Source organism: Citrobacter sp. R56 (assembly GCF_016811995.1).
In the GTDB taxonomy this organism is placed as follows: Bacteria; Pseudomonadota; Gammaproteobacteria; order Enterobacterales; family Enterobacteriaceae; genus Citrobacter_D; species Citrobacter_D enshiensis.
In genome coordinates, this window is record NZ_CP069159.1 from 4,487,816 (window position 1) to 4,603,158 (window position 115,343).

The following is a 115,343-nucleotide window of genomic DNA, read 5'->3' on the forward strand; positions in this document are numbered from 1 at the left end:
AAAAATACCAATCGCTGAAGCGATAAGCATACCTGTTAATGGTACATCCCTTGATAACGCCAGTTGGCTGGAAATATAAACAATGCCAAAGGCATTAATAATATTCGATGAAACGCTCTCTGCTAACCGGGCTCCAACTGCGAGCAGAATATTACGCGGGTGCTTGCGGAAGAGTTCAATCAGCGGCAAGGGTGCTTTATCGTCGGTCTCAACCGATTTTTGTTTTTGAAAATCCAGGGTTTCTTCGGTATGCAATCGTATAAACATACCGACAATCAGCATCACGGCAGATAACCAAAATGGAATACGCCATCCCCAGGAAAGAAATTGCTCCTGAGTCAGAAAATGGTTACAGAGTGCAAAAACCCCTGTAGCCAGCATAATGCCCACTGACGCTGCCGTTTGCGGCAATGAACCCAGAAATCCACGTTTTGCCTCCGGTGCAGACTCTATCGTCATCAACGCCGCACCGCCGTATTCGCCGCCAAGGCCAAATCCTTGTATCAGGCGAAGCACCATCAGAATGAGCGGAGCCCAAATGCCAATCTCCTGATATGTTGGAATAAAACCAATTAAAAAGGTTGAAGTCCCAACAATACCCAGAGTCCAGATCAGCGTTATTTTTCGCCCGACTTTATCACCAAAATGGCCAAAAACAATGCCACCCAACGGGCGGGTTAAAAAGCCCACACCAAAGGTAGCAAAGGCGGCAATCAGACCAATAAAGGGATCGCTGTCAGGGAAGAACAGAGGAGCAAAAACCAGTCCTGCTGCCGTTCCGAAAATAAAAAAATCATACCACTCCATCAACGCACCAGCGAAGCTTCCCATGACAACACGTCTCATGGCTTTGCCGGATAGCCCTTCACTCGATCCAGGTAATTTCTCAGACATAATTTTCCTCTCCATCTCGGCGAGAAAGCTGCGGAACAAAACCACTTTCTATGAGTCAGCGCATCGGCAGAAGCCGACGCGCATTGTGATTACTTTTCCAACTCAGCTAATACCTGTTCATCCTCAGCATCAACATTCGCTCCCAGCGGTTCCCACTTAATCAACACACAAGTAAGGAATCCAAGGAAAGGGACGATCGCCAGCCAGTAAAACGCCTCAGTCTTCAACGCCCCCCATAACATAGGCCAGAAGATAAGCCCGGCAATGGCCCCGGTACGCATGATGGCGCGCGCAAATCCGACACCTGTGGGTCGTATAGTGGGTGGGTAAGAGAGTGTTGCAATGGTCATTCCTAATCCGCCAGGACCGGCAGAGTGGAAGAATATAATCGTGCCCAGCAGGCTTAAGGAAAGCCAGGGACTCGTGGTTGCCAGGGCACCTAACGCCAGCAGCGCCACGGTCACTAACGCAAATCCATACATAGACTGGAGACGCGTTCCCAAACGCTGGAGAATGAGCGAGCCGATTAAGCCGCCGGTGACCCCACAAAGTGCGTTCACTACCGCTGAACCCGTTAATGCGCCGGTTAATCCCCCACTCAGTATTCCGGCCAGCGTCAGCGGTAAATAAACGCCCACGGCGTTATATTGCCAGGCCTGCATGGTTGCCACGACACAGCCAAGAATGGTGCGTTTACGGTAGCGTGAATTGAACAAGATGCCATAACCGCCACGAAATTTACTTTCTGGTTTTTCAGCAGAGGTAGCATCTGATTTAGATGACTTAGCAACCTGAGCTTTAACGCCATAGCGTTTTTCCAGAATCCCGCAGGCTTCTTCATAGCGACCGACCCTTGCAGCCCACATCGCAGATTCACCGATAAAAAAGTAACGCAGGATCATGATAATGACGGCAAAGATGGCACCCGCGAAAATTCCGTAGCGCCAGAGTTGTTCTTCAGCAATACCAGACAGAAGCAACGGAAGCAGAACGAGATAAACAACGGTGGTTGAAACATACCAGGCCATTTGCCAAAGATTAACGGACGAACCGGTCTTCTTCGATGTTGATCCCCGTAATTCCGCCACAGCGTTAGTGGCCAGTGGGAAATCAATACCTAACCCAAAGCCCATCACGACACGGCATACCAGCACCCACCAGATATTAGGCGCAATGGCGACGGCTGCCGCCCCGATCGTGCACAACCCCATTCCGATGATAAATGCACGCTTTTGACCAAAGCGGTTAATAACACGGTTCGCTAATAGCCCGCCAATCAGAGCGGCCACTAACACGGAGGCGTTAACTGTCGCCGCCAGACCCGGAGAAATGCCAAACTCGGCTGCAATGTACTTATTACCAAAACCCACCATCGCAGCCTGGTACGCATCAATAAGAATGCCACCCAATGCGATAAAAATGACACCGATGCTGGTATTAACTGCTGAGTTTTTATTTACTATATCAATCACATCCTGTGGACGACCGATTGAATATGGTGCAGGACTGGTGATTTGACTCATCGCAGTGTCCTTCTTCATTGTTGTAGGGTGGCGCTGCTGTTACGCAGCGCCAGACAGAGGTTTACACCATCAATCTTCAGCGAACTGCAGCATGACTTTTATTGAGTCATTTTGCTGCGCGCGTTCAAATGCCTTCGCCGCATCATCGACAGGGAACAAATCGGTTACCAGTTCACTGGTATCAAACCGACCATCCGCCAACCACTCAATAACGGCATCAAAATCCTCTGGTATATACATGCCGGAATTGAGCAAATCGCGCTCAAAGCGTTGCATCATCGGAAGTGGGACTTCGCGAGGCCCACTCGGCACGCCCATACACACCACCGTACCGCCCGCATACACGCGCATGAATGCATCGTTAATCGTGGCCTGAGCCGCAACCACATCAATCGCGCCCGTGAAACGAACATCCGCATCAAGCTCGCCCGGTGCCCAGACATCTGCGGCGCCGAGTTTTAATGCCAGCGCGCGTTTGGCTTCATCGGGTTCGATAACGGTAATTTTTCCCGCGCCCATGATGCGTAATGCCTGAACAATAGAGAGTCCAATGGTTCCGGCCCCGATGACTAACACGCTCTCCAGCGAGGCTTGTGGCATGCGGTTTACACAATGACGCGCGCAGGCTGCCGGTTCAGCAAAGGCCAGAACCTTCAGCGGTAAAGACGCAGGAGCAACGTGGCAGTTCCGGGCAGGGACGATATGCTGTGAACGGGCAAATCCTGGTGCACGAAAGCCTGCAACCTGCGGTGGTTCACAGAGATTAAAGCGCCCCGCCTTACATGCACGGCACTCCATGCAGGCCATAATCGGATCGACAACAACATGGTCGCCCGCGTGAATGTGGGTCACTTCGCTCCCCACCTCCGTTACACGTGCCGCAATTTCATGCCCTGGCACGACAGGAGGTTTCGCGAATGGATGCCCCCCTTTCAGGACGTGCAGATCAGAGCCGCATATTCCATAAAACACAGGAGCAATGCGGACTTCATGTGGTTTCAGTTCCTGGTGCGGCACTTCCACATACTGGGTGGTGACTTTTCCAATATCAGAAAATAAAACCTGGGTAATTTTATCCATTGTTATTCTCCAGAATCGTTATGATTGGGTGATTAGCGTTGCGCGATACCTTCATCAACAATTTCCGCCAGGCGTTGAAGACGTGGAACGGAAACATCACGCAGCATCGTTTGCGGATCTTTCGCCCCGACGACGGAAGCCCACACGGCACGCCCAGCCAGGAATCCTGAAGCGCCAGCTTTCATGGCAATGCGAACCGCACGCCCGAAGACATCCGCATCAACGCCAGAAGAGAGAATGACCCAGGGCATCTTCATCTGGTCGTTAAGTTTCTGGCACGCAGCCAGTAACGTCTGTTCATCGCCTTTACCACCTAATGGCATTTCTGCCTTGTAGAGGTCGGCTCCCGTACCGCCAAGCTCTGCAGCCGCCGCAACAATGGCAGCTTCTTTGTCAAATTCCCAACCCTGGCGAGGCGGGCGCACTACAGGTTCAATAATGCTCACCAGCCCGGCGCTACGGCAGCGCTCTACAAATTCTTCGACCATCGCCAGACGCACTTCGGCTGGCTCATCTTCCCGCCACAGCACCAACAGTTTCATCGCTTTTGCGCCCATCTGACGCGCCTGATGCGGATCAACCGTTTTGTCGATTTCAACACTATCAACCGGAATGCCATTGCCAGGCACAAAGCGGTCAGCAGCAACGATCAGGCCGCATGAATCAGCCACGGCTCCCTGAGAGACAATTTCATCAAGACAAAACTGTTTATCTGCCAGAACCGCCGAAGCATAAGGAGAAAGGATCTGTGTTGCGGCGACTTTAAAGTCAGTCAACACGCTATCGGCAACGGGTTTTGGATGTCCGGACGCGGCGAACATCAGACGCATGGCTTCACGTTGATCAACGGCCAGCATAGCGAATCCACCACCTGGGCGAGAAATATCTTTCAGCGTGTACGGGGTATTTTGGGAAGACATAGTAACTCCTGTGAATGTTTTAAATTTAAAGTGAATCCGGACGGCCAGCCTGCTGGCGAACCTGAGATAACAGCGCACTCCAGTCCTGGCGTCCTCTGCCGTTTTCGCTGGCCGTGGTGTAGTAGGCTTCTGCCGCAATACCCATGTTCAACGGCGCGCCGGTCTGGTGTGCAACATCAACGGCAATGCGCAGATCTTTCAGTGCGAGGTCCACCATAAATGCCGGAGACAGATCCCCCTTCAGCACTTTCCCAGGCCAGGTTGTCGTAAAGTGTCCCTTGCCTGCGGCAGTTCCACTCATAACCTTAATCGCCACATCCAGGCTAAGACCCAGAGACTCACAAAGAACTGCGGCTTCCGCCGACAGCGCGTTCAGCGCAATACTCATGTAGTTGTTAATCAGCTTCACGCGGATCCCCATTCCCGGGCCGCCTGCTTCTACCAATTCGTTCCCCATACACATCAGAATTGGACGCGCCTGTTCGACTTGCTCAGGCGTACCGCCCGCAAGAATCAGTAATGTGCCATCAATAGCATTCACTGAGGTTCTGCCGACCGGGGCATCCATCATGCTGATGCCTTTCTCTTTCAACTCATTGATCAGCGCATCCGTCTGGAGGGGGTGGATGGTGGACATATCGATAACTAACGCATCATGGGATACGGTTTCATGCACCCCGGAATCGCCCAACATCACCTGCCGAACAATGTCGCCATTTGGCAGCATGGTGATGATGAACTCTGCACCTTTAGCTGCTTCAGCAGGTGTTTGAGCTGCGGTTGCCCCTTGTTGGACTAACTCACTGACGGCCTGCTGATTAACGTCAAATACGCGTAAAGCATGCCCCTTTTGCAACAGATTACTGGCCATTGGGCTACCCATCTGGCCCAATCCCAGGAATGCAATGGTGGTCATGAACGATCTCCTGTCTTTAGTTGACAAAATAATTACAAATAAAAAGTCATTTTCGTCTGTTTTTGAGCATATTTGTAATTTATGACTAAAAACTAGAGGTGCGTCACTAATTTGATCATTTATGTCATTAAAATGAACAAAACAAGACAACTTCACACAGGACCAAACACATATGACCAGAATTGCTTGCGTCGGAATCGCCGTTCAGGATCGCATTTATTCTCTGAACACTTTGCCTGATGGAGGTGGTAAGTATCAGTCAAGTCAATATCTTGAGACGGGAGGTGGGCCAGCAGCGACTGCGGCGGTTGCTATTGCCAGGCTCGGGATTGAAGTCGACTTCATTGGGCGACTGGGTGACGATAGCTGTGGAAAAACGCTGATCAGCGAGCTTCAGGGCTGGGGAGTGAATACAACCTATTGTCGCCAATACACCAATGCGCGCTCATCACAATCCGCCATTCTGGTCGATAATCACGGGGAACGAATCATCGTCAACTACCCGAGTCCAGACCTGGACACTGATGCGCAATGGCTGGAAGAGATTGATTTCACAGGCTATGACATCGTACTGGCCGATGTACGTTGGCACGAAGGTGCATTAAAAGCCTTTACGCTAGCGCGGGCAGCCGGCGTACAGACACTGCTGGATGCAGATATGACACCGCAGGATATTACGCCTCTGGTTGCTCTTTCCGATCATGCGGTTTTTTCGACGCCAGGGCTAAAACGCATGACCGGTCAAGATGACCCAACCAAAGGTTTGAGTCTGGCGGCGACACAAACTGAAGGCCTGGTTTATGTCACACTTGGCGGGGAAGGATCGCTATGGATTGAAGATCAGCGCCTCCACCAGCAGTCTGCGTTTTCTGTTGATGTCGTTGATACAACCGGGGCTGGCGATGTCTTTCACGGGGCATTGGCCGTCGCGTTGGCAGAAAAAATGACGATTGAACAGTCAATTAGGTTCGCCAGTGCAGTAGCAGCAATGAAATGTACTCAGCCTGGAGGACGCGCCGGAATTCCTAATCGTGAGCAAACCGAATCATTTTTGTCACTTTATGCGTAAAATAGTGAACATTTACAGGGGAAGAGTACAGGAGTATTCATGAGCATCACCGAAGTCACCGGTAACCCTCGACACGATCAGCTTGTTCATTACATCGCTGAACGAGGCTATATGAATATCGAGGAACTGGCACAATTGCTTGATGTTTCCACACAAACGGTCCGCCGTGATATTCGTAAACTTAGTGAACAAGGACTGATTACACGACATCATGGTGGTGCCGGGCGCGTATCAAGCGTTATGAATACCGCTTTTGAGCAAAGAGAGCTATCGCTCACTCAGGAGAAAGGGGCGATAGCAGAAGCTGTTGCCGATTATCTGCCAGAACGCTGTACGGTTTTTATTACCATAGGAACCACAGTGGAAGCGGTCGCCAGAGCATTGCTCAATCGCCGGGACTTGCGCATCATCACCAACAGCCTGCGAGTTGCTCAAATTCTGTATAAAAACCAGGATATTGAAGTAATGGTGCCAGGAGGAACTCTGCGTGCGCATAACGGGGGAATTATTGGTCCTGCTGCAGTGAGTTTTATTGAGGAGTTCAGGGCCGATTATTTGATCACCAGCATTGGCGCTATTGAGCATGACGGGGCGCTACTGGAGTTTGATGTCAACGAAGCCCTCGTCGCCAGGACGATGATGAAACATGCACGTAATACGTTATTAGTTGCCGATCACACCAAATTTACGGCATCTGCCGCAGTGTCCATCGGTAACGCGCGTAAAGTGCAGGTATTTTTTACCGATGCCCCCCCTCCGACGTCATTCCAACAATTACTCAATGAGGAAAACATTGAGCTAGTGGTTGCCGATCAGGATGCTTCCTGACGCTTCAAATAAAAAAAGCCGCTGATAATCAGCGGCTTTTTTACATGCTTATCTCGGAGAAGGTATCAGGCTTCGGCTGCCTGCAACTCTTTCTTACGCTGGCTGATGCGTTTAACCAGCATCACCGAAACTACCGCGCCGCAGAATGCGAAGCAGGCCATAATACCGAAGACAATCTTATAACCCACCATGCCTGGGTTTAAATCCAGGATGTAGCCATAGAGACTGAAACAGAACATGGCAGGTGCGTAACCAATAAAGCTGCCCAGTGCCATCGCGGCCCCGGTATGGTTTTCCGCAATTTTCGCTTCGCCAATCGGTGCGAAGAAAACAGCACGCTGCGTAAATACGATCGCGCCAAATCCTAACGTACACGCCATCCCTAAATAGACCGGCATACTTTCATGAGGCAGCATAATGAGAAGCACCAGTGCGACCGTGCTGATCATGAAGGTGTAACATAAGTATTTACTGGGTGATTTCAGTATTTTATCTGAAATCATACCGCCAACCGGACCACCGATCATTTTCAGGCAATATTGGTTAATGATGCCATAGGCACCCACCAGCGCGACTGGCAGCATATAAATATTTTTCAGGAACGGAATAAAGAACGTTAAACCGCAGTAGACGGCATAGACAAAGAAGACGTTGAAGGCGATTAGCCAAATCGTTTTGTCCTTCAGTACCGTCGTCATACCCGGGCTTTTTTTCGTGTCTTCGGTATCGCTGACATTGACCGTAGGTGCATCCTCTTTATCGTTCAGAACAAAGAAGATGATTACCCCAACCGCAATGACAATGATTGAATAGAACCAGATACCGGCTTTGAATCCCAACAACCCACTACCAAACCAGGTAAAGACCGCCAGAGCAGAAAACGCCACAATCGTATCAACGATTCCGCGACCGGTTTCGAAGAAACCAAACAAGCGTCCTTGCTGTTCGCTATTACCCAATCGGCTCACCGATTTAAGTAGCACTGGCCAGTTCATCATGTCGCAGGTGACGCCAAACAACGCCCATACAAAGAGTATTCCCCAATAACCAGGCATTGTTGTCAGATAGACCCCTAACAACCCTGTGGCAATCAGCGAAAACGACATGGTGTATTTACGTGGCAGTTTGTCGGCAAAATAGATAGACAGGAAAAAACCCACCGTCGTAACAAATGAGTTCACCGACATCGCATTACCAATTTGACCATTGGTCAAATGAAAGTATTCCTGCATTGGTATATAAAACGCATCTTTTAATGACGGTAATTTATAAATTGTACCGCCACACAGCGTTAACAGGCTAAATAACGCCCATTTCTTTTTGGTGAGCATAACATCCCCTAAAGTATGACTAAATTCATTATTTTATAGGCAATAGCAACCCGACCATTCTCGAAGAATGGTTTTCCATGCACATAAGAGAAATTAAAACAGCATTACGTATTTAGAATATCAATTGCCTCTTTTTTGATTTGTTGCAGAACACTGCGCACAAATTTTATCTGGTTAATCGCATCTTCTTTTTCTTTTACCAGGCGTTCTTCCAGGGCATTGGCTTCAGGCAGTGGTGTTTCACTCATTTGACGCCATGGGATCCAGGGGTTGTCGCCTTCATTTTCGAAACGAAATGCCGGGGCATAATAATCAACTTCTTCTTCCAGGCCATAGGCCATAACCTGAGGTTTTTCATCACCTAAACAGATCAGTTTTGTTAGCAATGCTTTGAACGGCATATCGCCCTGACCAGAGATACAGGCTTTATGACCCAGTCCACCTTCTTCATTAACGATCAACGCGTCTTTAATGTGCACCTGAGTAATATGCGGTGCCATTGTGTCCAGTGCGTCAAGGGGATGCTCATTCGCATTAATCATATTGGCAAAGTCAAACAGCAGAGAGAGTGACTCCATTCCACTTTGCTTAATTAATGAGGCCAGTTCGTGGCTTTTCAGATCTTCATGCTGTTCAAGTGTGAAGGTTAAGCCGCTGTTCTGGTAAGTGTCACGAATATAGGCGATATCTTTGGCGATAATCGACATGACCTCCTGCAGATTACCTTCATAGCGCGGATAAAAGCGAACAGATGACGCACCTGTTTTTAATGCAATAGCGACAACCTGATCAATGGCTTTTTTATCTGAGGCACTGGTCTCAATATGAACGTCAAGATTCAGCTGACGTGCTTTATCACCAAAAGCAGAAAGTTCGCTGTCATTCATGTTTTCGAGTGAATAGCGTTCCCCATCAAGAACATGAATTTTTACACCGCGTAGGTGGTTCTCATGCGCAATATCCAATAAGTCGTTCGGCAAAATTCGCTCGAGACGCATATTCAGATGATAAGCATATGCATGAAGATAAAGGGGAAGGTTGTCTACACGCGCCAGAATTTTTTCTGCATTATTCATTGTGACCATAATACACCTACAAGTTAATAAAGAGATCAACTGCCTCAAATCGCCAGTATTCAAGGTCTATTTGTACGATATTCCCATCGCGGTCAGCCCGATGCTTTTCAATAAGAATGGCTGGCATCCCGGCGGAGCCGCCAATAAATTTACTGATATCGCCAGGCATGCGAACCGGTTTGAAAACCAGCTTCTTTACCACCGTTTCTTTTTTATAGACTTGTTCCCATACGGTAGAAAAAGATTGGTTTTCAAGCTGATCAATAAAACCTGGAGCCACAACGGGATTAATAAACGTTTCATGGTAGAAAACTTTATGCCCTTCCAGTGCGCCCCACCCCGTCACCCGATACAGCTCGTCGGATGCGGCGACGGTTGTCAAAGGAGCAACCATCTCTGGAAAATCGGAAATACGGCTTTTCTCAGTAAATCCCCATGACGGTTCCCTGCCCTGTTCAAGCGCAGCACGCTGAAAGCTCGCCGATAATTCCGGGCTGTAGTTGAAGCGTGGCTGGGTGACGAACCATCCTTTACGATCCTTACGGAATATTTTGGATTCAGCCTCAAGATTTAACAGCGCCTGACGTAGCGTCATACGCTTAATACCCAGCAGCTCACCTAATTCCCGCTCAGAAGGCAGCTTTCCACCTGACGTGGTGATCCCATCGTTTAACCAACGGTCCAGCTTCTCTTTCGCATTTTCAACGGTCGACTGATTGCTCGTCATTGTTTAACCCATTTGGTTTAAACCAGTGAAAGCATCATACGCTGACGCTAAAAAAGAAAGCAAACAGCGCCGACATGCTTTGAAGATAAATGTGACAAAGCTCTCTTATGGCGAGGGTATGGGAGTTTGGCAGGTGAAGAGAGGCAGGAATGAACAGCATCGGTGAGGCCGTAGTACGGCCAAAAAGATCCCAAAAAAAAACCCCGCCACGAAGGCAGGGTCTTATCGTAGAAAGAAGCGTTAATTACTCTTCTTTCGCGCCGCGCATTGCGCGTTTACGATCGTTTTCAGTCAGGTGACGTTTACGGATACGGATGGAAGTTGGGGTAACTTCTACCAGTTCGTCGTCATCGATGAATTCCAGAGCCTGCTCCAGAGTCATTTTCTGAGCTGGGACCAGCGTGGTTGCTTCGTCAGTACCGGAAGCACGCATGTTGGTCAGTTTCTTACCGGTCAGGCAGTTTACAGTCAGGTCGTTAGAACGACTGTGAATACCGATGATCTGGCCTTCGTAAACTTCTGCACCGTGACCGAGGAACAGCTTACCGCGATCCTGCAGGCTGAACAGTGCGAACGCAACCGCTTTACCCTGACCGTTGGAGATCAGTACGCCGTTCTGACGCTGACCAACATCGCCCGCACGAATATCGTCGTAATGGCTGAAGGTGGAGTACAGCAGACCGGTACCGGAGGTCATGGTCATGAATTCTGAACGGAAGCCGATCAGACCACGGCTTGGGATCACGTAGTCAAGACGTACGCGGCCTTTGCCATCTGGATTCATGTTTTTCAGGTCGCCTTTACGCTCACCCAGAGCCTGCATGACAGAACCCTGATGCTGCTCTTCGACGTCCAGCGTTACGTTTTCGAACGGCTCTTGTTTACGGCCATCGATTTCGCGGAAGATAACTTTCGGACGGGAAACCGCCATTTCGAAACCTTCACGACGCATGTTTTCGATCAGAACGGACAGGTGCAGCTCACCACGACCAGATACACGGAATGCATCCGCATCCGGCGTTTCTTCAACGCGCAGTGCCACGTTGTGCACCAGCTCTTTGTTCAGGCGGTCAAGGATCTGACGAGAGGTAACGTACTTACCTTCTTTACCACAGAACGGAGAGGTGTTTACGCAGAAGAACATGGATACGGTCGGTTCATCAACGGACAGTGCTGGCAGCGCTTCAACATTCTGTGTATCACAGATGGTATCAGAGATGTTCAGCTCGCCGAGACCGGTGATCGCGATGATATCGCCCGCTTCTGCAACGTCACTCTCGATACGTTCCAGACCCAGATGGGTCAGAACTTTACCGACTTTACCGTTGCGGGTTTTGCCTGCGCTATCAATGATAGTGATCTGCTGGTTCGGTTTAACTTTACCGCGCTTGATACGACCGATGCCGATAACACCAACGTAGTTGTTGTAGTCCAGCTGAGAGATTTGCATCTGCAGCGGGCCATCAAGGTCTACGTTCGGTGCCGGTACGCGATCAACGATGGTCTGATACAGCGGAGTCATATCTTCAGCCATATCTTCGTGATCCAGACCCGCGATACCGTTCAGCGCAGAGGCGTAAACGATAGGGAAGTCCAGCTGTTCGTCGGTTGCATCAAGGTTAACGAACAGGTCGAATACCTGATCAACAACCCAGTCAGGACGCGCGCCAGGACGGTCAACTTTGTTGATAACAACAATCGGCTTCAGGCCATGAGCAAAGGCTTTTTTGGTCACGAAGCGCGTCTGCGGCATCGGACCATCCATTGCATCAACGACCAACAGCACGGAATCGACCATGGACATTACACGTTCAACTTCACCACCGAAGTCGGCGTGCCCCGGGGTATCAACGATGTTGATACGGTAGTCATTCCATTTGATAGCGGTGTTTTTCGCGAGGATGGTAATCCCACGCTCTTTCTCCAAATCGTTGGAGTCCATCACACGCTCTTGGGTTTCGGCACGCGCATCAAACGTACCGGATTGCTGCAGCAGCTTGTCGACCAGGGTAGTTTTACCATGGTCAACGTGCGCGATGATGGCGATGTTACGCAAATTTTCGATCACAACTTTGCCTCGGGCATTAGGAATAGCGCGTTATTGTACACGGATTAATCGCACTACAAAACAGGATCACAAACATCCTCCGCAAACAAGTATTGCAGAGTTTCTTTGTGATCGCTTTCACGGAGCGTTAAAAGGGTTACTCATTGCTCATTGCACCAACATGGTGCTTAATGTTCACATTGAAGCACTATATTGGTGCAGCGTGCTCACCATGGTGCAGCCCTTTTGCACGATGGTGCGCATGATAACGCCTTTTAGGGGCAATTTAAAAGTTGGCACAGATTTCGCTTTATATTTTTTACGGCGACACGGCCAATTTTTGCAGAATTGTAGACCTCGTTACCACGACGACAATGACCAATCCGGGAGAGTTAAAGTATGTCCGCTGAACACGTATTGACGATGCTGAACGAGCACGAAGTGAAGTTTGTTGATTTGCGCTTCACCGATACCAAAGGTAAAGAACAGCACGTCACTATTCCTGCTCATCAGGTAAATGCCGAATTCTTCGAAGAAGGCAAAATGTTTGACGGCTCCTCCATCGGCGGCTGGAAAGGCATTAACGAATCTGACATGGTACTGATGCCAGATGCGTCTACTGCGCTCATCGACCCGTTCTTTGAAGAATCTACTCTGATTATCCGTTGTGACATCCTGGAACCTGGCACGCTGCAAGGCTATGACCGTGACCCGCGCTCCATCGCCAAACGCGCTGAAGAATACCTGCGCGCTACCGGCATCGCAGACACCGTTCTGTTCGGGCCAGAGCCAGAATTCTTCCTGTTTGATGACATTCGTTTCGGCGCATCCATCTCCGGTTCCCACGTAGCCATCGACGATATCGAAGGTGCATGGAACTCTTCCACCAAATATGAAGGTGGTAACAAAGGTCACCGTCCTGGCGTGAAAGGCGGCTACTTCCCGGTTCCTCCGGTAGACTCTTCTCAGGACATCCGTTCCACCATGTGTCTGATCATGGAAGAGATGGGTCTGGTTGTTGAAGCACATCACCACGAAGTGGCAACCGCAGGCCAGAACGAAATCGCTACCCGCTTTAACACCATGACCAAGAAAGCGGACGAAATTCAGATCTACAAATATGTGGTTCACAACGTTGCGCACCGTTTCGGTAAAACCGCAACCTTTATGCCAAAACCGATGTTTGGCGATAACGGTTCCGGTATGCACTGCCACATGTCTCTGTCCAAGAACGGCGTAAACCTGTTCTCTGGCGACAAATATGCCGGTCTGTCTGAGCAGGCGCTGTTCTACATTGGCGGCGTTATCAAACACGCTAAAGCGATCAACGCCCTGGCAAACCCGACCACCAACTCCTACAAGCGTCTGGTCCCGGGTTATGAAGCACCGGTCATGCTGGCTTACTCTGCCCGTAACCGTTCTGCTTCTATCCGTATTCCGGTGGTTGCTTCTCCGAAAGCGCGTCGTATCGAAGTGCGCTTCCCGGATCCGGCTGCTAACCCGTACCTGTGCTTTGCTGCCCTGCTGATGGCTGGTCTTGACGGTATTAAGAACAAGATCCACCCGGGCGAAGCGATGGACAAAAACCTGTATGACCTGCCGCCGGAAGAAGCGAAAGAGATCCCACAGGTTGCTGGCTCTCTGGAAGAAGCACTGAAAGAGCTGGATCTGGACCGCGAGTTCCTGACCGCAGGCGGCGTGTTCACCGACGAAGCGATCGATGCGTACATTACGCTGCGTCGTGAAGAAGATGACCGCGTACGCATGACGCCGCACCCGGTAGAGTTTGAACTGTACTACAGCGTTTAACCGTATCTTAAAAATCTGACGAATTTCGCGTTGCGGCAAGCCGGCAACTGAGCAAATCCCCAGAAGCATAGATAGCTATGTGACTGGGGTAAGCGAAGGTAGCCAACGCAGCAGCGGCATGAAAGGCGTCTGGCGTTTTTTAGTTGCCGTGGAAACTTTTAGCCCATCTCCGGATGGGCTTTTTTCTCCACCAACAACCTGACTTCACGCGCTTTTTATCAGTAAAAAGCTATAATGCACTAAATTGGTGCAAACTTTTCCAGGAGACTGCTAAATGGCAACTGGCATGCTGCCCGATGCTGGGCAGATCCTTAATTCTTTAATCAATAGCATCTTACTTGTCGATGACGAGTTGGTGGTGCATTACGCCAATCCCGCCGCGCAGCAGTTGCTCGCCCAGAGTTCCCGCAAACTGTTTGGCTCGCCGCTTCCTGAATTGTTGAGCTATTTTTCGTTAAACATTGCGCTGATGCGCGAAAGCTTAGAAGCAGGCCAGGGCTTTACAGACAACGAAGTCACCCTGGTGTTAGACAGTCATTCACATATCCTCTCCGTGACCGCACAAAGGCTGCCAGATGGCCTTATCCTGCTGGAAATGGCCCCGATGGATAACCAACGCCGTTTGAGTCAGGAACAGCTGCAGCATGCTCAGCAAATTGCTGCCCGCGATCTGGTGCGTGGACTGGCGCATGAAATTAAAAACCCGCTTGGCGGTTTACGCGGCGCGGCGCAGTTACTGAGCAAGGCGCTTCCCGATCCGGCGTTGATGGAATACACCAAAGTCATTATCGAGCAAGCGGACAGGCTGCGTAATCTGGTTGACCGCCTGCTGGGGCCACAACATCCGGGCATGCACATCAACGAAAGTATTCATAAGGTCGCAGAACGTGTAGTGGCGCTGGTTTCAATGGAGCTGCCAGAAAACGTGACGCTGATTCGTGATTACGATCCGAGTCTGCCTGAGCTTGCGCACGACCCGGACCAAATCGAGCAGGTGCTGCTGAATATCGTGCGCAACGCCCTTCAGGCGCTGGGGCCGAACGGCGGAGAAATTATTCTTCGTACCCGCACCGCGTTCCAGCTAACCCTGCACGGGATGCGCTATCGTCTGGCGGCGCGTATTGACGTAGAAGACAACGGTCCGGGCATTCCTTCTCATTTGCAGGACACGTTGTTTTACCCCATGGTGAGTGGTCGCGAAGGCGGCACCGGGCTGGGTCTGTCCATCGCCCGTAATTTGATTGATCAACATTCCGGCAAGATTGAATTTACCAGTTGGCCGGGTCATACCGAGTTCTCGGTTTACCTGCCTATCAGGAAATAAAGGTGACGTTTATGCAACGAGGAATAGTCTGGGTCGTCGATGACGATAGTTCCATCCGTTGGGTGCTTGAACGTGCGCTCGCCGGGGCAGGGCTGAACTGCACCACGTTTGAAAGCGGTCACGAGGTACTGGACGCGCTGGCAAGCAAAACGCCAGATGTTCTGCTGTCCGATATCCGTATGCCGGGAATGGACGGTCTGGCACTGTTAAAACAGATTAAGCAACGCCACTCTATGCTGCCGGTCATCATTATGACGGCGCATTCCGATCTGGACGCTGCCGTCAGCGCTTATCAGCAGGGCGCATTTGATTACCTGCCAAAACCGTTTGATATTGATGAGGCGGTCGCGCTGGTTGAGCGCGCCATCAGCCATTATCAGGAACAGCAACAACCCCGGAATATCCAGAACAACGGCCCGACCACCGATATCATCGGTGAAGCCCCTGCTATGCAGGATGTATTTCGTATTATTGGTCGATTGTCTCGCTCTTCAATCAGTGTGCTGATCAACGGCGAGTCCGGCACCGGCAAAGAGCTGGTTGCCCATGCGCTGCATCGCCACAGCCCGCGAGTCAAAGCCCCGTTTATCGCCCTGAATATGGCGGCCATTCCGAAGGATTTGATTGAATCTGAGTTATTTGGTCACGAAAAAGGGGCATTTACTGGCGCGAATACCATTCGTCAGGGGCGTTTTGAACAGGCTGACGGCGGGACGCTGTTTCTGGATGAAATAGGCGACATGCCGCTGGATGTACAAACACGCTTATTGCGAGTCCTCGCTGACGGGCAGTTTTATCGGGTCGGCGGATATGCGCCAGTGAAAGTGGATGTGCGTATTATTGCCGCCACTCACCAGAATCTGGAATTACGCGTGCAGGAAGGCAAATTTCGTGAAGACTTGTTCCATCGCCTGAACGTAATTCGCGTTCATTTACCGCCGCTACGTGAGCGTCGGGAAGATATACCCCGTCTGGCGCGCCATTTTCTGCAAGACGCCGCACAGGAATTAGGGGTTGAAGCCAAACAATTACACCCGGAAACCGAAGCCGCCCTGACGCGCCTGGCATGGCCGGGTAACGTGCGCCAGCTGGAAAACACCTGCCGTTGGCTCACCGTTATGGCCGCCGGACAGGAGGTGTTAATTCAGGATCTCCCCAGCGAGTTGTTTGACGTCGCCGTTCCCGACAGTCCTTCACATATGCAGCCGGACAGTTGGGCCACGCTGTTAGCGCAGTGGGCCGATCGGGCGTTACGTTCCGGTCATCAAAACCTGCTTTCGGAAGCGCAACCGGAAATGGAACGTACACTGTTAACGACCGCGTTACGTCATACGCAGGGGCATAAACAGGAAGCGGCAAGATTGCTTGGCTGGGGTCGTAATACCCTGACACGCAAGCTCAAAGAGTTAGGAATGGAGTGACGAATAAAACACCCGATGGCGCTACGCTTATCAGGACTACACATCGTAGACCCGGTAAGCGCAGCCACCACTGGGGAGTTTTTAAATGACGCGTGAGAACTGCTGCATCCGCGCTTTACGACGCAGATACGCATCAAAGCACATGCAAATGTTACGGATCAGCAGGCGCCCTTTTGGCGTCACCTGAATCCCTTTTTCATTGACGTCCACCAGCCCATCTTTTGCCAATGGCGCCAGCAGGTTCAAATCTTCAGCAAAGTAGTCTGCAAAATTCAGCGCCCATTGCTGCTCAATCGTCGTGTAATCCAGACGGAAGTTGCAAATCAGCGACTTAATAACATCCCGGCGAATACAGTCATCCTGGGTCAATGCAATACCACGCCATAGCGCATTTCCCTGCTCATCAACGAGCTGATAATAGTGTTTCAGCTCTTTTTGGTTCTGCGCGTAGCAGTCGCCAATCATACTGATGGCGGAAACGCCCATCCCCAGCAGGTCGGTATCGCCCTGGGTGGTGTAGCCCTGGAAATTACGGTGCAGTACGCCTTCACGTTGCGCGACGGCTAACTCATCATCCGGACGGGCAAAGTGGTCCATCCCAATAAACTGATAGCCCGTTTCGGTTAACGAAGAGATAGTTTCCTGCAGAATATCCAGTTTCTGCTGCGCGCTGGGCAGATCGGCATCTTTAATTTTACGTTGCGCGGCAAACAGGGTCGGCAAATGCGCGTAGTTAAAGACGCTGAGACGGTCAGGTTTCAGCTCCGCCACGCGTTTCAGGGTGAACGCAAAGCTTTCCGGCGTCTGTTTCGGTAAACCGTAAATCAGATCAATGTTGGTGGAGGTAAAACCGATATCGCGCGCGTGATTCAGCAGCGCAAAAATAAACGCTTCGTCTTGCTCACGGTTGACCAGACGCTGGACCTCTTTGTTGAAGTCCTGTACGCCCATACTCAGACGGTTAAAACCTTCTGCGCGTAAATGATCGAGCACATCCAACTCAATCTCACGCGGATCGACCTCGATCGAGATTTCCGCATCCGCATTAAAATGGAAGTGTTCGCGCAGCAACGTCATTAAGCGGCTGATTTGCGCTTTATTCAGATAGGTTGGCGTACCGCCACCCCAGTGCAGTTGGCTAACGTTGCGTCCGGAAAATAGCGGCGCACGGTGCACTATTTCTTGCTCTAAGGCATCAAGATACTGATCGGCTTTATGCTGCTGGCGGGTCACAATCTTGTTGCAACCGCAGAAGTAGCAGAGCTTATGGCAGAATGGGATGTGTACGTAGAGAGACAGCGGGCGCTCAGGATAACGCGCCACAGCGTGCCGGAATGCCTCTTCGCCAAAGTCTTCAGAAAACTCCAGCGCGGTGGGATACGACGTATATCGTGGCCCGGAATAGTTATATTTCTGGATCAGGGCCAGATCCCAGTCTATTAGCTGTTCAGACATGCTCACTCCTTCCGATGGCATCGCTGGCGGGTACGGCGTACCGGCTTTCCTCCACTACGGGTGATAAGCCGGTTGCGCAGCCACTTCTGTCGCCGCGACAACCGCTGTAGTTTAACGAATAACCACACCAGATAACATATAACCGGAAGGGTTATAAGCAGGACGGGGAGGCCCACGGTGTAAACCCGTTAGTTGCCGCCTTTGAGCAGGCGCATCATATCTTCCTGCTTCTCGTCCTCTTCTTCTTCTTCATCGTCATCATAAGAAAGACCCAGCTTCTGCATCAGTTCATCGATGCGGTCCAGCTTAGCATCAACCCAGGACTGATCTTCTTCACTGAGGGTTTCGCCTGCTTCAAGACGTTCTAACAGCGCATCCAGGCGCTCATCCGTTTCCAGTAAATCCAACTCAGCCTGCGGTGAAAGCATAGGTTTCTCACTCTTCGGTTTGTGCTGTTTGGTGACTTTTTCAGTCACTCCCAATGGAATGGGGGTTTTACTGCCAATACGTGGATCTTTTTGTTTGTTCGAATTCTTAGAGCCAGAAGCACCTTCACTGCCGGACGCACGGCTACCCGCCGCATGGCCACGGTGTTTTTTCTGATGCTTACGGTCACGAGCTTCCTGGTTAAGCTCTTCGCGTGTTTTACGGCGCGCTTTTGCGGGACCTTTGCCGCGTGGTGTAGAAGTTGATTTCATAATAATTCGTCTTTGGCCGTTTTATTCAGTATACATTTGCGGCGGAATCTAGCAGAAAGCAAGTAAAGAAAAAAGGCGACAGAGTCATCTGTCGCCTTTTTTCTTTACTCATAGCCCTTAACGGGTTCTACATTCCCTGTCGGCCATCAACACACCCTGTCTTTCCTTTAGCCTGAAACGTTCCGTGTTGTTTCCATTTCCTTTTACATACGTCTCCGGACGTTTGTCTTCCTGACAATCCTGTGTCTTCGCCTCCTGGCGCTCCTGACCCTCATCCTGAGTCCGTCTGTCCTGTTAGCATCCTCGCTATGAGCACTACTTTACGCCATCAGGTCAGACAGACAAGTGACCAACGCGACGTTTTCGGCGTGTAAGAGCACCATTAAAAAAATAACTTAATGATTTATTTGAGCTAAATCACTTTTCACCCGGCAATGACTCTGAAATTTCGTATATCTACAATCGTCAATATCTCACAAACCACAAGGTTTTTACTTACACGGGCATATGTCGAAACATCCGTCTTTTGCTGGGGTTCAGGTATAATCGCTGCAAAGCTTTGACTGACGGAGACGACCCCTTTGATTAATTTGAATTATCAACAGACGCACTTTGTAATGAGTGCGCCTGATATTCGCCACTTACCTTCCGATACCGGAATCGAAGTGGCGTTCGCTGGCCGTTCCAATGCAGGCAAATCCAGCGCGCTGAATACCCTGACGAACCAGAAGAGCCTGGCGCGTACCTCCAAAACACCCGGTCGCACACAGTTGATCAACCTGTTTGAAGTCGTGGACGGTAAACGTCTTGTCGACCTGCCAGGATACGGTTACGCCGAAGTCCCGGAAGAGATGAAACGCAAATGGCAGCGTGCGCTGGCGGAATACCTGGAAAAGCGTCAGAGCCTGCAAGGGTTGGTGGTGCTGATGGACATTCGCCACCCGCTGAAGGATCTCGACCAGCAGATGATTCTGTGGGCCGTTGAGAGCAATGTTCAGGTTTTGGTTCTGCTGACGAAAGCAGACAAACTGGCCAGCGGAGCGCGTAAAGCTCAGCTCAATATGGTGCGTGAAGCCGTTCTGGCGTTTAACGGTGATGTGCAGGTAGAAGCATTTTCGTCGCTGAAGAAGCAAGGCGTGGATAAGTTACGTCAGAAGCTGGATACCTGGTTTAGCGAACTGGCGCCAGTTGAAGAGAGTCAGGACGCAGAATAATCCCTTCCTACGAATGTTGTACCGGATAATGTCGCTAACGTGGCTTATCCGGCCTACGGAATTTTTCTTTCGCCCAATAAAAAACGCCCCAGTCATTAACTGACTGGGGCGGCTAAAATATTCAGCCAAATCCGATTACGTGAAGTAAAAGGTCTGAAAGATAGAACATCTTACCTCTGTACCCTACGCGAATAACTTTACTCTTTTTTGAGCAGCTCAGAAAGCACTTTTTGTAATTTTTTTTCATTCCTTACATAGGGAATTCCAATAATCATCACAAAATGTTCTATCTTATGTTGCTTAGTTACGAAAAAGCGCGCTGTTCAGTAAACCCTTAGTGCGCTTGATCCCAATTTTCACCGCTTCCCACTTCCACCAGCAGCGGCACATCAATGTGCGTACAGTTTTCCATTAATTGATGGATCTTTTTCGATACGGCCTCGAGATCGTCTTTGTGCACTTCAAACACCAGTTCATCGTGTACTTGCATGATCATGCGCACTCGAGGTTGCTCGGTTTGCAGCCAGTCATCAACGGCAATCATCGCACGTTTGATGATGTCTGCCGCCGTTCCCTGCATCGGTGCGTTGATCGCCGCACGTTCAGCGCCTGCACGCCGCGCAGCATTGCTCGACTTGATGTCTGGTAAGTAAAGACGACGCCCTTCCAGAGTTTCAACGAATCCCTGCTCTTTGGCCTGTGCTCGCGTGCGCTCCATATACTCCAGCACGCCAGGGTACCGTTCGAAGTACAAATCCATATACTTCTGCGCTTCTTTACGCGGAATGTTCAGCTGGCGCGCAAGCCCGAACGCGCTCATGCCGTAGATCAAACCAAAGTTAATGGCTTTTGCGCTACGACGCTGCTCACCCGTTACGCTCTCCAACGGCAGACCAAAGACTTCTGCTGCTGTTGCGCGGTGAATATCTTTTCCTTGTGCAAAAGCGGTTAACAGCCCTTTGTCTCGCGAGAGATGCGCCATAATACGCAGCTCGATTTGCGAGTAATCCGCCGAGACAATCAGATAATCCTGGGGCGGAATAAAGGCCTGACGGATACGGCGGCCTTCGTCGTTACGTACTGGAATATTTTGCAGGTTTGGATCGGTTGATGATAAACGGCCTGTTGCTGTTACCGCCTGATGATAAGAGGTATGCACGCGTCCGGTTTTCGGGTTGATCATCAGCGGCAGCTTATCGGTGTAGGTCGATTTCAGCTTCGCCAGACCGCGATACTCCAGGATCACCTTTGGCAACGGGTAGTCTAATGCCAGCTCTTCCAGTACCTCTTCCGACGTTGACGGCGCGCCGCCCGGCGTTTTCTTCAGCGGCTTAATTCCCTGTTTTTCAAACAGAATTGTTTGCAGCTGTTTTGTGGAGGAGAGATTAAACGCTTCTCCCGCGATCTCATGCGCCTTTTGTTCCAGCGCCGCCAGACGTAACGTCAGCTCTTCCGAATGGTTGTGCAACACGGCGGGATCGATCTTCACGCCGTTACGCTCAACACGAGACAGCACTGGCACCAGCGGCATTTCGATGTTTTCAAAGACATTCAGCGGCCCTTTGTGCTTCTGCAGTTCTGGCCACATTTTCAGATGCAGTTGCAGAGTGACGTCGGCGTCTTCTGCGGCATAGCGCCCGGCTTCTTCCAGAGCAATCTGGTTAAACGTCAGCTGGTTTTTACCTTTGCCGGCAATCTCTTCGAAGGTGATCGTTTTGTGTTTCAACCAACGATCGGACAGGCTGTCCATGTCGTGTCGGCCTGCAACGCTATTCAGGATGTAAGACTCCAGCATCGTATCGAAAGCGATACCGCGCAGCTCAATGCCATAGTTTTGCAATACGCCACGGTCATACTTCAGGTTTTGCCCAACCTTACGGGCACCCTCATCTTCCAGTAGCGGTTTTAGCAGTTCCAGTGCACGGTCTCGGGCTACCTGATCGGGCGCATCAAGATAATCATGAGCAACGGGAACGTAAGCAGCCACACCCGGTTCAATAGCGAAAGAGAGACCCACCAGATTTGCAGAGTGGTTATCGAGACTGTCGGTTTCGGTATCAAATGCAAAGACTGGCGCTTTTTTCAGTTTTTCAATCCAGCTTTCCAGCGTGGCTTCGTCCAGTATCGTCACATAGTTTTCATAAGAGAGTGCCGCCACGGGTTCTTCAGGCGTTTCGTCAGCCACGATGGTTTCTTGCGGTTTTGCCGCTGGCTTTGCGCCTTTCGCTTGTAGCCATTTTCCTGCTTCAACATCGACAATCCAGCGCTTAAATTCGTACTTTTTAAACAGATCCACTAGCGTGTCTGCGGCAGGCTGCTGTACGTTAAGTTGTTCGCAGGTCAGTTCCAGTTCGACGTCGGTTTTGATCGTCGCCAGCTTATAAGACAGATACGCCACATCTTTATTCTGCTCAAGCTTCGCCGCCATGGTTTTCGCACCACGGAAAGTCAGGCCGGCAATTTTATCTGTTTCTGCATACAACGTATCAAGACCACCCAGCCCCTGCAGCAAAGCCTGCGCGGTTTTTTCGCCGACACCCGGAACGCCCGGAATGTTATCGGAGGAGTCCCCCATCAGGGCCAGGAAGTCGATGATCAACTCAGGCGGGACACCGTACTTATTCACCACCTCATCCGGGCCAAGAATCGTATTGGTCATGGTGTTGATAAGCGTAACGTTCGGCGTCACTAACTGGGCCATGTCCTTATCGCCAGTACTGATGAGTACCGGGCGACCGACTTTTTCCGCTTCACGCGCCAGCGTACCGATAACATCATCCGCTTCAACACCGGAAACCGCCAACAACGGCAAGCCCATCGCTTTTACCATTGCATGCAGAGGTTCGATCTGCGCCCGCAGATCGTCAGGCATCGGCGGACGATGAGATTTGTAATGCTCGAACAATTCATCACGGAAGGTTTTACCCTTAGCATCAAATACCACGGCGGCGTGCGTCGGCTGATACTGCATAATCAGGCTGCGCAGCATATTAAGAACGCCGTACATCGCACCCGTTGGTTCCCCCGCACCATTCGTCAGCGGTGGGAACGCGTGATATGCGCGATAGAGATAAGATGAACCATCTACAAGGATAAGGGGGTTTTCTGGGATCTGAACCATAATGTCCGTGCCTGTTTATCAGATTATGGATAAAGGATGCCACAGACAGGATGAAAACATGAGTTTTTCACCGTATTTGTCGTAAAACTTTTACAGATCTTCTGGATCTCTCGCAAAGTAAATTGTGGATAACTTTGTGCATAAATAATTTAATTTAGTTTATCTCAGGCATAATGCTTTAAATATCATAACTTTTATTCATGCTTTTCATTATGTTAGACAGAAGCGCAGAGATTTATTCTTAAAATGATACCGATATCAGGATGTGGATAGATATAGTTAACTTTTCTATTCCTCGAAGACCCATTATTTGGTCCGTTTTCTGATAAAATCTGCCCCTTGCGTGTCTTTAGCGCACTATTTATGGCTAACCTTTTGAATAATTTAATTATGACGAGAATACTCGCTGCGATAACGCTTTTGCTGAGTATCGTATTGACCATTTTGGTCACGATTTTATGTTCTGTACCGATCATCATCGCCGGAATCGTGAAACTCCTTTTGCCCATTCCTTTCGTCTGGCGCAAGGTTTCCGTCTTCTGCAATTTCATGATGTTTTGCTGGTGTGAAGGCCTCGCACTGCTCCTGCATCTCAACCCATGGCTAAAGTGGGACGTAGAAGGACTGGAGGGGCTGAACAAGAAAAACTGGTATCTGCTCATTTGTAATCATTACAGCTGGGCGGATATTGTTGTGCTTTGCGTCCTGTTCCGTAAGCACATCCCCATGAATAAATATTTTCTCAAACAGCAACTGGCCTGGGTACCGTTCATTGGTCTGGCATGCTGGGCGCTGGATATGCCCTTTATGAAACGTTACTCGCGCAGCTATCTACTGCGCCACCCTGAGCAACGTGGCAAGGATGTGGAAACCACCCGACGCTCCTGCGAGAAGTTTCGTGCGCATCCAACGACCATTGTGAATTTCGTCGAAGGCTCACGGTTTACCGATGAGAAGCACCAGCAGACGCGATCACCTTACAAAAACTTGTTACCTCCCAAAGCGGCCGGTATTGCTATGGCGTTGAACGTCCTGGGATCGCAATTTGATAAGTTGCTCAATGTAACGCTGTGCTATCCGGAAAACAGCCGTCGTCCCTTCTACGACATGTTGAGTGGCAAACTGACCCGTATCGTCGTACGTGTAAACCTGGAGCCTGTTCAGGAAGAATTGCACGGCGATTATGTTAATGACAAAGGATTTAAACGCCGCTTTCAGCTTTGGTTGAATACGCTGTGGGTTCAGAAAGATGAACTGATAGAAGAGATTAAAGCATCAAATAAAAACGCCGGTCAGTGACCGGCGTTTTCGTTATTTCTTTTCAACCAGGTGTTTTACGGTATCAGCGTACTGTTGCACGAAGATATCCATACTGCTGGTATCCATCCCTTGCGGGTTAATCTGATATTTACCGTTGACGAACATCGCTGGCACGCCCTGAAGCTGTAGGTCAGCAGCGGCTTTCTCCTGCTGCGCAACCAGTGATTTCACCACAAAGCTGTTCCATGCAGCATCGTAATCTTCACCTTTGATCCCCGCATCAACGAAGACTTTGCGAATGTCCGCGACAGACTGGACGGTTTGCAGTTTCTGCACACCTTCAAACATCGGAACGGTGATTTTGTCTTCCACACCCAGCGCCATCGCAACTGCCCATGCCTGCGTCAGATCCTTGCCCAACGGCCCCAGGAACTCAACGTGGTATTTGGTCATCTTCACGCCTTCCGGCAGTTTTTTCTTCACGTTTTCAGAAACATGAAGAACCTCTTCAAACTGATAGCAATGCGGGCAGTAGAACGAGAAAAACTCTAAAACCTGAGGCTCGCCAGCAATCGGTTTTTCCAGCGTGATGTATTGTTTGCCATCACTGAACTGCGCTGCCGATGCGCTAAATGCTAAAACCATACCAGCCAGCGCCAGCCAAATCTTTTTCATGTAATCTCTCTCCTGATGTGTTCGATTAATACATTGGCGTTAATTGTAAAGGGGGCTCCTGCAGCGTTTTTGTCTGCGCGATAAAAGTCGCCGTTTGCTGCAGCCAGTAATCTTCCCCGGTGAGCCATGGGAAGTTTTTGGGAAATGCAGGATCAGCCCAACGACGCATAAGCCAGGCAAGATAATAAACTAAACGCATGGCGCGTAAAGGTTCAATCAGTCCGAGTTCAGAGGTATCAAATTCACTCACCTCTTCATAAGCCTCAATGATCGTCTCAAGCTGCATCCGCTGCTCTGCTTTATCGCCATTTAGCAACATCCAGAGATCCTGCACGGCAGGTCCATTGCGGGCATCGTCTAAATCGACAAACAGCGGGCCGTCACGCCAGAGAATATTTCCTGCATGGCAATCGCCATGTAAACGTAGCGTGTCAAAACGGGCATGCCATCTTTCGGTAACAGCAGAAATGAGCCCATCGGTTGCTTTCAGAAAAGCGTCCCTTTGGCCTGACGGAATAAGCGGCGCATCTTCGAATAACTTACGAGGTTCGAAGAGATATTCTTCGAGGCCTATTGTCGGCCGGGAAGCAAAAGGTCGTTTACGTCCGGTCTGGTGCAAACGGCCAAGATAGCGGCCTACGGCTTCCATTTGATCAATGTTGTCGGCTTCAAACTGCCTGCCGCCGACACTGGGAAAGATCGCGTAGTGGAAACCCTCGTGGTTTAGCAACGTCTGGTCGTTAAACACAATGGGAGCCGCAACCGGAACCTCATCGTTGACCAACTCTAACGCAAACTGGTGTTCTTCCAGTATTTGATCCACAGACCAACGCTCAGGACGGTAAAATTTAACGACATAACGTCGACGGTCTTCGTCCTGAAATTGATAGACGCGGTTTTCATAACTGTTGAGCGGGGTAAGACCGGAATCCACCCGGATCCCCTGTTCAAACAGTGCATCCACGATGGTATCCGGGTGTAGTGTCTGGAAAGTAAAAGCGCTGTCGTTCATCCCATCATCCGGAAAATACTACGAATAATTCAGGATATCATTTCATAACGCTTTTCGTGGAGTCACTTACAAGGTTTTACTCTTTAATAACACCACGTGCGCGTAATAACGCCGTTTTGAAATCTTCTTCATAATCTTTTTGAATCCCAGGGATCACGGCATCTTTTGCTGAGTCACGCATTTTCAGGTGATAGATCAGAATGTCGTCAGTTAAATCCGCCAGCTCACCGTCAAAACCTGACTCTTTCGCCAGTTTCTGCAAAAATTGCATCAGGTTGAGTTCGGGTTCTTTCTGCCAGGCTGGCTGCAGGAGTTCGATAACTTCATTCAGGCGTTTACATTTCATGGTTGTGCTCCTTACTCTTGATATAGATACGTTAGCAGGGTCAATCCCACAATAAAAGAGGCGATATCAGTGAATCTGGATAGTGCAATAACGGGGGTTGTACTGGCGGGAGGCAAAGCTCGCCGAATGGGAGGGGTCGACAAAGGTTTACTTGAGCTGGACGGCAAACCTCTCTGGAAACACGTTGCCGATAACCTTTTATCGCAGCTTGAAACTGTTGTGGTTAATGCCAATCGCCATCGAAATATTTACCAAAAGAGTGGGCTGCGTGTGATCCCCGATTCGCTTGCCGATTTTCCGGGTCCATTGGCGGGTATGCTTTCCGTTTTTCTGCAGGAAAAAGGCGACTGGTTTCTGTTTTGTCCTTGTGACACACCGTATATTCCTCGCGATCTGGTTGCGCGTTTAAAGGCCCAACGCAACGATTCAGCCGTAGTGTGGGTCCATGATGGCGAGCGGGATCACCCAATTATCGCTTTGGTAAACCGCTCAGTACAACCTTTACTACAGGATTACCTCCAGTCCGGCGAGCGACGAGTGATGGTCTTTATGCGTCTTGCCGGTGGGCATGCTGTCGATTTTAGTGACCAAAAAGACGCATTTGTTAATGTGAATACCCCTGAAGAACTTGCCAGATGGCAGGAGAAACGATGATCCCACTACTTGCCATTGCCGCATGGAGCGGTACGGGGAAAACCACACTGCTCAAAAAATTGATCCCGGAACTGTGCGCCAGAGGAATTCGTCCGGGACTGATTAAGCACACCCATCACAATATGGATGTCGACAAACCCGGTAAGGACAGCTATGAGCTACGCAAAGCTGGTGCCGCACAAACTCTGGTTGCCAGCCAACAGCGTTGGGCACTCATGACTGAAACACCGGATGAAGAGGAACTGGATCTCGCATTTCTGGCCAGCAGAATGGATGCCTCAAAGTTGGATTTGATTCTGGTAGAAGGGTTTAAGCATGAGGACATCGCCAAGATTGTGTTGTTTCGCGAGGGAACCGGGCGCACTCAGGAAGAACTGGTGATTGATGCACATGTGATTGCCATCGCCAGCGATGTGCCGTTGAGGATTGATGTTCCGCTATTAGATATCAATAATGTTGGTCAACTCACTGATTTTATTGAGCAATGGATGCGGAGTTTATGAGCCGTGCTATTTGGATTGCCAGATGGCGCTGCACTTATCAGGCCTACAAATCGGATAAACACCGCCATCCGGCATTTCCCCCGGACCACAGACGCAAAAAAGCCCATCCGTCAGGATGGGCTTCTTCACTTGTTTGATGCCTGGCAGTTCCCTACTCTCGCATGGGGAGACCCCACACTACCATCGGCGCTACGGCGTTTCACTTCTGAGTTCGGCATGGGGTCAGGTGGGACCACCGCGCTACAGCCGCCAGGCAAATTCTGTTTATTAACATGTTCTCTGAACACATTAATTTAATCTGTATCAAGCTGATTATTGGTCTCTTCGCCAAAACACCTTTGGCGTTGTAAGGTTAAGCCTCACGGTTCATTAGTATCGGTTAGCTCAATGTATCGCTACACTTACACACCCGACCTATCAACGTCGTAGTCTTCAACGTTCCTTCAGGAGACTTATAGTCTCAGGGAGAACTCATCTCGGGGCAAGTTTCGTGCTTAGATGCTTTCAGCACTTATCTCTTCCGCATTTAGCTACCGGGCAATGCCATTGGCATGACAACCCGAACACCAGTGATGCGTCCACTCCGGTCCTCTCGTACTAGGAGCAGCCCCCCTCAATTCTCCAGCGCCCACGGCAGATAGGGACCGAACTGTCTCACGACGTTCTAAACCCAGCTCGCGTACCACTTTAAATGGCGAACAGCCATACCCTTGGGACCTACTTCAGCCCCAGGATGTGATGAGCCGACATCGAGGTGCCAAACACCGCCGTCGATATGAACTCTTGGGCGGTATCAGCCTGTTATCCCCGGAGTACCTTTTATCCGTTGAGCGATGGCCCTTCCATTCAGAACCACCGGATCACTAAGACCTGCTTTCGCACCTGCTCGAGCCGTCACTCTCGCAGTCAAGCTAGCTTATGCCTTTGCACTAACCTCCTGATGTCCGACCAGGATTAGCTAACCTTCGTGCTCCTCCGTTACTCTTTAGGAGGAGACCGCCCCAGTCAAACTACCCACCAGACACTGTCCGCAACCCGGATCACGGGTCTACGTTAGAACACCAGCCATTAAAGGGTGGTATTTCAAGGTTGGCTCCATGCAGACTGGCGTCCACACTTCAAAGCCTCCCACCTATCCTACACATCAAGGACCAGTGTTCAGTGTCAAGCTATAGTAAAGGTTCACGGGGTCTTTCCGTCTTGCCGCGGGTACACTGCATCTTCACAGCGAGTTCAATTTCACTGAGTCTCGGGTGGAGACAGCCTGGCCATCATTACGCCATTCGTGCAGGTCGGAACTTACCCGACAAGGAATTTCGCTACCTTAGGACCGTTATAGTTACGGCCGCCGTTTACCGGGGCTTCGATCAAGAGCTTCTCCTTACGGATAACCCCATCAATTAACCTTCCGGCACCGGGCAGGCGTCACACCGTATACGTCCACTTTCGTGTTTGCACAGTGCTGTGTTTTTAATAAACAGTTGCAGCCAGCTGGTATCTTCGACTGATTTCAGCTCCACGAGCAAGTCGCTTCACCTACATATCAGCGTGCCTTCTCCCGAAGTTACGGCACCATTTTGCCTAGTTCCTTCACCCGAGTTCTCTCAAGCGCCTTGGTATTCTCTACCTGACCACCTGTGTCGGTTTGGGGTACGATTTTGTGTTACCTGATGCTTAGAGGCTTTTCCTGGAAGCAGGGCATTTGTTACTTCAGCACCGTAGTGCCTCGTCATCACACCTCAGCGTTAATAAGGAACCGGATTTACCTGGAACCTCCGCCTACATGCTTAAACCGGGACAACCGTCGCCCGGCCAACATAGCCTTCTCCGTCCCCCCTTCGCAGTAACACCAAGTACAGGAATATTAACCTGTTTCCCATCGACTACGCCTTTCGGCCTCGCCTTAGGGGTCGACTCACCCTGCCCCGATTAACGTTGGACAGGAACCCTTGGTCTTCCGGCGAGCGGGCTTTTCACCCGCTTTATCGTTACTTATGTCAGCATTCGCACTTCTGATACCTCCAGCAACCCTCACAGGCCACCTTCAACGGCTTACAGAACGCTCCCCTACCCAACAACACATAGTGTCGCTGCCGCAGCTTCGGTGCATGGTTTAGCCCCGTTACATCTTCCGCGCAGGCCGACTCGACCAGTGAGCTATTACGCTTTCTTTAAATGATGGCTGCTTCTAAGCCAACATCCTGGCTGTCTGTGCCTTCCCACATCGTTTCCCACTTAACCATGACTTTGGGACCTTAGCTGGCGGTCTGGGTTGTTTCCCTCTTCACGACGGACGTTAGCACCCGCCGTGTGTCTCCCGTGATAACATTCTTCGGTATTCGCAGTTTGCATCGGGTTGGTAAGTCGGGATGACCCCCTAGCCGAAACAGTGCTCTACCCCCGAAGATGAGTTCACGAGGCGCTACCTAAATAGCTTTCGGGGAGAACCAGCTATCTCCCGGTTTGATTGGCCTTTCACCCCCAGCCACAAGTCATCCGCTAATTTTTCAACATTAGTCGGTTCGGTCCTCCAGTTAGTGTTACCCAACCTTCAACCTGCCCATGGCTAGATCACCGGGTTTCGGGTCTATACCCTGCAACTTAACGCCCAGTTAAGACTCGGTTTCCCTTCGGCTCCCCTATTCGGTTAACCTTGCTACAGAATATAAGTCGCTGACCCATTATACAAAAGGTACGCAGTCACCCTGATAAATCAAGGCTCCCACTGCTTGTACGTACACGGTTTCAGGTTCTTTTTCACTCCCCTCGCCGGGGTTCTTTTCGCCTTTCCCTCACGGTACTGGTTCACTATCGGTCAGTCAGGAGTATTTAGCCTTGGAGGATGGTCCCCCCATATTCAGACAGGATACCACGTGTCCCGCCCTACTCTTCGAGTTCACAACACATGCGATTTTGTGTACGGGGCTATCACCCTGTATCGCCGGACTTTCCAGACCGTTCCACTACCACACATGCTGATTCAGACTCTGGGCTGCTCCCCGTTCGCTCGCCGCTACTGGGGGAATCTCGGTTGATTTCTTTTCCTCGGGGTACTTAGATGTTTCAGTTCCCCCGGTTCGCTTCATTACGCTATGTATTCACGTAATGATAGTGTGACGAATCACACTGGGTTTCCCCATTCGGAAATCGCCGGTTATAACGGTTCATATCACCTTACCGACGCTTATCGCAGATTAGCACGTCCTTCATCGCCTCTGACTGCCAGGGCATCCACCGTGTACGCTTAGTCGCTTAACCTCACAACCCGAAGGTGTTTCGTAAAACACATCGTGTTGCGAAAATTTGAGAGACTCGAACACACCGCTTGCCTGTTCTTATTACGGAGAACAGACACAGTGTGTCGTTTCAATTTTCAGCTTGATCCAGATTTTTAAAGAGCAAAACTTCGCAGTGAACCTTTTCAGGTACACTCTGAAGTTTTCTTGGGTTTTTGCAGTAAGTAATGGTGGAGCTATGCGGGATCGAACCGCAGACCTCCTGCGTGCAAAGCAGGCGCTCTCCCAGCTGAGCTATAGCCCCATCGTAGTTATCTCATTCACCTTAGTTCATTCTGAAACACCCTACGGTATCAGAAGGAATTTGGTAGGCCTGAGTGGACTTGAACCACCGACCTCACCCTTATCAGGGGTGCGCTCTAACCACCTGAGCTACAAGCCTGCAGAGATTTCTTACTGCTAATTTTCATCAGACAATCTGTGTGAGCACTACAAAGGCAGGTTCTTTAAGGTAAGGAGGTGATCCAACCGCAGGTTCCCCTACGGTTACCTTGTTACGACTTCACCCCAGTCATGAATCACAAAGTGGTAAGCGCCCTCCCGAAGGTTAAGCTACCTACTTCTTTTGCAACCCACTCCCATGGTGTGACGGGCGGTGTGTACAAGGCCCGGGAACGTATTCACCGTGGCATTCTGATCCACGATTACTAGCGATTCCGACTTCACGGAGTCGAGTTGCAGACTCCGATCCGGACTACGACATACTTTATGAGGTCCGCTTGCTCTCGCGAGGTCGCTTCTCTTTGTATATGCCATTGTAGCACGTGTGTAGCCCTACTCGTAAGGGCCATGATGACTTGACGTCATCCCCACCTTCCTCCAGTTTATCACTGGCAGTCTCCTTTGAGTTCCCGGCCGAACCGCTGGCAACAAAGGATAAGGGTTGCGCTCGTTGCGGGACTTAACCCAACATTTCACAACACGAGCTGACGACAGCCATGCAGCACCTGTCTCACGGTTCCCGAAGGCACTAAAGCATCTCTGCTAAATTCCGTGGATGTCAAGAGTAGGTAAGGTTCTTCGCGTTGCATCGAATTAAACCACATGCTCCACCGCTTGTGCGGGCCCCCGTCAATTCATTTGAGTTTTAACCTTGCGGCCGTACTCCCCAGGCGGTCGACTTAACGCGTTAGCTCCGGAAGCCACGCCTCAAGGGCACAACCTCCAAGTCGACATCGTTTACGGCGTGGACTACCAGGGTATCTAATCCTGTTTGCTCCCCACGCTTTCGCACCTGAGCGTCAGTCTTTGTCCAGGGGGCCGCCTTCGCCACCGGTATTCCTCCAGATCTCTACGCATTTCACCGCTACACCTGGAATTCTACCCCCCTCTACAAGACTCTAGCCTGCCAGTTTCGGATGCAGTTCCCAGGTTGAGCCCGGGGATTTCACATCCGACTTGACAGACCGCCTGCGTGCGCTTTACGCCCAGTAATTCCGATTAACGCTTGCACCCTCCGTATTACCGCGGCTGCTGGCACGGAGTTAGCCGGTGCTTCTTCTGCGGGTAACGTCAATCGACACGGTTATTAACCGTATCGCCTTCCTCCCCGCTGAAAGTACTTTACAACCCGAAGGCCTTCTTCATACACGCGGCATGGCTGCATCAGGCTTGCGCCCATTGTGCAATATTCCCCACTGCTGCCTCCCGTAGGAGTCTGGACCGTGTCTCAGTTCCAGTGTGGCTGGTCATCCTCTCAGACCAGCTAGGGATCGTCGCCTAGGTGAGCCGTTACCCCACCTACTAGCTAATCCCATCTGGGCACATCCGATGGCAAGAGGCCCGAAGGTCCCCCTCTTTGGTCTTGCGACGTTATGCGGTATTAGCTACCGTTTCCAGTAGTTATCCCCCTCCATCGGGCAGTTTCCCAGACATTACTCACCCGTCCGCCACTCGTCACCCAAGGAGCAAGCTCCTCTGTGCTACCGTTCGACTTGCATGTGTTAGGCCTGCCGCCAGCGTTCAATCTGAGCCATGATCAAACTCTTCAATTTAAGTTTGATGCTCGTGAATTAAACTTCGTAATGAATTACGTATGTTCACTCTTGAGACTTGGTATTCATTTTTCGTCTTGCGACGTTAAGAATCCGTATCTTCGAGTGCCCACACAGATTGTCTGATAAATTGTTAAAGAGCAGTGCCGCTTCGCTTTTTCTCAGCGGCGCGGGGTGTGCATATTACGCCATCCCGCTACAGAGTCAAGCATTTATTTTTGCTTTTCTCTGCGAGGTTCTCAGTAGAACCCCGCTGACCCGGCGGCTTGCGTGCCGTTGTTCCGTGTCAGTGGAGGCGCATTATAGGGAGTTATTTCAGGCTGACAAGCGGAAATTTAAAATAATCTTCCAAGTGCTTATTTTTTATTCTTTGCGACTACTTTGACGACGGATTGCTGGTTAATTGCGCGATTTCACGGGCAAAAATCGCCACTTGTTCCCAGTCGGTATAGACCACTTCTTTACTCGTATCCGTTTCACCGCCTGACATCTTCATAATGAGCTTAATCATAATGCGGTCGTACCAGCGATAACGAGGATAACGAAGCGCCCCCGCAATCACTGCGCAACGATCGGGACGCCACGGCGAGTTCATCAGAAACTTGCGTGCATAGCTGTTTGTCTGCGGCGTCCGCTTTTCCGGCTTACGCGCAACAAGATTCACCGAATAGAACGCACTCGGCATTGCGTTCAATCTTGCAGAATGTGTCTTCACGAACTCCTGGAAAGCAGCATGATAATGACCGTAGCGAATAGACGCCCCAATCACCACGCGATCATAACTTTGCCAGTCCGGCTCCTCAGTACGATGAAGATTAACGACATCTGCCCAGATCCCCAGCTCTTTTAATTCAGAGGCCAGATACGAGGCAATCTCGCGCGTTTGTCCATCCCGGGTAGAGAAGAGAATGAGTGTTTTCACGTGTTACTCCATTATTCACGCCAGAAAGTGGGGGTAAACAGCACCAACAAAGTGAAGACTTCCAGACGACCAAACAGCATATTGGCGATCAGGATCCATTTCGCAACCGGGTTCATGCTGGCAAAGTTGTCGGCAACGACGCCCAGCCCTGGTCCCAGGTTGTTGAGCGTTGCGACAACAGAAGCAAACGCAGAGAAGTCATCCACACCGGTGGCAATAATAGCCAGCATGCTGACGATAAAGACCAACGCATAAGCAGAGAAGAAACCCCAGACTGCTTCCAGGATACGTTCCGGCAGCGCACGGTTCCCCAACTTTATGCTGTACACCGCGTTCGGGTGGACCAGTCGCTTCAGTTCGCGATTCCCCTGCTTAAACAGCAACAGAATGCGGATCACCTTCAGGCCACCACCGGTTGATCCCGCACAACCGCCGATAAAGGCAGAACACAACAGGAGAACAGGCAGAAAGAGCGGCCAGCGCGCAATGCTGTCCGTTGTAAACCCGGCAGTTGTCGCCATCGACACTACCTGGAAAAAAGCCTGATTCAGGGTCGTTAGCGCCGAGGCGTAGGTATTGTGGATCCATAAAACCAGGGTGCAGATGACCACCAGCGTCAACTGTACGCCAATAAACATCCGGAACTCTGGGTCACGCCAGTAAACCTTCAGGCTGCGCCCGCTTAATAAAGAGAAGTGCAGGCCGTAGTTACAACCGGAGATCAGTAAGAAGATAGCAATAATGGTATTGATAGCAGGGCTGTCAAAATACCCCACGCTGGCATCATGCGTTGAAAAACCACCAATGGCGATGGTGGCAAAGCTGTGCCCAATGGCATCAAAGGCGGGCATACCCGCAAACCACAACGCCAGCGCGCATGCCACGGTCAGCAACACATAAATCAGCCACAGAGTTTTTGCTGTTTCGGCAATGCGAGGGCGCATTTTGTTATCTTTCAACGGCCCTGGCATTTCTGCCCGATAAAGCTGCATTCCCCCAACGCCGAGGATAGGAAGAATGGCCACCGCCAGGACGATGATCCCCATACCGCCAAACCATTGCAGCATCTGACGATAAAAAAGAATGGCATGTGGCAGCGAATCAAGCCCCACCAGCGTGGTCGCACCGGTTGTCGTCAACCCGGAAAAGGATTCAAAAAACGCATCAGTAATTGTGAGGTTCGGTTGCTCAGAGAAGATAAACGGTAGCGCACCCACGCTACCCAGTACGGTCCAGAACAGAACCACGATGAGAAACCCTTCGCGGGATTTCAGTTCGCCCTTCTCCCGGCGGTTTGGCCACCACAGTAAAGAACCAATTGCCAACGCGACAAAGAAAGTTTGTGTAAATGCCCGACCCGCCCCATCACGGTAGATCAACGCAACCAACCCTGGGAGAATCATTGTCCCCGAAAATAAGATGACCAGTAGTCCAACGATTCGGGTAATGGCGCGAAAATGCATCTCTGCCGCTTCCTTTGTTCTAAAAATGAGGTGGGGATTATTCTTCAATCGCTAATAATTGCAATGAACCACGGCTAAAATCTGCCAGTTTTGCTGTAAATTCATCCACTTTTGCATAAGGAAGCGCCACCCGTAACAGAACATATGCCTGATAATCGCTGGTAACGATCTTACCGGAAAACTGTCCCAGCAATGCTTCAATCCCGGTCAACTGACCATATTCACACTGCAAAGTATATTCGGTTAATGGCGTCTTGCGTTGCGTGGTTAACTGTCGCAGCGCCTGATTCACTCCGCCGCCGTAGGCCTTCACCAGCCCCCCAGTACCCAGCAGAATACCGCCATAGTAGCGAACCACCACGGCGGTTATCTCACCTATACCGCTGCCCATTAATTGTGCGAGCATCGGTTTCCCTGCCGTGCCCGCCGGTTCGCCGTCATCCGAGAAACCCAACTGTTGCGAGTCGTCCGGCGCACCCGCCACCCACGCCACACAGTGGTGGCGAGCAGCCGGGTGCTCCGCTCTGACGGATTCCACAAACGCTTTCGCCGCTTCTAAGCCGTCCGTATGGGCCAGCAGCGTAATAAAGCGGCTCTTTTTGATCTCTTCAACAACAGTGACCGGCGATGCAGGGATTAACCAACTGTCCATTACGCCAGTTTCAAATCACGCGTCATGTTTTCAACGTTGTTTTCGTGGATCACCACGTTATCTTCAATACGAATACCGCCAAAAGGTTTCAGCGCTTCGATTTTCTGCCAGTTGAAGTGTTTGCTGAATTGGCCTTCACGCCACGGAGCCAAGAGTGACTCGATGAAATAAATTCCCGGCTCAATGGTTAATACCATTCCCGGCTCGAGCACACGGGTGCAACGCAAATAAGGGTATTTCGACGGCGCAGCGAGATGCGTTCCAGTATCATCCTGCATAAAACCCGCCACATCATGTACCTGCAGACCCAGCGGATGACCAATACCATGTGGCATAAACGGCCCGGTAAGATTGTTTTCCACCATCGCCTCTTCGCTCATATCGGTCACAAGCTGATGTTTACGTAGCAGTTTCGCGATGCGCTGATGGAACTGAATGTGATAATCCACATAGCTCACCCCAGCCTTCATCGTCGCAATCAGCGCCAGCTGTTCGTCATTCACATCTTTAACCAGTTGAGCGTAGTCATTATCGCTGTTGGCAGACCAGGTACGGGTCAGGTCAGCCGCATAACCGTTGTACTCCGCGCCGGCATCTAACAGGAAGCTGCGAATTTCAGACGGCGCGTGATGATCCAGCTTTGTGTAATGCAGGACTGACGCATGTTCGTTGAGCGCGACAATGTTGCTGTACGGTACATCCGTGTCACGATGCCCGGTCGCCGTCAGATAAGCCAGGTTGATGTCAAACTCGCTCATGCCGGAGCGGAAGGCTTCTTCCGCAGCACGGTGACCGCTCACCGCCATTTTCTGCGCTTCACGCATGCAGGCAAGTTCGTAATCCGTTTTATAGGAACGGTAATAATGCAGATAGTCGATCACCCCTTTCGGGTTGATGTTGCTGGCAGCAATATCCAGTTGCAGCGCGCGCTCCGGAACCGGACCGATATAACCAATATTGCCGCGTGCGGCTGGCAACTGGCTACCAATACCGTCGGCTTTTGGCAGCGCAATGATTTCAACGTCTTCGGTCCAGAAAGAGGTCGGTAACGGCTCGACGTTGTGCCAGTAATCGACCGGCAGATAGAACCACAGTTTCGGCTTGTTTACGCCATCTACCAGCAACCAGCAATTGGGCACCTGCGTCACCGGCACCCAGGCTTTAAACTGCGGATTGACCTTGAAGGGATACGGATGATCGTCGAGGAAGACGTTGACCAGCTCACCGGAGTGAATAAGTAACGCATCCAGCTTAAAACGTGCCAGTGCATCACGAGTCCGTTCTTGTAAGGTAACAATATGATTTTTATAGAGTGCGGCCAGTGATTCCATTTTTTTCCCTTCTGTTTTTGACCTCAAGTCTCCGCATCTTAGCACATCGCATTGTGGCTGCGTGATTTCTGCCGAGCGTGATCGAATCGTCATTTTTTTAATCAGTCATTTGCATTTTATTAACACAAAATACACACTCGCTTAATCTGGTATGACCAGATCACCTTGCGGATTCAGGAGACTGACATGCTTTACAAAGGCGACACCCTGTACCTCGACTGGCTGGAAAATGGCATCGCCGAACTGGTGTTCGATGCTCCAGGCTCGGTCAACAAACTCGACACTGCAACCGTCGCCAGCCTCGGCCAGGCGCTTGATGTGCTGGAAAAGCAAACAGATTTAAAAGGGCTGCTACTGCGTTCCAATAAAGCGGCCTTTATTGTCGGTGCAGATATCACCGAATTCCTTTCACTGTTTCTCGTTCCCGAAGAACAGTTAAGCCAGTGGCTGCATTTTGCCAACAGCGTCTTTAACCGTCTGGAAGATTTACCCGTTCCCACCCTTTCCGCCGTCAACGGCTATGCGCTGGGCGGCGGCTGCGAATGCGTTCTGGCGACCGATTACCGCCTGGCGACGCCGGACCTGCGTATCGGCCTGCCGGAAACGAAACTGGGGATCATGCCAGGCTTTGGCGGTTCTGTCCGTATGCCCCGTATGCTGGGCGCGGACAGCGCACTGGAGATCATCGCGGCAGGTAAAGATGTCGGTGCCGAGCAGGCGCTGAAAATCGGTCTGGTCGATGGCGTGGTGAAGCCAGAGAAATTGATTGATGGCGCACTGGCGGTGCTACATCAGGCGATCAACGGTGACCTCGACTGGAAAGCCAAACGTCAGCCGAAGCTCGAGCCGCTGAAACTCAGCAAAATTGAAGCTGCAATGAGTTTTACCATCGCCAAAGGGATGGTCGCGCAAACCGCAGGTAAACATTACCCGGCGCCGATCACGGCGGTGAAGACCATTGAAGCCGCTGCCCGTTTTGGTCGTGAAGAAGCATTAAAACTGGAAAACCAAAGTTTTGTCCCGCTGGCGCACACCAAAGAAGCCCGCGCACTGGTCGGTATCTTCCTCAACGATCAGTTCGTTAAGGCCAAAGCGAAGACGCTCACCAAAGACGTTGAAACGCCGAAGCAGGCTGCCGTACTGGGTGCCGGTATCATGGGTGGGGGTATCGCTTATCAGTCCGCCTGGAAAGGCGTACCGGTGATCATGAAAGATATCAGCGACAAATCGCTCGCCCTCGGTATGACCGAAGCCGCCAAGTTGCTGAACAAACAGCTTGAGCGCAGTAAGATCGACGGTCTGAAAATGGCGGGCGTGATTTCCACCATTCATCCAACGCTGGACTATGTCGGTTTTGAGCGCGTCGATGTAGTGGTGGAAGCGGTTGTTGAGAACCCGAAAGTGAAAAAAGCCGTACTGGCGGAGACGGAAGATAAGGTTCGTCCGGACACCGTACTGGCGTCGAATACGTCCACGATTCCCATTAGCGAACTGGCAAGCGTTCTGAAGCGCCCGGAAAACTTCTGCGGTATGCACTTCTTTAACCCGGTTCACCGGATGCCGCTGGTTGAGATCATTCGCGGCGAGAAAAGTTCAGATGAAACCATCGCCAAAGTGGTGGCCTGGGCCAGCAAGATGGGCAAGACGCCGATTGTGGTGAACGACTGCCCTGGTTTCTTTGTTAACCGCGTACTGTTCCCGTATTTCGCAGGCTTCAGCCAGCTACTGCGTGACGGCGCAGATTTCCGCAAAATCGACAAAGTAATGGAGAAGCAGTTTGGTTGGCCAATGGGTCCGGCGTACCTGCTTGATGTCGTGGGCATTGATACCGCACACCACGCGCAGGCGGTGATGGCAGCAGGCTTCCCACAGCGTATGCAGAAAGACTATCGCGACGCGATCGATGCGCTGTTTGAAACTAACCGTTTCGGTCAGAAGAACGGTCTGGGCTTCTGGCGCTATACAGAAGACAGCAAAGGCAAGCCGAAGAAAGAAGAAGACGCCACCGTGGATAACTTGCTGGCTGACGTCAGCAAAGCGAAGCGTGATTTCAGCGACGAAGAGATTATCGCCCGCATGATGATCCCGATGGTCAACGAAGTGGTGCGTTGCCTGGAAGAAGGCATCATTGCCAGCCCGGCAGAAGCCGATATGGCGCTGGTTTACGGTCTGGGCTTCCCTCCGTTCCACGGCGGCGCATTCCGCTGGCTGGACACGCTCGGCAGTGCAAAATATCTCGATATGGCGCAACAGTATCAGCATCTCGGTCCGATGTATGAAGTGCCGGAAGGTCTGCGTAACAAAGCGCGTCATAACGAACCGTACTATCCCCCGGTTGAGCCTGCCCGTCCGGTTGGCGACCTGAAAACGGCTTAAGGAGTCACAATGGAACAGGTTGTAATTGTTGATGCGATCCGTACCCCAATGGGCCGTTCGAAAGGTGGCGCGTTTCGTAACGTGCGGGCGGAAGATCTCTCCGCACACTTAATGCGTAGTCTGCTGGCGCGTAACCCCGCGCTGGAACCCGCTGCCCTTGACGATATTTATTGGGGTTGTGTACAGCAGACGCTGGAACAAGGCTTCAACATTGCCCGTAACGCCGCGCTGTTAGCGGAGGTTCCGCACTCTGTCCCTGCGGTCACCGTCAACCGTCTGTGTGGTTCATCAATGCAGGCGCTCCATGACGCCGCACGCATGATCATGACTGGCGATGCTCAGGCATGTCTGATCGGCGGTGTGGAGCACATGGGCCATGTGCCAATGAGTCACGGCGTCGATTTCCACCCCGGCTTAAGCCGCAATGTGGCAAAAGCCGCGGGCATGATGGGATTAACGGCAGAAATGCTTTCCCGCATGCACGGTATCAGCCGTGAAATGCAGGACGCCTTCGCTGCGCGTTCACACGCCCGCGCCTGGGCGGCCACGCAGTTCGGCGCCTTTAAAAATGAAATCATCCCGACCAGCGGTCATGATGCCGACGGCGTGCTAAAGCAGTTTAACTACGATGAAGTGATCCGCCCGGAAACCACCGTCGAAGCGTTATCCACGCTGCGACCGGCGTTTGATCCGGTTAGCGGTACGGTCACCGCAGGCACGTCTTCGGCCCTCTCCGATGGCGCTGCCGCCATGCTGGTGATGAGCGAAAGCCGTGCACGTGAGCTGGGTCTGAAACCGCGCGCGCGCATTCGCTCAATGGCCGTCGTGGGTTGTGACCCTTCAATCATGGGCTATGGTCCTGTGCCAGCCTCAAAACTGGCACTGAAAAAAGCAGGACTTTCGACCAGTGATATCGGTTTGTTTGAGATGAACGAAGCGTTCGCCGCACAGATCCTGCCGTGCATTAAAGATCTGGGACTGATGGAGCAGATAGACGAGAAGATCAACCTGAATGGCGGCGCGATCGCCCTGGGTCATCCGCTCGGTTGTTCTGGCGCGCGTATCAGCACCACCCTGATAAACCTGATGGAACGCAAAGACGTGCAGTTTGGTCTGGCGACGATGTGTATCGGATTGGGTCAGGGTATCGCGACGGTGTTTGAGCGGGTTTAATCGGGCAAAATGCCGGGGGAGCTTCGCTTGCCCGGCCTACAACAGTGTTATCTCAACGCCATTGGTGCCAATGGCGAAGAAAGAAAGTTTAGTTGCCGTTCTTCCCGCCTGTCAGGGGCGGGTTTTTTATTGCTTTAAATAAAGGCGAAGGCATCACCAAACAGACGGTCTTCCCGCGCGCTGCGTTCGTTGCAGAACAGGTCGCGAGCGATTTTCGCCATCTCGAAACGTCCGGCGATGTAGATATCATGTCCGGCCAGCGTACCATGATCCTGTAAGACCGCAGTTAATACCGTGCCCGTGCGGCCACGCCATTCCGCCTCAGGCTGCTCAACCACCGGCTCAATACGCAGATTAGGATGATTGATCGAAAGCGCTTCCAGCTCAGAGAGATCGTAAAGATGCTTTTCTTCCCGACCGCCCCAGTAAATAGTGACATCGCGTTGTGGATTACGCGCCAGCGCAGTAAGCAGAATTGAACGCACGTAAGAGAATCCGGTTCCCCCGGCGATCAGGATCAGCGGACGCTCTTCATCATCACGTAGCCAGGCTTCGCCGTGCGGCATATCCACCACGATTTCGCTGTCTTTCAGGATGCGGTCCATCACTGCCATGGCATACAGATTGAGTTCCGAGGCACCAATGTGCAACTCAATAAACCCTTGCTCATCCGGCGTGGATGCCATCGAGAACGGGCGCTTATCCCGCTCGTCCATCACCACCATCAAATACTGACCAGCGCGAAATGAAAACGCCGCGTCTGGCACTAAACGTACGCGATATACGGTATCGGTGATAGCTTCTACCGAGGTCACTTTACAGCTTAAGGTTGTCATGCGCTCCCTCTGTCGGGTCTATAGGGCAAAACGATCGCGCCTCAGGCGCCTTTACCGTTGTTGAAGATGGCCAGCTCATCCCAGATCGCATCGATACGCGCGGTAACGTCAGGATCTTTTTTAATGGGACGCCCCCACTCACGTTGGGTTTCACCAGGCCATTTGTTGGTGGCATCCAGCCCCATTTTTGAACCAAGCCCAGAGATTGGCGAGGCAAAATCCAGATAATCAATTGGCGTATTTTCTACCAGCACGGTGTCCCGGGCCGGGTCCATACGGGTAGTGATCGCCCAAATGACATCATTCCAGTCGCGTGCGTTGACATCATCATCGCAGACGATAACAAATTTGGTGTACATAAACTGGCGTAAAAATGACCACACCCCCATCATGACGCGCTTAGCATGACCGGCGTACTGTTTTTTAATTGTCACCACGGCCAGTCGATAAGAGCAGCCTTCCGGCGGCAGATAAAAATCGACGATTTCCGGAAACTGCTTTTGCAAAATGGGAACGAAGACTTCGTTTAGCGCCACACCCAGCACCGCGGGTTCGTCGGGCGGCCGGCCGGTGTATGTCGAATGATAGATAGCATCTTCACGCTGCGTCACGTGCGTCACGGTAAAGACCGGGAAGCTATCCACTTCGTTGTAGTAGCCAGTATGGTCGCCATAAGGACCTTCCGGCGCCAGTTGACCCGGCTCGATATAGCCTTCCAGCACGATTTCCGCACTGGCAGGGACTTCAAGATCGTTGGAAATACATTTGACGACTTCCGTCTTGGTACCACGTAACAGACCTGCAAACGCATATTCCGAGAGGGTATCAGGCACAGGCGTTACCGCACCGAGAATCGTCGCCGGATCGGCGCCCAGCGCCACAGCAACCGGGAAACGCTCGCCTGGATGGGCTGCGCACCACTCCTGAAAATCCAACGCACCGCCGCGATGAGATAACCAACGCATGATCAGTTTGTTCTTACCAATCAACTGCTGGCGATAGATACCAAGATTCTGCCGCTCTTTGTGCGGACCACGCGTCACCGTAAGACCCCAGGTGATGAGCGGAGCGGCATCTTCCGGCCAACAGGTCATGATGGGAATGCGGTTTAAATCCACCTCTGAACCAGAGAACACTTTCTGCTGGCAGGGCGCGCCGCGCAGACGCTTTGTTGGCATATTGAGGACTTGTTTGAACTGAGGAAGTTTATCAAACAGATCGCGAAACCCTTTCGGCGGTTCTGGCTCTTTTAAAAACGCCAATAGCTTACCCACTTCCCGCAGGGCAGAAACATCCTCCTGCCCCATCCCCATAGCAACACGCTTCGGCGTACCAAAAAGGTTGCACAGCACCGGCATTGAATAACCTTTGGGATTTTCAAACAACAGGGCAGGCCCACCGGCACGCAGCGTGCGGTCAGCAATTTCGGTGATTTCCAGATGAGGATCGACCTCAAGCGAGATGCGTTTGAGCTCGCCCTGCTGTTCAAGCAGCGTCAGGAAGTCGCGTAAATCGTGATATTTCATGGCGTCCATTATGGCCTCTTCGTAAGCGCCTCATTATACGGCGTTCATCATCGTGATGCTGTATTTTTGTTAAATTAGCGTGAACTTCGGCGAAGCAAGCAAACCCGGGGATTATAATTAACTTAGCGCATAGCTTTTGCTATGCTTGCGCCCTGAATAAGGAAATAAGAGTCATTATGCAATCCTGGTATTTACTGTACTGCAAACGCGGGCAACTTCAGCGTGCCCAGGAACACCTCGAAAGACAGGCGGTGAATTGCCTGACGCCGATGATCACCCTGGAAAAAATAGTACGCGGTAAACGTACCACAGTCAGTGAGCCTCTTTTCCCTAATTATCTGTTCGTCGAGTTTGATCCGGAAGTGATTCATACCACGACGATCAACGCCACGCGCGGCGTCAGTCATTTCGTACGGTTTGGCGCGCAGCCCGCAACAGTCCCTTCCAGCGTGATTCATCAGCTTTCTATCTGCAAACCTCACGATATTGTCGACCCTGAAACGCCTTATCCAGGCGACAGCGTGCTCATCACAGAAGGGGCATTCGAGGGGCTGAGGGCTATCTTTACCGAACCCGATGGCGAAGCACGTTCAATGCTTCTGCTTAACCTGTTGAATAAAGAGGTAAAGCAGAGCGTGAAAAATACCGGATTTCGTAAGATTTAAAACGCGATCCCAAACAGCGCCCTGACGTTATCATCCGTTATTGCTGCCAGGTGTTGCGGATCGTCCCCACGCCACGTCGCTATACGCTCAAGAATATGCGGCAACCAGGCCGGTTCATTACGTCTTGATGCTGGCTTGGGGGAGATGTCCCGGGGCAGAAGATACGGCGCGTCCGTCTCAATCAGCAGTTTTTCTGCCGGAATAAAAGGTAACAACTCGCGCAGCTCAAGTCCTCTGCGTTCATCGCAAACCCACCCCGTGATGCCGATATAAAGCCCTCTGTCCACACACTCCTGCATCTCCTGGCGAGAACCGGTAAAACAATGCAGTACAGCACCAGGCAGTTTATCCAGCCAGGGTTCCAGTAGCGTCAAAAAACGCGCATGCGCATCGCGGCAGTGCATGAAAACAGGCATCTGTAATTCTGCGGCAATATGTAACTGCGCCAGAAAAGCCCGCTCCTGCTCTTGCGGCGTGGAGAAATTGCGATTGAAATCCAGACCGCATTCGCCAATTGCCACGACTTCTGGCAGACCTGCCAGCGCGACTATCGCCTCTTCGGTTGATGCTTGCCAGTGGCTACTATCATGCGGATGAACGCCAGCCGTCGACCAGCAACGCGTATATTGCCGCGCCAGCGCTTGCGCCTGCTGACTTTCGTGCAGGTTGGTTCCTGTCAGAAGCATGCCGTCCACACCTGCAGCAAGGCTACGCGACACAACCTCGTCTCTGTCTTTCGCAAACTGCGAGCTGGTTAAATTTACCCCGATGTCAAACATGCTGCCTCCAATACGACAACCGCCCTGACGGGCGGTTGTGTTTATTCTTCGGGTTTCTCTGCTTTCTCAGCGTTTTCAGCTTTCTCGTTCTCAGCCTCGTTATCTTCATCTCGCGTTTGTCGTTTACCCACATAGAAACGAGAGAAGAAGACGCCAACTTCAAACAAGCAATACATCGGTATCGCTAACAGTGTTTGCGAGAAGACATCAGGCGGGGTCAACAACATCCCCACCACGAACGCACCGACTAACACATAAGGGCGCTTCTTGCGTAAATCGTCGGGGGTCGTTACCCCCATCCAGCAAAGCAGCACAATGGCGACCGGAACCTCAAAGGAGATGCCAAATGCCATAAACAGCGCCATCACAAAGCTGAGATAACTGGCGATATCAGTAGAAACCTGTACGCCTTGCGGTGCGGTGTTAGCCAGAAAACCAAACGCCAGCGGGAAGACCACAAAGTAGGCGAACGCCATACCGATGTAGAACAGCAGTGAACTGGATACCAGCAGCGGCATGACAAGACGGCGTTCGTGCTTATACAGTGCAGGAGCAATAAACGCCCACACCTGATACAGGATCACTGGCGCTGACAAAATCAACGACACCATGAAGGTGAGTTTGATCGGGGTGAAAAACGGCGAGGCCACATCTGTGGCGATCATCGTCGCCCCCTGAGGCAACTGTTTGATCAGCGGCGCAGCAACCAAATGATAAATGTCGTTGGCAAAGTAAACCAACGCCAGAAAAATCAGGATAACCGCAATAATGCAGTTCAAAAGGCGCTTACGCAGCTCAATCAGATGCGTAATAAGGGGTTGAGTATCATCTACAGCCATGTTTACGGTTTATCACTCGGCGAAGGGGAGGATTCGAGAACAGGCGCGGCGGATTTCTTTTCTACGTCCGTCACATTTGCGGAGACGGTCTCCGTCGGCGCAGGCGTTGCAGCAGCCGTTTCCGGTTTCTGTTCCGGTGAACTGGCCTGTGTTTCAGCGGTGGCAGGGGTGACGCCCTCGTGCTGCGCTTCGTTTCCTTTCACCACCGGATTGTGGATGGTGTGTACTTCGTCACTCGACTTTTCAGGATCGTTAGCACTGTAGGAACGCTTCATTGACTCCGCAGCCTGACGAAGTTCATCCATTGATGCCTTCAGTTCAGGGGTCAGGGTATCCAGGCTCGCCTTTTCAACCTTCTTCAGGCTGTCCTGAAACTCCTGGAGCTTAAGCTCCTGGGTCAGTTCGTTCTGAACTGTGGTTGCAAGGGATCGCAATGCGCGAACCCAGCCCGCTACCGTTTTTACCGCTATAGGTAAGCGTTGAGGCCCCAGTACGATGAGGCCAATGACAAACACCAATAGCAGTTCGCTAAAACCGATATCAAACACGAATTATACCTGCTCTTTATCGTGGCTCTTGGCGTCTTCTTTTTTAGGCTCGCTTTGCTTATCAGCGATAGATTTAGCAGTAAAATCAGCGTCCTGACTGGTTTTATCCTGCTTCGTATCATCATCGCCCATGGCTTTTTTGAAACCCTTAATTGACGCGCCGAGATCGGAACCGATGGAGCCGAGCTTTTTGGTGCCAAATAGCAGTACAACGATGACGGCAATGATCAACAACTGCCAAATACTGATACCACCCATACATGTTCCTCTGTGATAGATGATGAATTATTAAGGTCGCATTATACGTTACACGACCTGCCTTGAGCGATGAAAAAATCAGCGCGTTTTACGCCAACCGATAATCCAGGCAACCAGACCACCCGCCATTAACCAGACTGGCATCAACCCCCATTCAGGACGGTTGATGAGCAGGAATGTCCCACTTAACAATAAGGTGGCACCAATCCCCAGTAAATAACGGGATTGTCCCTGGCGTACATGGTTCGCCTGAAGCTCGCGCGCAATCTTATCAACACTGTGTTGTAAATATTTGCCCTGGCGCAAACTGTCATACACCAGTTCAGGTAATTCTGGCATTTTTTCGACCCAGAACGGGGCTTTTTCCTTAAATGCCTTCACCAGTGCAGGAATACCGACCTGATCTTTAATCCAGGATTCGAGGAATGGCTTGGCGGTTTTCCACAGATCGAGTTGCGGATAAAGCTGCCGCCCAACACCTTCAACATACAGCAAGGTCTTCTGCAGCAATACTAACTGCGGCTGAACTTCCATATTAAACCGGCGAGCAGTATTAAACAGGTTCAACAACACATGGCCAAAGGAGATTTCCGCCAGCGGTTTTTCAAAGATTGGCTCACAGACAGTACGAATGGCAAACTCAAACTCTTCGACATTGGTGTCTGGTGGAACCCAACCGGAGTCCACATGCAGTTCCGCGACTTTACGATAATCACGATTAAAGAACGCGATAAAGTTCTCCGCCAGGTAGCGCTTATCTTCTTTATTTAGCGAGCCGACGATCCCACAATCAATGCCAATGTATTTTGGGTTTTCAGGATGCTCGTAGCTAACAAAAATATTCCCCGGATGCATGTCCGCATGGAAAAAACTGTCGCGAAAAACCTGGGTAAAAAAGACCTGCACCCCACGTTCAGCCAGAAGCTTCATGTTGGTACCGTTCTTCTCCAGCGTCACCACATCCGAGACGGGAATGCCGTAAATCCGCTCCATAACCATCATATTTTGGCTACAGTAATCGGAATAGACTTCCGGGATGTAGAGCATCGGACTGCCTTCAAAATTACGACGCAGTTGGATGGCGTTGGCAGATTCACGCAACAGATTAAGCTCATCAATCAGCGTTTTTTCATACTCTCGCACCACTTCGGTCGGACGCAGACGGCGGCCATCCGGCAATAAGCGTGGTACCCAGCGAGCAAGTCGGTAGATAAGCTTCATGTCCGCTTTGATAACCGGCAGAATGTCCGGGCGGATCACTTTAATCACCACCTCTTTGCCATTCGATTTCAGCCGAGCGGTATGCACCTGAGCAACCGACGCAGAGGCCAATGGCTGTATATCAAAATCATCAAACCAGGCATCGACAGGCAATCCTCCCATCGCTTCCTCAATTTGTGCTTTGGCAAGATTTCCATCAAACGGGGCAACCCGGTCCTGCAGTAACGCAAGCTGATCGGCGATATGAGGAGGGAAAAGATCACGGCGAGTGGAGAGCATTTGACCAAACTTGATCCACACTGGCCCTAATTCCTGCAAAGCCAGTCTTAGTCGCTCTCCCAGCGGTTTGTCTTCGTGCTTATTCGGCATCCAGAACAATGTGTAACGCCATAACCGAAGCGGCAGCGTAATACGCATTTTGGGGATGAGTTCATCAAGGCCGTAACTTAAAAAGGTGCGAACGATGAAATAAAGGCGCCGTACTTCACCTGGCGTCATTTGGCCTCCAGTTTTTCCAGCCGTTTAGCCAGCGCGTCGACTGCACGCTCCACGGCGGCAGTTTCTTCTGCAAACCAGGCAACTTCGAGCGGTCCGGGTGCCATTCGCCACTCTTCAGTGATCGCTTCAGCGATATAGCGTTGCTGGCGTTGAACCCCGTGACACAGAAATTTCGCCCCACCGCGCAACGCTTTACTGATCCCTTCCGCAGCGATGTCGCCGGTGTAGGGAGCCAGCAGTTCCGCAGGGTCTAACTCAGCCAGATCGGCCAGCGCAACAAAATTCTGCACCACCTGAATATCGCCCTGGACTTCAAGTTCACCACTGCGAATAAGCGTAGCCAGTTGCTGCCGGTCGCGTAATTTTGGCAATACGCTGGCATGCGTTATCACCGTACAGTCGGCCTCACCTTCCCATGCCCCCAGTACATCGACCTGGCGTTCACTGAACACCAATACTAATGGCGTCGAAAATCCTTTCAGCTCTACACGCAGTACCTTGCTTTGCAAGCGCGCCCGTGCCGACTTTAATGCAGTCGAACGGTACAGAAAGGTGTTGAGCAAACTTTCGATTCCTGCGGTCACTAAGGGTTTAAAAGGCATCCCCGATCTCCTGTCAGAACTTGTAACCACGATGCAGAGCAACAACACCGGCCGTCAGGTTGTAATAGTCGACGCTTTCAAATCCGGCGTCCTGCATCATCCCTTTTAGGGTGTCCTGATCGGGATGCATACGGATGGACTCAGCAAGATAACGGTAACTTTCCGCATCACTCGCGACCATCGAACCAATTCGCGGCAGGATGTGGAATGAATACGCATCATAGGCTTTGCTCAGCGGTTCAATGATGGGTTTGGAGAACTCCAGCACCAACAAACGACCGCCCGGCTTCAATACGCGATACATCGAACGCAATGCTTTATCTTTATCCGTTACGTTACGTAGCCCGAACGAAATGGTAATGCAGTCAAAGGTATTGTCCGGGAATGGCAATGCTTCCGCATTCGCCTGTACGTACTCAACGTTACCAATGACGCCGATATTACGCAGCTTCTCACGCCCCATTTTGAGCATTGAGTCGTTAATATCCGCCAGGATGACTTTACCTGTCTCACCCACCATACGTGAAAATTTCGCGGTCAGGTCGCCCGTACCGCCCGCCAGATCCAGAACGGTCTGCCCACGTCGAACGCCGCTACAATCAATGGTGAAGCGCTTCCACAAACGATGAATGCCAAATGACATTAAGTCATTCATGACGTCGTATTTTGACGCCACAGAATGAAAAACGTGGGCCACCATGTCAGCTTTCTGCTCTTTAGCGACGGTCTGAAAGCCAAAGTGCGTCGTTTCTTGTGAATCTTCCACCATCTCAGTGCCTGCTCATCAATAAAATGTTCGAGAAGTGTAACAGATTGGGGCAATTTGCCCTACCCTTCTACTGGGTTCAACTACCCCGAATGGGCTAGCGTGATTGCTGCTTTGCACCCTCATCATCAGGGTAAGCGGCGTCCTGTGTCTGCTCTGGAACAGAGCGTAAACGGTACTCTTCATCCTGCGTCGTGGCTTGCTCAACCAAATCCGGATTGATTTCACGTTTAATTTCTACCCCTAAACCGCGAAAAGCCTCCGCCTGGGCCAGTACGTTTCCACGGCCCGAGGAGAGTTTTTTCATCGCCTGCCGATAGTTGTCCTGCGCCTTATCCAGACTCTGACCAATAGACGACATATCATCGACAAACAGCCGCATTTTGTCATAGAGCTTGCTGGCCCGATCGGCAATTTGCTGGGCATTACGGCTTTGATGTTCATAGCGCCATAAGTTGGCGATTGTGCGTAGCGCCACCAACAGGGTCGTTGGGCTTACCAGCATAATATTATTTTTAAGCGCCTCGGTAATCAGTTCGGGCTGTTTGTCCAACGCCAGCAGAAAAGCGGGTTCGACAGGGATAAACATCAGGACATAGTCCAGCGAGCGCAGCCCTGGCAACTGTTGATAATCCTTACGCCCCAGCAAACGGATATGATTGCGTACCGATGCAATGTGTTCCTGCATCGCACTTTCGCGGGTGTAATCATCCTGTGCGTTAAAATAACGCTCGTAAGCAACCAACGTCATTTTGGCATCAATCACGACGTCTTTGCCCTGCGGCAGACGCACAATCACATCCGGTTGCATCCGGGAACGAGCATCGTTCTCAATGCTCACCTGCGTTTCATATTCATAACCTTCACGCAGACCCGATGCCTCCAGCACGCGCGTCAACACCACTTCTCCCCAGTTACCCTGGGTTTTGTTGTCACCTTTGAGCGCACGCGTCAGGTTGACCGCTTCCTGAGCCATCTGTGCATTCAGCTGTTGGAGATTGCGAATTTCATGCGCCAGAGTGTGACGTTCACGCGCTTCCTGACCAAAGCTGTCCTGCACCTGACGCCGAAAACCATCTAACTGTTCACGAAGTGGCGTCAGCAATCCATTGAGGCTCTGGCGGTTTTGCTCATCGACCCGGCGGTTACTTTGCTCAAATATCCGGTTTGCCAGGTTTTCAAACTGCTCGCTCAGACGCTGTTCGCTATTGATCATCTGGCGGATTTTGTCTTCTGCGTGCTGCTGTGTTGCTTCCATGCGGGTGGTGACTTCACGCAGGTCAGCTTCCAGAGAGGTATTAATACTCCGCAGACTGCGTAACTCATTGTTGAGAAGCTCGCATTCATCGCGCCAGTGATTGCTCTGAGCAAGCTGCTGTTTTGTCGCGCTTAAATCCGCGACCAGCTCTTCACGCTCGGCAAATTGTTCGGCTTTCTGTTGCGCATGCTGGTAGCTGGCCATCAACCAGCCAATCGCAATACCCACCAATGCGATAACCGCATAAACAATGATTGAAATATCCACAACGCCTCCTGCATAAACGACGTAAGCCTGATGGTACAGACTTTACCCGCACAAAATAGAATTGTGCTGTATAAACGTCCAGTTTAAAAGGAATTTCCTGCGAGGGGCTACGCAAAATAAAAAGGCCGAACGCGTCGGCCTTTTACAAGAAAAGAGAGAATTACAGCAGACGACGCGCCGCTTCCACCACAATTTTCACTGCGTGGCTTTCTGTTTGCTTCATCGTTTCTGCATTGGGAATCTCTTGCTGGGTGCGGTTGACGATAACGCCCGCCACCATACCGGCACGCAGACCCTGGCTTGCACACATGGTCAGCAGCGTTGCGGATTCCATTTCATAGTTCATAACACCCATTGACTGCCACTCTTCCATGGAGCCTTTGAAGTTGCGGACTACGCGACCAGAGAAGGTATCGTAACGTTCCTGGCCTGGATAGAAGGTGTCAGAAGACGCCGTAACACCTATGTGCGTCGTCGCACCAATGGATTTCGCCGCTTCAACCAGCGCGGTGGTACAGGCAAAATCTGCCACGGCCGGGAACTCCATCGGCGCAAAATGCAGGCTCGCACCGTCCAGACGAACAGAAGCGGTGGTGACCAGTACGTCGCCAACGTTAATGTGCGGTTGAATCGCGCCGGTAGTGCCGATACGCAGGAAAGTACGAATGCCCAACTGTGCCAGTTCTTCCACAGCGATAGAGGTAGACGGGCCGCCAATACCGGTAGAGCAAACAATCACTGCTTTGCCATCCAGTTCAGCACGCCACGTAGTGAACTCGCGATGGGATGCCAGCTTAACCGGCTTATCCATCAGCGCGGCGATCTTTTCCACACGCTCCGGATCGCCAGGGACGATGGCAAGCGTAGCCCCTTGTAAATCGTTTTTAGTGAGGCCGAGATGAAAAACATCAGACTTGGACATATACAACTCCTCTGTGAATTGGTTTTGTCAGAAGCAGCAAAAAGACACTCTACCGAAGGACTCAAAACATTTTCGTGACACCCATCACCATGATGTAAATAAATTGCATTGAATTTCCATAAAATAGCGATCCACATCACACAAACCTATCGATATCACTCACCGTTGCACAAAAGATAGACCGTTTCAGGCAATGTGATTTGTTGCATGCTGTCTATATTTAACATTGCGCTAATTTTCTTAAGGGTACGGAGAATACCATGACGAAGACACAACAACCGGGTTTTGCACCTGCAGCTTCACCGCTTGCCTCTACCATTGTTCATACGACGGATGACGCCATCATCGCTGGACTGACGTCGATTCCCTCTCAGGGAGATGATATGCCGGCATATCACGCTCGCCCCAAAAACAGTGAGGGCGCGCTGCCGATTGTCATCGTGGTACAAGAAATTTTTGGCATGCATGAACATATTCGCGACGTTTGCCGCCGCCTGGCGCTGGAAGGTTTTCTGGCTATCGCACCAGAGCTCTATTTCCGCGAAGGCGATCCTAACGATTTTGCCGATATTCCCACCTTACTGAGCGGCCTGGTGGCCAAAGTTCCTGATTCGCAAGTGCTGGCGGACCTGGACCATGTCGCCAGTTGGGCTTCCCGCAACGGTGGTGATGTCCATCGCCTGATGATTACCGGTTTCTGTTGGGGTGGCCGCATTACCTGGCTGTATGCTGCGCATAATCCACAGTTAAAGGCTGCGGTGGCGTGGTACGGCAAACTGGTGGGCGACAAAACGCTGAACTCCCCGAAACAGCCCGTGGATATTACGACAGATCTGAACGCCCCGGTGCTGGGGCTGTACGGCGGGCAAGACCCCAGCATTCCCGTTGATTCCGTGGAAATCATGCGTCAGGCGCTCCGTGCCGCCAACGCCAAAGCGGAGATTGTCGTCTACCCGGATGCGGGACATGCGTTTAATGCGGATTACCGTCCGAGCTATCACGAAGAGTCAGCGAAAGATGGCTGGCAGAGAATGCTGGCGTGGTTTGCGCAGTATGGAAGTAAAAAGTAACGCTAGGTCGGGTGAGGCGAAGCCACCACCCGACAAAATGCCCGGTAGCGCTTTCGCTTACCGGGCCTGGAGTACTACGCCTGACGCAAATTCTGCGCCGCCTGCACCATGTTCGCCAGCGCCGCGCGAGTTTCCGGCCAGCCGCGAGTTTTGAGGCCGCAGTCCGGGTTCACCCACAGACGCTCCGCCGGGATCCGCTGCTCGGCTTTCTTCAGCAGTGCTTCGATCCACTCCACGCTCGGCACGTTCGGCGAGTGAATGTCATACACGCCCGGCCCGATTTCGTTCGGGTAATCAAACTCTTCGAAGGACTCCAGCAGCTCCATGTCGGAACGCGAGGTTTCAATGGTGATAACGTCAGCGTCCAGCGCCGCAATCGAATCCATGATGTCGTTAAACTCGCAGTAACACATGTGAGTGTGGATCTGGGTGTCATCCTTCGCCACGGCGGCGTTGATGCGGAAAGCTTCCACGCCCCACTCCAGATACGCCGCCCAGTCGCTGCGACGTAACGGTAAACCTTCGCGCAGCGCCGGTTCGTCAATCTGGATGATGCCAATCCCTGCGGCTTCCAGATCCGCCACTTCATCACGCAACGCCAGCGCAATCTGTTTGGCAATAGTTTCGCGGGTTACATCTTCACGCGGGAAGGACCAACAAAGAATAGTCACCGGGCCGGTCAGCATGCCTTTCACCGGTTTGTCAGTCAGAGACTGCGCGTATTTCGCCCATTCGACGGTGATCGCTTCCGGGCGGCTCACGTCGCCAATCACTACCGGTGGTTTTACGCAGCGGGAGCCGTAGCTCTGCACCCAGCCGTTCTGGGTAAAGACGAAACCGTCCAGGTGCTCGCCAAAATATTCCACCATGTCGTTACGTTCGGCTTCACCGTGTACCAGCACGTCGAGGCCTAAGCGTTCCTGCTCAACAATCGCCTGTTTGATGTGTTCCGCGATGCCGGTGCGGTAGTTACTGGCGTCAAGATTGCCTTTTTTGAAGTCCAGACGCAGACCGCGAATTTCGGTGGTCTGCGGGAATGAACCGATGGTCGTGGTCGGCCATGCGGGCAGTTTAAAGCGCGCACGTTGGGCTTCGGCACGTACTTCATAGGCATTCGTGCGCTGGCTGTCTTTGGCGGTGATCGCTGCCAGACGTTTTTCCACCGCCGCGTTGTGAACGCGAGTCGAGTGGCGACGCGCCTGAATCGGGGCGCTCCATTCCGCCAGTTTTGCGGTATCGCCGCTGTTCAGCGCATCACGCAGCAGCGCCAGCTCACCGCATTTTTGCAGGGCGAAGGAGAACCAGCTTTTCACTTCCGCATCCAGACGCGTTTCGACGCTGATATCGATCGGGCTGTGCAGCAGCGAGCAGGAAGAGGCGACCCACAGGGAACGTTTTCCGACAATGTCTTTAATCTGCGCGTATTTCTCGGTCAGATCGGCGCGCCAGACGTTACGACCGTTCACCAGACCGGCAGAGAGCAGCCAGTCAGACGGCAGACGCTTGTGAATTTCCGCCACGTCGTCTTTGCCATGAACCAGGTCCACATGCAGGCCCTGCACCGGCAGCGCGGTAATGGTGTCGAGGTTCGGCGTCACGCCTTCAAAATAGGTGGTCAGCAGCAGTTTAACCTGGCCTGAGAGCGCGTCGTACGCCGGTTTGAAGGCATCCAACCACTCCTGCGACAGCTCCAGCACCAGAGCCGGTTCATCAATCTGTACCCACTCAACGCCACGTTTTGCCAGTTCAGCCAGCACCTGCTGGTACACCGGCAGAATATCATTGAGCAGGCTCAGGCGATCAAACTGCTCGCCTTTCACTTTGCCCAGCCACAGATACGTCACCGGGCCGAGCAGCACGGGTTTAACCTTGTGGCCCAGCGCCAGTGCTTCATCCACTTCATCCAGCAGTTGGGTCCAGGTCAGTTTGAACTGCTGGCCTTTCACAAACTCCGGCACCATGTAGTGATAGTTGGTGTTAAACCATTTGGTCATTTCCGCTGCCGCCGCCGGTTCGCCGGTTGGCGCACGACCGCGACCAATGCGGAACAGGGTGTCGATATCCACCGACCCATCGTTGTTCTGATGACGAGCCGGCACGTTGCCGAGCAGCAGGCTGGTGGTCAGAACATGGTCGTACCAGGCGAAATCGCCTACCGGCAGCAGGTCGATACCGGCTTGTTTCTGCTGATCCCAGTGGCGAGCGCGCAGTTCGCGACCAACCGCCAGTAACTCTTCACGAGATGCCGTGCCCGCCCAATAGCTCTCTTGTGCTTTTTTCAGCTCGCGACGCAGGCCAACGCGAGGGAAACCGAGGGTGTGATTCAATATTGTCATGTCGCTGCCTCTTATGAATTTATTATTTAGCCGTCCAGATGTTTACACATCCATAATGTAAATGTAATGTGTATTCCTCAAGCGCAATTTGTTCATGCCGAAGTGAAGGACTTTCATGATCGAAATTAAACATCTGAAAACGCTACAGGCGTTGCGGAATAGTGGTTCGCTGGCCGCCGCCGCGGCAACGTTGCATCAGACCCAATCCGCCCTGTCTCACCAGTTCAGCGATCTGGAGCAACGCCTCGGTTTCCGGCTCTTTGTGCGTAAAAGCCAGCCGCTGCGTTTTACGCCACAGGGAGAGATTCTCCTGCAGCTGGCGAACCAGGTGCTGCCGCAGATTAGCCGGGCGCTTCAGGCATGCAACGAACCGCAACAGACCCGGCTACGTATTGCGATTGAATGTCATAGCTGTATTCAGTGGCTGACCCCGGCGCTGGAAAATTTCCACGCGAAATGGCCGCAGGTGGAGATGGATTTCAAATCCGGCGTGACGTTTGACCCACAACCCGCTCTGCAGCAGGACGAGCTGGATCTGGTGATGACCTCCGATATCCTGCCGCGCAGCGGGCTGCACTATTCGCCCATGTTTGATTTTGAAGTGCGCCTGGTGTTGGCTCCGGATCATCCGCTGGCCAGCAAAACGCTGATCACGCCGGAAGATCTCGCCAGCGAAACGCTGCTGATCTACCCGGTGCAGCGCAGCCGCCTCGACGTGTGGCGCCACTTCCTGCAGCCAGCAGGCGTCAGCCCGTCGTTGAAAAGCGTCGATAACACGCTACTGCTGATCCAAATGGTTGCGGCCAGAATGGGTATTGCCGCCCTACCGCACTGGGTGGTGGAGAGTTTTGAACGCCAGGGCCTGGTGGTGACCAAAACCCTGGGTGATGGATTGTGGAGTCGCCTCTACGCCGCCGTCCGCGACGGCGAACAACGGCAGGCGGTCACGGAAGCCTTTATTCGTTCAGCGCGGAACCACGCTTGCGATCATCTGCCATTCGTACGGAGCGCGGAGCGACCCAATAACGATGCACCCACAATGAGGCCAGTATCACCGTCGCCCCAATGAGAAAGCTTGGCCAGTGGGGCTGTTCTTGCCAGATAGCAAGGTTGACCAGCAGTCCTGCGGGCACATGCACGTTATTCATGATGCCCAGCGTGCCAGCATCCACCTGCGTCGCCCCGTAGTTCCACATAAAGTACCCCAGTCCGGAAGCCACCACGCCCAACCAGACCAGAATGCCCCATTGTAATGGGGTCGTCGGGAGCTTGTTAGGATTCCCCAGCATAAACCAGGCGGCGACAGCCACCAGAAACGCCCCCATGTAGAACCAGGCAAACGCGTTGTGCTGCGGCATCGGGTGGATCTCCATCAACCGCTTGTAACCCACCATACCAATGGCAAAACTGATATTCGCCAGCTGTACCAGCAACAAACCGGTCCAGAAGTGGTCGCTGACTTTGTCATAGCGAATGATCGCAGCCCCAATCACCGCCAACAGCGCGCTCAACACATAGCCCCAGCGCAGTCTGCGCTTACTCAACAGATCGTAGATCAGCGTGATATAAAGCGGTGTGAGGACGGTAAACAGTAAAAATTCAGAGACGGTCAGGTACAGGTAAGCGCGGAAACTGAGCAGGTACATGATGCCTAACTGCATTGCGCCGACCAGCATGTAGAGCACAATGGTCCGCGGCGACTGCCCGCGCGTGCGCAAAAATGGCAGGAATACCAGCGCCGCCAGCCCCACACGCATCAGCACGGAAAAATAGCTGTCGACATGCCCGGCAAGATACTCGCCAATTAAGCTAAATGAAAAGGCCCACAGGATCGTGGTAATGATGAGTAGCGCCACAATGGATGTCTCTTTGAACAAGGAGCATCCATTGTAGCGGAGAGTTCAGTTGACAACTGGTCAACTAAAGAACAGTTACATCAGGATAAAAACAGCTCACGCAGGTAATGCGGCACAGCGTCGTCAGCGTTGGTGCCAATCACGTCCAGCCCCGGATGCAGATCTTTCAGGCGCTGGTGCGCATTGCCCATAATGCACCCTTTACCCGCCATAGAGAGCATCTCGGCATCGTTCATGCCATCGCCAAAGGCAATGCAATCCTTCAGGCTGTAGCCCATTGCTTTAGCGACGGCCTCCAGCGCATGTCCCTTCGAAACGCCTCCAGCCATCACTTCCAGGCACGTCAGCGTCGAGAAACTCACGTTGACACGATCGCCCCAACGCGCGTTTATCGCCTGTTCAAGCGGCAGCAGTATTTCATGAGAATTGCTGGTGAAGAACACTTTGCTGATGCCTTCCGGCTCCAGTAAACCGGGTTCAAACAGCGAGTAATTGAAAACCGCCTCTTTGAAAAAACGCATCTCATCCGGACGATGGCGATTCATGAACCATTCGTCGTTGCGATAAACGTTGGTGATGATATCGGGGTTCGTGTTCACCACGCCAAACAGATCGCTGGCAATATCGCGATCCAGATTATGCGTAAACACCAGATTTCCATCGGGATCGTGCACTCGCGCCCCGTTGGAGGTGATCATGTAAGACTGAATCTCGAGGTTATCGCGGATTTGCCCTACGTCGACATGGTGACGCCCGGTCGCAAAAACAAAATTGACGCCACGGGCAGTCAACAGTTTCAGTGTCTCTTTAGCGTAAGGGGATAACGTGTGGTCGGGAGAGAGTAGCGTACCATCTAAATCAGACGCAACAACCTGATACATAAGAAAATTAAACCTCTATGCAAAGCGATTTTCGCTGGATGAATTATGCCTGTTGAAAAATTCAACAATAGCGTTGAGCGCGACTGAGCGCATTGCGTCCTTTTCAAAAAGGATCTCGTGGTACGCGCCTTTGATGACAAGCGGCTGACCTCCTTCTACAGGATGGCCCGCTGCGGCGCGGATTTCACAAAAACGGTCATGCATGCGGTTATCCACCACACGCTCTTCTTCTGCCTGGATGAGCAGCGTAGGCGTCGCATCATCGCCCGCCCCTGCCAATACCTGTTCGCCAGCCTGAATACCTTCACGTACCCAGTGATATGTAGGCCCACCAACCCGCAGTTGCGGTTCGTCGGCATAAAAACGTAAGTTGCGACGGTAGCGTTGTCGGCTGTGGGTTAACGCATTCATGCTAAACGGCAGCGCCCGCCAGCGACCCGTGCCAATCGCGTACCCTTCACGGATGCGTTGATGCCCTTCCGCCCAGTCGAGAATATGGCGCACCATAAACGAGGGCAGACGCATCACAATACCAAACATCGGCGCACAAAGCGCGATGGCATCGCAATGCGCGGGGTGACGTTGCAGAAACAGGGTGGCAATCGCACCGCCCATGGAATGGGCGAGAATGTAGCGTTTTCGCCACGGCCCCGGTTGAACTTCTTGCCGCCAAAAGTCGGTTAAATCATCGACATAATCATTAAAACTCACCACATGTCCACGGTGCGTATCCGACAATAACCGCCCGGACCGCCCTTGCCCACGATGGTCGATAATGAGCACGTCAAAACCCGACTGAAACAGGTCATACGCCAGTTCAGCGTACTTTACATAGCTTTCAATGCGGCCGGGGCAAATCACGACCACACGATCATTTTTTTCTGCGCGAAAACGGACAAAGCGTACCGGAACACTGTCCACGCCCGTAAACTCCGCTTCCTCCCGCTGACGCCAGAAATCTGTCAGTGGTCCCATGGAAAAAGCGGCAAACGCGTTTTCTCTTGTTTCCCAGTCTTTTTGCTGCTGAAACATCGGGTATCCAGCCTCGTTAACCACGTAAAATCGTTTTTTTTGTCATGTCTGACACAACACAGCAACAGTAGCGTATTGTGGCATAAAAATAGACAATCCGGGAGTTTCTCATGACCTTTGAATGGTGGTTCGCCTACCTGCTGACATCCATTATTTTGAGTCTTTCACCAGGTTCCGGCGCCATCAATACCATGACCACTTCAATCAACCACGGCTATCGTGGCGCAGCGGCATCCATTGCGGGTCTGCAAACCGGACTTGGCATTCACATCGTTCTGGTGGGGATCGGTCTGGGGACGCTATTTTCACACTCGGTCATCGCCTTTGAAGTTCTGAAGTGGGCGGGTGCCGCCTATCTGATCTGGCTGGGTATCCAGCAATGGCGCGCTGCGGGCGCTATCGATCTGAACACGATGGCAAACACGCAATCGCGTGGCCGATTGTTCAAAAGCGCCGTCTTTGTCAATCTGACCAACCCAAAGAGCATTGTTTTTCTTGCCGCCCTGTTTCCGCAATTTATCCTGCCGCAGGAACCGCAACTGATGCAGTACGTCATCCTCGGCATCACCACCATCGTGGTCGATGTAATTGTGATGATCGGTTACGCGACGCTGGCGCAACGCATCGCGGCGTGGATTAAGGGGCCAAAACAAATGAAGGCGCTGAACAAAGTGTTCGGTTCGTTGTTTATGCTGGTCGGCGCGTTATTGGCCTCAGCAAGACATGCCTGAAATGTTGCCGGAAAGCGCGAGCGCTTATCCGGCTTATCACTTAGCGAGAAATAATCAGATGAATGCCGAAACCTGCGAATAACGCGCCGGCAAAACCGTCGATCCATTTCGCCATACGCTGATAACCGCGACGCATTTTCGGCAGGGCAAACAGACTGGCAACAATCGTAAACCACGCCAGCGTCTCCACAATAATCAGCGCGAAAATACCCCAGCGCTCAGTCGTGCCAACATTATCACCGACAAACAGTGAGAACACTGAGCCGAAGTAAATAATCGCTTTCGGGTTCGCCAGGTTGGTCAGCAAGCCTTTCAGGAAGCTACGCCCACCCTGTGCCAACTCCACCTGCGGCGCGGGAGCCGTCGTTTCCTGTTTTTTTAACGCGCCACGGAGCATTTGATACCCCATCCAGCACAGGTACAGACCGCCGCCCACCATGATAATGGTGTGCAGCCAGGCCATTTTCTCAATGATCAGATGCAGCCCAAGCAGCGCCACGCTCGCCCAGACCATCACGCCACAGGTAATGCCCAACACACCCATCATCGCTTCTTTACGTGAACGACTAACAGCCGTTTGGGAGACAAAGAAAAAGTCTGGTCCAGGGCTCATCAGCGCAACAATGTGCACCATGGCCACGGTGAGGAATAGCATTAACATAAAAAATGACTCGCGGGGAAATAGTTCAGTGAGTCACCATCCTGGCACTTTTTTTCCTGGCTGACTACTCTTCGTCGTCGCCATCGACATGCGCGCGGATCAGCGCCATAAACTCTTTGCCAAAACGCTCCAGTTTCCGCATGCCGACACCGTTAACGCTGAGCATTTCACTCGGCGACACCGGCATCTGTTCCGCCATTTCGATAAGCGTTGCATCGTTGAAAACCACATAAGGCGGGATATTCTCTTCATCGGCAATCGCTTTGCGTAATTTACGCAATTTGGCGAACAGCTTGCGATCGTAGTTACCGCCGAAGGATTTCTGCATCACGCGCGGCTTCAACGCGACAATACGCGGCACGGCAAGCTGAAGAGCCACATCGCCGCGCAATACCGGACGCGCCGCTTCGGTTAACTGGAGCGCCGAGTGGTGGGCGATGTTTTGCGTCACCAGCCCAAGATGAATCAGTTGGCGGATGACGCTCACCCAATGCTCGTGGCTCTGCTCACGGCCAATGCCGTAGACCGGCAGTTTGTCATGGCCTAATTCACGAATGCGCTGGTTATTCGCGCCGCGAAGCACCTCAACAACATACCCCATACCAAAGCGCTGGTTAACACGATAGATCGTCGACAGCGCTTTGCGCGCATCCATTAACCCGTCGTACTGTTTTGGTGGGTCGAGACAGATATCGCAGTTGCCGCACGCTTCCTGACGCCCTTCGCCAAAATAGTTGAGCAACACCAGGCGGCGGCAGGTTTGCGCCTCAGCAAACGCCCCCATCGCATTCAGCTTATGGCGTTCAATATCCTGCAACTGTCCGGCCGGTTTTTCGTCAAGGCAGCGCCTGAGCCATGCCATATCCGCCGGATCGTAGAACAGCATCGCTTCTGCAGGCAGACCGTCGCGACCGGCACGACCGGTTTCCTGATAGTAGGATTCGATATTTCGCGGAATGTCGAAGTGCACCACGAAGCGCACGTTGGGTTTGTTAATCCCCATACCGAACGCCACGGTCGCCACGACGATTTGCAGATCGTCACGCTGGAATTTTTCCTGCACATCGGCGCGAACGTCGTTTTCCAGACCCGCATGATACGCCGCCGCACTAATGCCGCGACTTTGCAAACGTGCGGCGGTGTCTTCCACTTTCGCCCGGCTATTACAGTAAATAATGCCCGACTTACCGCGCTGTTCCTGAACGTAACGCATGAGCTGATCGAGCGGCTTAAACTTCTCCATCAACATGTAGCGAATGTTCGGGCGGTCAAAACTACTGATCTGAATTAACGGATCGTTCAGCCCCAGCAGGCGAACAATGTCCAGCCGCGTGGTTTCATCGGCTGTCGCGGTCAACGCGACGAACGGCAGGGCGGGGAAACGCTGGCGAAGCTGGCCCAGTGTGGCGTATTCCGGGCGGAAATCGTGCCCCCACTGTGAAATACAGTGGGCCTCGTCAACGGCTAGCAACACCGGATTCCAGTGCGCCAGATGCTCAAGGAAGTTATCCAGCATCAGGCGTTCAGGTGCGATATACAGCAGGCGGATTTGCCCGGTACGGCAACCCGTCATCACCTCAAGCTGTTGTTCACGGCTCTGGGTTGAGTTCAGACACGCCGCCGCCACACCGTTGGCCAGCAGTTGATCAACCTGGTCTTTCATCAGCGAGATGAGCGGCGAAACGACCACGGTTAACCCGTTCAGAAGCAGCGCCGGGATTTGATAGCAAAGGGATTTCCCGCCACCGGTTGGCATCACAACCAGACAGTCGCGACCGGAAATAACGGTGTCGATAATCTCTTCCTGACCTGGGCGAAACTGTTGGTAGCCGAAGGTTTCCTGCAAAACCTGTTTAGCTCCCGACTCCAGATTCAACACTTCCGCCTGCGCCACATTAACCCCATTCACCAGTATAAAAACAGGCGCTATTTTCAGCGCCTGAGAGAGAAACTGCAATGTTTAACTGCTTATCAGAAGATATCGTTCAGCATCACACCCACGCCGACACGCGTCTGATTAAAGTTATAGTCGATCAGGGATTCGCCATATCCGCTGTAAACCTGGGTATAGAGACGCACGTGCTTCGTTATCGGATAGCTGAGTCCAAGTTCTGCGCCGCCGTATCCGGTATTCCAGTTGTACTGCCCTTTTGCACTTAACACCGCGTCACCGAGGTGGTAGCCGATTTTAAGCTGGTAATAGCCCATGTATTTGGTGATATCAGGGTTATCATCGGTACTGCCCACGACAAACCACGGCTTCACTTCCACCAGCCAGTTGCCATTATCAGCCATCAGACGGGTATAAATACGGTTCCAGCTACGCGATGTCGGATCCGAACGCCCATTAGAATCGTGGTTATACCCCATCTCTACATCGCGCAAGGTCCAGCCTGCAAGCTGATAATCGGTGGCAAATCCAAGAAACAGCTGCGGTTCGTAGTTCGTTTCACGGAAAGGCGATGACTCTTCGCTATTCGACAGTTGCCACCAGGATTTCTGGGTGTAGGACGCCCCCAGCACCGAATTCGCCCCCAGAATGCCGCGCCAGAGAGGGAAAGCCAGACTCAGCTGAAACTTCACTTCATCTTTTCGGGCATTATCCGACCAGTTATAGCTACTGATAGCCTCTTTATTCAGGTCACTGGTACTGGTGTAAATCAGATAGTTGGTGTCATAAGGATACAGTGTGAACGGATTGTCATGCTCTAGCAGCATGTTGGCGATAATACTGCCTCGCACCGCTGGTGCATCATGAACGTCTTTCACTGTCGCTTCCTGCGCATACGCGGCCAACGGCAGCATTGCTGCTGGTAATAACCATCCCAGAATCGCCCGCATCGGTACTCTTCTCCTGAACTAAATATTGATGATTTGTATAATTATCTACCAAGCATTCTACATACTTACTCAATCCCTGTTTAGTTATCCTCTCCTAAAGTAGAAAACAACAAACAAGAAGCATAATATCAACATTTCATTAACCATGGAGTGTCCAATCGTATGTCTGCTGTACTTACTGCTGAAGAAGCCCTGAAATTAGTGGGTGAAATGTTTGTCTACCATATGCCGTTTAACCGGGCATTGGGGCTGGAACTGGAGCGCTATGAAAAGGAGTTTGCCCAATTAGCTTTCAGTAATCAGCCGATGATGGTTGGGAACTGGTCACAGAGCATTTTGCATGGCGGGGTGATTGCCTCTGCATTAGATGTTGCTGCCGGGCTGGTTTGCGTGGGGAGTACGCTGACCCGTCACGAAACCATCAGTGAAGATGAACTACGCCAGCGGATGTCACGCATGGGTACCATCGATCTACGCGTCGATTACTTACGTCCGGGCCGTGGTAATCGTTTTACCGCCACCAGCAGTTTACTCCGGGCAGGCAATAAGGTCGCCGTGGCACGTGTCGAGTTACATAACGAGGACCACCTTTATATCGCCAGCGCGACCGCCACTTATATGGTGGGGTAAGTTCGTGAAAAAAGGTAAACTGCCGTTCTATTTCTGATATGAGTTTTCCCGATGGATGCTAAGCAAACGCGGCAGGGCGTATTACTCGCTCTTGCTGCTTATTTTATTTGGGGTATCGCACCCGCGTACTTCAAGCTGATCTCTTACGTTCCAGCGGACGAAATCCTGACGCACCGCGTAATTTGGTCATTCTTTTTTATGGTGGCGCTGATCAGCGTCAGTCGTCAGTGGTCGTATTTAAAAACGCTGCTACAAACGCCGAAGAAGATCTTCCTGTTGGCGTTGTCAGCGGTTCTGATCGGCGGAAACTGGCTGCTCTTTATCTGGGCGGTGAATAACCACCACATGCTGGAAGCCAGCCTGGGCTACTTTATCAACCCGCTGGTGAACATCGTGCTGGGGATGATTTTCCTCGGCGAACGCTTCCGTCGAATGCAGTGGCTGGCCGTAGCGATGGCAGCTTGCGGCGTGCTGGTACAACTCTGGACGTTCGGTTCACTGCCGATTATCGCGCTGGGGCTGGCGTTTAGTTTCGCCTTTTACGGTCTGGTGCGTAAAAAGATTGCGGTGGAAGCGCAAACCGGCATGCTGATTGAAACGCTGTGGCTTTTGCCGGTCGCCGCGATTTATCTGTTTGGCATTGCCGACAGCGCCACCAGCCATATGGATAAAAACCCCATGTCGCTGAACCTGTTGCTGGTAGCCGCAGGGATTGTCACCACAATACCGCTGCTCTGTTTTACTGCCGCGGCAACGCGTCTGCGCCTCTCCACCCTGGGATTCTTCCAGTATATTGGCCCCACATTGATGTTTATTCTGGCGGTCGTGTTTTACGGCGAAACGCCGGGTGCCGATAAAATGGTGACGTTCGCCTTTATCTGGGCAGCGCTGGCGATTTTCGTGATGGATGCAATTTATACCCAGCGCAGGACGCGCAAAGGGATGTGATTGTACCTGATGGCGCTTCGCTTTAAGGCCTACACAACCTGTAGGCCGGATAAGGCGTTAGCCGCCATCCGGCAGCAAAACGTTAAAGCCAGTTCTTGCGCTTAAAGTACAGATACGGCGCCAGTCCGGCGAGAAGCATAAAGATAATCGCCCCAGGATACCCAAAACTCCACTTCAGCTCCGGCATAAATTCGAAGTTCATCCCATAGCTGGAGGCCACCAGCGTTGGCGGCAGGAACACCACGGAAACCACCGAGAAGATCTTGATGATGCGGTTCTGCTCGATGTTGATAAAGCCCATTGCCGCCTGCATCAGGAAGTTCACTTTCTGGAACAGGGATTCGTTATGCGGCAGCAGGGATTCGATATCGCGCAGGATCTCACGCGCCTGCTCCAGTTGTCCGCCCGGTAAACGCGCTTTACGTACCAGGAAATTGAGTGCGCGCTGGGTATCCATCAGACACAGGCGAACCTTCCAGCCGATATCTTCCAGTTCCGCCAGCGTGGAGAGTGCTTCGTCATATTCATCGCCCTGATGCCCTTCCATGATCACACGGCTGAGTTTTTCCAGGTCGCTGTAGATGTTTTCAATTTCATCCGCCAGCTGTTCGATTTTGGTTTCAAACAGATCCAACAGCAGCTCATACGCATTGCCATCCACCATCGCCTGGCTGCGGGCGCGCATACGATAGAGACGGAACGCGGGCAGTTCACGTTCACGCAGGGTGAACAAGCGGCCATCACGGATGGTAAATGCCACCGTGGAGTTACCGGCGTGGTCTTCCGCATCTTCAAAGAAGAAAAAGGAGTGGATGTGCAGACCGTCTTCGTCTTCAAAGAAACGGGCGGATGCTTCGATGTCTTCCAGTTCAGGACGTGTTGCCAGGCTCTGACCCAGTTCAGATTGTACGCGCAGGCGCTCGTCGTCATCCGGCTCAACCAAATCGATCCAGACAGCATCAATCAGGGTTTGTGACTCTTCGACTTCCAGCCGGGTTAGTCGATTTTTTTCCAGTTGAAATGCGCTCAGCATGACCGGGACTCCCAATGCATAAAAATATCGGACGCTCGGTGGGCACACAGAAACAAATTGGGTTTCAGACCATTAAACAGCCTGACTCAACGCGACGGGAAAAGAGAGAAAGTCGCTGACAACCGCGAAGGCTATCAGCAAAAAGGGATAGCCTTAGGAGTTGATCCTGGATGACAGGATAATGAGCCAGCATCTACTGGGTGTGTCCAAGGCGAATGTCCTCTTAGCGTAATCGTGCGCGCATGTTACGCCAGCATAAATTTGACGTCAACACGCAACGGAACGCGAAAAAGTAATAATTCCCCCTAATGCTTTAAGGTTAGCAGAGAGGGATGATTTATCTATGTTTTCAGAACATTAAGCGGCAGATTGCCGGATGGCGGCTTCGCCTTATCCGGCCTACGAATCATAAGGTTAGTGATATCAGACCGTTTCCAGCCTGGCGTACGCCGCCACTAACCATTTGATTCCCTGCCCCTGGAACGCCACCTGCAAGCGACTGTGTTCACCGCTGCCTTCCAGATTCACAATCGTACCCTCACCGAACTTGGCGTGGCGCACGCGCTGGCCGAGTTTGTAACCAGTGTCGTTCTCCGCCATCGGCGTTCCCATCCGCTGATGGCTGACCGGTCGGCTCACCGTCGCGCGCAGACGAACTTCTTCCACGCAGTTTTCCGGTAGTTCACCGATAAAGCGCGACGGGCGATGGTAAACCTCTTTTCCGTACAGACGACGCGTTTCAGCGTAGGTCAGGGTCAATTTTTGCATCGCACGGGTAACGCCGACGTAGGCCAGGCGACGTTCTTCTTCCAGACGCCCGCCCTCGTCGAGCGACATCTGGCTCGGGAACATCCCCTCTTCCATCCCGACGATAAACACCTGCGGGAACTCCAGCCCTTTCGCCGAGTGCAGGGTCATCAACTGTACCGCGTCCTGCCAGGTATCCGCCTGCCCTTCGCCCGCTTCCAGCGCGGCATGGGAAAGGAACGCCTGTAACGGCATTAAATCTTCGTCTTCTTCGTTGTAGCTGAACTGCCGCGTTGCCGTCACCAGTTCGTCTAAGTTTTCGATACGCGTCTGACCCTTCTCGCCCTTTTCCTGCTCATACATCATGCGCAGGCCGGAGTCTTTCACCACACGGTCAGTCTGCACGTGCAGCGGCATATCCGCCGTTTCTTGTGCCAGCGCGTCAATCAGTTCCATAAAGCGCTGTAACGCGCTCGCAGCGCGGCCCGCCAGCGCTTTTTCCTGCAACAGCTCGCGGCAGGCTTGCCACAGCGTCAGCTGACGGTCACGTGAGGTCTGGCGTACCACGTCCAGCGTACGGTCGCCGATACCGCGCGTTGGCGTATTCACCACACGCTCAAACGCCGCATCATCGTTGCGGTTGGCAATCAGGCGCAGATAAGAGAGGGCGTCTTTGATTTCCTGGCGTTCGAAGAAGCGCATACCGCCGTAAATGCGGTACGGCATGCTCGCCTGCAGTAACGCCTCTTCCAGCACGCGCGACTGGGCGTTGCTGCGATAGAGAATCGCGCACTGATCCAGCGCGCCGCCGTTGTCTTGCCAGGTTTTGATGCGGTTGACCACGAAGCGCGCTTCATCGAGCTCATTAAAGGCGCAGTAGAGCGAGATAGGCTCGCCGTCCGCACCATCGGTCCACAGCTTCTTACCGAGACGACCGCTGTTGTTCTCAATCAGGGCGTTCGCCGCGCTCAAAATATTGCTGGTCGAACGGTAGTTCTGCTCCAGGCGGATAGTCTCGGCGCCGGGGAAATCGTTGAGGAAGCGCTGGATGTTTTCAACCTGCGCGCCGCGCCAGCCGTAGATTGACTGGTCATCGTCGCCCACGATCATCACTTTGCCGGTATCGCCCGCCAGCAGGCGGATCCACGCATACTGAATGTTGTTGGTATCCTGGAATTCGTCGACCAGAATATTGGTGAAGCGTTCGCGGTAGTGCTGAAGAATATGTGGCTTGTTGAGCCACAGTTCGTGAGCGCGCAGCAGCAGTTCGGCGAAATCGACCAGCCCTGCACGGTCGCACGCTTCCTGATAAGCCTGGTAGACCTTCTGCCAGGTCTGCTCAACCGGGTTGCCGTAGCTCTGAATATGGTGTGGGCGCAGCCCTTCGTCTTTCTGGCTGTTGATGTACCACATCGCCTGACGCGGCGGCCACTGCTTCTCGTCGAGATTCATGGCTTTGATCAGGCGCTTCAGCAGACGCAGCTGGTCTTCGCTATCGAGGATTTGGAAATCCTGCGGCAGATTGGCGTCCAAATGGTGCGCACGCAGCAGACGGTGCGCCAGCCCGTGGAAGGTGCCAACCCACATCCCGCCCTGCGTCGTCCCCATCAGTTGCCCGATACGGTGGCGCATCTCCGCCGCCGCTTTATTGGTGAAGGTCACTGCCATAATGGAGTACGGCGAGCAGTTTTCCACGCTCATCAGCCAGGCGATGCGGTGTACCAGCACACGCGTCTTACCACTGCCCGCCCCCGCCAGCACCAGCATGTTGGTGCGCGAAGCAGCGACGGCTTCGCGCTGTTTGTCATTAAGGCTGTCGAGCAGGTAAGAAACGTCCATTGATGGCACCGCCGCGTTAGGAATAGATAAATTGCGAAATGCCCGATGGCGCTTCGCTTATCGGGCCTACGTGATCGCAGTCAGCGTAGGGCGGATAAGCGTAGCGCCATCCACCAAAACCCTGGAATTTTATACAGAACTATTGAGGATTATATCAGCGAGGTCAACGATGCCAACCGGGAAATTTCCAGATGCGGTAACAAACGGCTGTCATTGGTCTGCATCAGGTCGGCATTCTCCGGCTTGATCCAGCAGGCCTGCATGCCGCAGCGAATGGCACCAGCGACGTCGGTGGTGAGATCGTCGCCCACATGCAGGATCTCGCCGATCGGGACGTTGAGCTTCTCAGCGGCTAAGGCATACATGTCGCTAAACGGCTTCGAACGACCGTCCGGACCCGCCCGCAGGACAAACTTAAAATAGTCGCCCAGCCCAAACAATTCCGGCTGCGCATTGCCGTTGGTAATCGCCACCAGCGGCCATTTTTTTGCCAGTTGCGTAAGCGTGTCATGTGTCTCCTGCGGGACGTCAATCCGGCTACGCCACTTTGCGAAATTCATCATCGCGGCATTGGCACCTGCCGTCGCCTCTTCGGCTGATAATCCCGCATTCAACATGGCACGTTCTACGGCGCGATGCCGCCACTCAGTGACATCATGGTAAATGTCCGGCTCCGCTTCGCGTACTGCCTGGCGTAAACGCTGCAGGTCAGCGTTTTGTAATGTGCGCAGCGCAGGGTGATAGTTTTGCACAAAGGCGAGCGCTTCCTGCTCCGTGCGCAGAATAACCTGACGGTTATCATAAAGGGTGTCGTCCAGGTCAAAAGTGAGCGCAGAGATGCGCCCCAACGGCCGGTAAAAACGCATTATTTCCCCCGTTTGGCGCGTGGATGCGCCGCATCGTACACCGAGGCCAGGTGTTGAAAATCAAGATGAGTATAGATTTGGGTGGTCGAGAGATTGGCGTGCCCCAACAACTCCTGCACACCGCGCAGATCGCCGCTCGACTCCAGCATATGGGTGGCAAATGAGTGGCGCAGTTTATGCGGATGCACATGGCTATTCAGCCCCTGCTTGATGCCCCACTCGGCAAACCGTTTTTGCACGTTACGCGCCGAAATCCGTTTTCCCAGTTTGGAGAGAAACAGCGCATCGTCGTCACCGCCAAACAGGCCACGCAGATCCAGCCAGTGTTCAATCCACGCCACCGCATTGCGTCCGATGGGCAGGCGTCGCTCTTTGCTGCCTTTCCCCATCACCCACACTTCGCCAGTGTCGAGATCGAGATGTTTGATATCCAGCCCAACCAATTCTGACAAACGTAGCCCCGCGCCGTACATCACCTCCAGCATTGCGCGGTCGCGCACGGCAAGCGGGTCATTGAGGTCGATATTCAGCAGGCGATTCACATCGTCAACGTCGATATTTTTCGGCAGATGGCGCGGCGCTTTGGGTGCGGAGATCCCTTTCGCCGGGTTGGCTGGCAGCTCGCCCTGGCTCACCAGCCAGTCGAAGAAACTGCGCAATGCAGAGAGGCGTAGCGCCAGACTGGCGGGGCCAAGCCCTTTGCGACGACTGCGTACCGCAAAACTGCGTACTCTCGCAGCATCACATTGTTGCCAGCTCTGCATTCCGGTTTCCCCGGCTAACGCGATAATGGCATCAAGCTGACGCTGATAATTCAGGTGCGTTATTGGGCTAAGCTGCCGCTCCACGCCCAGATAACGCAAAAAGCGGGCAACGTCCTGAGAAAGCGGCAAATCCGTCATATGCGTTCAATCCAACGCTCAAGCAACTCCGGCAACATCAGCGCTATTTCATGCAGCAACTGCGTCCCTTGCCCCTGCTGATAATGATGAGCATCACGACTGCTGAACAACATGACGCCGAGATCGCCCTCGCGTCCCAGCATTGACATCGCTACCGAGCCTATCGCTTTGGCTTCCGGCAGCACCACCAGCAGTTCCGGGCCGTTGAGCGGGCCAAGATAGTGCTGCTCGTGCCCCAGACGTTGAATACGCAGCGGTTCAAAGGCCTGACGGCTTAATGCCAGATGCGTGAAACTCGACGGTGCGCCGAGTCGCCAGCGATCGGGGAATAAGCGGATTGTTGCCCCTGCCAGCCCCAGATCGCGCGCCCAGCGATGAAAACGTATCAGCATCTCATCCAGACTGCTGGCTGATGCCAGTCGCCCCTGGAGATGCAACAGGCGATTAAACAGGCTTTCATTGGCGTTAGCCTGCTCCATCAGCAGCGTCATGTTCTCTTCGAGCTCGTTGATATGGTTGCGCGCGCGCACCATATGCCATTCAACTAAAGAGATGGTTCCACGCACCGGGTGCGGGACACGCATCGCTTCAACAGCGCGCGCATTGCGGATAAAAAACTCAGGGTGACGCTGTAAATACTCGACGACCGCACGGTCATCCAGTTCCATGAGTGTTTCCTGTAGTTCTTCCCCTGGTTGCTTCATAGATGAATAAATCCGTCGTAGACATGTGCCGCCGGGCCAGTCATATATAACGGATGGCCCGGACCTTTCCAGGCGATATCAAGGCGACCGCCGGGTAATTCCACGCGTACTTCTTCTGCCAGCAAACCCTGCTGAATGCCGACCGCTACGGCAGCGCACGCACCACTGCCGCAGGCCTGGGTTTCTCCTGCCCCACGCTCATAAACGCGTAACCGGATATGCTCGCGTTTGACCACTTGCATAAACCCTATATTGGCGCGCTCAGGAAAGCGTTCATGATTTTCCAGAACCGGCCCCAACGTCTCTACGGCGGCCGTATCAACATCATCAACCTGAATCACGCAATGCGGGTTCCCCATCGAAACGACGCCGCACAATACTGTTTGTTCAGCGACTCGCATAATATAGGTCTTTTCCGCTTTGTTGGCGCGAAAAGGCACCTGCGCCGGTTCAAAGTTGGGCTCGCCCATGTTGACCCGCACCAGGTCGTCGTCGGTGACGCTCAGAACCATGCGGCCATTGGCCGTGCTGACGCAAATATCGCGCTTGTTCGTCAACCCTTTCAGGCGAACAAACCGGGCAAAACAGCGTGCACCGTTACCGCACTGCGAGACTTCACTCCCATCCGCATTAAAGATGCGGTAATGAAAATCCAGCTCAGGATCGTAAGGCGGTTCGACCACCAACAGCTGATCGAACCCGACCCCCAGATGTCTGTCCGACAGACGGCGGATCAATTCCGGCGAGAAAAAAACATTCTGCGTTACCGCGTCGACGACCATAAAATCGTTGCCAAGGCCATGCATTTTAGAGAATTGCATCATTCGCTCCATTCACGCGGGTACAGAGGGTTACCGTCAGTAATTCACCTGAGTAGGGCCGTCGCCTGTTGCACGATCATTTCGTTCTGGCATGGTGGATTGCGTTTGCGGTTCAACCTTATGCGTCGGAGGCGGTGCATTTTTGTCCTCTGGCGGAAAATAGAGCGGGCCTTTAAGACCGCAGCCCGTCAGGCTGAACAGAGTAAGAAGTACAGCGAGTGCCTGAAACACGTTTTTCATTATGGATTGCCTGTAAGTTCATGCTTTCTGTTTTCTATCATCGCAGGAGAAGACGTAAAAGCAAGAGTTTGCCTGCAAACTGCAACGTGTTTTGTTTCGCGTTATACTGCGAACATCACGAAAAATGGGATAAAAAAATGAACGACAGTGAATTTCATCGCCTTGCGGACACCCTGTGGATGACCATTGAAGAGCGTCTGGACGACTGGGACGGCGACAGCGATATCGACTGCGAAATCAACGGTGGCGTGCTGACCATTACCTTTGAAAACGGCAGTAAAATTATCATCAACCGCCAGGAGCCGTTGCACCAGGTGTGGCTGGCGACCAAACAGGGCGGCTACCATTTTGATCTGAAAGGCGACGAATGGATCTGCGACCGCAGCGGCGAGACTTTCTGGGCGCTGCTTGAGCAAGCGGCAACGCAACAAGCGGGTGAAGCGGTTAGCTTCCGTTAAGATTTTTGCCGGATAGGGTCTTCGCCTTATCCGGCACAAGCATCAAGAGAAATACTGCTGTAACAGCGGTGTATCGTTGTCCTGACTGGCCGGGGGCACCGTACCAATCGACTGCGTGCGGAATGGGATCACCTGCGCACGACCCTCGGTATTCACGATCTGGTAGAACTGTGGCAAGTTAAAGTTGATGAAACTGGAGCCATACGTAAAGCGATCGTGGGAAGACGAGTAGAAGCGGCTAACGTCGCGCACCAGCTCCTCTTTGCTACCTTCGCAGTGATGGTAAACTTCCGCCCGGTTACTTTCGTCCAGAATGTAGATATTAAAGCCTTTTTCATCGCCGGTTTCTTCAAAGAAGAACTGAATAATGCCTTCACTGGCGAAACCATCCACCACCGACGGTAATTTCACATGGTTTGTCTCAACCTGCACAGAAAGCCCATGCAGCTTGTTATGTGAAATGGCGCCATAGAACTCAATGGCGTTTTCCAGCTTCTGCACTGAAACGTTCAGACGTTCAAAGAACAGTCCCCAGGTCTGGCCTGCAACGCGTAGCGCTTTGAAGCGCCCAGTTTCCTGCCGCGTGCTGGAGAGTCGCAGTTCAATACACTCAGAAACCAGTTGCTGTACGCGGGTGCGAATCAGTCCTCGCAAATGCTGGCTGTAGCAGAAGACTTCCACGCTGTCCGGCGGGGCGGCATCCTGGTGCATTTTGCCCAGAATCGTTTTCAGCGCTTCAATCATCGCCTGTTCGCCGTTGAAATGCAGCGTACGCACTTCGTTCCATGAGTTGCGATACAACAGGTCCACGCTGCCCACCAGGCAATTTTGTTCTTCGCCAAAGCTGAAGATATCCAGCTTGCGGAAATCAAAATGCACGACCTGATTACGGAACGCCGCTGTCGGGTCATATTCAAGGTTGACGATAATCGCCAGGTGACGAATTTCACATGGGCTGTAGAGCGCTTTTGGCGTTGGCGCGGGCAAACGCAGAGGGAAATGATGCGACACGTCAGCCACCATCTCCTGCAACTTCGGCAGATCAACAATGCCGTTGCCTTTAATAAACAGGTGCGTACGTGAGGTCAGCAGGCCATTAAACCACGCCCAGGCCACCAGCTTGTTCAGGTAACGGTTATATTCCAACGGCTGATGGCTGATGATGGAATCCATGTTCGGCGCGCGGTTGTAAAGATACCATCCTGAACGGTTGGCACGACCCGGCGGCACATGGATAAACGTCAGATTCGGCTCGGAGAGATCCGGCGAAATCTGCGGGTTCACCAGCGTCACTTTACCCGGTAACGCCTCAAATGCGGCATACAGTTTACGGGTCAATACCCCGATATCCTGTGGACTGGCGCTAACGCTGAGGTTGTTACGGCGCGCAAAGCGGATCAGGTTACGATAGCTCTGCATCATGGCATCGAGCAGTTCGTTGTGCGCTTCGCGGACTTGATCGATCTTCCAGTTAGCGCGGTTGTCGAGCATGGCCAGACGTGCTTCGTCCCATCCCCACTCTTTGACTAACTGACTTAAGACTTCACGGCGCCAGCCGACACAGGCGCGTTCACGACTCAGTTTCTCGCAAACTTTCAGGTAGAAACATCGACGCACCAGATCCAGGCGCGTTGGGTCTTCAATCGCCGTGAGATATTCGGTAACGCGTTCCAGCATCATGCAGTAGGGATCAAGACCAAAGGAAACGATCTCGCCATCGTGCAGACGCTGTTTGATGTCTTTCGCCAACAGGCGAGGATCCGGGTATTCCCAGGAATACGCTTCCAGCAGCAGCGTTTTCAGCACCGCTTTGTACGGTGAATCAATGCTTTTGTAGAGCTGCCAAAGGCTGGCACCAAAGTACTCTTCCGCTGAAAGTGAGCTCAGTCCGCCCAGATCCAGCCATTCGTTTGGCGTCAACACCCCCTGTGCGTAGAGCGTCATCACGTAATCGTCGTAATGCTCTTCTTCGTCGCACGGCACCATATTCCACAGAATACGTTTACCGGCCAGACGCACAGCGGTGCGATAAAATTCGTCCAGCAGCAGGATATGCTGTGTGGAGCCACAGTCTTCACCGCCGAGACTGCCGCTTTCATTGTGGCGGAAACGGTTTTCATCGATCAGGAAGAAGCTGACTTCAACACCCAGCGAGGCGGCCCAACTTTCCAGAAGGCTGCATTTGCGTTGAAGTAACTGTCGCTCTTCGCTGTCGAGCCAGGATTGGTGGCAGACCCAGATGTCCAGGTCAGAAGAACAGCTTTGCCCTACTGAAGACGTACTGCCCATTGAGTAAACGCCGGTAATCGGCAATTCACCTTTCGGCGGGTTCTGCACAGACATACCACGGTGCAGTTCCAGTTCATTCAGATAGTGGCGTTGGGTTTCATCAGGCGAGTAGAAACAGATGCCTTTGGGAACGTTACCATCCAGGTAACCCGGCATCAGCGGATGGTGATAATGCAATAATGTCGGCAGCAGACTGTATACCTGCTGGAAAGCAGGTCCCATGGCAGCAAGCGCGCGGTCCACACGCAGTTGATTTATGGCATCCAGTCTCTGTTTCAAAGTCTCAATATAGAGGTACAAGACGTATCGCCTGATGTTGCTACCCGTCATGTTTCTGTTTGTCGCCACCGTTACGTGGTTTCGCAAACGTCATCATTCGGGATATACCGTATGTCAAAAATAGCCGTTACCTTTTTTCGGTCTCCTCTTTGAGGCACAGACGAAAAAATGGTCTAAAACGTGATCAATTTAACACCTTGCTCATTGACCGTAAAGAAAGTTGCACTACTTACCAGTGTAGCACCGTTCGCTTCGTGTAAATTCTGTAATAGGGCAAGGCGCTTTCTCGTCACGCTTCACTGTCATTGACGACACAACGCCGACTCTCTCACTCACCTTTGACCGTAACACTGACATCCCACTTGTAAGGATGTTAGGATGGTTCACGGACGAAAATGACGGTAACAAGCATGTTAGACAAAGTTTTAAGAATTGCCACACGCCAAAGCCCCCTTGCGCTCTGGCAGGCACATTTTGTCAAAGACACCTTGCTGGCGAATCATCCTGGACTGGTTGTTGAACTGGTGCCAATGGTGACGCGTGGCGACGTAATTCTTGATACTCCTTTGGCGAAAGTGGGCGGAAAAGGCTTGTTCGTCAAAGAGCTGGAAGTCGCGCTGCTGGAAAAACGCGCGGACATCGCGGTGCATTCCATGAAAGATGTACCAGTTGAGTTCCCGCAAGGCCTTGGACTGGTCACCATTTGCGAACGCGAAGACCCGCGCGATGCGTTTGTCTCAAATACCTATCATCATCTGGATGAACTGCCGCCGGGCAGCATCGTAGGCACCTCCAGTCTGCGTCGCCAGTGCCAGCTGGCTGAACGCCGTCCGGATCTCATTATCCGCTCGTTGCGCGGCAATGTCGGAACGCGTCTCAGCAAACTGGATAACGGTGACTATGACGCCATTATTCTGGCCGTTGCCGGGTTAAAACGCCTGGGTCTGGAGTCACGTATTCGCACCGCCATGCCGCCAGAAATTTCGCTTCCTGCGGTCGGGCAAGGCGCGGTTGGCATTGAGTGTCGACTGGATGATACCCGTACCCGTGAACTGCTGGCGCCGCTGAATCATGATGAAACCGCCGTGCGTGTCAAAGCCGAGCGCGCCATGAACACCCGCCTTGAGGGTGGCTGTCAGGTGCCCATAGGCAGCTATGCTGAAATCATCGACGGTGAAATCTGGCTACGTGCGTTGGTGGGTGCCCCTGATGGTTCGCAGATGATTCGTGGCGAACGACGCGGCTCGCCTCAGGATGCCGAACAGATGGGCATCTCCCTGGCGGAAGAACTGCTGGAGAACGGAGCCCGCGCCATTCTGACAGAGGTTTACAACGGAGAAGCCCCCGCATGAGTATTCTGGTCACCCGCCCGTCTCCCTCAGGGGAAGAGTTAGTGAGCCGTCTGCGCACACTGGGGCAGGTGGCCTGGAGCTTTCCGCTCATTGAGTTCACGCCAGGTCGTGAGCTCAATACACTTGCCGATCGCCTGGCCACACTGACTCAGAACGATCTCGTCTTCGCCCTTTCCCAACATGCTGTCGCTTTCGCCCATGCCCAACTTCAGCAGCAAGGGCAAAACTGGCCAACGCTCCCGCAGTATTTTGCTATTGGCCGCACCACGGCGCTGGCGCTGCATACGGTGAGCGGGTGCAATATTCGTTATCCTCTGGATCGGGAAATTAGCGAAGTCTTGCTACAATTACCTGAATTACAAAATATTGCAGGTAAGCAGGCACTTATTCTACGTGGCAATGGCGGACGTGAACTGTTAGGAGACACCCTAATGGAACGCGGGGCTGATGTCATTTTTTGTGAATGTTATCAACGCAGTGCAAAACATTACGACGGTGCACAAGAGGCCATGCGCTGGCACTCTCGTGGTGTTACAACGGTGGTTGTCACCAGTGGCGAGATGTTGCAACAGCTCTGGTCAATGACACCACAATGGTATCGGGAACACTGGTTACTACGCTGTCGGCTGCTGGTCGTCAGCGAGCGTCTGGCGCACCTCGCCCGGGAATTGGGCTGGCAAGATATTAAGGTCGCTGATAACGCCGACAACGATGCGCTACTGCGCGCATTACAATAACTCTCATAATGGGATGCCATAATGACGGAACAAGAAAAATCCTCCGCCGCGGTTGAAGAGACCAGGGAGGCCGTGGAAACCACATCACAGCCAGTCAACACTGAGAAAAAGAGCAAAAATAGCACCTCGCTGATCCTGAGCGCGGTAGCCATTGCCATTGCCCTTGCGGCAGGTGTTGGACTTTATGGCTGGGGAAAACAGCAGGCGACGACACAGACAGCCACCAGCGATGCGTTAGCTAACCAGCTGACAGCGTTGCAAAAAGCGCAGGAAGCCCAAAAAACAGAACTCGAAAGCATTATTAAAAAACAGGCAACACTGTTGGATGAGGCGAACCGTCAGCAAACGACACTGGCGAAACAACTCGCCGACGTGCAGCAGAAAGTCGCCACCATCTCTGGAAGCGATGCCAAAACCTGGCTGCTGGCACAAGCTGATTTTCTGGTGAAGCTTGCCGGACGTAAGCTGTGGAGCGATCAGGATGTCACCACCGCCGCAGCGCTGTTAAAGAGCGCGGACGCCAGCCTTGCGGATATGAACGATCCGAGCCTCATCACTGCTCGCCGGGCCATTACCGATGATATCGCCAGCCTGTCATCCGTCTCGCAGGTGGACTACGACGGTATTATCCTCAAGGTCAACCAACTCTCTAACCAGATCGATAATCTGCGTCTGGCTGACAACGACAACGATGACTCACCGATGGATTCCGACAGCAGCGAACTTTCGAGCTCCATCAGCGAATGGCGCGTTAACCTGCAAAAAAGCTGGCAGAACTTTATGGACAGCTTCATCACCATTCGTCGTCGCGATGAGACTGCCGTGCCGCTGCTGGCGCCAAATCAGGATGTTTATCTGCGTGAAAATATCCGTTCACGCCTGTTAGTCGCAGCGCAAGCCGTTCCGCGCCATCAGGAAGAAACCTACCGCCAGGCGCTGGATAACGTTTCTACATGGGTTCGCGCGTACTACGACACCGAAGATGCGACGACCAAAGCGTTCCTTGATGAAGTGGACAAACTGAGCCAGCAGAGCATCACCATGGATGTGCCGGAAACGCTGAAAAGCCAGGAAATTCTTGAGAAGCTGATGCAAACTCGCGTGCGTAATTTGTTGGCGCAATCAACAACGTCTACATCTGCGCCTACATCTACATCCGCACCTGCACCTGCACCTGCACCTGCACCTGCACCTGCACCTGCACCTGCACCTGCACCTGCACCTGCACCTGCACCTGCACCACAAGCTGACACTCCGTCCGCTGCGCCGCAAGGAGAATAATGATGCTAAAAGTATTATTGCTCTTTGTATTGTTGATCGCCGGTATCGTGGTGGGTCCGATGCTCGCGGGTCATCAGGGATATGTACTGATCCAGACCGACAATTACAACATTGAAACCAGCGTCACTGGCCTGGTGATTATTCTGATCGTCATGATGGTTGCTCTGTTTGCGATCGAATGGCTGCTACGCCGCATTTTCCGCACAGGCGCACACACGCGCGGCTGGTTTGTGGGTCGTAAACGCCGCCGTGCGCGCAAGCAAACGGAGCAGGCGCTCCTCAAACTGGCAGAAGGCGATTATCAGCAGGTTGAGAAGCTGATGTCGAAAAATGCCGATCATGCTGAACAGCCGGTGGTGAACTACCTTCTGGCCGCCGAAGCGGCGCAACAGCGTGGCGATGAAGCACGTGCGAATCAACACCTCGAGCGCGCTGCCGAGATCGCAGGTAACGACACCATCCCGGTGGAAATCGCCCGCGTACGTCTGCAACTGGCGCGTAATGAGGACCACGCAGCGCGCCATGGCGTAGACAAACTGCTGGAAGTGACACCACGCCACCCGGAAGTATTACGTCTGGCAGAGCAAGCCTATATCCGTACCGGCGCATGGGGATCGTTGCTGGAGATTATTCCGTCGATGGCGAAAGCCAAAGTCGGTGATGAAGAGCACCGAGCCCTGCTGGAACAGCAGGCGTGGATTGGTCTGATGGATAAGGCGCGCGCCGATCAGGGCAGTGAAGGGTTACGAGACTGGTGGAAAAATCAAAGCCGTAAAACCCGCCATCAGGTTCCCCTGCAGGTTGCCATGGCAGAGCATCTGATCGAGTGTGACGATCACGATACCGCGCAGCAGATCATCATCGATGGCCTGAAACGCCAGTACGATGATCGTCTGGTATTACCGATCCCGCGTTTGAAAACCAACAATCCGGAGCTGGTGGAGAAAGTACTCCGTCAACAGATTAAAAATGTTGGCGATCGTCCGCTACTGTGGAGCACGCTGGGTCAGTCACTGATGAAACATGGCGAGTGGCAAGAGGCCGCCCTGGCCTTCCGTGCTGCGCTCAAACAACGCTCGGATGCCTATGACTACGCCTGGCTTGCCGATGTGCTGGACAGACTCCATCAGCCGGAAGACGCTGCGGCTATGCGTCGCGATGGCCTGATGTTGACGTTGCAGAATAACCCTCCGCAGTAACACCTTCATGCCCGGTGGCGAGCAGCTTGCCGGGCATGCCACTCTACGGTAACACCCATAAAAAAACGCCCACTCCATCAGGAGCAGGCGTTAAACAGGTCTGTATGACAACATAAATGGGTGCTTCACTCAACGTTATGCCCATGGTGTTTGATGAGGCGAAAGCGACATCTGTCTGTGGACGATAAGCACCGTAAACGGCTCTGCATCATTCCTGAGTTTATGAGGCACTAAGGCGAGCATAAGAGATGGAATGAGCATCTACCCGTATATTATTGCACAATGCGTGCCATGATTGAACTGCAAAAAGCAGGGATTCAGACGATTCGGGGAACCGCGCCCAGAGCGGGTCTGCGACGGTTGGCTTCCTTCCCCTTCTTCACCACGAAGCGCCGTTTGTCTCTGTATAACGACAACTCTTCGCGAATATAAAGAAACACTGTAAAAACATGAAATTACCTGTCGCTCGACAGCGACAATCTTACGCGATGACGTCGCCAGGTGGTGACATATCGTCTGTGGATATATTCGGGGATAAAACTAAAGAAGGGAACAGCAGAAAACAAAAAACCCCGCCGAAGCGGGGTTCAAAATTGGTCGGCGAGAGAGGATTCGAACCTCCGACCCACTGGTCCCAAACCAGTTGCGCTACCAAGCTGCGCTACTCGCCGATGTACTGCTTTTTTGAATTTTTAGTTCAATTCTTTAAGTCGTGGTGCGAGGGGGGGGACTTGAACCCCCACGTCCGTAAGAACACTAACACCTGAAGCTAGCGCGTCTACCAATTCCGCCACCTTCGCATTGTCACAACTTATCAAATAATGGGGTGGCTAATGGGATTCGAACCCACGACAACTGGAATCACAATCCAGGGCTCTACCAACTGAGCTATAGCCACCACTGCAAATCTTTTACGCGGTCTTTAAAACCACCGCAGCTCCAGCACCGGGTAAATGGTGCGCCCGACAGGATTCGAACCTGAGACCTCTGCCTCCGGAGGGCAGCGCTCTATCCAGCTGAGCTACGGGCGCTTAGCGCCGTTGCGGGGTCGGATAATACGGACTTCCCCCCCCGCTGTCTAGTGTCTTTTTAAAGAAAATTATCGTTTGCTCATGGTTTGTGCGTTTTGTCGCTTATTTCTCCACTTTTTGAATATCAACACCCCGATTCAGGCCAAAAACCTTGTAGACGAGGGTAACGACAAGCAGAAAGAGGATGCCGACAAACAGCGACATACGCGTATCATCATTAAAGTACATGCCAATTAAAACGCAAACCAGGAACGCCATCGTCAAATAATTCGCCCAGGGGAACATAATCGAGCGGAAAGGATGGCTGGCGATCGCCTCTTTATGTGCCTGACGAAAGCGCACCTGGCTAATCAGGATCACAAACCACGGCACCATGCCCGGTAAGACGCTCGCACTGTAGACATAGACAAAGACACGCTGAGGATTTGGGATGATGTAGTTGAGGCAAGAGCCAATCAGCAAAATCATGATAGAGAGCGCCACACCGGCAACCGGCACGCCGTGACGAGACACTTTGGCCATAGCTGCCGGAAGCTGGCGGTTCTTCGCCAGCGCGTACAGCATACGCCCGCAGCTATACATCCCACTGTTACAGCCGGAAAGCGCCGCCGTCAGCACCACAAAGTTAATAATACCTGCCGCTGCGGTAATCCCGATTTTGGCAAAGGTCAGAACGAATGGGCTACCGTTGCTGCCAATTTCGTTCCACGGGAAGATGGTCACAATAACGAAAATCGCGCCCACGTAGAAAATCAGGATACGCCACAACACTTTGCCTACCGCGCTACGCAGCGTCACCTGCGGGTTTTTCGCTTCACCGGCGGTAATGCCGATCAGCTCAACGCCCTGGTAGGACGCAACCACAATGCACAATGCCGTGAGAAAGCCTTTCCAGCCACCGGCAAAGAAACCGCCGTGCTCCGTCAGGTTGCCAAAACCAATGGCCTGACCGCCGTTACCAAAGCCGAAGAAAATCACTCCCAGACCGACCACTATCATCACAATAATGGTGGTGACTTTGATCATCGCAAACCAGAACTCAATTTCGCCATACAGACGTACGGCGGCGAGATTCGCGAGCGCGACAAGCCCTACGGCAATCAATGCGGGTATCCATTGCGCCATTTCTGGAAACCAGAATTGCACATAGACCCCAATAGCGGTGATCTCCGAGATCCCCACCGCCATCCACATAAACCAGTATGACCACGCCGTGAGATACCCGAAGAAAGGGCTCATATAGCGGTGAGCGTAGACGGCAAATGAACCAGCAACGGGTTCAAGGAACAGCATTTCACCCATTGAACGCATGATGAAAAAAACAAAAAGCCCGGCAACAATATACGCCAGCAGGACTGACGGTCCGGCCCATTTCAGCGTACTGGCGGCTCCCATAAACAGGCCGACGCCAATCGTGCCCCCGAGAGCAATCAATTCGATATGACGAGCTTCCAGCCCACGCTGTAGCTCCGGTTTATTCTCTGCCATAGTTCCTCTGATCGTGTTTGCTTTTTTCCCGGGATGACCGGTTATTGTAATGAGTACCTTTTTCCATCACAGACCCTGCGCGCCGGGCGGTTAACGGCTGGTGCAATAAACACCACGGCACTGCAATGATGGGGGCGAATAATTTCTTAAATTTTCCAAAATGGCAAACGAAGCATTAAAAAAATGAATGCGCTGAGCAATAAAGCAGCAATTGTTGTGCGGCGGGGCAGTGCATTACGCAGAATGCACTACCCGAAAGGATCAAGAGGGAGATTCAGAGGTCGCCGGTATAGTGCCAGCGGAGGTAACGCAGTAAACGTAACTGTCGGGTAATACGACTCGGCTGTGATAATAAGCGGTACAGCCATTCCAGCCCCAGTTTTTGCCATACTTTTGGCGCGCGCTTAACGTGTCCGGTAAAAACGTCATACGTGCCGCCCACGCCCATGTATAAGGCATGTGGATGAATAAGACGGCAATCACGCATCAGGATTTCCTGTTTTGGCGACCCCATCGCGACCGTCACAATCTTCGCGCCGCTGGCGTGAATCCGCTCAAACAGCGCCTGACGGTCTTCAGGCTTAAAATATCCATCCTGGCTGCCGACGATATTCACATTCCATTGCGCGCGTAATTTTGCTTGTGTTTGCGCCAGCACCTCCGGCTTGCCGCCAACCAGAAAAACAGGCGTGCCTTCCTCACCTGCCCGCGCCATCAACGCTTCCCAGAGATCGGCACCGGCAACACGCGAGATACGAGCCTGGGGGAATTTTTTGCGCACCGAGCGCACAACGCTAATACCGTCCGCATATTTGAACTCAGCGGCGTTAATCAACGCCCGGACTTCGGGATTATCTTCCGCCGTCAGCATCTTCTCAGCGTTAATCGCCACCAGCGTTCCCTGCCTGATCTGGCCATCTGCAAACAGGTAATTGAGCGCGTGCTGCATATCACGCCATCCAATCAACTGTAATCCACGCAGCGCGTAGACGGGTGCAGTCGTGTTATCTGTCATCTTTACCCTTCAACCTGTGTCTGCGGCAGCGAGGATTTTCGTTTTTGAATGAGCCCGGCATAGTCAAAAAGCCAGAACAACAGTTTCGCCACCAACAGACAAACACCAAAAATCACGAGAAAAAAAACCACCCGTGAGACAAACGAATCCAGACCTTCTCGCGCCAGGACAATCATATTGAAGATGGCGCCGAAGCAAAAGCTGTGCAAAATCGCTGTTTTATAACGGTTAGTTTCCCGATTACCCAGTTCATACAGCCAGTCGAACCACTTGATAATCAAGCCAACCACAATCGCCCCGAGCGGAATAAACAACGCCCCGCCCATCACCACCAGCGAACCGATAAGGGTCGGTGAGATGGCAAGGCCCGAATGGTTGTTGAGCACTTCCCAGGTAAAATAATTCGCGGAGTTGAGCACAATACCTGGCCGTCCAGGCCAGAGCCAGGACGGGATAAAGACGTAAAAGTCACGGACGATCGGCGCCAGCCCCTGAAATTCGATATTGCTATAGTTCTGCAATAACAGCGCCAGGTTCTCCCACGGAGAGAAGGTGTCCCGGGTCAGATACAAGAAGGTGTAAAACGCTTCATCGCCGCTGACGTTCATCCCGTAGCGTTTCAGCGCCAGCCAGAACATGCCGACGATCCCCAGCACACCCGCCGCTGCCAGCATCCACAGTGAAATCCAGCCGCGAATAATGCCAATAAACAGGAAGATGGCAAACGCGATGATGATATTCGCACGCGTGCCGCCGACAATCATGTAGGTAAGCAAACCGAACGCAACTGTGCTGACCAAAAAGAACAGCCACGCTTTGCTGTCCTGGCGTAAAAAATAAATCACCAGCATCGCCGGAATAAAGAAGTAGAAGAAGCGTTTCAATGCCACGCCGGAGACTTCACTGGAGAATATCTGACTGTATGAATTGAGCCTGAACAGCAGAAATCCGTTGTGCATGAAGAAGATCCCCACACTCACCAACGCAATCCCCATCAACAATACCCAGGTAAGATGCGTCTCGACCCGGTTCATGGTAAACAGCGGCTTACGCGGTGTATCGGAAACCCGCTTACGTAAACGGGTCTTATACGTGACGTAATATACGGCGTAGAAACAGGTTGCAGATAACAGAGCCTGCAGCAGAATTTCCGGCGGCGCAACGCCAACGTCAAAACGGAACACCAGAACACTGGTCAGTGGGAAGCCAAAAAAGAACGTCAGCAGAAACAACAAGGTGAAAAACACATTGAAGTTAAAACGGACGCGACGGAATTCAAACCAGGCCAGCGTACCAATAAACAGGGTGGAGAGCAGCCAGACCACCAGCAGACCGCTGAATTGCATCAAACTCATACAACGTCTCCTGCGGCAATCTGTAACGCGTTATGCCAGGGTTGCAGATAGTTCGGGCTAAAGAAGGTAATGCCGTTCTTATCGACGGACGCCAACTGACGCTGCGCTTCACGAACGACGGGTTCATTGAGAAGATCGGTCGTGAACAGCACCGGAAGATGCTGCTCCGCCATATCCTGCCAGAACGGGTTCTCGCGGTTAAGTACGCACGGAATGCCGGCCTGAATCAGAAGGCACAACGTCCCAATCCCCTGCTGGCGCGCAAAAATAAAATAGCCCAAATCGCACTGACGAAGCAGCGCAAGATACGCATCAAACGCCAGCTTTTCGCTGAGGATCTGTAAATTTTCAGCGCTAAACAGCTTCAGTCCCGCCTGGCGAACCTCTTCGATATAGGCTTCGTTATTCGCCGGATACCCCATCGGAACGATCACATTTACCGTATCGCCGAACTGCTGGTGCACAGCGCGTAACGCAGCAATGTGTTCATTGCTCCGATCGCCGGAATTCCCCACCAGAATCGTCATTTTCCCTTCGCGCTGGCGTCCGTTTGCCATGTTATTCAGCGAAGGGTCCATGCGCGTCGGGAAATAGAGCAATTCTCCACGCACGCGCGGATGCCGCTCGGCGAAATAGCTGAGATCGCCGCGTGTAGCAAACACACAGCCCACACGACCCTGCGCCATTCGGCGAATCGGGTAAAACAGTTTGAATTTCAGCCCACGGGAGACTTCATACAGATCTGCCCCCCAAATGTGCCAGTAAAACTGTTCCGGCTTAATACCGCCGCTCAACAGCGCCAGCCACAGACCGGTATTGAACTGGCCGTGGAAGAAGAAGCGCTGTTGGCGATTGGCTTTCGCAAGGGCAATCACCGCATCTGCCAGCGTTTTTTTACCAGCATAGAAACTCAATGAGAGCGCCGGGCAGCTTTCACTGTATCCCGCATCCTTGCCTGCAACCATAAAGACGCGCGCATGCTCGCTCGTGGCAGCCAGCGCGTCATTGAAAAACCGCAACACGGTTTGATTATGGTGAGGGATATCCGATCCCAGTACGTGAATCAGTACAGTCATGCCCGCCTACGCCAGAGTAAAAATACGCCACAACAAAGGGAAAAATAGACGATATAGGTTGCCATATACGCCTGTGCAGCTCCCAGCGCGCCATGCGCGGGGATCAACCAGTGGGCAAACGCCGTCAACAAAATGAACTGGCTGATTTCAGCCAGAATATAAAACCGCAGCGATGCTTTGGCGATCACCAGATAGCCAAAAACATAGGCGCCAACTTTCAATACATCACCGACGAGCTGCCAGGCGAATAAATCGCGCATCGCCGTGAATTTGGCGGAAAACAGCAGCCAAATGGCAAAATCGCGCAGCAACCAGACGGTAAAACTCGCTACCGCGACCGCCGGTAAAACAAACCTGAGTGACTTCACGACTTCCCGCGTAATATCGCGCTTTTCCGTCAGACGCGACAATGTTGGCAGCAGATAAACGCTAAACGAGGCGGTAATAAATTGCAGATACGCATCTGAAATACTGCTGACACCTTGCCAGATCCCAACGTCATCCCAGCTGTAGTGCGCCGCCAGCAGATTTCGCATCATCATGTACGCCACCGGGATCGTAATGGAGGTGATCAGCGCCATCAGTGTAAATTTACACAGTTGCCCGGCAAGGACGCTATTCCAGGACGGTTTAAGATAGCGCAGAGGGAGTGTTCCACGCTTAAACAACAGCACTGCAGCTGGCACAACGACCAGCGCGGGCACCAACGCCATCCCCAGTAATGCCCCTTCGTAGCCGCCGACGCGGTAGCAGATATACCAGGCCACCACACCCAACACACTACCCACGATCAACGACAGTGCATTACCCGCCGCGTCACGAAAGCCTTTCATCAGTGCCAACAGCAGATTTGCCCAGGCAATCCCCATTTGCACCAGTGCGACCAGACGCACCAACCCCTGGTAGTGAGTATGGCCAAACAGTCCCTGGCTGATGGGGGCCGCCGCCAGCAAAAAAATCAGCGCCAGCAGGGTTGAGAATCCCAAAACCATCGCCGAGGAGGTACCGACCACGTTCCGCAATTGCGCCGGATTGTCGTGATGCTGGGCAACGTATTTGGTGACGCCGTTAAAGATACCTGCGCCAGCCAAAACGCCCAGTACGGTAACCATCTGGCGAAAGTTACCCGCCTGGCCGACACCTGCGGGGCCAAACGCCACGGCCAGCAGTTTCACCACCAGTAGCCCCGCGCCAATTTTTACCAGCGTACTGGCGGCCGTCCACAGGGACGCTTTTGCGAGCGACATTTTAGGAGAAGTAGTTGAGCAAGGTCGTGATCACCGTACGCTGATTTGCGGGTGACAGATTGTAAAACAGTGGCAGGCGCAGTAAACGCTCGCTCTCTTTGGTGGTGTAGCGATCTTCGCCAATAAACTCACCAAATTTGTCGCCCGCCGGACAGCCATGTAGCGGGATATAGTGGAAGACCGCCATAATTTCGGCTTCTTTCATGAAGTTAATCAACGCACTACGATCATCAATATCCCGCAATTTGATGTAGAACATATGGGCGTTTTGCGCACAATCATCAGGAACTGAAGGTAAGGTAATGCGTCCGGCGCGCGCCAGTGGAGCGAGGGCGTCATAATACGTCTGCCACAGCGTCAGACGCTGTTGATTGATTCTGTCTGCCGCCTCCAATTGCGCCCACAGATACGCCGCCTGAAGATCGGACATCAGATAGCTGGAACCAATATCCCGCCAGGTGTACTTATCCACCTGACCACGGAAGAACTGGCTACGGTTAGTGCCTTTTTCGCGGATAATTTCCGCACGTTCGATTAACGAGTGGTCATTAATCAACGTCGCACCGCCTTCACCACCGGCAGTGTAGTTTTTGGTTTCATGGAAGCTGAAACAGCCAATATGTCCAATAGTGCCTAACGCGCGCCCTTTATAGGTGGACATGACCCCCTGCGCGGCATCTTCGACCACAAACAGGTTGTACTTTGACGCCAGCGCCATGATGACATCCATCTCACAGGCAACGCCTGCGTAATGGACCGGAACAATAGCTCGCGTTTTCTCAGAAATGGCGGCTTCGATGAGCGTTTCATCGATGTTCATGGTATCCGGGCGGATATCGACAAAGACAATTTTAGCCCCGCGCAATACAAAAGCATTCGCTGTCGACACAAAGGTGTAGCTCGGCATGATGACTTCATCGCCGGGCTGAATGTCCAGCAGCAGTGCCGCCATCTCAAGCGAGGCGGTGCAGGAGGGCGTAAGCAGCACTTTTGCGCTGCCGAAGCGTTGCTCCAGCCACTGCTGACAGCGGCGTGTAAAGCCGCCGTCGCCACAAAGTTTGCCGCTGCCCATGGCCGATTGCATGTATTCGAGTTCGGTTCCCACCACCGGCGGTGCGTTAAATGGAATCATTTTGTCACCTGTATAACCAGTACGCGGTGCTTTCAATGTTGGCACCACTCTGTATGTAACGTTTAAGCGCGGCGGTGTTGCCCATCTGGGTCGCCACCCGCAATGTTGTCTTTCCGCGAGATTGCGCCCAGCTGAGCGCAGCCTGCATTAATTCAGCGCCCGCTCCGCGCCCGGCCAACAAGCCAATTCGCGCATCAGCGTCATTCAGTTCACGCAGCGAAACATAACCGCGAATCTCGCCCCCCGTCGCCCGGAGAACCAGACACTGGTGGTCAAATGTGCCCAGCACGGCGTTCTCGATCCATTGTGCGTAGAAGCGTGCGCTGGCATCCGGCGCATACCACGGCGCGCGAAAGCGGCTTTGCGAGAACGCTTCGCTGGCCAACTGGCGTAACGCCGGAATATCGGCCCGTTGCGCCACTTCCGCACCGCCATCATCGCTAACATTTGCGACCGACAGTGCTAAATCGACTTCACCCTCGACCAGCGAGAACCCCAGCGCTTGTAAGGCATCCAGCTCATCCGCGCACGACGCTGAAATTTTTGCCTGTACCCGTGACCAGGGCTGTAATGCCTCCGGCGTCAAAAGCGGCGCGTCGGGGCTAATACGCACAATGGCGCTGCTCACGCCAAAGAACGTATTTTCCCAGCTCAGCGGTTCAATACTGGCGCGGATTATCACCGCCAGACGCCTTTAGTATCCACCACATATTGCTGGTGAACCGCATCACCGTTAATCGCTTTAAAGTCGTTATGATCAACCAACATCACCAGCACATCGGCAGCAGTCAGCGCGCTTTCCAGCGTGGCTAAAACACAATGGCCATCCAGTTTTTTCGGCAACTGGTGAATGTTCGGCTCTACCACCAGTGTTTCACCGGCGTGCCACTGGGCAATGTTTAGCGCAATGCCCATCGCCGGGCTTTCGCGCAGGTCATCAATGTTGGGTTTAAATGCGAGACCAAAGCAGGCAATTTTCACTTCGCTGGCGCGTTTGTTCGTTGCGGCCAGACAATCCGCCACGGCCGCTTTTACCTGATCGACCACCCAATGCGGTTTACCATCGTTCACTTCGCGGGCGGTACGGATAAGACGCGCCTGTTGTGGGTTCTGCGCCACGATAAACCACGGATCGACGGCAATGCAGTGCCCGCCGACGCCGGGACCGGGCTGGAGAATATTCACGCGCGGATGGCGGTTCGCCAGACGAATCAGTTCCCAGACGTTAATCCCCTGATCGGCGCAAATGAGCGACAGTTCGTTAGCAAATGCAATGTTGACGTCACGAAAACTGTTTTCGGTCAGCTTACACATCTCTGCTGTGCGGGAGTTAGTGACCACACATTCACCTTCAAGGAAGATGTTGTAGAGTTCACTGGCGCGCGCTGAGCAAACAGGCGTCATACCGCCAATTACGCGGTCATTCTTAATCAGTTCCACCATCACCTGGCCTGGCAATACGCGTTCTGGACAGTACGCAATATTCACCTCAGCCTGCTCACCCGCTTGCTGCGGGAACGTCAAATCAGGGCGCATCTCCGCCAGCCACGCCGCAATCTGCTCCGTCGCCCCGACCGGAGAGGTCGACTCGAGGATCACCAGCGCGCCTTTCTTCAGCACGGGCGCAATAGACTTAGCCGCAGCCTCGACATACACCATATCGGGGTCATGATCGCCTTTGAAGGGTGTCGGTACCGCGATCAGATATGCATCGGCTTCAACAGGCGTCGTCGTGGCACGCAGATATCCCCCTTCAACAGCCGTTTTCACGACGCTGCCCAGGTCCGGTTCAACGATATGGATCTCACCGCGATTGATGGTTTCCACCGCGTGCTGGTTAACATCCACGCCAATGACATGCTTTTGGCGGGAAGCAAAGGCGGCTGCCGTTGGCAGTCCAATGTATCCCAACCCAACAACAGAAATGGTCGTAAAACTCATAGCGATACCCGATTATTTTTTAACGCGTCTAAAATCCGGCCACATGCCTGACCGTCACCATAAGGATTATGGGCGCGGCTCATGGTTTGATATTCATTTTCGTCGTGCAGCAAGCGCGTGACCTCTTCCACAATCCGCTGCTGATCTGTGCCAACCAAACGCACCGTACCTGCAGTAATGGCTTCTGGTCGTTCCGTTGTTTCACGCATCACCAGCACAGGCTTACCTAAGGATGGCGCCTCTTCCTGAATACCGCCGGAATCGGTCAGGATCAGCCAGGCGTGGTTCATCAGCCAAACGAACGGCAAATAGTCCTGCGGTTCAATCAGAACCACATTTTCAACGTGACCAAGAATGCGGTTAACCGGTTCGCTGACATTCGGATTCAGGTGCACCGGATAGACAATCTGCACATCCTGATTAGCGGCTGCAATCTCTGCCAACGCATGACAAATATGTTCAAAGCCCTTGCCAAAACTTTCGCGGCGATGGCCTGTTACCAGGATCATTTTTTTATTGTTGTTGAGGAAAGGGTACTGCACCGCCAGCTCTGCCCGTAAGGTATCACTCGCCAGAACACGGTCGCGAACCCAAATCAGCGCGTCAATGACAGTGTTACCGGTGACGAAAACGCGATTATCAGGAATATTTTCCCGCAGCAAGTTCTGGCGAGAATTTTCGGTCGGCGCAAAATGATACATCGCCAGATGCCCGGTCAACGTGCGGTTGGCCTCTTCTGGCCAGGGGGAGTATAAATCGCCGGTGCGCAATCCGGCCTCGACATGCCCAACCGGAATACGTTGATAAAAGGCGGCAAGGCTGGTGGCAATTGTCGTTGTCGTATCGCCATGAACCAGCACCACATCTGGTTTGAAGTCAGCAAGGATAGGTTTTAATCCTTCCAGGATCCGACAGGTTATTTCCGTTAGTCCCTGACCCGGTTGCATTATATTGAGATCGTAGTCAGGTTCGATGGAAAAGAGGTTTAACACTTGATCCAGCATCTCCCGATGCTGCGCAGTGACGCAAACTTTGGCCTCAAAATAGGGGTCTTTTGCCAGCGCATGAACCAGAGGCGCCATTTTAATCGCCTCCGGTCGCGTGCCAAATACAGTCAGTACTTTCACATCGATTCTCTTCGGATTGGCAGCGAGGGCCCAGCCCCTCACTGCAACGGTATTGCTAAATCGTGCGGCGACGGGTTAGTGCGACACCAGCACCGATCAGCCCCCCCACAATGCCCCACATAATCATCAGGAAGGCACGGCGTGGGCTATCACGTTTTACCGGTTCTTCCGGCGTACGCAAATAACGATAGGTCTGAAAACGCGGATCCAGAGTTGGACCTACATTCAGTGTGTTCAACATTGCCCGGTTTTGGAAGTAATCCAGATCGAACGCGGGACCGACGGCCTGCAGGTTTTCAAGTCGAGCCTGCAACATCGGACGTCCAAGCAAAAATAGCTCAGAATCGGGCAATTCATCGGCAGGAATATCGGTAGAAGTGCGAGAAATATTATGTTGTTCTGCGATTTTAAGCGCTTGTTCAATGCTGTGAACGCGACGAGAGAAAATAGCTTTGGCGACCTCCTCCTGGCGTTTTACCTGCGCTTTCATTTGTACCGTACGCGCCGCCCATGCCCCTTTTAATTCTTCATTGAGGTGACTTGCCGCCCGCTGACTGGCAAATGCGACATACTGTCGCAGCAAATTATTGGCATCAGGAGCCGTCTCCGCCACCAGCTTCACACTGTCGTTGGTATTACGGGCAACATCGCCTGGGGTAAAAAGAATATTGTTGATCATCTCATCCAGCATTGCCGCATCGGCTTTGCTGTTTCCGACCATGCGCTGCTTGTAGTAATCCGTCTGTAACCAGAAATCGCGACGCGTATCCCATGAGGCTAACTGCATCACGAACTCTTTATACGCTTCATCCATGACTGAAGGTTGATCGAGTGGCGCAACGCTCGCCTTGACGTCCAGATTACGTAAGAACTGTTGCTGAGAGTAATACCCTCCCAGCATATTGACAGTTGGACGGTCTGAGATAGCGGTTGCGCTCCACTCCTGACGAGCAAAAAAAGTGTAGGCTAACGCAACAAGCGCAAATACCAGTGCAGTACCCACAATCCATAGTTTTCCAGCCCATAAGGTACGAAACAACCCACGAATATCCAGTTCATTTTCAGCGCTCACAGCGTGTGCCCCCGGTAATGGTTGTGTCATCGTATCCTCAATTTACTTGGTTAAGTTTGGCTTGGTATCACGGTTCCTACGGAGTCTGCGCTTCACACGCTTGATAAATCTTGCCACCTTCCAGGCACGCTTAATACAGTAACCGTAAAGGAAGAATGCTAGCAAAAAGAGCACCAACATGACCCATTCAGGGACAAAATGAGAATATTCTGCCGCAACGCCGATGGATGCCAGAATCGCCGCAGCCAGCGTAATAAGCACAAAAGCCTGTCGGGAAGTAAACCCTGCTCGCATGATCAAATGATGAATGTGTTGGCGATCGGGAGAGAAGGGGCTCATCCCTTTACGCAAACGGCGGTACATGATCGCCACCATGTCCATTAATGGAATGGCAATAATCCATAGCGCCGTTACCGGGCTTATCGGGTGTGTCTTACCCTGTGTTGTTTCCAGCAGAACCCAAATGACGGTGAAACCAATCAGCGTACTGCCCGCATCGCCCATAAAGACTTTGTAGCGGCGCCCCAGAATCCCCAGGTTCAGCATAATGTAAGGCAGGATGGCGGCAATCATCGCAAAACACCAAATCGCCAGGCTTGTCTGTCCATCAAACCACAGGATAAGCCCCATTGCCGCGAACGAGACGCTGGAAAGCCCGCCGAGCAATCCGTCAATGCCGTCAACCATGTTAAAGGCATTAATGGCAGCCCACACGGCAAACAGCGTGAGAAAATAACCGAATGGACCGAGCACCATCTCCCAAGGTCCAAAAATATATCCCAGGCTACGTAAATAGAGTTGACCGGCGACCATCATGACGATGCCGATAGCGGCCTGAATAGTGGCGCGAATTTTTACGCTGATATCAAAGCGATCGTCAAGTGCGCCAATAAAGACCAGCACGCCAGCACAAGCCAGATAGAGAGAAGCATGTGGAATGTAATAATCAACAATTCCGAAGGTAAAGCAAATGCCTGCGTAAACCGAAATTCCACCAACCAACGGTATCAGTCCCTGGTGACGTTTGCGGAAGTTGGGTTTATCCACTAAACCGACCTTTTTTGCCACCTTACGGGCAAAAAACAGGAACAGTGTCGTGAATAAAAAAATACTGATGAGATCAGTACTCACTGTAAGTAAATTCACAATGCATGCTCTCAGAGAAAATTAATAGCAGAAGTATAACCATGAAGACCTTTATTCAGAAGGGAAACCCTGTGCTGAATCAGGTGCTTTTGTATAATTATCAACCACACGGTACAAATTACGAATGAAACGCAAAGCAACGGCATGTGATACCGTACTTTTGTAAATGTGTCGTTAAGATTACAGATATAAATGAAAAACGCCACGTAAAAACGTGGCGTTTTCGGGTAAAAACTGACTTACGAACGTTTCATCATGTCGAAGAAGTCGTCGTTGGTTTTGGTCATCGCCAGTTTATTGATGAGGAATTCCATTGCATCGATTTCGCCCATTGGGTGAATGATTTTGCGCAGGATCCACATCTTCTGCAGCTCTTCCTGAGTGGTGAGCAGCTCTTCTTTACGGGTACCGGAACGGTTGTAGTCGATTGCCGGGAAGACGCGTTTTTCAGCGATCTTACGAGAGAGGTGCAGTTCCATGTTACCTGTACCTTTAAACTCTTCGTAGATGACTTCGTCCATTTTGGAGCCGGTATCAATCAGCGCCGTGGCGATAATGGTCAGGCTACCGCCCTCTTCCACGTTACGCGCGGCACCGAAGAAGCGTTTCGGACGGTGCAGGGCGTTAGCGTCCACACCACCGGTCAGCACTTTACCGGAAGCCGGTACCACGGTGTTGTAAGCACGCGCCAGACGGGTGATGGAGTCGAGCAGAATGATAACGTCTTTCTTGTGCTCAACCAGGCGTTTCGCCTTCTCGATCACCATTTCCGCAACCTGAACGTGGCGAGATGCCGGTTCGTCAAAGGTGGAAGCAACCACTTCACCTTTCACCAGACGCTGCATCTCGGTCACTTCTTCCGGACGTTCGTCAATCAGCAGAACCATCAGTACGCAGTCCGGGTGATTGTACGCAATGCTCTGTGCGATGTTCTGCAGCAGCATCGTTTTACCGGCTTTCGGCGGCGCTACAATCAGACCACGCTGACCACGACCAATAGGCGAAGCCAGATCCAGTACGCGAGCGGTCAAATCTTCTGTTGAACCATTACCACGTTCCATACGCAGACGAGAGTTTGCGTGCAGCGGGGTTAAGTTCTCAAACAGGATTTTATTACGGGCGTTCTCCGGTTTGTCATAGTTAACTTCGTTAACTTTCAACAGCGCAAAGTAGCGTTCGCCTTCTTTCGGCGGACGAATCTTACCAGAAATGGTATCACCAGTGCGGAGGTTGAAACGACGGATTTGGCTGGGGGAAACGTAGATGTCATCAGGACCGGCGAGGTAGGAGCTGTCTGCAGAGCGGAGGAAACCAAATCCATCCTGCAATATCTCCAGCACACCGTCACCAAAGATATCTTCGCCACTCTTTGCGTGCTGCTTCAGGATGGCAAAAATAATGTCCTGCTTGCGCATACGAGCCAGGTTTTCCAGCCCCATATTTTCGCCGAGAGTGATCAGCTCAGAAACCGGCGTATTCTTTAATTCGGTAAGATTCATAATGGTGTGAGTTCTTAAACTTGGGGTAAATCTCGAACTTAATGTTGTGAATGGTATGGCAGGATCATCCATGCCTGTTTACGGCCATCAACTCATGTCTGTTCGCTGTCTGGTCACAGGAAAGTACACAGAACTGAAACGACAAGACGGATTGAGTGACAAGCCAGGAATCTGTCCACTTCTCGCGTGAGATAAAACGGGAAGTATTGGATAAAACTAGATTCAAACTTAATAAGGTATGTTTAATACGAAGTCAACACTAACTTAGCATGACTCAAGCCGGGCGTCCAGTCATCCGCATAATTTAGGATGCTGGTCGCCCGAACATGATATTTCCTTACGCCAGGTTGGCGTCGAGGAACTCTTTCAGCTGACCTTTGGACAGAGCGCCCACTTTGGTTGCAGCCACTTCACCGTTCTTGAACAGCAGCAGGGTCGGGATGCCACGGATACCATACTTCGGCGCAGTGCCTGGGTTCTGGTCGATGTTCAGTTTAGCAACCGTCAATTTGCCCTGATATTCGTCAGCGATTTCATCCAGAATCGGGGCGATCATTTTGCACGGTCCGCACCACTCTGCCCAGAAATCAACGAGGATCGCCCCGTCCGCTTTGAGTACATCCGTGTCAAAACTGTCGTCAGTCAGGTGAATAATTTTATCGCTCATATATAACTCCACAGGAATAAGCCTGGCGTGTTGGTGTAGCATTAACCAACTAAAGGTTGACTTTATTTCACCGGATACGCTTTCGTAAAGCAATAGTAAGCTGATATTCTACCACACTATGAGCAAAACACATTTAACAGAACAGAAGTTTTCCGACTTCGCCCTGCACCCTAAGGTGATAGAAGCCCTTGAAAATAAAGGGTTTCATAACTGCACGCCCATTCAGGCACTGGCCCTCCCGCTAACGCTGGCAGGTCGTGATGTTGCAGGGCAGGCGCAAACCGGTACCGGGAAAACGATGGCGTTTCTGACGTCGACGTTTCATTATCTTCTCTCTCATCCCACAATTGCCGATCGCAAGGTGAACCAGCCGCGCGCGCTAATTATGGCGCCGACGCGCGAATTAGCCGTGCAGATCCACGCTGATGCGGAGCCGCTGGCGCAAACGACCGGCCTGAAGTTAGGTCTTGCCTACGGCGGTGACGGTTATGACAAACAGCTTAAAGTGCTGGAAAGCGGCGTCGATATTCTGATCGGCACCACCGGTCGTCTGATCGACTACGCGAAACAGAATCATATCAACCTTGGCGCCATTCAGGTCGTCGTGCTCGATGAAGCCGATCGCATGTACGATCTGGGCTTTATTAAAGATATCCGTTGGCTGTTCCGCCGCATGCCGCCAGCCACTCAGCGCCTGAACATGTTGTTCTCCGCCACCCTGTCTTACCGCGTACGCGAACTGGCGTTCGAGCAGATGAACAACGCCGAATACGTTGAAGTTGAGCCGGAACAAAAAACGGGTCACCGCATTAAAGAAGAGCTTTTCTACCCTTCTAATGAAGAAAAGATGCGTTTACTGCAAACGCTGATCGAAGAAGAGTGGCCAGATCGCGCCATTGTTTTCGCCAACACCAAACATCGTTGCGAAGATATCTGGGGTAGCCTTGCCGCTGATGGCCATCGCGTGGGTCTGTTGACCGGCGACGTGGCGCAGAAAAAACGTCTGCGCATTCTCGAGGAATTTACCCGTGGTGACCTCGATATTCTGGTAGCGACTGACGTTGCAGCGCGCGGTCTGCACATTCCTGCGGTGACGCACGTCTTTAACTACGATCTGCCGGATGACTGTGAAGACTACGTCCACCGTATCGGTCGTACGGGTCGTGCTGGCGCAAGCGGTCATTCCATCAGTCTGGCCTGCGAAGAGTACGCGTTGAATCTGCCCGCCATTGAGACCTACATTGGTCACTCTATTCCGGTGAGCAAATACAATCCGGACGCGCTGATGACCGATTTGCCTAAGCCACTGCGTCTGACGCGTTCACGCCCTGGCAACGGACCACGCCGCACTGGCGCGCCTCGTAACCGTCGTCGTTCAGGTTAAGAAAATATGCTCAGCTCCACCTCGTCGCTTTATGCAGCTATCGATCTCGGTTCCAATAGTTTTCATATGCTGGTTGTACGCGAGGTGGCTGGAAGCATCCAGACGCTTACCCGCATCAAGCGCAAGGTGCGTCTGGCTGCTGGGCTGAACAGTGATAATGCCCTTTCTGCAGAGGCAATGGAGCGCGGCTGGCAGTGCCTGCGTCTGTTTGCTGAACGCCTGCAGGATATTCCCCAACCGCAAATCCGCGTGGTCGCAACGGCAACATTGCGCCTTGCCGTCAATGCGGGCGAGTTTATTGCTAAAGCACAAGATATCCTCGGTTGTCCCATCCAGGTGATTAGCGGTGAAGAAGAAGCCCGTCTGATTTATCAGGGTGTCGCCCATACCACCGGTGGCGCCGACCAGCGTCTGGTGGTCGATATCGGCGGTGCCAGTACCGAAATGGTCACCGGTACCGGTGCGCAAACCACCTCTCTGTTTAGTTTGTCGATGGGTTGCGTTACCTGGCTTGAGCGTTACTTTACCGACCGCAATCTGGCGCAGGAAAACTTTGATGAGGCGGAAAAAGCCGCACGCGAAGTGCTGCGTCCCGTTGCTGATGAGTTGCGCTATCATGGCTGGAAAGTGTGTGTGGGTGCTTCTGGCACAGTGCAAGCGCTACAAGAAATCATGATGGCGCAGGGCATGGATGAGCGTATTACGCTGGCGAAGCTCCAGCAGTTAAAGCAGCGAGCCATTCATTGCGGCCGTCTGGAAGAGCTGGAAATAGAAGGATTAACGCTCGAGCGCGCATTAGTCTTCCCCAGCGGTCTCGCCATTCTTATCGCCATTTTCACCGAACTGAACATTCAGTGCATGACCCTTGCCGGCGGTGCGCTGCGTGAAGGTCTGGTCTACGGTATGCTGCATCTGGCCGTCGAACAGGATATTCGCAGCCGCACGCTACGTAACGTTCAGCGGCGATTTATGGTCGATACCGAACAGGCAAACCGTGTCGCAAATCTCGCGGCCTCTTTCCTCGATCAGGTGGAGAGTGAGTGGCATATTGAACTGATCAGCCGCGAAATATTGATCAGCGCCTGTCAGTTACATGAGATTGGGTTAAGCGTCGATTTCAGGCAAGCGCCACAACATGCGGCCTACCTGGTGCGCAATCTTGATTTACCGGGTTTTACGCCTGCGCAAAAGAAATTGCTGGCAACGTTATTATTAAATCAGACCAACCCTGTCGATCTCTCGTCACTCCACCAGCAAAACGCGGTGCCACCGCGCGTGGCAGAACATCTTTGTCGCTTACTGCGTCTGGCAATTATTTTTGCCAGTCGTCGACGCGACGATCTGGTGCCTGATATCGTGTTGCAGGCACAGAATGAAAATCTGACGTTAATTCTCCCCGAAGGCTGGTTTGCGCACCATCCACTGGGTAAAGAGCTTGTTGATCAAGAAAGCCAGTGGCAAAGCTATGTCCACTGGCCGCTGGACGTGTTGTAAGACACTTTTTACCGGATGGCGCTAACGCTTATCCGCCCAACTATTTCGCTCTCTTTGCCGCCATCATCGCTTTCAAATTTGCCAGATGGTTCTGCCCTTTCTGCATCCGCTCTTCGGCCGTCACGACTTTACGTTCCTGCTCCCAAATGAGATCGTCCTGCGGCAGCTCCAACAGAAAACGACTCGGTTCAGGCCGAACCAGCTCGCCGTACTGACGGCGTTCTTTGCACAGTGTGAAGATAAGCTCTTTCTGTGCGCGAGTGATCCCCACATAGGCCAGACGGCGCTCTTCATCGATATTATCTTCATCAATACTGCTCTGGTGCGGTAGGAAGCCCTCTTCCATCCCCACCATAAAGACATACGGAAATTCGAGGCCTTTTGAAGCATGCAACGTCATCAGTTGAACCTGATCTAACTCCTCTTCACTTTCGCCACGTTCCATCATGTCGCGCAGGGTGAAGCGCGTCACCACCTGGGTGAGCGTCATCGGTTCATCAATTTCACTGCCTTCCAGCATCTCCGTCATCCAGCTAAACAGCTGGTTGACGTTTTTCATGCGCATCTCCGCCGCTTTTTGACTCGGCGAGGTTTCATACAACCAGGATTCATAGTCAATGCCGTGAATAAGGTCGCGTACTGCCGCAATCGGTTCACGCTCCGCCAGGCGCTGAATTTCGCCCAGCCACTGCGTAAAGCGGGTTAACGAATCATACCCGCGCCCTGTCAATGTCTGGCTAAGCCCCATATCAAAGCTGGCGGTAAACAGACTCTTGTTGCGGGTCATCGCCCATTCGCCCAGTTTTTGCAGCGTGGCCGAACCGATTTCGCGTTTTGGGGTGTTCACAATGCGCAAAAACGCGCTGTCATCGTCCGGATTGGTCAAAACGCGCAGGTAGGCAAGCAGATCTTTAATCTCCGGGCGGGAGAAGAACGACGTGCCGCCGGAAATTTTGTACGGGATCCGGTTCTGCATCAGGAATTTTTCAAACACCCGCGACTGGTGATTCCCGCGGTACAGAATGGCGTAATCCTTGTATTCGGTTTTATTCACAAAGTGATGGGCGATAAGCTCGCCGGTGACGCGCTCGGCTTCATGCTCTTCATTGTTCGCACTCAACACTTTAAGCTCGGCACCATAACCCAGCTCGGAAAATAGACGCTTTTCAAAGACGTGCGGATTGTTGGCGATGAGGATATTTGCCGCCTTCAGGATGCGCCCGGAGGAACGGTAGTTCTGTTCGAGTTTAATCACCTGCAACGCCGGGAAATCCTGGCTCAGCAGCACCAGGTTTTGCGGGCGGGCGCCACGCCAGGAGTAGATCGACTGGTCATCATCCCCCACCACGGTAAAGCGTGCGCGTTGACCTACCAACAGCTTCACCAGCTCGTACTGGCTGGTGTTGGTGTCCTGATATTCATCCACCAGCAGATAGCGGATCTTGTTTTGCCAGCGCTCACGCACCTCTTCATTACGTTGCAGCAGCAGCGTGGGCAGCAGGATCAGGTCATCAAAATCCAGCACGTTACACGCCTTCATATGCGCATCGTACAGGCCATAACAGTGCGCAAAAATGCGGTTCCGTTCGCCCTTCGCGCTGGCCGCCGCCTGGGCAGGGGTTTTCAGATCGTTTTTCCAGTTGGAGATCGTCGAGATCAGCTGTTGCAGCATCACTTTATCGTCTTCGATCAGCCCTTCGGTCAAATCCTTCAACAACGCTACCTGATCGGTGTCGTCGAACAGCGAGAAGTTGGATTTCATCCCCAGCGCGGCATACTCCCGCTTGATAATGTCCAGCCCCAGCGTATGGAAAGTGGAAATCATCAGGCCGCGCGCTTCTTTGCGCCCCAGCGTCTGCCCGACACGTTCTTTCATCTCACGCGCAGCCTTGTTGGTAAAGGTCACTGCAGCAATGTGGCGCGCCTGATACCCACAGCCACGAATGAGGTGGGCAATCTTGTTCGTGATAACGCGTGTTTTGCCAGAACCTGCCCCCGCCAGCACCAGGCAGGGTCCGGTGACGAATTCAACAGCGTGTTGTTGGCCGGGGTTTAAACGCATAGGAGTATTGCTCAATCTTCGAACGGGGGGAGGATTGTAGCAGAAAGTTGCGCTGAGATTTACCCGCCAAATGGTAAAGTGTTGGCAGCACAAACACGATGAGAAAATCACCATGGCAAAGAGCGCCGCTGCCCTGCATATCCTGGTAAAAACCGAAAAACTCGCCCTTGAGATCCTCGCCAAACTGGAACGCGGCATCAGTTTTGATCATCTGGCAAAGCGCTATTCGCGCTGCCCGTCTGGTCGCAACGGTGGCGATTTGGGCGAATTTAAGCAGGGTATGATGGTGGGGCCGTTTGATGCCGCAGTCTTCAGTTGCCCGTTGTTGAAACCCTATTGGCCGGTGAAAACCAAATTTGGCTATCACATCATCAAGGTGTTATATCGCCGATAACGCATGCTAATATTGCCAGCCTTATTGACCCCTTTGAAGGCGCATATCATGGCAAAAACAGCAGCAGCACTGCATATCCTTGTTAAAGAAGAGAAACTGGCTCTGGATCTTCTGGAACAAATTAAAAACGGTGCAGACTTCGAGAAACTGGCGAAGAAACACTCTACCTGCCCGTCAGGCAAAAAAGGCGGCCACTTAGGTGAATTCCGTCAGGGTCAGATGGTCCCGGCGTTCGATAAAGTGGTTTTCTCCTGCCCGGTGCTGGAGCCAACCGGCCCGCTGCACACCCAGTTCGGTTACCACATCATTAAAGTGCTGTACCGTAACTAAGAAAAAGCCCAAGGTCTGAACCTTCGGGCTTTTTTTGTAGGCCGGATAAGGCGTTTACGCCGCCATCCGGCAATTCGTGCTATGCCTTATCCGGCAACAGCAATACGTTTCATATCAGTCATATAGCCACGCAGTTTCTGGCCCACTTTCTCGATCGCATGGTTGCGAATCGCTTCGTTCACATCACGCAACTGCGCGTTATCGACCGCACCTTCGGCAATGGCTTTGCCCAGGTCGCCCGGCTGAATTTCAGTCATGAACGATTTCAGCAACGGTACGCAAGCGTATGAGAACAGGTAGTTACCGTATTCAGCGGTATCAGAGATAACCACGTTCATTTCATACAAACGCTTACGGGCGATGGTGTTGGCAATCAGCGGCAGCTCGTGCAGGGATTCGTAGTAAGCAGACTCTTCGATGATGCCGGAATCCACCATGGTTTCGAACGCCAGCTCAACGCCCGCTTTCACCATCGCGATCATCAGCACACCTTTATCGAAGTACTCTTGCTCGCCGATTTTGCCTTCAAACTGCGGCGCGGTTTCAAACGCGGTTTTGCCGGTCTCTTCACGCCAGGTCAGCAGTTTCTTATCGTCGTTAGCCCAGTCAGCCATCATGCCGGAGGAGAATTCGCCGGAGATGATGTCGTCCATGTGCTTCTGGAACAGCGGCGCCATGATCTCTTTCAGTTGCTCGGACAGCGCGTAAGCACGCACCTTCGCCGGGTTCGAGAGGCGGTCCATCATCAGGGTGATACCGCCCTGTTTCAGCGCTTCGGTGATAGTTTCCCAACCGAACTGAATCAGTTTTTCGGCATAGGCCGGGTCAGTGCCCTCTTCCACCAGCTTGTCGAAGCACAGCAGGGAACCGGCCTGCAACATACCGCACAGGATTGTCTGCTCACCCATCAGGTCAGATTTCACTTCCGCAACGAAGGAGGATTCCAATACACCCGCGCGGTGACCGCCGGTTGCAGCAGCCCAGGCTTTGGCAATCGCCATACCTTCGCCTTTCGGATCGTTTTCCGGGTGAACAGCGATAAGCGTCGGTACGCCGAAACCACGTTTGTACTCTTCGCGCACTTCGGTGCCCGGGCACTTCGGTGCCACCATCACGACGGTAATGTCTTTACGAATCTGCTCGCCCACTTCGACGATGTTGAAGCCATGAGAGTAACCCAGCGCCGCGCCGTCTTTCATCAGCGGCTGTACGGAGCGCACCACGTCGGAGTGCTGTTTGTCTGGCGTCAGGTTAACCACCAGGTCCGCCTGCGGGATCAGCTCTTCGTAAGTACCGACTTTGAAGCCGTTTTCGGTCGCTTTACGCCAGGAGGCGCGTTTCTCAGCAATCGCTTCTTTACGCAGAGCGTAGGAGATATCCAGACCGGAATCACGCATGTTCAGGCCCTGGTTCAAACCCTGAGCACCGCAGCCAACGATGACCACTTTTTTACCCTGAAGGTAGCTCGCGCCATCGGCGAATTCGTCGCGACCCATAAAGCGACATTTGCCCAACTGTGCCAGCTGTTGGCGCAGGTTCAGTGTGTTGAAGTAGTTAGCCATGGTGAACTCCGTGATGTTGTGTTGTCGTGCTTTATTGTTCGGTTCGCGTTTTGCGAGAATGGAACCACATTACAACAGGAAATTTATTGCGGAAATTGATATATTCACAACGTCACGTTGCAATTTCTGCAATGTAAAAGCGTGGAGTGCGATCTGTGGATTTACGCGATCTGAAAACCTTTCTGCATCTGGCGGAGAGCCGCCATTTTGGCCGCAGCGCGCGGGCGATGCACGTCAGCCCCTCGACGCTTTCCCGGCAGATTCAGCGCCTGGAAGAAGATCTCGGTCAGCCGCTTTTTGTGCGCGATAACCGCACCGTGACGTTAACCGAAGCAGGTGAGGAGTTACGCGTTTTTGCCCAGCAAACTTTGCTGCAGTATCAGCAACTGCGCCACACCATCGACCAGCAAGGGCCATCGCTTTCCGGCGAGCTGCATATCTTCTGCTCGGTGACCGCCGCCTACAGCCATCTGCCGCCGATTCTCGATCGCTTTCGTGCGGAACATCCGTCGGTGGAAATTAAGCTCACGACCGGTGATGCCGCCGATGCGATGGAAAAAGTGGTAACAGGCGAAGCGGATCTGGCGATTGCCGGGAAACCGGAGACGCTACCGGGCGCGGTTGCCTTTTCGATGCTGGAAAATTTGGCAGTGGTGTTGATCGCCCCCGCATTGCCCTGCCCGGTGCGCAATCAGGTCTCCGTCGACGAACCCGACTGGTCAATGGTGCCGTTTATCATGGCCGACCAGGGACCTGTACGCCGCCGTATTGAGCTGTGGTTCCGGCGCAACAAGATCAGCAATCCTTTGATATACGCCACAGTGGGAGGCCATGAAGCGATGGTCTCAATGGTCGCACTCGGTTGCGGTGTGGCGCTACTGCCGGAAGTGGTGCTGGAAAACAGCCCGGAACCGGTGCGCAACCGCGTGATGATTCTGGAGCGCAGCGACGAAAAAACACCGTTTGAGCTCGGCGTCTGCGCACAAAAAAAGCGGCTGCATGAGCCGCTTATTGACGCGTTTTGGCAGATTTTGCCGAACCACTAGCTTTGTAGGCCCGATAAGCGTAGCGCCATCGGGCGGGATTTGCCGGATGGCGGCGCAAGCGCCTTATCCAGCCTACAAAAGCCATTGGTATTAACCCGCCAAAAAGAACCTGAATGCCGGGTTTTGCGTCTCATCGTGGCAGTCGTAGCCCAGCTCGTTCAGCCGGGTTTCAAAATCTGGTTCGTGCTCGCCCAGTTCGAATGCCGCTAACACGCGCCCGTAGTCGGTGCCGTGGCTACGATAGTGGAACAACGAGATGTTCCAGTGCGTGCCCAGTGTGTTGAGGAAGCGCAGCAACGCCCCCGGTGATTCCGGAAATTCGAAGCTGTAGAGACGTTCCTTGAGCGGTTTCGATGGACGTCCGCCGACCATATAGCGTACGTGCAGTTTCGCCATTTCATCGTCGGAGAGATCGACCACGCTGTAACCGCCGTCATTGAGCAGTTGCAGAATCTCTTTACGCTCGTCCAGACCACGGCTCAGACGCACGCCCACGAAAATGCAGGCATCTTTAGCATCGGCAAAGCGGTAGTTGAACTCGGTGACCGAACGCCCGCCAAGCAGTTGGCAGAATTTCAGGAAGCTGCCCTTTTCTTCCGGGATGGTTACTGCCAGCAGGGCCTCGCGCTGTTCGCCCAGTTCGCAGCGTTCGGAAACGTAGCGCAGACCGTGGAAGTTGACGTTAGCCCCGGAAAGCACATGCGCCAGTCGCTCGCCACGGATATTGTGCTGGGCGATGTACTTTTTCATCCCCGCCAATGCCAGCGCGCCTGACGGTTCCGCCACCGCACGCACATCCTCGAACAGATCTTTCATCGCCGCACAGATAGCATCGCTGTCGACAGTGATGATGTCGTCGAGATACTCCTGGCACAGACGGAAGGTTTCATCGCCGATGCGTTTGACCGCCACGCCTTCAGCAAACAGACCTACGCGCGGCAGGTCGACCGGATGACCGGCTTCCAGCGCCGCCTTCAGGCAGGCGGAGTCTTCCGCTTCTACGGCAATCACTTTAATTTGCGGCATCAGTTGTTTGATCAAGACCGCCACGCCCGCCGCCAGTCCACCGCCGCCGACCGGCACAAACACGCGGTCAAGGTGAGCATCTTGTTGCAGCAGTTCCAGCGCCAGCGTGCCCTGGCCAGCAATCACCATCGGATGATCAAACGGTGGCACCCAGGTGAAGCCCTGCTGCTGCGACAGCTCAATCGCTTTGGCTTTCGCTTCATCAAAATTGGCGCCGTGCAGCAGCACTTCCCCGCCGAAGCCGCGCACAGCATCGACTTTGATGTCGGCGGTGGCGGTTGGCATGACAATCAGCGCTTTTACACCTAAACGCGCGGAGGAAAACGCCACGCCCTGCGCATGGTTACCCGCGGAAGCAGTGATCACACCCTGCGCTTTTTGCTCTTCCGTCAGCCCCGCCATCATGGCGTAAGCGCCGCGCAGCTTGAAGCTGTGCACCGGCTGGCGGTCTTCGCGTTTCACCAGGATCACGTTATCGAGGCGCGACGAGAGTTTTTCCATTTTTTGCAGCGGCGTGACCTGCGCTGCTTCGTAGACCGGTGCGCGTAGCACCGCTCTGAGATATTCGGCACCCTCAGGGGTGCCAGACAGGGGTTGCGAGTCAGCCATCATTAACCCCCCAGCTTCGATTTATCGCGCACCGCACCTTTGTCGGCGCTGGTCGCCAGGCTGGCGTAGGCACGCAGGGCAAAAGAGACCTGACGTTCACGGTTCTTCGGCGTCCAGGCTTTATCGCCACGGGCTTCCTGCGCCTCACGGCGTGCCGCAATTTCCTGCTCGCTCAGTTGCAGTTGGATGCCGCGATTCGGGATATCAATTTCGATCAGATCGCCGTCTTCAATGATCGCAATATTGCCGCCGCTCGCCGCCTCCGGAGAGACGTGGCCAATAGAAAGACCGGAAGTACCGCCAGAGAAACGACCGTCGGTCACCAGTGCACAGGCTTTGCCGAGGCCCATCGATTTCAGGAACGTGGTGGGATAAAGCATCTCCTGCATCCCCGGGCCGCCTTTCGGGCCTTCGTAGCGGATGACAACCACATCGCCAGCGACCACTTTGCCACCGAGGATGGCTTCTACAGCATCGTCCTGGCTTTCGTAGACTTTGGCCGGGCCGGTGAATTTGAGGATGCTATCGTCGACACCTGCGGTTTTGACGATGCAGCCGTTTTCCGCGAAGTTGCCGTAAAGCACGGCCAGGCCGCCGTCTTTGCTGTAAGCATGCTCCAGAGAGCGGATACAGCCATTCGCGCGGTCATCATCCAGCGTATCCCAGCGGCAATCCTGCGAGAATGCCTGGGTGGTGCGGATACCCGCAGGCCCTGCGCGGAACATGGTTTTCACGGCGTCGTCCTGCGTCACAACAACGTCGTATTGCTCAAGGGTTTGCGGCAGCGTCAGACCGAGCACGTTCTTCACGTCACGGTTAAGCAGTTTGGCGCGATCCAGTTCGCCCAGAATCCCCAGTACGCCGCCCGCGCGGTGGACGTCTTCCATATGGTATTTCTGCGTGCTCGGCGCGACTTTACACAGCTGAGGGACTTTGCGCGAAAGCTTGTCGATATCACTCATGGTGAAATCAATTTCGGCTTCCTGCGCCGCCGCCAGCAGATGCAGAACGGTGTTGGTGGAACCGCCCATCGCGATATCTAGCGTCATGGCGTTTTCGAACGCGGCTTTGTTGGCGATATTGCGCGGCAGCGCGCTGGCATCATCCTGCTCGTAATAACGTTTGGTCAGTTCAACGATGCGCGTACCGGCATTGAGGAACAGCTGTTTACGGTCGACGTGGGTCGCCAGCAGCGAGCCATTGCCCGGCTGCGACAGGCCCAGCGCTTCGGTCAGACAGTTCATTGAGTTGGCGGTGAACATGCCAGAACAGGAGCCGCAAGTCGGACACGCGGAGCGTTCTACCTGATCGCTCTGCTCGTCGGAGACTTTCGGGTCCGCACCCTGAATCATCGCGTCAACAAGGTCGAGCTTGATGATTTGATCGGAGAGTTTGGTTTTCCCGGCTTCCATCGGGCCGCCGGAAACAAAGATCACCGGAATGTTCAGGCGCAGGGAGGCCATCAGCATCCCTGGGGTGATTTTGTCGCAGTTGGAGATGCAGACCATCGCGTCTGCGCAGTGGGCGTTGACCATATACTCAACAGAGTCGGCGATCAGCTCGCGAGACGGCAGTGAATAAAGCATACCCCCGTGGCCCATGGCGATACCGTCGTCCACCGCAATGGTGTTGAACTCTTTGGCAACACCGCCTGCCGCTTCAATCTGTTCTGCAACCAGTTTACCGAGGTCGCGCAGGTGCACATGGCCCGGCACAAACTGGGTAAACGAGTTTACAACCGCAATAATCGGCTTGCCGAAATCGGCGTCGGTCATCCCGGTTGCGCGCCACAGTGCGCGGGCCCCCGCCATATTACGGCCATGGGTGGTGGTAGCGGAACGATACTTAGGCATGCTTTATTTACTCCCGTCTGACTATTTAGCGGGACGGTGCGTGCCGTCCCGAATTTATACTTATGGATTAACCTGATCCAACCAGCCCCATTTATCTTCCGTTTCACCGGTGAAGAGGCCAAAGAATGCTTGCTGGATGCGTTTGGTGACCGGGCCACAGCGACCTTCACCCACCTGGATGCCGTCTACACTGCGAACTGGCGTGATTTCTGCTGCAGTTCCGGACATGAACACTTCATCCGCCAGATACAGTGATTCGCGGGACAGCACTTGCTCACGCACTTCGATATCCAGCTCTTTCGCCAGCTTGATAATGGCATCGCGGGTGATACCCGGCAGCGCGGATGAGGTGAACGGCGGGGTGAACAGAATGCCGTCTTTCACTTCAAACAGGTTTTCGCCTGCGCCTTCGGAAATGTAGCCGTTCACATCCAGCGCAATCCCTTCCTGATAACCGTGGCGACGCGCTTCGCTACCGACCAGCAGAGAAGAAAGATAGTTACCGCCCGCTTTTGCCGCGGTCGGAATGGTGTTTGGCGCAACGCGGTTCCAGGAAGAAACCATCGCATCGATCCCCTGCTCCAGTGCTTCAGCGCCCAGATAGGCTCCCCACGGGAACGCGGCGATAATCACATCAGTGGTGTATCCCGCAGGTGGGTTAACGCCCATCCCCACATCGCCCACAAAGACCAGTGGCCGAATATACGCGCTGGTCAGATTGTTTTTGCGGATAACGGCGCGGCAGGCTTCCATTAACTCATCAACGCTCTGAGTCACCGGGAAACGATAAATTTTTGCTGAGTCGCGAAGGCGCTGCATGTGTTCGCGATGGCGGAACACCACAGGTCCTTTGTGAGAATCGTAGCAACGGATCCCTTCAAACACTGAAGTACCGTAGTGCAACGCGTGGGACATTACGTGAACTTTCGCATCTTCCCAACGAATCATCTCGCCATTGGACCAAATGTAATCAGCTTTTTTCGTCGTCATTTTTCTTCCTTTTGCGCTCAGGCGCGGATCTGTTGTGATGTGGTTGTGCTCTGGCAAATGGCAACATGTGCAACGTCTACCAGTTTACTTAACTGACTAAACAGTAAGTCGACCGACCGGGGGCTGGCAACGGTCAATTCGATATTTATATTCTGCGCATCGCTGGCTGTTTCCATATTCATAGCGCACACCTGAAAACCGCGATGACGTACCACACGTAAAACACGCTCTAACGTTTCCGGACTGAAACGCGCCGCCACATTAACCTGATGTTGCATCATGATAATTTCTCCAGCATTTCTGAGTTACTGGCGCCGGGGGGCACCAGGGGCCAGACATTCTCAAGCTCGTCGATTGAGACATGAAGCAGGTAAGGCCCCTCACTGTTCAGCATGGTGTCGAGTGCCGCTTCAACCTGGTCTTTACGGGTGATGTGTTGGCCAGGAATGCCGAAGGCGCTGGCTAACATGAGGAAATCGGGATTATCGGTAAGGGTGGTTTCGCTATAGCGTTCCTGGAAAAACAGCTGCTGCCATTGTCGTACCATCCCTAAACGCTGATTATCGAGTAAGACAATTTTCAACGGTAACTGCTTGCGTTTTACGGTGCCCAGCTCCTGTACATTCATCATGAAGGAACCGTCACCGGAGATACAGATAACAGTGTCATCCGGTCGCGCCACTTGTGCGCCCACCGCCGCTGGCAGGCCGAAGCCCATCGTACCCAGGCCGCTGGAGGTGATAAAGTTTTCCGGACGGGTATAGGTCATATGCTGTGCCGACCACATCTGATGTTGCCCAACATCCGTCGTCACGACGCTGTCTGCCGGTTTACGATCTGACAACTGCTTTAACAACAGCGGGGCATAGATAGCGTCACCTGGGTGATCATAGCGCCAGCCATGTTCGGCGCGCAGTTGAGCGCAATGCTGACGCCAGGCGTCAACGTTCAACGACTGCTGCAGATCGGGCAGCAGTGTGTTCAGATCGCCCTGAAGTGTTACGTGCGCCTGACGCAGCTTGTTCATTTCGGCGGGATCGATATCCATGTGGATTACGCTGGCTTTTGGCGCAAAGGTATTTAACTTGCCAGTCACCCGGTCATCAAAACGTGCACCGACCGCCACCAGCAGATCGCATTCCTGCACCGCAAAGTTTGCCGCTTTCGTGCCATGCATCCCCAGCATGCCAAGATAATACGGATAGTCTGCATCGACAGCGCCAAGCCCTTTCAACGTGCAGGTGACTGGCATGCGAGTCGCGTCGAGAAATTCACGCAACGCGGGTACCGCCTGCGCCATCCCCACACCGCCCCCGACGTACAGCATCGGTTTTTGCGCTTGCGCTATCATTCGACACGCCTGCTCAACATCAGCGTGCGGGAACGTAACATCATTTTTCACAGTGGAGAAATAGGGCTCAAGAGAACCGCAGGCCAGTTGGATATCTTTAGGGATATCAACCAGAACGGGTCCAGGTCGTCCTGAATTCGCTATCCTGAAGGCGTCGGACATGATACGGGGTAACTCTTCCAGCGACGGCACCAGGAAGCTGTGTTTGGTGCAGGCCAGGGACAGCCCTAACACGTCCACTTCCTGAAAAGCATCGGTGCCAATGAAAGGCGCAGAAACCTGGCCAGTAATGGCGACAACAGGAACGGAATCTAACAGCGCATCCGCCAGACCGGTGATCAGATTGGTCGCCCCTGGTCCGGAGGTTGCGATACAGACGCCGGTTTTACCGGTCGAACGCGCATACCCGATGGCTGCCATAACAGCTCCCTGCTCGTGTCGGCACAACAGGTGTTCCACGCCGCCGTCATACAATGCATCGTAAACCGGCATAATTGCGCCACCGGGATAACCAAAAACGGTTTTAACACCCTGTGCTCGCAAAGCATGTACTACCCATTGCGCCCCATTCATAGTTACTTCCCCGCCATAAATTTGGAGAAACAGAATTTTATGCTGTTATTCATTTTCTGCTCCTCTGTTATGTTTTTAAGGTCAAAAAAAACCCCCGGACCTTTCGGTGCGGGGGTCTTAGTTCGTTAAGGCTTGATTCTTAAGCCTTTCCTCGTCCAAGTGCAGCCCCGCACGGTGGGATAATAATCACCACCACGCTAATCACGACCAGGCTAATCACTCGTAGAAGGGCTGTCATTTTCGTATATTCTTGCATCTTGTTCGAAGGAATACCTAAAGAGTTACCATAGATATCGCAAATAACACAAGATATTTTTATTCTCTTTTTTCTGACACAACTAACGGTTTAGTAAAAACATATTGTTTTGTATAAGAAAAATAAAAAGTGAAAATATTTCATATTATTTCCCACAGAACGGCCACTTCCCCTCCGGAATCTCGCGTACTTTCCCTTTTGCGAGCAGTATTCCAATCATCGACCTTCCATTTCAAGGTTGCATAAAAACTCATGAATCAGCCGCTAAAAGTCGTTACTTAGCTAAACATTGTCATCATTATCTTCGACATAATGACCGTATCAGGAGGAGTTATGTCACTTTCGATTGTTCACACTCGCGCCGCCCTTGGCGTTAATGCCCCCCCTATAACTATCGAGGTCCATATCAGCAATGGCCTTCCTGGTTTAACCATGGTGGGATTACCTGAAACCACAGTAAAAGAGGCTCGAGATCGGGTGCGCAGCGCCATTATCAATAGTGGGTATGAATTTCCGGCGAAGAAAATCACGATCAACCTCGCCCCGGCCGATCTCCCCAAAGAGGGAGGGAGATATGATTTACCTATCGCTGTCGCGCTTCTGACTGCATCAGAGCAGCTAACAACACACAGACTTAGCGAATATGAATTAGTAGGTGAATTGGCGCTTACAGGGGCGTTACGCGGCGTTCCCGGAGCGATTTCGAGCGCAACAGAAGCGATTCGTGCTGGCAGGAGGATTATTGTCGCCAGTGATAATGCCGCTGAAGTCGGTTTAATCAGTGGCGAGGGGTGCCTGATAGCCGATCATTTACAATCCGTATGCGCATTTCTGGAGGGTAAGCATGAGCTTGAAAGGCCTGTAACAGGCGATCTCGCTTCCGGCGCGTCGTCGGATGACCTCAGTGATGTCATCGGCCAGGAACAAGGAAAGCGAGGACTGGAAATTACTGCAGCGGGTGGCCATAACTTGCTGCTGATAGGACCTCCCGGAACAGGAAAAACAATGCTTGCCAGTCGCTTAAATGGGCTGCTTCCGCCACTCAGCAACGAAGAAGCACTGGAAAGCGCAGCGATTCTCAGTCTGGTCAATTCCGACACCGTACAAAAGCGCTGGAAGCAGCGCCCATTCCGCTCACCTCACCACAGTGCATCATTGGCCGCCATGGTCGGTGGTGGCTCAATACCCGCCCCAGGAGAAATCTCGCTGGCGCACAATGGCATTCTGTTTCTTGATGAACTGCCTGAATTTGAACGACGTACGCTGGACGCGTTGCGGGAACCCATTGAGTCCGGGAAAATTCATCTTTCCCGCACGCGAGCGAAAATTACCTATCCAGCACGTTTCCAGTTGATTGCCGCCATGAATCCCAGTCCCACAGGCCACTATCAGGGAAACCATAATCGCTGTACTCCTGAGCAGACACTGCGCTATCTCAACCGTCTATCCGGTCCTTTTCTCGATCGCTTTGATCTTTCACTCGAGATCCCACTCCCACCACCTGGCATTCTTAGCCAGTCGATAGCCAAAGGAGAAGATAGTTTTACGGTTAAACAACGTGTTATCGCTGCCCAGGAACGTCAGTACACACGACAGGGAAAATTAAACGCGCAAATGAATACTCAGGAAATTCGGAAGCACTGCAATTTGCACAGTGATGATGCACACTGGCTTGAGGAAACGCTGCTGCAGTTGGGGTTATCTGTACGCGCCTGGCAACGACTGCTGAAAGTTGCACGTACCATTGCCGATATTGAGCACTCAGACAGTATTAAACGACAGCACCTACAAGAAGCTGTCGGCTATCGGGCGATAGACAGACTGCTCATTCATCTGCAGAAACTGCTGGCATAAAAAAAGGGCAAAATGCCCTTTTTTTATTAATCGTCAGATTCGGTGTAATCTTCAGCGCCTTCCATCTGCGGCTTACCACCAGACAGCGTGTGAAAACGCTTGGGACGCTTGATACGCGTCATGTATTTAGACCAAACGCGTTCAGCCTCTGTTACAGGTTCACGTTCGCCACGGCATACCGCGACAAACAGTTTTTCTTCTTCAGTAACTGGCTCACGTTTACCCAGATCCAGCTCATTAAAGGCATAACCATAACGTTCAAGCAGTTGTGCCTCTTTGATGGTGAAATCACCATGACGAGAGAATCCGCGAGGATAATACTTATTGTCGAAATATCGATTAGTCGTCGTAAAGCTTTCCGCCATCCTGCACGCTCCTAATTCTTTGGCCGAGCTATTTATGGCGCGGAGTATTAGTTACGCTTGACAGAGTGTAAAACAAAAGATTTAAATCATAACGACAAATAATTTTGTGGAGCGCATTGTGGATACGGAATTGTTGAAAACTTTCCTGGAAGTGAGTCGGACACGCCACTTTGGTCGTGCAGCTGAAGCACTCTATCTGACTCAATCAGCAGTAAGTTTTCGTATTAGACAACTGGAAAATCAGCTTGGCGTGAACCTGTTCACTCGCCACAGAAACAATATCCGTTTAACTGCGGCCGGAGAGAAGCTTCTGCCTTATGCAGAAACACTGATGAACACGTGGCAGGCCGCACGCAAAGAGGTCGCACATACGTCACGGCATAATGAATTTTCTATCGGTGCCAGCGCCTCTCTTTGGGAGTGCATGCTAAATGACTGGCTGGGACGGCTGTACCAGTCTCAGGACCCGCAAGCCAGTCTGCAATTTGAGGCCAGAATAGCTCAGAGACAGTCGTTAGTTAAGCAACTCCATGAGCGCCAACTGGATCTTCTGATTACCACTGAAGCGCCCAAAATGGACGAATTTAGTAGCCAGCTTCTCGGCCACTTCACATTAGCGCTTTACAGCACCGCTCCATCTCGAACAAAAGACGAGTTGAATTACTTACGTCTTGAATGGGGCCCAGACTTTCAACAACATGAAACAGGATTGATTGCGAGTGATGAAGTCCCCGTACTCACAACCAGTTCAGCAGAACTCGCACGGCAACAACTTTCTCCCCTCAACGGCTGCAGTTGGCTACCGGTGACCTGGGCTAAAGAGAAAGGTGGACTCCACACGGTTACCGATAGCTCAACGCTTTCACGACCGTTATATGCAATATGGTTACAAAATAGCGATAAAAATGCGTTAATTCGCGATCTTCTAAAAACAAACGTACTGGAAGATTAAGGTAGTTGGATCTGGCAAGGATGCCGGGTGAAATACAATAACAGGTGATGTGGACACTACTTCCAGGCAAGTTTCAGGCAAAAAAAAATCCTTAGCAAATATGCTAAGGATTATTTCTGGCAGGGGCGGAGAGACTCGAACTCGCGACACCCGGTTTTGGAGACCGGTGCTCTACCAACTGAGCTACGCCCCTAAATTTTCTTATCATTAAGCCTGCTAATATAGCAGGCTTAATTTTCTAATAAGTGGCGGAACGGACGGGACTCGAACCCGCGACCCCCTGCGTGACAGGCAGGTATTCTAACCAACTGAACTACCGCTCCACCGAATTTTTCTACAACTACCGGAATACTCCGGTTACTGCTAAATTTGATGCCTGGCAGTTCCCTACTCTCGCATGGGGAGACCCCACACTACCATCGGCGCTACGGCGTTTCACTTCTGAGTTCGGCATGGGGTCAGGTGGGACCACCGCGCTACAGCCGCCAGGCAAATTCTGTTTATCAACATGTCCTTTGAACACGTTAATTTAATCTGTATCAAGCTGATTATTGGTCTCTTCGCCAAAACACCTTTGGCGTTGTAAGGTTAAGCCTCACGGTTCATTAGTATCGGTTAGCTCAACGTATCGCTACGCTTACACACCCGACCTATCAACGTCGTAGTCTTCAACGTTCCTTCAGGAGACTTATAGTCTCAGGGAGAACTCATCTCGGGGCAAGTTTCGTGCTTAGATGCTTTCAGCACTTATCTCTTCCGCATTTAGCTACCGGGCAATGCCATTGGCATGACAACCCGAACACCAGTGATGCGTCCACTCCGGTCCTCTCGTACTAGGAGCAGCCCCCCTCAATTCTCCAGCGCCCACGGCAGATAGGGACCGAACTGTCTCACGACGTTCTAAACCCAGCTCGCGTACCACTTTAAATGGCGAACAGCCATACCCTTGGGACCTACTTCAGCCCCAGGATGTGATGAGCCGACATCGAGGTGCCAAACACCGCCGTCGATATGAACTCTTGGGCGGTATCAGCCTGTTATCCCCGGAGTACCTTTTATCCGTTGAGCGATGGCCCTTCCATTCAGAACCACCGGATCACTAAGACCTGCTTTCGCACCTGCTCGAGCCGTCACTCTCGCAGTCAAGCTAGCTTATGCCTTTGCACTAACCTCCTGATGTCCGACCAGGATTAGCTAACCTTCGTGCTCCTCCGTTACTCTTTAGGAGGAGACCGCCCCAGTCAAACTACCCACCAGACACTGTCCGCAACCCGGATCACGGGTCTACGTTAGAACACCAGCCATTAAAGGGTGGTATTTCAAGGTTGGCTCCATGCAGACTGGCGTCCACACTTCAAAGCCTCCCACCTATCCTACACATCAAGGACCAGTGTTCAGTGTCAAGCTATAGTAAAGGTTCACGGGGTCTTTCCGTCTTGCCGCGGGTACACTGCATCTTCACAGCGAGTTCAATTTCACTGAGTCTCGGGTGGAGACAGCCTGGCCATCATTACGCCATTCGTGCAGGTCGGAACTTACCCGACAAGGAATTTCGCTACCTTAGGACCGTTATAGTTACGGCCGCCGTTTACCGGGGCTTCGATCAAGAGCTTCTCCT

Annotated in this window: 99 protein-coding genes, 8 tRNA genes, 5 rRNA genes and 1 pseudogene (2 of these 113 running past the window's edge); 29 read left to right on the forward strand and 84 right to left on the reverse strand. The window is 52.6% G+C overall.

Annotation, left to right across the window (positions count from 1 at the left end; translation table 11 throughout):
* From JM656_RS21075 to yihU, 5 genes are all read right to left on the reverse strand, one after another.
* Window positions 1-894: the 5' portion of an MFS transporter gene (locus JM656_RS21075; RefSeq protein WP_203359411.1), read on the reverse strand. 459 nt of this gene lie to the left of the window's left edge; 894 of the gene's 1,353 nt are visible here — the first part of the coding sequence; the start codon lies at window positions 892-894; its stop codon lies beyond the left edge, outside the window.
* Between the two features lie 89 nt (window positions 895-983).
* Window positions 984-2,417: an MFS transporter gene (locus JM656_RS21080; protein ID WP_203359412.1), complete on the reverse strand. Its 1,434-nt coding sequence runs from the start codon at window positions 2,415-2,417 to the stop codon at window positions 984-986.
* Between the two features lie 69 nt (window positions 2,418-2,486).
* A complete protein-coding gene (locus JM656_RS21085; RefSeq protein WP_203359413.1) occupies window positions 2,487-3,497 on the reverse strand; it encodes a zinc-binding dehydrogenase in 1,011 nt (336 codons plus the stop codon).
* A 32-nt stretch (window positions 3,498-3,529) separates the two neighbouring features.
* Window positions 3,530-4,417, reverse strand: coding sequence for an aldolase (locus JM656_RS21090; RefSeq protein WP_203359414.1), 888 nt, complete (start codon window positions 4,415-4,417; stop codon window positions 3,530-3,532).
* A gap of 25 nt (window positions 4,418-4,442) precedes the next feature.
* Window positions 4,443-5,333, reverse strand: coding sequence for a sulfolactaldehyde 3-reductase (gene yihU, locus JM656_RS21095; RefSeq protein WP_203359415.1), 891 nt, complete (start codon window positions 5,331-5,333; stop codon window positions 4,443-4,445).
* A gap of 172 nt (window positions 5,334-5,505) precedes the next feature.
* Here yihU and JM656_RS21100 point away from each other — a divergent pair, with 172 nt between their 5' ends.
* Window positions 5,506-6,402, forward strand: coding sequence for a sugar kinase (locus JM656_RS21100; protein WP_203359416.1), 897 nt, complete (start codon window positions 5,506-5,508; stop codon window positions 6,400-6,402).
* Window positions 6,403-6,441: 39 nt separating this feature from the next.
* Window positions 6,442-7,230 (forward strand): DeoR/GlpR family DNA-binding transcription regulator, encoded by a 789-nt coding sequence (locus JM656_RS21105; RefSeq protein WP_203359417.1) that lies wholly within the window; start codon window positions 6,442-6,444, stop codon window positions 7,228-7,230.
* 65 nt (window positions 7,231-7,295) lie between these two features.
* Here JM656_RS21105 and JM656_RS21110 read toward each other — a convergent pair whose 3' ends face one another.
* The 4 genes from JM656_RS21110 to typA form a co-directional block, all read right to left on the reverse strand.
* On the reverse strand, window positions 7,296-8,561 hold the full coding sequence (locus tag JM656_RS21110) for an MFS transporter (protein ID WP_203359418.1): 1,266 nt from the start codon (window positions 8,559-8,561) through the stop codon (window positions 7,296-7,298).
* Window positions 8,562-8,665: 104 nt separating this feature from the next.
* Window positions 8,666-9,646, reverse strand: a complete 981-nt coding sequence (locus JM656_RS21115) for a sugar phosphate isomerase/epimerase (protein ID WP_203361348.1) — start codon at window positions 9,644-9,646, stop codon at window positions 8,666-8,668.
* A 7-nt stretch (window positions 9,647-9,653) separates the two neighbouring features.
* Window positions 9,654-10,364, reverse strand: coding sequence for a GntR family transcriptional regulator (locus tag JM656_RS21120; RefSeq protein ID WP_203359419.1), 711 nt, complete (start codon window positions 10,362-10,364; stop codon window positions 9,654-9,656).
* Window positions 10,365-10,608: 244 nt separating this feature from the next.
* The gene (gene typA, locus JM656_RS21125; protein ID WP_203359420.1) at window positions 10,609-12,432 is read right to left on the reverse strand and encodes a ribosome-dependent GTPase TypA; all 1,824 of its coding nucleotides are present in this window, start codon (window positions 12,430-12,432) and stop codon (window positions 10,609-10,611) included.
* A gap of 378 nt (window positions 12,433-12,810) precedes the next feature.
* On the opposite strand from typA, the gene glnA reads away from it, so the two are divergent.
* The 3 genes from glnA to glnG all read left to right on the forward strand — a co-directional run bounded on the left by glnA (window position 12,811) and on the right by glnG (window position 16,965).
* A complete protein-coding gene (glnA, locus tag JM656_RS21130; protein ID WP_203359421.1) occupies window positions 12,811-14,220 on the forward strand; it encodes a glutamate--ammonia ligase in 1,410 nt (469 codons plus the stop codon).
* 274 nt (window positions 14,221-14,494) lie between these two features.
* Window positions 14,495-15,544: a nitrogen regulation protein NR(II) gene (glnL, locus tag JM656_RS21135; RefSeq protein WP_192613918.1), complete on the forward strand. Its 1,050-nt coding sequence runs from the start codon at window positions 14,495-14,497 to the stop codon at window positions 15,542-15,544.
* 11 nt (window positions 15,545-15,555) lie between these two features.
* Window positions 15,556-16,965 carry a nitrogen regulation protein NR(I) gene (gene glnG, locus JM656_RS21140; protein WP_203359422.1) on the forward strand — a complete coding sequence of 470 codons (1,410 nt, stop codon included), beginning with the start codon at window positions 15,556-15,558 and terminating at the stop codon, window positions 16,963-16,965.
* 81 nt (window positions 16,966-17,046) lie between these two features.
* On the opposite strand, the gene hemN is transcribed toward glnG, so the two are convergent.
* The 3 genes and pseudogenes from hemN to JM656_RS21155 all read right to left on the reverse strand — a co-directional run bounded on the left by hemN (window position 17,047) and on the right by JM656_RS21155 (window position 19,419).
* Window positions 17,047-18,420: an oxygen-independent coproporphyrinogen III oxidase gene (gene hemN / locus JM656_RS21145; protein ID WP_203359423.1), complete on the reverse strand. Its 1,374-nt coding sequence runs from the start codon at window positions 18,418-18,420 to the stop codon at window positions 17,047-17,049.
* A 188-nt stretch (window positions 18,421-18,608) separates the two neighbouring features.
* Window positions 18,609-19,118 carry a Der GTPase-activating protein YihI gene (yihI, locus tag JM656_RS21150; RefSeq protein WP_203359424.1) on the reverse strand — a complete coding sequence of 170 codons (510 nt, stop codon included), beginning with the start codon at window positions 19,116-19,118 and terminating at the stop codon, window positions 18,609-18,611.
* Window positions 19,119-19,235: 117 nt separating this feature from the next.
* Window positions 19,236-19,419 (reverse strand): annotated as a pseudogene (locus tag JM656_RS21155) (hypothetical protein).
* Between the two features lie 280 nt (window positions 19,420-19,699).
* On the opposite strand from JM656_RS21155, the gene yihA reads away from it, so the two are divergent.
* Window positions 19,700-20,332: a ribosome biogenesis GTP-binding protein YihA/YsxC gene (gene yihA / locus JM656_RS21160; protein WP_203359425.1), complete on the forward strand. Its 633-nt coding sequence runs from the start codon at window positions 19,700-19,702 to the stop codon at window positions 20,330-20,332.
* Window positions 20,333-20,666: 334 nt separating this feature from the next.
* Here yihA and polA read toward each other — a convergent pair whose 3' ends face one another.
* Window positions 20,667-23,453: a DNA polymerase I gene (gene polA / locus JM656_RS21165; protein WP_203359426.1), complete on the reverse strand. Its 2,787-nt coding sequence runs from the start codon at window positions 23,451-23,453 to the stop codon at window positions 20,667-20,669.
* Between the two features lie 363 nt (window positions 23,454-23,816).
* On the opposite strand from polA, the gene JM656_RS21170 reads away from it, so the two are divergent.
* Entirely contained in the window at window positions 23,817-24,752 is a 936-nt protein-coding gene (locus JM656_RS21170; protein WP_203359427.1) for an acyltransferase, read from the forward strand.
* 12 nt (window positions 24,753-24,764) lie between these two features.
* Here the strand turns inward: JM656_RS21170 and dsbA are convergent, their stop codons facing one another.
* The 3 genes from dsbA to JM656_RS21185 all read right to left on the reverse strand — a co-directional run bounded on the left by dsbA (window position 24,765) and on the right by JM656_RS21185 (window position 26,746).
* Window positions 24,765-25,388, reverse strand: a complete 624-nt coding sequence (dsbA, locus tag JM656_RS21175) for a thiol:disulfide interchange protein DsbA (RefSeq protein ID WP_203359428.1) — start codon at window positions 25,386-25,388, stop codon at window positions 24,765-24,767.
* A gap of 25 nt (window positions 25,389-25,413) precedes the next feature.
* Window positions 25,414-26,400: a serine/threonine protein kinase gene (locus tag JM656_RS21180; RefSeq protein ID WP_203359429.1), complete on the reverse strand. Its 987-nt coding sequence runs from the start codon at window positions 26,398-26,400 to the stop codon at window positions 25,414-25,416.
* A 76-nt stretch (window positions 26,401-26,476) separates the two neighbouring features.
* A complete protein-coding gene (locus tag JM656_RS21185; RefSeq protein WP_203359430.1) occupies window positions 26,477-26,746 on the reverse strand; it encodes a YihD family protein in 270 nt (89 codons plus the stop codon).
* Between the two features lie 69 nt (window positions 26,747-26,815).
* Between JM656_RS21185 and mobA the strand changes: the two genes are divergently transcribed.
* Together mobA and mobB are read left to right on the forward strand one after the other, a co-directional pair.
* Window positions 26,816-27,400, forward strand: a complete 585-nt coding sequence (mobA, locus tag JM656_RS21190) for a molybdenum cofactor guanylyltransferase MobA (RefSeq protein ID WP_203359431.1) — start codon at window positions 26,816-26,818, stop codon at window positions 27,398-27,400.
* The gene (gene mobB / locus JM656_RS21195; RefSeq protein WP_203359432.1) at window positions 27,382-27,903 is read left to right on the forward strand and encodes a molybdopterin-guanine dinucleotide biosynthesis protein MobB; all 522 of its coding nucleotides are present in this window, start codon (window positions 27,382-27,384) and stop codon (window positions 27,901-27,903) included. The genes mobA and mobB overlap by 19 nt, the downstream gene beginning before the upstream one ends.
* Before the next feature lie 138 nt (window positions 27,904-28,041).
* Here mobB and rrf (JM656_RS21200) read toward each other — a convergent pair.
* The 9 genes from rrf (JM656_RS21200) to pepQ all read right to left on the reverse strand — a co-directional run bounded on the left by rrf (JM656_RS21200) (window position 28,042) and on the right by pepQ (window position 37,561).
* Window positions 28,042-28,157: ribosomal RNA gene (rrf, locus tag JM656_RS21200) — 5S ribosomal RNA — on the reverse strand.
* A gap of 94 nt (window positions 28,158-28,251) precedes the next feature.
* Window positions 28,252-31,161: ribosomal RNA gene (locus tag JM656_RS21205) — 23S ribosomal RNA — on the reverse strand.
* Window positions 31,162-31,367: 206 nt separating this feature from the next.
* Window positions 31,368-31,443: transfer RNA gene (locus tag JM656_RS21210), tRNA-Ala, on the reverse strand.
* Window positions 31,444-31,504: 61 nt separating this feature from the next.
* Window positions 31,505-31,581, reverse strand: a tRNA-Ile gene (locus JM656_RS21215).
* A gap of 70 nt (window positions 31,582-31,651) precedes the next feature.
* A 16S ribosomal RNA gene (locus JM656_RS21220) occupies window positions 31,652-33,193 on the reverse strand.
* The 16S, 23S and 5S rRNA genes sit together here with 2 tRNA genes alongside, the layout of an rRNA operon.
* 376 nt (window positions 33,194-33,569) lie before the next feature.
* Complete coding sequence (hemG, locus tag JM656_RS21225) at window positions 33,570-34,115, reverse strand: menaquinone-dependent protoporphyrinogen IX dehydrogenase (protein WP_192613929.1); 546 nt, start codon at window positions 34,113-34,115, stop codon at window positions 33,570-33,572.
* An 11-nt stretch (window positions 34,116-34,126) separates the two neighbouring features.
* Entirely contained in the window at window positions 34,127-35,578 is a 1,452-nt protein-coding gene (gene trkH, locus JM656_RS21230) for a Trk system potassium transporter TrkH (RefSeq protein WP_203359433.1), read from the reverse strand.
* Between the two features lie 37 nt (window positions 35,579-35,615).
* Complete coding sequence (locus JM656_RS21235; RefSeq protein ID WP_203359434.1) at window positions 35,616-36,230, reverse strand: IMPACT family protein; 615 nt, start codon at window positions 36,228-36,230, stop codon at window positions 35,616-35,618.
* Entirely contained in the window at window positions 36,230-37,561 is a 1,332-nt protein-coding gene (gene pepQ, locus JM656_RS21240; protein ID WP_203359435.1) for a Xaa-Pro dipeptidase, read from the reverse strand. Before pepQ ends, JM656_RS21235 begins: the two co-directional genes overlap by 1 nt.
* A 186-nt stretch (window positions 37,562-37,747) precedes the next feature.
* Here pepQ and fadB point away from each other — a divergent pair, with 186 nt between their 5' ends.
* Both fadB and fadA read left to right on the forward strand, forming a co-directional pair.
* Window positions 37,748-39,937, forward strand: a complete 2,190-nt coding sequence (gene fadB, locus JM656_RS21245; RefSeq protein WP_203359436.1) for a fatty acid oxidation complex subunit alpha FadB — start codon at window positions 37,748-37,750, stop codon at window positions 39,935-39,937.
* Window positions 39,938-39,946: 9 nt separating this feature from the next.
* Complete coding sequence (gene fadA / locus JM656_RS21250) at window positions 39,947-41,110, forward strand: acetyl-CoA C-acyltransferase FadA (protein ID WP_203359437.1); 1,164 nt, start codon at window positions 39,947-39,949, stop codon at window positions 41,108-41,110.
* A 134-nt stretch (window positions 41,111-41,244) separates the two neighbouring features.
* Here the strand turns inward: fadA and fre are convergent, their stop codons facing one another.
* Both fre and ubiD read right to left on the reverse strand, forming a co-directional pair.
* Window positions 41,245-41,946 carry an NAD(P)H-flavin reductase gene (gene fre, locus JM656_RS21255; RefSeq protein WP_203359438.1) on the reverse strand — a complete coding sequence of 234 codons (702 nt, stop codon included), beginning with the start codon at window positions 41,944-41,946 and terminating at the stop codon, window positions 41,245-41,247.
* Window positions 41,947-41,987: 41 nt separating this feature from the next.
* Window positions 41,988-43,481, reverse strand: a complete 1,494-nt coding sequence (ubiD, locus tag JM656_RS21260; protein ID WP_203359439.1) for a 4-hydroxy-3-polyprenylbenzoate decarboxylase — start codon at window positions 43,479-43,481, stop codon at window positions 41,988-41,990.
* 167 nt (window positions 43,482-43,648) lie between these two features.
* Between ubiD and rfaH the strand changes: the two genes are divergently transcribed.
* Window positions 43,649-44,137 (forward strand): transcription/translation regulatory transformer protein RfaH, encoded by a 489-nt coding sequence (gene rfaH, locus JM656_RS21265; RefSeq protein WP_203359440.1) that lies wholly within the window; start codon window positions 43,649-43,651, stop codon window positions 44,135-44,137.
* On the opposite strand, the gene tatD is transcribed toward rfaH, so the two are convergent.
* The 9 genes from tatD to udp form a co-directional block, all read right to left on the reverse strand.
* Window positions 44,134-44,916, reverse strand: a complete 783-nt coding sequence (gene tatD, locus JM656_RS21270; protein ID WP_203359441.1) for a 3'-5' ssDNA/RNA exonuclease TatD — start codon at window positions 44,914-44,916, stop codon at window positions 44,134-44,136. The two genes, rfaH and tatD, sit on opposite strands and share 4 nt — an antisense overlap.
* 41 nt (window positions 44,917-44,957) lie before the next feature.
* The gene (gene tatC / locus JM656_RS21275; protein ID WP_192613938.1) at window positions 44,958-45,755 is read right to left on the reverse strand and encodes a Sec-independent protein translocase subunit TatC; all 798 of its coding nucleotides are present in this window, start codon (window positions 45,753-45,755) and stop codon (window positions 44,958-44,960) included.
* 2 nt (window positions 45,756-45,757) lie between these two features.
* The gene (gene tatB, locus JM656_RS21280; RefSeq protein WP_203359442.1) at window positions 45,758-46,303 is read right to left on the reverse strand and encodes a Sec-independent protein translocase protein TatB; all 546 of its coding nucleotides are present in this window, start codon (window positions 46,301-46,303) and stop codon (window positions 45,758-45,760) included.
* Window positions 46,304-46,306: 3 nt separating this feature from the next.
* Window positions 46,307-46,561 carry a Sec-independent protein translocase subunit TatA gene (gene tatA, locus JM656_RS21285; protein WP_162380358.1) on the reverse strand — a complete coding sequence of 85 codons (255 nt, stop codon included), beginning with the start codon at window positions 46,559-46,561 and terminating at the stop codon, window positions 46,307-46,309.
* Window positions 46,562-46,639: 78 nt separating this feature from the next.
* Window positions 46,640-48,280 carry a ubiquinone biosynthesis regulatory protein kinase UbiB gene (gene ubiB / locus JM656_RS21290; RefSeq protein WP_203359443.1) on the reverse strand — a complete coding sequence of 547 codons (1,641 nt, stop codon included), beginning with the start codon at window positions 48,278-48,280 and terminating at the stop codon, window positions 46,640-46,642.
* Window positions 48,277-48,882, reverse strand: coding sequence for a ubiquinone biosynthesis protein UbiJ (gene ubiJ / locus JM656_RS21295; protein WP_203359444.1), 606 nt, complete (start codon window positions 48,880-48,882; stop codon window positions 48,277-48,279). The genes ubiB and ubiJ overlap by 4 nt, the downstream gene beginning before the upstream one ends.
* A 13-nt stretch (window positions 48,883-48,895) precedes the next feature.
* Window positions 48,896-49,651 carry a bifunctional demethylmenaquinone methyltransferase/2-methoxy-6-polyprenyl-1,4-benzoquinol methylase UbiE gene (gene ubiE, locus JM656_RS21300; RefSeq protein ID WP_203359445.1) on the reverse strand — a complete coding sequence of 252 codons (756 nt, stop codon included), beginning with the start codon at window positions 49,649-49,651 and terminating at the stop codon, window positions 48,896-48,898.
* Window positions 49,652-49,745: 94 nt separating this feature from the next.
* Entirely contained in the window at window positions 49,746-51,173 is a 1,428-nt protein-coding gene (gene rmuC / locus JM656_RS21305) for a DNA recombination protein RmuC (protein WP_203359446.1), read from the reverse strand.
* A gap of 160 nt (window positions 51,174-51,333) precedes the next feature.
* Window positions 51,334-52,095 (reverse strand): uridine phosphorylase, encoded by a 762-nt coding sequence (udp, locus tag JM656_RS21310; RefSeq protein ID WP_192613944.1) that lies wholly within the window; start codon window positions 52,093-52,095, stop codon window positions 51,334-51,336.
* 260 nt (window positions 52,096-52,355) lie between these two features.
* On the opposite strand from udp, the gene JM656_RS21315 reads away from it, so the two are divergent.
* Complete coding sequence (locus tag JM656_RS21315) at window positions 52,356-53,165, forward strand: dienelactone hydrolase family protein (protein ID WP_203359447.1); 810 nt, start codon at window positions 52,356-52,358, stop codon at window positions 53,163-53,165.
* A gap of 74 nt (window positions 53,166-53,239) precedes the next feature.
* On the opposite strand, the gene metE is transcribed toward JM656_RS21315, so the two are convergent.
* A complete protein-coding gene (gene metE / locus JM656_RS21320) occupies window positions 53,240-55,501 on the reverse strand; it encodes a 5-methyltetrahydropteroyltriglutamate--homocysteine S-methyltransferase (RefSeq protein WP_203359448.1) in 2,262 nt (753 codons plus the stop codon).
* A 115-nt stretch (window positions 55,502-55,616) separates the two neighbouring features.
* Between metE and metR the strand changes: the two genes are divergently transcribed.
* On the forward strand, window positions 55,617-56,570 hold the full coding sequence (gene metR, locus JM656_RS21325; RefSeq protein WP_203359449.1) for an HTH-type transcriptional regulator MetR: 954 nt from the start codon (window positions 55,617-55,619) through the stop codon (window positions 56,568-56,570).
* On the opposite strand, the gene JM656_RS21330 is transcribed toward metR, so the two are convergent.
* The 3 genes from JM656_RS21330 to pldB form a co-directional block, all read right to left on the reverse strand.
* Entirely contained in the window at window positions 56,458-57,357 is a 900-nt protein-coding gene (locus tag JM656_RS21330; protein WP_203361349.1) for a carboxylate/amino acid/amine transporter, read from the reverse strand. The two genes, metR and JM656_RS21330, sit on opposite strands and share 113 nt — an antisense overlap.
* 80 nt (window positions 57,358-57,437) lie before the next feature.
* Window positions 57,438-58,238, reverse strand: coding sequence for a sugar/pyridoxal phosphate phosphatase YigL (gene yigL / locus JM656_RS21335; protein ID WP_203359450.1), 801 nt, complete (start codon window positions 58,236-58,238; stop codon window positions 57,438-57,440).
* A 15-nt stretch (window positions 58,239-58,253) separates the two neighbouring features.
* Window positions 58,254-59,270, reverse strand: coding sequence for a lysophospholipase L2 (pldB, locus tag JM656_RS21340; RefSeq protein ID WP_203359451.1), 1,017 nt, complete (start codon window positions 59,268-59,270; stop codon window positions 58,254-58,256).
* A gap of 110 nt (window positions 59,271-59,380) precedes the next feature.
* On the opposite strand from pldB, the gene rhtB reads away from it, so the two are divergent.
* Entirely contained in the window at window positions 59,381-60,001 is a 621-nt protein-coding gene (gene rhtB, locus JM656_RS21345; RefSeq protein WP_203359452.1) for a homoserine/homoserine lactone efflux protein, read from the forward strand.
* Between the two features lie 40 nt (window positions 60,002-60,041).
* Here the strand turns inward: rhtB and rhtC are convergent, their stop codons facing one another.
* The 3 genes from rhtC to pldA all read right to left on the reverse strand — a co-directional run bounded on the left by rhtC (window position 60,042) and on the right by pldA (window position 63,503).
* Window positions 60,042-60,662, reverse strand: a complete 621-nt coding sequence (gene rhtC, locus JM656_RS21350) for a threonine export protein RhtC (RefSeq protein WP_203359453.1) — start codon at window positions 60,660-60,662, stop codon at window positions 60,042-60,044.
* A 64-nt stretch (window positions 60,663-60,726) separates the two neighbouring features.
* Window positions 60,727-62,556: an ATP-dependent DNA helicase RecQ gene (gene recQ / locus JM656_RS21355; protein ID WP_203361350.1), complete on the reverse strand. Its 1,830-nt coding sequence runs from the start codon at window positions 62,554-62,556 to the stop codon at window positions 60,727-60,729.
* Window positions 62,557-62,633: 77 nt separating this feature from the next.
* Complete coding sequence (gene pldA / locus JM656_RS21360) at window positions 62,634-63,503, reverse strand: phospholipase A (RefSeq protein WP_203359454.1); 870 nt, start codon at window positions 63,501-63,503, stop codon at window positions 62,634-62,636.
* Window positions 63,504-63,665: 162 nt separating this feature from the next.
* Here pldA and yigI point away from each other — a divergent pair, with 162 nt between their 5' ends.
* Window positions 63,666-64,133 carry an acyl-CoA thioesterase YigI gene (yigI, locus tag JM656_RS21365; RefSeq protein WP_192613959.1) on the forward strand — a complete coding sequence of 156 codons (468 nt, stop codon included), beginning with the start codon at window positions 63,666-63,668 and terminating at the stop codon, window positions 64,131-64,133.
* Window positions 64,134-64,184: 51 nt separating this feature from the next.
* Window positions 64,185-65,081: an EamA family transporter RarD gene (gene rarD, locus JM656_RS21370; RefSeq protein ID WP_203359455.1), complete on the forward strand. Its 897-nt coding sequence runs from the start codon at window positions 64,185-64,187 to the stop codon at window positions 65,079-65,081.
* 82 nt (window positions 65,082-65,163) lie between these two features.
* On the opposite strand, the gene corA is transcribed toward rarD, so the two are convergent.
* The 8 genes from corA to JM656_RS21405 all read right to left on the reverse strand — a co-directional run bounded on the left by corA (window position 65,164) and on the right by JM656_RS21405 (window position 72,233).
* Window positions 65,164-66,114: a magnesium/cobalt transporter CorA gene (corA, locus tag JM656_RS21375; RefSeq protein ID WP_192613961.1), complete on the reverse strand. Its 951-nt coding sequence runs from the start codon at window positions 66,112-66,114 to the stop codon at window positions 65,164-65,166.
* Between the two features lie 153 nt (window positions 66,115-66,267).
* Entirely contained in the window at window positions 66,268-66,324 is a 57-nt protein-coding gene (gene ysgD, locus JM656_RS22410; protein ID WP_238340021.1) for a YsgD/CorL family protein, read from the reverse strand.
* A 213-nt stretch (window positions 66,325-66,537) separates the two neighbouring features.
* Window positions 66,538-68,700: a DNA helicase II gene (gene uvrD, locus JM656_RS21380; RefSeq protein ID WP_203359456.1), complete on the reverse strand. Its 2,163-nt coding sequence runs from the start codon at window positions 68,698-68,700 to the stop codon at window positions 66,538-66,540.
* 149 nt (window positions 68,701-68,849) lie between these two features.
* Complete coding sequence (yigB, locus tag JM656_RS21385) at window positions 68,850-69,566, reverse strand: 5-amino-6-(5-phospho-D-ribitylamino)uracil phosphatase YigB (protein WP_203359457.1); 717 nt, start codon at window positions 69,564-69,566, stop codon at window positions 68,850-68,852.
* Window positions 69,566-70,468, reverse strand: a complete 903-nt coding sequence (xerC, locus tag JM656_RS21390) for a tyrosine recombinase XerC (protein ID WP_203359458.1) — start codon at window positions 70,466-70,468, stop codon at window positions 69,566-69,568. Before xerC ends, yigB begins: the two co-directional genes overlap by 1 nt.
* Window positions 70,465-71,172: a DUF484 domain-containing protein gene (locus tag JM656_RS21395; RefSeq protein ID WP_203359459.1), complete on the reverse strand. Its 708-nt coding sequence runs from the start codon at window positions 71,170-71,172 to the stop codon at window positions 70,465-70,467. The genes xerC and JM656_RS21395 overlap by 4 nt, the downstream gene beginning before the upstream one ends.
* Window positions 71,169-71,993 (reverse strand): diaminopimelate epimerase, encoded by an 825-nt coding sequence (gene dapF, locus JM656_RS21400; RefSeq protein WP_203361351.1) that lies wholly within the window; start codon window positions 71,991-71,993, stop codon window positions 71,169-71,171. The genes JM656_RS21395 and dapF overlap by 4 nt, the downstream gene beginning before the upstream one ends.
* A 36-nt stretch (window positions 71,994-72,029) precedes the next feature.
* On the reverse strand, window positions 72,030-72,233 hold the full coding sequence (locus tag JM656_RS21405) for a lipoprotein (RefSeq protein WP_192613966.1): 204 nt from the start codon (window positions 72,231-72,233) through the stop codon (window positions 72,030-72,032).
* A 137-nt stretch (window positions 72,234-72,370) separates the two neighbouring features.
* On the opposite strand from JM656_RS21405, the gene cyaY reads away from it, so the two are divergent.
* Entirely contained in the window at window positions 72,371-72,691 is a 321-nt protein-coding gene (gene cyaY / locus JM656_RS21410; RefSeq protein ID WP_192613967.1) for an iron donor protein CyaY, read from the forward strand.
* Window positions 72,692-72,733: 42 nt separating this feature from the next.
* Here the strand turns inward: cyaY and cyaA are convergent, their stop codons facing one another.
* Entirely contained in the window at window positions 72,734-75,280 is a 2,547-nt protein-coding gene (gene cyaA / locus JM656_RS21415) for a class I adenylate cyclase (protein WP_203359460.1), read from the reverse strand.
* A gap of 389 nt (window positions 75,281-75,669) precedes the next feature.
* Here cyaA and hemC point away from each other — a divergent pair, with 389 nt between their 5' ends.
* From hemC to hemY, 4 genes are read left to right on the forward strand one after another with little or no spacing between them, the layout of a single operon-like run.
* Entirely contained in the window at window positions 75,670-76,611 is a 942-nt protein-coding gene (gene hemC, locus JM656_RS21420) for a hydroxymethylbilane synthase (protein WP_203359461.1), read from the forward strand.
* Window positions 76,608-77,348, forward strand: coding sequence for a uroporphyrinogen-III synthase (gene hemD / locus JM656_RS21425; RefSeq protein ID WP_203359462.1), 741 nt, complete (start codon window positions 76,608-76,610; stop codon window positions 77,346-77,348). Before hemC ends, hemD begins: the two co-directional genes overlap by 4 nt.
* 21 nt (window positions 77,349-77,369) lie before the next feature.
* Window positions 77,370-78,629 carry a uroporphyrinogen-III C-methyltransferase gene (gene hemX, locus JM656_RS21430; RefSeq protein ID WP_203359463.1) on the forward strand — a complete coding sequence of 420 codons (1,260 nt, stop codon included), beginning with the start codon at window positions 77,370-77,372 and terminating at the stop codon, window positions 78,627-78,629.
* 2 nt (window positions 78,630-78,631) lie between these two features.
* Window positions 78,632-79,828: a protoheme IX biogenesis protein HemY gene (gene hemY, locus JM656_RS21435; RefSeq protein WP_203361352.1), complete on the forward strand. Its 1,197-nt coding sequence runs from the start codon at window positions 78,632-78,634 to the stop codon at window positions 79,826-79,828.
* A 594-nt stretch (window positions 79,829-80,422) separates the two neighbouring features.
* Here hemY and JM656_RS21440 read toward each other — a convergent pair.
* From JM656_RS21440 to trxA, 18 genes are all read right to left on the reverse strand, one after another.
* A tRNA-Pro gene (locus tag JM656_RS21440) sits at window positions 80,423-80,499 on the reverse strand.
* 42 nt (window positions 80,500-80,541) lie between these two features.
* Window positions 80,542-80,628, reverse strand: a tRNA-Leu gene (locus tag JM656_RS21445).
* 22 nt (window positions 80,629-80,650) lie between these two features.
* Window positions 80,651-80,726: transfer RNA gene (locus JM656_RS21450), tRNA-His, on the reverse strand.
* A gap of 56 nt (window positions 80,727-80,782) precedes the next feature.
* Window positions 80,783-80,859, reverse strand: a tRNA-Arg gene (locus JM656_RS21455).
* Window positions 80,860-80,961: 102 nt separating this feature from the next.
* On the reverse strand, window positions 80,962-82,347 hold the full coding sequence (locus JM656_RS21460; protein ID WP_203359464.1) for an amino acid permease: 1,386 nt from the start codon (window positions 82,345-82,347) through the stop codon (window positions 80,962-80,964).
* 274 nt (window positions 82,348-82,621) lie between these two features.
* Window positions 82,622-83,362, reverse strand: a complete 741-nt coding sequence (gene wecG, locus JM656_RS21465; RefSeq protein ID WP_203359465.1) for a lipopolysaccharide N-acetylmannosaminouronosyltransferase — start codon at window positions 83,360-83,362, stop codon at window positions 82,622-82,624.
* A gap of 2 nt (window positions 83,363-83,364) precedes the next feature.
* Window positions 83,365-84,717 carry an ECA oligosaccharide polymerase gene (gene wzyE / locus JM656_RS21470; protein WP_203359466.1) on the reverse strand — a complete coding sequence of 451 codons (1,353 nt, stop codon included), beginning with the start codon at window positions 84,715-84,717 and terminating at the stop codon, window positions 83,365-83,367.
* Window positions 84,714-85,793, reverse strand: coding sequence for a TDP-N-acetylfucosamine:lipid II N-acetylfucosaminyltransferase (locus JM656_RS21475; protein ID WP_203359467.1), 1,080 nt, complete (start codon window positions 85,791-85,793; stop codon window positions 84,714-84,716). Before JM656_RS21475 ends, wzyE begins: the two co-directional genes overlap by 4 nt.
* The gene (wzxE, locus tag JM656_RS21480) at window positions 85,790-87,040 is read right to left on the reverse strand and encodes a lipid III flippase WzxE (protein ID WP_203359468.1); all 1,251 of its coding nucleotides are present in this window, start codon (window positions 87,038-87,040) and stop codon (window positions 85,790-85,792) included. The genes JM656_RS21475 and wzxE overlap by 4 nt, the downstream gene beginning before the upstream one ends.
* Before the next feature lies 1 nt (window position 87,041).
* Complete coding sequence (gene rffA, locus JM656_RS21485; RefSeq protein WP_203359469.1) at window positions 87,042-88,172, reverse strand: dTDP-4-amino-4,6-dideoxygalactose transaminase; 1,131 nt, start codon at window positions 88,170-88,172, stop codon at window positions 87,042-87,044.
* 4 nt (window positions 88,173-88,176) lie between these two features.
* Window positions 88,177-88,854, reverse strand: a complete 678-nt coding sequence (rffC, locus tag JM656_RS21490) for a dTDP-4-amino-4,6-dideoxy-D-galactose acyltransferase (protein WP_203359470.1) — start codon at window positions 88,852-88,854, stop codon at window positions 88,177-88,179.
* Window positions 88,851-90,113, reverse strand: a complete 1,263-nt coding sequence (gene wecC, locus JM656_RS21495; protein WP_203359471.1) for a UDP-N-acetyl-D-mannosamine dehydrogenase — start codon at window positions 90,111-90,113, stop codon at window positions 88,851-88,853. Before wecC ends, rffC begins: the two co-directional genes overlap by 4 nt.
* Window positions 90,110-91,240, reverse strand: a complete 1,131-nt coding sequence (wecB, locus tag JM656_RS21500) for a non-hydrolyzing UDP-N-acetylglucosamine 2-epimerase (protein WP_203359472.1) — start codon at window positions 91,238-91,240, stop codon at window positions 90,110-90,112. The genes wecC and wecB overlap by 4 nt, the downstream gene beginning before the upstream one ends.
* 55 nt (window positions 91,241-91,295) lie before the next feature.
* Complete coding sequence (wzzE, locus tag JM656_RS21505; RefSeq protein WP_203359473.1) at window positions 91,296-92,342, reverse strand: ECA polysaccharide chain length modulation protein; 1,047 nt, start codon at window positions 92,340-92,342, stop codon at window positions 91,296-91,298.
* 12 nt (window positions 92,343-92,354) lie between these two features.
* Complete coding sequence (gene wecA / locus JM656_RS21510) at window positions 92,355-93,458, reverse strand: UDP-N-acetylglucosamine--undecaprenyl-phosphate N-acetylglucosaminephosphotransferase (protein WP_203359474.1); 1,104 nt, start codon at window positions 93,456-93,458, stop codon at window positions 92,355-92,357.
* Between the two features lie 239 nt (window positions 93,459-93,697).
* Window positions 93,698-94,957 carry a transcription termination factor Rho gene (gene rho / locus JM656_RS21515; RefSeq protein WP_002437993.1) on the reverse strand — a complete coding sequence of 420 codons (1,260 nt, stop codon included), beginning with the start codon at window positions 94,955-94,957 and terminating at the stop codon, window positions 93,698-93,700.
* 87 nt (window positions 94,958-95,044) lie between these two features.
* Entirely contained in the window at window positions 95,045-95,164 is a 120-nt protein-coding gene (locus tag JM656_RS21520) for a rho operon leader peptide (protein ID WP_162380372.1), read from the reverse strand.
* 130 nt (window positions 95,165-95,294) lie between these two features.
* A complete protein-coding gene (gene trxA / locus JM656_RS21525) occupies window positions 95,295-95,624 on the reverse strand; it encodes a thioredoxin TrxA (RefSeq protein ID WP_001280776.1) in 330 nt (109 codons plus the stop codon).
* Window positions 95,625-95,742: 118 nt separating this feature from the next.
* Here trxA and rhlB point away from each other — a divergent pair, with 118 nt between their 5' ends.
* Together rhlB and gppA are read left to right on the forward strand one after the other, a co-directional pair.
* Window positions 95,743-97,008, forward strand: a complete 1,266-nt coding sequence (gene rhlB, locus JM656_RS21530) for an ATP-dependent RNA helicase RhlB (RefSeq protein ID WP_203359475.1) — start codon at window positions 95,743-95,745, stop codon at window positions 97,006-97,008.
* Window positions 97,009-97,014: 6 nt separating this feature from the next.
* The gene (gene gppA, locus JM656_RS21535; RefSeq protein WP_203359476.1) at window positions 97,015-98,502 is read left to right on the forward strand and encodes a guanosine-5'-triphosphate,3'-diphosphate diphosphatase; all 1,488 of its coding nucleotides are present in this window, start codon (window positions 97,015-97,017) and stop codon (window positions 98,500-98,502) included.
* A 40-nt stretch (window positions 98,503-98,542) separates the two neighbouring features.
* Here the strand turns inward: gppA and rep are convergent, their stop codons facing one another.
* Window positions 98,543-100,564 (reverse strand): DNA helicase Rep, encoded by a 2,022-nt coding sequence (gene rep, locus JM656_RS21540; RefSeq protein WP_203359477.1) that lies wholly within the window; start codon window positions 100,562-100,564, stop codon window positions 98,543-98,545.
* 112 nt (window positions 100,565-100,676) lie between these two features.
* On the opposite strand from rep, the gene ppiC (JM656_RS21545) reads away from it, so the two are divergent.
* Together ppiC (JM656_RS21545) and ppiC (JM656_RS21550) are read left to right on the forward strand one after the other, a co-directional pair.
* Window positions 100,677-100,958, forward strand: a complete 282-nt coding sequence (ppiC, locus tag JM656_RS21545; RefSeq protein ID WP_203359478.1) for a peptidylprolyl isomerase PpiC — start codon at window positions 100,677-100,679, stop codon at window positions 100,956-100,958.
* 48 nt (window positions 100,959-101,006) lie between these two features.
* Window positions 101,007-101,288 (forward strand): peptidylprolyl isomerase PpiC, encoded by a 282-nt coding sequence (gene ppiC / locus JM656_RS21550; protein WP_015960967.1) that lies wholly within the window; start codon window positions 101,007-101,009, stop codon window positions 101,286-101,288.
* An 86-nt stretch (window positions 101,289-101,374) separates the two neighbouring features.
* Here ppiC (JM656_RS21550) and ilvC read toward each other — a convergent pair whose 3' ends face one another.
* Window positions 101,375-102,850, reverse strand: coding sequence for a ketol-acid reductoisomerase (gene ilvC / locus JM656_RS21555; protein WP_203359479.1), 1,476 nt, complete (start codon window positions 102,848-102,850; stop codon window positions 101,375-101,377).
* Between the two features lie 155 nt (window positions 102,851-103,005).
* Here ilvC and ilvY point away from each other — a divergent pair, with 155 nt between their 5' ends.
* On the forward strand, window positions 103,006-103,896 hold the full coding sequence (gene ilvY / locus JM656_RS21560) for an HTH-type transcriptional activator IlvY (RefSeq protein ID WP_203359480.1): 891 nt from the start codon (window positions 103,006-103,008) through the stop codon (window positions 103,894-103,896).
* 90 nt (window positions 103,897-103,986) lie between these two features.
* On the opposite strand, the gene ilvA is transcribed toward ilvY, so the two are convergent.
* The 7 genes from ilvA to ilvL form a co-directional block, all read right to left on the reverse strand.
* A complete protein-coding gene (ilvA, locus tag JM656_RS21565; protein WP_203361353.1) occupies window positions 103,987-105,531 on the reverse strand; it encodes a threonine ammonia-lyase, biosynthetic in 1,545 nt (514 codons plus the stop codon).
* Window positions 105,532-105,533: 2 nt separating this feature from the next.
* Window positions 105,534-107,384 carry a dihydroxy-acid dehydratase gene (gene ilvD, locus JM656_RS21570; RefSeq protein WP_203359481.1) on the reverse strand — a complete coding sequence of 617 codons (1,851 nt, stop codon included), beginning with the start codon at window positions 107,382-107,384 and terminating at the stop codon, window positions 105,534-105,536.
* Between the two features lie 60 nt (window positions 107,385-107,444).
* Window positions 107,445-108,374 carry a branched-chain amino acid transaminase gene (locus tag JM656_RS21575; RefSeq protein WP_192613993.1) on the reverse strand — a complete coding sequence of 310 codons (930 nt, stop codon included), beginning with the start codon at window positions 108,372-108,374 and terminating at the stop codon, window positions 107,445-107,447.
* 17 nt (window positions 108,375-108,391) lie between these two features.
* Complete coding sequence (ilvM, locus tag JM656_RS21580) at window positions 108,392-108,655, reverse strand: acetolactate synthase 2 small subunit (protein ID WP_192613994.1); 264 nt, start codon at window positions 108,653-108,655, stop codon at window positions 108,392-108,394.
* Complete coding sequence (gene ilvG / locus JM656_RS21585; protein WP_203359482.1) at window positions 108,652-110,298, reverse strand: acetolactate synthase 2 catalytic subunit; 1,647 nt, start codon at window positions 110,296-110,298, stop codon at window positions 108,652-108,654. Before ilvG ends, ilvM begins: the two co-directional genes overlap by 4 nt.
* 2 nt (window positions 110,299-110,300) lie before the next feature.
* Window positions 110,301-110,351: a peptide IlvX gene (gene ilvX / locus JM656_RS22550; RefSeq protein ID WP_203361354.1), complete on the reverse strand. Its 51-nt coding sequence runs from the start codon at window positions 110,349-110,351 to the stop codon at window positions 110,301-110,303.
* 86 nt (window positions 110,352-110,437) lie between these two features.
* The gene (gene ilvL / locus JM656_RS21595; protein ID WP_001311244.1) at window positions 110,438-110,536 is read right to left on the reverse strand and encodes an ilv operon leader peptide; all 99 of its coding nucleotides are present in this window, start codon (window positions 110,534-110,536) and stop codon (window positions 110,438-110,440) included.
* 351 nt (window positions 110,537-110,887) lie between these two features.
* On the opposite strand from ilvL, the gene JM656_RS21600 reads away from it, so the two are divergent.
* On the forward strand, window positions 110,888-112,408 hold the full coding sequence (locus tag JM656_RS21600; RefSeq protein WP_203359483.1) for a YifB family Mg chelatase-like AAA ATPase: 1,521 nt from the start codon (window positions 110,888-110,890) through the stop codon (window positions 112,406-112,408).
* Between the two features lie 26 nt (window positions 112,409-112,434).
* Here the strand turns inward: JM656_RS21600 and maoP are convergent, their stop codons facing one another.
* Window positions 112,435-112,773: a macrodomain Ori organization protein MaoP gene (gene maoP, locus JM656_RS21605; protein ID WP_162380306.1), complete on the reverse strand. Its 339-nt coding sequence runs from the start codon at window positions 112,771-112,773 to the stop codon at window positions 112,435-112,437.
* 106 nt (window positions 112,774-112,879) lie between these two features.
* On the opposite strand from maoP, the gene hdfR reads away from it, so the two are divergent.
* Window positions 112,880-113,725, forward strand: a complete 846-nt coding sequence (gene hdfR, locus JM656_RS21610; protein WP_203359484.1) for an HTH-type transcriptional regulator HdfR — start codon at window positions 112,880-112,882, stop codon at window positions 113,723-113,725.
* Window positions 113,726-113,842: 117 nt separating this feature from the next.
* Here hdfR and JM656_RS21615 read toward each other — a convergent pair.
* The 4 genes from JM656_RS21615 to JM656_RS21630 all read right to left on the reverse strand — a co-directional run.
* A tRNA-Trp gene (locus JM656_RS21615) sits at window positions 113,843-113,918 on the reverse strand.
* A 53-nt stretch (window positions 113,919-113,971) separates the two neighbouring features.
* Window positions 113,972-114,048: transfer RNA gene (locus JM656_RS21620), tRNA-Asp, on the reverse strand.
* 51 nt (window positions 114,049-114,099) lie between these two features.
* Window positions 114,100-114,215 (reverse strand): 5S ribosomal RNA (rrf, locus tag JM656_RS21625).
* A 94-nt stretch (window positions 114,216-114,309) separates the two neighbouring features.
* Window positions 114,310-115,343, reverse strand: a 23S ribosomal RNA gene (locus JM656_RS21630); it runs 1,876 nt beyond the window's last position.

What these genes read in the sequence shown, in the direction of transcription:
- glnG (WP_203359422.1), top strand. Translation starts at nt 15,556, where the DNA reads ATGCAACGAGGAATAGTCTGGGTCGTCGATGACGATAGTTCCATCCGT.
- wzzE (WP_203359473.1), bottom strand. Translation starts at nt 92,342, where the DNA reads ATGACACAACCATTACCGGGGGCACACGCTGTGAGCGCTGAAAATGAA.
- ppiC (WP_203359478.1), top strand. Translation starts at nt 100,677, where the DNA reads ATGGCAAAGAGCGCCGCTGCCCTGCATATCCTGGTAAAAACCGAAAAA.
- ubiD (WP_203359439.1), bottom strand. Translation starts at nt 43,481, where the DNA reads ATGGACGCCATGAAATATCACGATTTACGCGACTTCCTGACGCTGCTT.
- JM656_RS21180 (WP_203359429.1), bottom strand. Translation starts at nt 26,400, where the DNA reads ATGAACGACAGCGCTTTTACTTTCCAGACACTACACCCGGATACCATC.
- wzyE (WP_203359466.1), bottom strand. Translation starts at nt 84,717, where the DNA reads ATGAGTTTGATGCAATTCAGCGGTCTGCTGGTGGTCTGGCTGCTCTCC.
- JM656_RS21100 (WP_203359416.1), top strand. Translation starts at nt 5,506, where the DNA reads ATGACCAGAATTGCTTGCGTCGGAATCGCCGTTCAGGATCGCATTTAT.
- JM656_RS21085 (WP_203359413.1), bottom strand. Translation starts at nt 3,497, where the DNA reads ATGGATAAAATTACCCAGGTTTTATTTTCTGATATTGGAAAAGTCACC.
- trxA (WP_001280776.1), bottom strand. Translation starts at nt 95,624, where the DNA reads ATGAGCGATAAAATTATTCACCTGACTGACGACAGTTTTGACACGGAT.
- JM656_RS21475 (WP_203359467.1), bottom strand. Translation starts at nt 85,793, where the DNA reads ATGACTGTACTGATTCACGTACTGGGATCGGATATCCCTCACCATAAT.
- dsbA (WP_203359428.1), bottom strand. Translation starts at nt 25,388, where the DNA reads ATGAAAAAGATTTGGCTGGCGCTGGCTGGTATGGTTTTAGCATTTAGC.
- ilvL (WP_001311244.1), bottom strand. Translation starts at nt 110,536, where the DNA reads ATGACAGCCCTTCTACGAGTGATTAGCCTGGTCGTGATTAGCGTGGTG.
- fadB (WP_203359436.1), top strand. Translation starts at nt 37,748, where the DNA reads ATGCTTTACAAAGGCGACACCCTGTACCTCGACTGGCTGGAAAATGGC.
- hemY (WP_203361352.1), top strand. Translation starts at nt 78,632, where the DNA reads ATGCTAAAAGTATTATTGCTCTTTGTATTGTTGATCGCCGGTATCGTG.
- metR (WP_203359449.1), top strand. Translation starts at nt 55,617, where the DNA reads ATGATCGAAATTAAACATCTGAAAACGCTACAGGCGTTGCGGAATAGT.
- tatA (WP_162380358.1), bottom strand. Translation starts at nt 46,561, where the DNA reads ATGGGTGGTATCAGTATTTGGCAGTTGTTGATCATTGCCGTCATCGTT.
- tatD (WP_203359441.1), bottom strand. Translation starts at nt 44,916, where the DNA reads ATGTTTGACATCGGGGTAAATTTAACCAGCTCGCAGTTTGCGAAAGAC.
- ilvM (WP_192613994.1), bottom strand. Translation starts at nt 108,655, where the DNA reads ATGATGCAACATCAGGTTAATGTGGCGGCGCGTTTCAGTCCGGAAACG.
- rfaH (WP_203359440.1), top strand. Translation starts at nt 43,649, where the DNA reads ATGCAATCCTGGTATTTACTGTACTGCAAACGCGGGCAACTTCAGCGT.
- metE (WP_203359448.1), bottom strand. Translation starts at nt 55,501, where the DNA reads ATGACAATATTGAATCACACCCTCGGTTTCCCTCGCGTTGGCCTGCGT.
- ilvA (WP_203361353.1), bottom strand. Translation starts at nt 105,531, where the DNA reads ATGGCTGACTCGCAACCCCTGTCTGGCACCCCTGAGGGTGCCGAATAT.
- JM656_RS21395 (WP_203359459.1), bottom strand. Translation starts at nt 71,172, where the DNA reads ATGAAGCAACCAGGGGAAGAACTACAGGAAACACTCATGGAACTGGAT.
- JM656_RS21600 (WP_203359483.1), top strand. Translation starts at nt 110,888, where the DNA reads ATGTCACTTTCGATTGTTCACACTCGCGCCGCCCTTGGCGTTAATGCC.
- JM656_RS21170 (WP_203359427.1), top strand. Translation starts at nt 23,817, where the DNA reads ATGGCTAACCTTTTGAATAATTTAATTATGACGAGAATACTCGCTGCG.
- hemN (WP_203359423.1), bottom strand. Translation starts at nt 18,420, where the DNA reads ATGTCTGAACAGCTAATAGACTGGGATCTGGCCCTGATCCAGAAATAT.
- JM656_RS21105 (WP_203359417.1), top strand. Translation starts at nt 6,442, where the DNA reads ATGAGCATCACCGAAGTCACCGGTAACCCTCGACACGATCAGCTTGTT.
- JM656_RS21185 (WP_203359430.1), bottom strand. Translation starts at nt 26,746, where the DNA reads ATGAAATGTAAACGCCTGAATGAAGTTATCGAACTCCTGCAGCCAGCC.
- rep (WP_203359477.1), bottom strand. Translation starts at nt 100,564, where the DNA reads ATGCGTTTAAACCCCGGCCAACAACACGCTGTTGAATTCGTCACCGGA.
- glnA (WP_203359421.1), top strand. Translation starts at nt 12,811, where the DNA reads ATGTCCGCTGAACACGTATTGACGATGCTGAACGAGCACGAAGTGAAG.
- JM656_RS21460 (WP_203359464.1), bottom strand. Translation starts at nt 82,347, where the DNA reads ATGGCAGAGAATAAACCGGAGCTACAGCGTGGGCTGGAAGCTCGTCAT.
- ilvD (WP_203359481.1), bottom strand. Translation starts at nt 107,384, where the DNA reads ATGCCTAAGTATCGTTCCGCTACCACCACCCATGGCCGTAATATGGCG.
- uvrD (WP_203359456.1), bottom strand. Translation starts at nt 68,700, where the DNA reads ATGGACGTTTCTTACCTGCTCGACAGCCTTAATGACAAACAGCGCGAA.
- corA (WP_192613961.1), bottom strand. Translation starts at nt 66,114, where the DNA reads ATGCTGAGCGCATTTCAACTGGAAAAAAATCGACTAACCCGGCTGGAA.
- rhtC (WP_203359453.1), bottom strand. Translation starts at nt 60,662, where the DNA reads ATGTTAATGCTATTCCTCACCGTGGCCATGGTGCACATTGTTGCGCTG.
- wecC (WP_203359471.1), bottom strand. Translation starts at nt 90,113, where the DNA reads ATGAGTTTTACGACCATTTCTGTTGTTGGGTTGGGATACATTGGACTG.
- rffA (WP_203359469.1), bottom strand. Translation starts at nt 88,172, where the DNA reads ATGATTCCATTTAACGCACCGCCGGTGGTGGGAACCGAACTCGAATAC.
- JM656_RS21235 (WP_203359434.1), bottom strand. Translation starts at nt 36,230, where the DNA reads ATGGACAGTTGGTTAATCCCTGCATCGCCGGTCACTGTTGTTGAAGAG.
- hemX (WP_203359463.1), top strand. Translation starts at nt 77,370, where the DNA reads ATGACGGAACAAGAAAAATCCTCCGCCGCGGTTGAAGAGACCAGGGAG.
- rhtB (WP_203359452.1), top strand. Translation starts at nt 59,381, where the DNA reads ATGACCTTTGAATGGTGGTTCGCCTACCTGCTGACATCCATTATTTTG.
- ilvC (WP_203359479.1), bottom strand. Translation starts at nt 102,850, where the DNA reads ATGGCTAACTACTTCAACACACTGAACCTGCGCCAACAGCTGGCACAG.
- ubiE (WP_203359445.1), bottom strand. Translation starts at nt 49,651, where the DNA reads ATGGTGGAAGATTCACAAGAAACGACGCACTTTGGCTTTCAGACCGTC.
- wzxE (WP_203359468.1), bottom strand. Translation starts at nt 87,040, where the DNA reads ATGTCGCTCGCAAAAGCGTCCCTGTGGACGGCCGCCAGTACGCTGGTA.
- JM656_RS21090 (WP_203359414.1), bottom strand. Translation starts at nt 4,417, where the DNA reads ATGTCTTCCCAAAATACCCCGTACACGCTGAAAGATATTTCTCGCCCA.
- maoP (WP_162380306.1), bottom strand. Translation starts at nt 112,773, where the DNA reads ATGGCGGAAAGCTTTACGACGACTAATCGATATTTCGACAATAAGTAT.
- yihI (WP_203359424.1), bottom strand. Translation starts at nt 19,118, where the DNA reads ATGAAATCAACTTCTACACCACGCGGCAAAGGTCCCGCAAAAGCGCGC.
- yigI (WP_192613959.1), top strand. Translation starts at nt 63,666, where the DNA reads ATGTCTGCTGTACTTACTGCTGAAGAAGCCCTGAAATTAGTGGGTGAA.
- JM656_RS21080 (WP_203359412.1), bottom strand. Translation starts at nt 2,417, where the DNA reads ATGAGTCAAATCACCAGTCCTGCACCATATTCAATCGGTCGTCCACAG.
- dapF (WP_203361351.1), bottom strand. Translation starts at nt 71,993, where the DNA reads ATGCAATTCTCTAAAATGCATGGCCTTGGCAACGATTTTATGGTCGTC.
- JM656_RS21405 (WP_192613966.1), bottom strand. Translation starts at nt 72,233, where the DNA reads ATGAAAAACGTGTTTCAGGCACTCGCTGTACTTCTTACTCTGTTCAGC.
- ilvG (WP_203359482.1), bottom strand. Translation starts at nt 110,298, where the DNA reads ATGAATGGGGCGCAATGGGTAGTACATGCTTTGCGAGCACAGGGTGTT.
- pldA (WP_203359454.1), bottom strand. Translation starts at nt 63,503, where the DNA reads ATGCGGGCGATTCTGGGATGGTTATTACCAGCAGCAATGCTGCCGTTG.
- JM656_RS21315 (WP_203359447.1), top strand. Translation starts at nt 52,356, where the DNA reads ATGACGAAGACACAACAACCGGGTTTTGCACCTGCAGCTTCACCGCTT.
- rho (WP_002437993.1), bottom strand. Translation starts at nt 94,957, where the DNA reads ATGAATCTTACCGAATTAAAGAATACGCCGGTTTCTGAGCTGATCACT.
- mobB (WP_203359432.1), top strand. Translation starts at nt 27,382, where the DNA reads ATGGCAGGAGAAACGATGATCCCACTACTTGCCATTGCCGCATGGAGC.
- JM656_RS21115 (WP_203361348.1), bottom strand. Translation starts at nt 9,646, where the DNA reads ATGGTCACAATGAATAATGCAGAAAAAATTCTGGCGCGTGTAGACAAC.
- ubiB (WP_203359443.1), bottom strand. Translation starts at nt 48,280, where the DNA reads ATGACGCCAGGTGAAGTACGGCGCCTTTATTTCATCGTTCGCACCTTT.
- yihU (WP_203359415.1), bottom strand. Translation starts at nt 5,333, where the DNA reads ATGACCACCATTGCATTCCTGGGATTGGGCCAGATGGGTAGCCCAATG.
- JM656_RS21120 (WP_203359419.1), bottom strand. Translation starts at nt 10,364, where the DNA reads ATGACGAGCAATCAGTCGACCGTTGAAAATGCGAAAGAGAAGCTGGAC.
- JM656_RS21575 (WP_192613993.1), bottom strand. Translation starts at nt 108,374, where the DNA reads ATGACGACGAAAAAAGCTGATTACATTTGGTCCAATGGCGAGATGATT.
- pldB (WP_203359451.1), bottom strand. Translation starts at nt 59,270, where the DNA reads ATGTTTCAGCAGCAAAAAGACTGGGAAACAAGAGAAAACGCGTTTGCC.
- gppA (WP_203359476.1), top strand. Translation starts at nt 97,015, where the DNA reads ATGCTCAGCTCCACCTCGTCGCTTTATGCAGCTATCGATCTCGGTTCC.
- rarD (WP_203359455.1), top strand. Translation starts at nt 64,185, where the DNA reads ATGGATGCTAAGCAAACGCGGCAGGGCGTATTACTCGCTCTTGCTGCT.
- trkH (WP_203359433.1), bottom strand. Translation starts at nt 35,578, where the DNA reads ATGCATTTTCGCGCCATTACCCGAATCGTTGGACTACTGGTCATCTTA.
- pepQ (WP_203359435.1), bottom strand. Translation starts at nt 37,561, where the DNA reads ATGGAATCACTGGCCGCACTCTATAAAAATCATATTGTTACCTTACAA.
- ppiC (WP_015960967.1), top strand. Translation starts at nt 101,007, where the DNA reads ATGGCAAAAACAGCAGCAGCACTGCATATCCTTGTTAAAGAAGAGAAA.
- xerC (WP_203359458.1), bottom strand. Translation starts at nt 70,468, where the DNA reads ATGACGGATTTGCCGCTTTCTCAGGACGTTGCCCGCTTTTTGCGTTAT.
- hemD (WP_203359462.1), top strand. Translation starts at nt 76,608, where the DNA reads ATGAGTATTCTGGTCACCCGCCCGTCTCCCTCAGGGGAAGAGTTAGTG.
- tatC (WP_192613938.1), bottom strand. Translation starts at nt 45,755, where the DNA reads ATGGCTGTAGATGATACTCAACCCCTTATTACGCATCTGATTGAGCTG.
- yigB (WP_203359457.1), bottom strand. Translation starts at nt 69,566, where the DNA reads ATGCGTTTTTACCGGCCGTTGGGGCGCATCTCTGCGCTCACTTTTGAC.
- ubiJ (WP_203359444.1), bottom strand. Translation starts at nt 48,882, where the DNA reads ATGCCTTTTAAACCCTTAGTGACCGCAGGAATCGAAAGTTTGCTCAAC.
- fre (WP_203359438.1), bottom strand. Translation starts at nt 41,946, where the DNA reads ATGACAACCTTAAGCTGTAAAGTGACCTCGGTAGAAGCTATCACCGAT.
- rhlB (WP_203359475.1), top strand. Translation starts at nt 95,743, where the DNA reads ATGAGCAAAACACATTTAACAGAACAGAAGTTTTCCGACTTCGCCCTG.
- JM656_RS21110 (WP_203359418.1), bottom strand. Translation starts at nt 8,561, where the DNA reads ATGCTCACCAAAAAGAAATGGGCGTTATTTAGCCTGTTAACGCTGTGT.
- fadA (WP_203359437.1), top strand. Translation starts at nt 39,947, where the DNA reads ATGGAACAGGTTGTAATTGTTGATGCGATCCGTACCCCAATGGGCCGT.
- yigL (WP_203359450.1), bottom strand. Translation starts at nt 58,238, where the DNA reads ATGTATCAGGTTGTTGCGTCTGATTTAGATGGTACGCTACTCTCTCCC.
- hemC (WP_203359461.1), top strand. Translation starts at nt 75,670, where the DNA reads ATGTTAGACAAAGTTTTAAGAATTGCCACACGCCAAAGCCCCCTTGCG.
- glnL (WP_192613918.1), top strand. Translation starts at nt 14,495, where the DNA reads ATGGCAACTGGCATGCTGCCCGATGCTGGGCAGATCCTTAATTCTTTA.
- udp (WP_192613944.1), bottom strand. Translation starts at nt 52,095, where the DNA reads ATGTCCAAGTCTGATGTTTTTCATCTCGGCCTCACTAAAAACGATTTA.
- polA (WP_203359426.1), bottom strand. Translation starts at nt 23,453, where the DNA reads ATGGTTCAGATCCCAGAAAACCCCCTTATCCTTGTAGATGGTTCATCT.
- wecG (WP_203359465.1), bottom strand. Translation starts at nt 83,362, where the DNA reads ATGACAGATAACACGACTGCACCCGTCTACGCGCTGCGTGGATTACAG.
- cyaY (WP_192613967.1), top strand. Translation starts at nt 72,371, where the DNA reads ATGAACGACAGTGAATTTCATCGCCTTGCGGACACCCTGTGGATGACC.